This is a genomic window from Pseudomonas lundensis, assembly GCF_015377145.2.
Lineage (GTDB): Bacteria > Pseudomonadota > Gammaproteobacteria > Pseudomonadales > Pseudomonadaceae > Aquipseudomonas > Aquipseudomonas lundensis.
This window is the reverse complement of sequence record NZ_CP062158.2, coordinates 4,749,657-4,864,999: the sequence shown is the minus strand read 5'-3', so window position 1 is coordinate 4,864,999 and position 115,343 is coordinate 4,749,657. Positions and strand designations below refer to the sequence as shown.

General features: G+C 57.8%; 92 protein-coding genes, 5 tRNA genes, 7 rRNA genes and 3 pseudogenes (2 of these 107 cut by a window edge). 66 read left to right on the top strand and 41 right to left on the bottom strand.

The genetic code is table 11. From position 1 onward, the window contains the following. Together IF654_RS22670 and IF654_RS22665 are read left to right on the top strand one after the other, a co-directional pair. Positions 1-563 carry the 3' portion of a DUF1826 domain-containing protein gene (locus IF654_RS22670; RefSeq protein WP_047283335.1) on the top strand. 76 nt of this gene lie to the left of the window's left edge, so 563 of the gene's 639 nt are visible here — the last part of the coding sequence; the start codon falls outside the window, past its left edge; the stop codon is at positions 561-563. A gap of 40 nt (positions 564-603) precedes the next feature. After that, a complete protein-coding gene (locus tag IF654_RS22665; RefSeq protein WP_047283361.1) occupies positions 604-1,569 on the top strand; it encodes a CobW family GTP-binding protein in 966 nt (321 codons plus the stop codon). 219 nt (positions 1,570-1,788) lie between these two features. On the opposite strand, the gene IF654_RS22660 is transcribed toward IF654_RS22665, so the two are convergent. After that, the gene (locus IF654_RS22660; protein ID WP_047279036.1) at positions 1,789-2,196 is read right to left on the bottom strand and encodes a DUF3301 domain-containing protein; all 408 of its coding nucleotides are present in this window, start codon (positions 2,194-2,196) and stop codon (positions 1,789-1,791) included. A 113-nt stretch (positions 2,197-2,309) separates the two neighbouring features. Between IF654_RS22660 and pdxY the strand changes: the two genes are divergently transcribed. Beyond that, positions 2,310-3,182, top strand: coding sequence for a pyridoxal kinase PdxY (gene pdxY, locus IF654_RS22655; protein WP_047279037.1), 873 nt, complete (start codon positions 2,310-2,312; stop codon positions 3,180-3,182). A 96-nt stretch (positions 3,183-3,278) separates the two neighbouring features. Here pdxY and IF654_RS22650 read toward each other — a convergent pair whose 3' ends face one another. Beyond that, the gene (locus IF654_RS22650; protein WP_047279223.1) at positions 3,279-3,764 is read right to left on the bottom strand and encodes an acyl-CoA thioesterase; all 486 of its coding nucleotides are present in this window, start codon (positions 3,762-3,764) and stop codon (positions 3,279-3,281) included. Between the two features lie 289 nt (positions 3,765-4,053). Between IF654_RS22650 and IF654_RS22645 the strand changes: the two genes are divergently transcribed. After that, positions 4,054-5,814 (top strand): cation:proton antiporter, encoded by a 1,761-nt coding sequence (locus IF654_RS22645; RefSeq protein ID WP_047279039.1) that lies wholly within the window; start codon positions 4,054-4,056, stop codon positions 5,812-5,814. 102 nt (positions 5,815-5,916) lie between these two features. Here IF654_RS22645 and IF654_RS22640 read toward each other — a convergent pair whose 3' ends face one another. The 4 genes from IF654_RS22640 to uvrD all read right to left on the bottom strand — a co-directional run bounded on the left by IF654_RS22640 (position 5,917) and on the right by uvrD (position 10,154). Then, positions 5,917-6,324, bottom strand: coding sequence for an SMI1/KNR4 family protein (locus IF654_RS22640; RefSeq protein WP_014720555.1), 408 nt, complete (start codon positions 6,322-6,324; stop codon positions 5,917-5,919). Between the two features lie 136 nt (positions 6,325-6,460). Then, positions 6,461-7,312 carry a Tim44 domain-containing protein gene (locus tag IF654_RS22635; RefSeq protein WP_047279043.1) on the bottom strand — a complete coding sequence of 284 codons (852 nt, stop codon included), beginning with the start codon at positions 7,310-7,312 and terminating at the stop codon, positions 6,461-6,463. A gap of 179 nt (positions 7,313-7,491) precedes the next feature. Then, a complete protein-coding gene (locus IF654_RS22630) occupies positions 7,492-7,932 on the bottom strand; it encodes an EamA family transporter (protein WP_047279712.1) in 441 nt (146 codons plus the stop codon). Positions 7,933-7,970: 38 nt separating this feature from the next. Further along, positions 7,971-10,154, bottom strand: a complete 2,184-nt coding sequence (gene uvrD / locus IF654_RS22625) for a DNA helicase II (protein ID WP_047279711.1) — start codon at positions 10,152-10,154, stop codon at positions 7,971-7,973. 398 nt (positions 10,155-10,552) lie between these two features. On the opposite strand from uvrD, the pseudogene IF654_RS22620 reads away from it, so the two are divergent. From IF654_RS22620 to IF654_RS22610, 3 genes and pseudogenes are all read left to right on the top strand, one after another. Next, positions 10,553-12,229: pseudogene (locus IF654_RS22620) on the top strand (putative bifunctional diguanylate cyclase/phosphodiesterase); the annotation flags it as partial. 156 nt (positions 12,230-12,385) lie between these two features. Then, positions 12,386-13,252, top strand: coding sequence for a transcriptional regulator HexR (gene hexR, locus IF654_RS22615; RefSeq protein ID WP_047279049.1), 867 nt, complete (start codon positions 12,386-12,388; stop codon positions 13,250-13,252). A 139-nt stretch (positions 13,253-13,391) separates the two neighbouring features. Further along, on the top strand, positions 13,392-13,604 hold the full coding sequence (locus IF654_RS22610) for a PA3496 family putative envelope integrity protein (RefSeq protein WP_047279051.1): 213 nt from the start codon (positions 13,392-13,394) through the stop codon (positions 13,602-13,604). Here IF654_RS22610 and IF654_RS22605 read toward each other — a convergent pair. Further along, a complete protein-coding gene (locus tag IF654_RS22605; RefSeq protein WP_047279710.1) occupies positions 13,546-14,508 on the bottom strand; it encodes a LysR family transcriptional regulator in 963 nt (320 codons plus the stop codon). The genes IF654_RS22610 and IF654_RS22605 overlap by 59 nt on opposite strands. Positions 14,509-14,698: 190 nt before the next feature. Between IF654_RS22605 and IF654_RS22600 the strand changes: the two genes are divergently transcribed. Then, on the top strand, positions 14,699-16,114 hold the full coding sequence (locus IF654_RS22600; protein ID WP_047279055.1) for an acetyl-CoA carboxylase biotin carboxylase subunit: 1,416 nt from the start codon (positions 14,699-14,701) through the stop codon (positions 16,112-16,114). A gap of 11 nt (positions 16,115-16,125) precedes the next feature. After that, entirely contained in the window at positions 16,126-17,934 is a 1,809-nt protein-coding gene (gene oadA / locus IF654_RS22595; protein ID WP_047279057.1) for a sodium-extruding oxaloacetate decarboxylase subunit alpha, read from the top strand. Between the two features lie 133 nt (positions 17,935-18,067). Here the strand turns inward: oadA and IF654_RS22590 are convergent, their stop codons facing one another. Together IF654_RS22590 and IF654_RS22585 are read right to left on the bottom strand one after the other, a co-directional pair. Continuing rightward, positions 18,068-18,976, bottom strand: a complete 909-nt coding sequence (locus IF654_RS22590; protein WP_094988375.1) for a hypothetical protein — start codon at positions 18,974-18,976, stop codon at positions 18,068-18,070. A 177-nt stretch (positions 18,977-19,153) separates the two neighbouring features. Beyond that, a complete protein-coding gene (locus IF654_RS22585; protein WP_141229995.1) occupies positions 19,154-19,576 on the bottom strand; it encodes a hypothetical protein in 423 nt (140 codons plus the stop codon). A 508-nt stretch (positions 19,577-20,084) separates the two neighbouring features. On the opposite strand from IF654_RS22585, the gene IF654_RS22580 reads away from it, so the two are divergent. Both IF654_RS22580 and IF654_RS22575 read left to right on the top strand, forming a co-directional pair. Further along, on the top strand, positions 20,085-21,410 hold the full coding sequence (locus IF654_RS22580) for a type II toxin-antitoxin system HipA family toxin (RefSeq protein ID WP_194862854.1): 1,326 nt from the start codon (positions 20,085-20,087) through the stop codon (positions 21,408-21,410). Continuing rightward, positions 21,407-21,682, top strand: a complete 276-nt coding sequence (locus tag IF654_RS22575) for a helix-turn-helix domain-containing protein (protein WP_047283340.1) — start codon at positions 21,407-21,409, stop codon at positions 21,680-21,682. Before IF654_RS22580 ends, IF654_RS22575 begins: the two co-directional genes overlap by 4 nt. A gap of 55 nt (positions 21,683-21,737) precedes the next feature. On the opposite strand, the gene IF654_RS22570 is transcribed toward IF654_RS22575, so the two are convergent. From IF654_RS22570 to IF654_RS22560, 3 genes are read right to left on the bottom strand one after another with little or no spacing between them, the layout of a single operon-like run. Beyond that, positions 21,738-22,418 carry a GNAT family N-acetyltransferase gene (locus IF654_RS22570; RefSeq protein WP_194862855.1) on the bottom strand — a complete coding sequence of 227 codons (681 nt, stop codon included), beginning with the start codon at positions 22,416-22,418 and terminating at the stop codon, positions 21,738-21,740. 14 nt (positions 22,419-22,432) lie between these two features. Further along, on the bottom strand, positions 22,433-22,885 hold the full coding sequence (locus IF654_RS22565; protein WP_169837059.1) for a GNAT family N-acetyltransferase: 453 nt from the start codon (positions 22,883-22,885) through the stop codon (positions 22,433-22,435). A 4-nt stretch (positions 22,886-22,889) separates the two neighbouring features. After that, positions 22,890-23,519: an FMN-binding negative transcriptional regulator gene (locus IF654_RS22560; protein ID WP_047279065.1), complete on the bottom strand. Its 630-nt coding sequence runs from the start codon at positions 23,517-23,519 to the stop codon at positions 22,890-22,892. A gap of 89 nt (positions 23,520-23,608) precedes the next feature. Between IF654_RS22560 and pdxR the strand changes: the two genes are divergently transcribed. Then, positions 23,609-25,156 (top strand): MocR-like pyridoxine biosynthesis transcription factor PdxR, encoded by a 1,548-nt coding sequence (pdxR, locus tag IF654_RS22555; RefSeq protein WP_194862856.1) that lies wholly within the window; start codon positions 23,609-23,611, stop codon positions 25,154-25,156. 46 nt (positions 25,157-25,202) lie between these two features. Here the strand turns inward: pdxR and IF654_RS22550 are convergent, their stop codons facing one another. The 5 genes from IF654_RS22550 to IF654_RS22530 all read right to left on the bottom strand — a co-directional run bounded on the left by IF654_RS22550 (position 25,203) and on the right by IF654_RS22530 (position 31,081). Continuing rightward, a complete protein-coding gene (locus tag IF654_RS22550) occupies positions 25,203-26,303 on the bottom strand; it encodes a polyamine ABC transporter substrate-binding protein (protein ID WP_194862857.1) in 1,101 nt (366 codons plus the stop codon). Between the two features lie 13 nt (positions 26,304-26,316). Further along, the gene (locus tag IF654_RS22545) at positions 26,317-27,348 is read right to left on the bottom strand and encodes a histone deacetylase family protein (protein WP_047281685.1); all 1,032 of its coding nucleotides are present in this window, start codon (positions 27,346-27,348) and stop codon (positions 26,317-26,319) included. A 188-nt stretch (positions 27,349-27,536) separates the two neighbouring features. Then, positions 27,537-28,529, bottom strand: a complete 993-nt coding sequence (locus tag IF654_RS22540; protein WP_097192821.1) for an AraC family transcriptional regulator — start codon at positions 28,527-28,529, stop codon at positions 27,537-27,539. Between the two features lie 69 nt (positions 28,530-28,598). After that, complete coding sequence (locus IF654_RS22535) at positions 28,599-29,603, bottom strand: asparaginase (protein WP_194862858.1); 1,005 nt, start codon at positions 29,601-29,603, stop codon at positions 28,599-28,601. A gap of 56 nt (positions 29,604-29,659) precedes the next feature. Continuing rightward, positions 29,660-31,081: an alanine/glycine:cation symporter family protein gene (locus IF654_RS22530; protein WP_047279078.1), complete on the bottom strand. Its 1,422-nt coding sequence runs from the start codon at positions 31,079-31,081 to the stop codon at positions 29,660-29,662. A gap of 768 nt (positions 31,082-31,849) precedes the next feature. Here IF654_RS22530 and IF654_RS22525 point away from each other — a divergent pair. Then, on the top strand, positions 31,850-32,200 hold the full coding sequence (locus IF654_RS22525; RefSeq protein ID WP_047279701.1) for a DUF6124 family protein: 351 nt from the start codon (positions 31,850-31,852) through the stop codon (positions 32,198-32,200). 149 nt (positions 32,201-32,349) lie between these two features. Here IF654_RS22525 and aspA read toward each other — a convergent pair whose 3' ends face one another. Beyond that, a complete protein-coding gene (aspA, locus tag IF654_RS22520) occupies positions 32,350-33,774 on the bottom strand; it encodes an aspartate ammonia-lyase (RefSeq protein WP_047279083.1) in 1,425 nt (474 codons plus the stop codon). A 179-nt stretch (positions 33,775-33,953) separates the two neighbouring features. Between aspA and IF654_RS22515 the strand changes: the two genes are divergently transcribed. After that, positions 33,954-34,865, top strand: coding sequence for a LysR substrate-binding domain-containing protein (locus IF654_RS22515; protein ID WP_047279085.1), 912 nt, complete (start codon positions 33,954-33,956; stop codon positions 34,863-34,865). Between the two features lie 237 nt (positions 34,866-35,102). Here IF654_RS22515 and IF654_RS22510 read toward each other — a convergent pair whose 3' ends face one another. Further along, on the bottom strand, positions 35,103-35,654 hold the full coding sequence (locus IF654_RS22510; protein WP_052892981.1) for a reprolysin-like metallopeptidase: 552 nt from the start codon (positions 35,652-35,654) through the stop codon (positions 35,103-35,105). 429 nt (positions 35,655-36,083) lie between these two features. On the opposite strand from IF654_RS22510, the gene purE reads away from it, so the two are divergent. The 4 genes from purE to IF654_RS22490 all read left to right on the top strand — a co-directional run bounded on the left by purE (position 36,084) and on the right by IF654_RS22490 (position 38,645). Further along, complete coding sequence (gene purE / locus IF654_RS22505; RefSeq protein WP_047279087.1) at positions 36,084-36,575, top strand: 5-(carboxyamino)imidazole ribonucleotide mutase; 492 nt, start codon at positions 36,084-36,086, stop codon at positions 36,573-36,575. 11 nt (positions 36,576-36,586) lie between these two features. Further along, positions 36,587-37,672, top strand: coding sequence for a 5-(carboxyamino)imidazole ribonucleotide synthase (locus IF654_RS22500; RefSeq protein ID WP_047279089.1), 1,086 nt, complete (start codon positions 36,587-36,589; stop codon positions 37,670-37,672). A gap of 106 nt (positions 37,673-37,778) precedes the next feature. Continuing rightward, entirely contained in the window at positions 37,779-38,027 is a 249-nt protein-coding gene (locus IF654_RS22495; protein WP_047279090.1) for a GlsB/YeaQ/YmgE family stress response membrane protein, read from the top strand. 81 nt (positions 38,028-38,108) lie between these two features. Next, positions 38,109-38,645, top strand: a complete 537-nt coding sequence (locus IF654_RS22490) for a DUF3299 domain-containing protein (protein WP_047279093.1) — start codon at positions 38,109-38,111, stop codon at positions 38,643-38,645. Between the two features lie 63 nt (positions 38,646-38,708). Here the strand turns inward: IF654_RS22490 and IF654_RS22485 are convergent, their stop codons facing one another. Together IF654_RS22485 and IF654_RS22480 are read right to left on the bottom strand one after the other, a co-directional pair. Beyond that, positions 38,709-39,617 carry a D-hexose-6-phosphate mutarotase gene (locus IF654_RS22485; protein WP_047283343.1) on the bottom strand — a complete coding sequence of 303 codons (909 nt, stop codon included), beginning with the start codon at positions 39,615-39,617 and terminating at the stop codon, positions 38,709-38,711. Between the two features lie 57 nt (positions 39,618-39,674). Then, entirely contained in the window at positions 39,675-40,076 is a 402-nt protein-coding gene (locus IF654_RS22480; RefSeq protein WP_003438129.1) for an acyl-CoA thioesterase, read from the bottom strand. Positions 40,077-40,453: 377 nt separating this feature from the next. Between IF654_RS22480 and IF654_RS22475 the strand changes: the two genes are divergently transcribed. The 7 genes from IF654_RS22475 (at position 40,454) to IF654_RS22445 (ending at position 49,882) form a co-directional block, all read left to right on the top strand. After that, positions 40,454-41,743 (top strand): MFS transporter, encoded by a 1,290-nt coding sequence (locus IF654_RS22475; RefSeq protein ID WP_083333178.1) that lies wholly within the window; start codon positions 40,454-40,456, stop codon positions 41,741-41,743. A 168-nt stretch (positions 41,744-41,911) separates the two neighbouring features. Beyond that, positions 41,912-42,898 (top strand): phosphate ABC transporter substrate-binding protein PstS, encoded by a 987-nt coding sequence (locus IF654_RS22470; RefSeq protein WP_047279100.1) that lies wholly within the window; start codon positions 41,912-41,914, stop codon positions 42,896-42,898. Between the two features lie 176 nt (positions 42,899-43,074). Then, positions 43,075-45,360, top strand: a complete 2,286-nt coding sequence (locus IF654_RS22465; protein ID WP_047279696.1) for an ABC transporter permease subunit — start codon at positions 43,075-43,077, stop codon at positions 45,358-45,360. 15 nt (positions 45,361-45,375) lie between these two features. Continuing rightward, positions 45,376-47,046: a phosphate ABC transporter permease PstA gene (gene pstA, locus IF654_RS22460; protein ID WP_047279104.1), complete on the top strand. Its 1,671-nt coding sequence runs from the start codon at positions 45,376-45,378 to the stop codon at positions 47,044-47,046. 99 nt (positions 47,047-47,145) lie between these two features. After that, the gene (gene pstB, locus IF654_RS22455) at positions 47,146-47,979 is read left to right on the top strand and encodes a phosphate ABC transporter ATP-binding protein PstB (protein ID WP_047279108.1); all 834 of its coding nucleotides are present in this window, start codon (positions 47,146-47,148) and stop codon (positions 47,977-47,979) included. Between the two features lie 86 nt (positions 47,980-48,065). Further along, complete coding sequence (gene phoU / locus IF654_RS22450; protein ID WP_047279110.1) at positions 48,066-48,827, top strand: phosphate signaling complex protein PhoU; 762 nt, start codon at positions 48,066-48,068, stop codon at positions 48,825-48,827. A 161-nt stretch (positions 48,828-48,988) separates the two neighbouring features. Next, on the top strand, positions 48,989-49,882 hold the full coding sequence (locus tag IF654_RS22445) for a response regulator (protein ID WP_047279229.1): 894 nt from the start codon (positions 48,989-48,991) through the stop codon (positions 49,880-49,882). Positions 49,883-49,897: 15 nt separating this feature from the next. On the opposite strand, the gene IF654_RS22440 is transcribed toward IF654_RS22445, so the two are convergent. The 10 genes from IF654_RS22440 to IF654_RS22395 all read right to left on the bottom strand — a co-directional run bounded on the left by IF654_RS22440 (position 49,898) and on the right by IF654_RS22395 (position 59,690). Then, positions 49,898-51,859 carry a DUF7844 domain-containing protein gene (locus tag IF654_RS22440; protein WP_047281679.1) on the bottom strand — a complete coding sequence of 654 codons (1,962 nt, stop codon included), beginning with the start codon at positions 51,857-51,859 and terminating at the stop codon, positions 49,898-49,900. Next, positions 51,856-52,176, bottom strand: coding sequence for a DUF2388 domain-containing protein (locus IF654_RS22435; RefSeq protein ID WP_047279694.1), 321 nt, complete (start codon positions 52,174-52,176; stop codon positions 51,856-51,858). Before IF654_RS22435 ends, IF654_RS22440 begins: the two co-directional genes overlap by 4 nt. 26 nt (positions 52,177-52,202) lie before the next feature. Continuing rightward, entirely contained in the window at positions 52,203-52,496 is a 294-nt protein-coding gene (locus IF654_RS22430) for a DUF2388 domain-containing protein (protein ID WP_194862859.1), read from the bottom strand. 147 nt (positions 52,497-52,643) lie between these two features. Beyond that, entirely contained in the window at positions 52,644-52,961 is a 318-nt protein-coding gene (locus IF654_RS22425) for a DUF2388 domain-containing protein (protein WP_047279124.1), read from the bottom strand. 299 nt (positions 52,962-53,260) lie between these two features. Continuing rightward, a complete protein-coding gene (locus IF654_RS22420; protein WP_047279129.1) occupies positions 53,261-53,476 on the bottom strand; it encodes a DUF1127 domain-containing protein in 216 nt (71 codons plus the stop codon). Between the two features lie 318 nt (positions 53,477-53,794). Next, positions 53,795-55,285: an acetyl-CoA hydrolase/transferase family protein gene (locus IF654_RS22415; RefSeq protein WP_047279132.1), complete on the bottom strand. Its 1,491-nt coding sequence runs from the start codon at positions 55,283-55,285 to the stop codon at positions 53,795-53,797. 182 nt (positions 55,286-55,467) lie between these two features. Continuing rightward, positions 55,468-56,904, bottom strand: coding sequence for an NAD(P)(+) transhydrogenase (Re/Si-specific) subunit beta (locus tag IF654_RS22410; protein WP_047279134.1), 1,437 nt, complete (start codon positions 56,902-56,904; stop codon positions 55,468-55,470). Then, positions 56,901-57,224 (bottom strand): NAD(P) transhydrogenase subunit alpha part 2, encoded by a 324-nt coding sequence (locus IF654_RS22405; protein WP_047279135.1) that lies wholly within the window; start codon positions 57,222-57,224, stop codon positions 56,901-56,903. The genes IF654_RS22410 and IF654_RS22405 overlap by 4 nt, the downstream gene beginning before the upstream one ends. A gap of 11 nt (positions 57,225-57,235) precedes the next feature. After that, positions 57,236-58,357, bottom strand: a complete 1,122-nt coding sequence (locus tag IF654_RS22400) for a Re/Si-specific NAD(P)(+) transhydrogenase subunit alpha (protein WP_047279137.1) — start codon at positions 58,355-58,357, stop codon at positions 57,236-57,238. Between the two features lie 436 nt (positions 58,358-58,793). After that, positions 58,794-59,690, bottom strand: coding sequence for a LysR family transcriptional regulator (locus IF654_RS22395; RefSeq protein WP_094988381.1), 897 nt, complete (start codon positions 59,688-59,690; stop codon positions 58,794-58,796). A 158-nt stretch (positions 59,691-59,848) separates the two neighbouring features. On the opposite strand from IF654_RS22395, the gene IF654_RS22390 reads away from it, so the two are divergent. From IF654_RS22390 to IF654_RS22325, 14 genes are all read left to right on the top strand, one after another. Continuing rightward, positions 59,849-61,030 (top strand): acyl-CoA dehydrogenase, encoded by a 1,182-nt coding sequence (locus tag IF654_RS22390; protein ID WP_047279141.1) that lies wholly within the window; start codon positions 59,849-59,851, stop codon positions 61,028-61,030. A gap of 16 nt (positions 61,031-61,046) precedes the next feature. Then, a complete protein-coding gene (locus IF654_RS22385) occupies positions 61,047-62,267 on the top strand; it encodes a CaiB/BaiF CoA transferase family protein (protein ID WP_047281673.1) in 1,221 nt (406 codons plus the stop codon). A 550-nt stretch (positions 62,268-62,817) separates the two neighbouring features. Then, positions 62,818-64,354 (top strand): 16S ribosomal RNA (locus IF654_RS22380). Between the two features lie 122 nt (positions 64,355-64,476). Next, positions 64,477-64,553, top strand: a tRNA-Ile gene (locus tag IF654_RS22375). A gap of 9 nt (positions 64,554-64,562) precedes the next feature. Then, a tRNA-Ala gene (locus tag IF654_RS22370) sits at positions 64,563-64,638 on the top strand. A 235-nt stretch (positions 64,639-64,873) separates the two neighbouring features. Further along, positions 64,874-67,765: ribosomal RNA gene (locus tag IF654_RS22365) — 23S ribosomal RNA — on the top strand. 150 nt (positions 67,766-67,915) lie between these two features. Further along, positions 67,916-68,031, top strand: a 5S ribosomal RNA gene (rrf, locus tag IF654_RS22360). Between the two features lie 455 nt (positions 68,032-68,486). Further along, positions 68,487-70,023: ribosomal RNA gene (locus IF654_RS22355) — 16S ribosomal RNA — on the top strand. Positions 70,024-70,145: 122 nt separating this feature from the next. After that, positions 70,146-70,222, top strand: a tRNA-Ile gene (locus IF654_RS22350). 9 nt (positions 70,223-70,231) lie between these two features. After that, positions 70,232-70,307, top strand: a tRNA-Ala gene (locus tag IF654_RS22345). A gap of 235 nt (positions 70,308-70,542) precedes the next feature. Continuing rightward, positions 70,543-73,434, top strand: a 23S ribosomal RNA gene (locus IF654_RS22340). A gap of 151 nt (positions 73,435-73,585) precedes the next feature. Further along, positions 73,586-73,701, top strand: a 5S ribosomal RNA gene (gene rrf, locus IF654_RS22335). A 107-nt stretch (positions 73,702-73,808) separates the two neighbouring features. Further along, positions 73,809-73,924 (top strand): 5S ribosomal RNA (rrf, locus tag IF654_RS22330). The 16S, 23S and 5S rRNA genes sit together here with 4 tRNA genes alongside, the layout of an rRNA operon. Positions 73,925-74,236: 312 nt before the next feature. Further along, positions 74,237-76,114: a methyl-accepting chemotaxis protein gene (locus IF654_RS22325; protein WP_047272778.1), complete on the top strand. Its 1,878-nt coding sequence runs from the start codon at positions 74,237-74,239 to the stop codon at positions 76,112-76,114. A gap of 46 nt (positions 76,115-76,160) precedes the next feature. On the opposite strand, the gene IF654_RS22320 is transcribed toward IF654_RS22325, so the two are convergent. Next, positions 76,161-76,859 carry a GntR family transcriptional regulator gene (locus IF654_RS22320; protein ID WP_047272779.1) on the bottom strand — a complete coding sequence of 233 codons (699 nt, stop codon included), beginning with the start codon at positions 76,857-76,859 and terminating at the stop codon, positions 76,161-76,163. A 213-nt stretch (positions 76,860-77,072) separates the two neighbouring features. Between IF654_RS22320 and IF654_RS22315 the strand changes: the two genes are divergently transcribed. The 8 genes from IF654_RS22315 to IF654_RS22280 all read left to right on the top strand — a co-directional run bounded on the left by IF654_RS22315 (position 77,073) and on the right by IF654_RS22280 (position 86,245). Next, positions 77,073-78,707: a glycosyltransferase family 39 protein gene (locus IF654_RS22315; protein ID WP_194862860.1), complete on the top strand. Its 1,635-nt coding sequence runs from the start codon at positions 77,073-77,075 to the stop codon at positions 78,705-78,707. A gap of 104 nt (positions 78,708-78,811) precedes the next feature. Further along, positions 78,812-79,243, top strand: a complete 432-nt coding sequence (locus IF654_RS22310) for a MarR family winged helix-turn-helix transcriptional regulator (protein ID WP_047281870.1) — start codon at positions 78,812-78,814, stop codon at positions 79,241-79,243. Then, positions 79,240-81,330 (top strand): FUSC family protein, encoded by a 2,091-nt coding sequence (locus tag IF654_RS22305; RefSeq protein ID WP_047272782.1) that lies wholly within the window; start codon positions 79,240-79,242, stop codon positions 81,328-81,330. The genes IF654_RS22310 and IF654_RS22305 overlap by 4 nt, the downstream gene beginning before the upstream one ends. Beyond that, the gene (locus IF654_RS22300; RefSeq protein WP_047272783.1) at positions 81,327-81,536 is read left to right on the top strand and encodes a DUF1656 domain-containing protein; all 210 of its coding nucleotides are present in this window, start codon (positions 81,327-81,329) and stop codon (positions 81,534-81,536) included. Before IF654_RS22305 ends, IF654_RS22300 begins: the two co-directional genes overlap by 4 nt. Then, positions 81,533-82,435 carry an efflux RND transporter periplasmic adaptor subunit gene (locus IF654_RS22295; RefSeq protein WP_047281665.1) on the top strand — a complete coding sequence of 301 codons (903 nt, stop codon included), beginning with the start codon at positions 81,533-81,535 and terminating at the stop codon, positions 82,433-82,435. Before IF654_RS22300 ends, IF654_RS22295 begins: the two co-directional genes overlap by 4 nt. Continuing rightward, positions 82,432-83,877 carry an efflux transporter outer membrane subunit gene (locus IF654_RS22290; RefSeq protein ID WP_094987885.1) on the top strand — a complete coding sequence of 482 codons (1,446 nt, stop codon included), beginning with the start codon at positions 82,432-82,434 and terminating at the stop codon, positions 83,875-83,877. Before IF654_RS22295 ends, IF654_RS22290 begins: the two co-directional genes overlap by 4 nt. A gap of 107 nt (positions 83,878-83,984) precedes the next feature. Continuing rightward, entirely contained in the window at positions 83,985-84,629 is a 645-nt protein-coding gene (locus IF654_RS22285; RefSeq protein ID WP_094987884.1) for an NADH:ubiquinone oxidoreductase subunit N, read from the top strand. A gap of 137 nt (positions 84,630-84,766) precedes the next feature. Next, entirely contained in the window at positions 84,767-86,245 is a 1,479-nt protein-coding gene (locus IF654_RS22280) for a YdgA family protein (protein ID WP_094987883.1), read from the top strand. 83 nt (positions 86,246-86,328) lie between these two features. Here IF654_RS22280 and IF654_RS22275 read toward each other — a convergent pair whose 3' ends face one another. From IF654_RS22275 to IF654_RS22260, 4 genes and pseudogenes are all read right to left on the bottom strand, one after another. Then, the gene (locus IF654_RS22275) at positions 86,329-88,776 is read right to left on the bottom strand and encodes a TonB-dependent receptor (protein WP_230683746.1); all 2,448 of its coding nucleotides are present in this window, start codon (positions 88,774-88,776) and stop codon (positions 86,329-86,331) included. Between the two features lie 115 nt (positions 88,777-88,891). Further along, complete coding sequence (locus IF654_RS22270; protein WP_047281875.1) at positions 88,892-89,824, bottom strand: FecR family protein; 933 nt, start codon at positions 89,822-89,824, stop codon at positions 88,892-88,894. 25 nt (positions 89,825-89,849) lie between these two features. Further along, positions 89,850-90,353 (bottom strand): annotated as a pseudogene (locus tag IF654_RS22265) (RNA polymerase sigma factor); the annotation flags it as partial. A 241-nt stretch (positions 90,354-90,594) separates the two neighbouring features. Then, positions 90,595-90,671: transfer RNA gene (locus tag IF654_RS22260), tRNA-Arg, on the bottom strand. Positions 90,672-91,018: 347 nt separating this feature from the next. On the opposite strand from IF654_RS22260, the gene gabD reads away from it, so the two are divergent. The 4 genes from gabD to IF654_RS22245 all read left to right on the top strand — a co-directional run bounded on the left by gabD (position 91,019) and on the right by IF654_RS22245 (position 95,280). Beyond that, on the top strand, positions 91,019-92,461 hold the full coding sequence (gabD, locus tag IF654_RS22255; RefSeq protein ID WP_047281878.1) for an NADP-dependent succinate-semialdehyde dehydrogenase: 1,443 nt from the start codon (positions 91,019-91,021) through the stop codon (positions 92,459-92,461). Between the two features lie 36 nt (positions 92,462-92,497). Beyond that, complete coding sequence (locus IF654_RS23140) at positions 92,498-92,629, top strand: hypothetical protein (RefSeq protein WP_255164129.1); 132 nt, start codon at positions 92,498-92,500, stop codon at positions 92,627-92,629. A gap of 8 nt (positions 92,630-92,637) precedes the next feature. Then, entirely contained in the window at positions 92,638-93,921 is a 1,284-nt protein-coding gene (gene gabT, locus IF654_RS22250) for a 4-aminobutyrate--2-oxoglutarate transaminase (RefSeq protein ID WP_047272791.1), read from the top strand. 144 nt (positions 93,922-94,065) lie between these two features. Continuing rightward, complete coding sequence (locus IF654_RS22245) at positions 94,066-95,280, top strand: response regulator (RefSeq protein ID WP_047281660.1); 1,215 nt, start codon at positions 94,066-94,068, stop codon at positions 95,278-95,280. Positions 95,281-95,323: 43 nt separating this feature from the next. Here the strand turns inward: IF654_RS22245 and desA are convergent, their stop codons facing one another. After that, a complete protein-coding gene (desA, locus tag IF654_RS22240) occupies positions 95,324-96,508 on the bottom strand; it encodes a delta-9 fatty acid desaturase DesA (RefSeq protein ID WP_047272793.1) in 1,185 nt (394 codons plus the stop codon). Between the two features lie 149 nt (positions 96,509-96,657). Here desA and dibA point away from each other — a divergent pair, with 149 nt between their 5' ends. Next, positions 96,658-98,580, top strand: coding sequence for a phosphodiesterase DibA (gene dibA, locus IF654_RS22235; protein WP_194862861.1), 1,923 nt, complete (start codon positions 96,658-96,660; stop codon positions 98,578-98,580). Positions 98,581-98,588: 8 nt separating this feature from the next. On the opposite strand, the gene IF654_RS22230 is transcribed toward dibA, so the two are convergent. Then, on the bottom strand, positions 98,589-98,873 hold the full coding sequence (locus IF654_RS22230; RefSeq protein ID WP_047272795.1) for a hypothetical protein: 285 nt from the start codon (positions 98,871-98,873) through the stop codon (positions 98,589-98,591). Between the two features lie 125 nt (positions 98,874-98,998). Here IF654_RS22230 and IF654_RS22225 point away from each other — a divergent pair, with 125 nt between their 5' ends. Continuing rightward, positions 98,999-99,658 (top strand): glutathione S-transferase family protein, encoded by a 660-nt coding sequence (locus IF654_RS22225; RefSeq protein ID WP_047279819.1) that lies wholly within the window; start codon positions 98,999-99,001, stop codon positions 99,656-99,658. Between the two features lie 105 nt (positions 99,659-99,763). Here IF654_RS22225 and argH read toward each other — a convergent pair whose 3' ends face one another. Then, positions 99,764-101,158 (bottom strand): argininosuccinate lyase, encoded by a 1,395-nt coding sequence (gene argH, locus IF654_RS22220; protein ID WP_047272797.1) that lies wholly within the window; start codon positions 101,156-101,158, stop codon positions 99,764-99,766. 241 nt (positions 101,159-101,399) lie between these two features. Between argH and IF654_RS23080 the strand changes: the two are divergent. From IF654_RS23080 to rsd, 8 genes and pseudogenes are all read left to right on the top strand, one after another. Beyond that, positions 101,400-101,546, top strand: a pseudogene (locus tag IF654_RS23080) (sensor histidine kinase); the annotation flags it as partial. After that, a complete protein-coding gene (locus IF654_RS22215) occupies positions 101,543-102,289 on the top strand; it encodes a LytR/AlgR family response regulator transcription factor (RefSeq protein WP_047272798.1) in 747 nt (248 codons plus the stop codon). The pseudogene IF654_RS23080 and the gene IF654_RS22215, both read left to right, overlap by 4 nt. Before the next feature lie 126 nt (positions 102,290-102,415). Continuing rightward, on the top strand, positions 102,416-103,357 hold the full coding sequence (gene hemC, locus IF654_RS22210; RefSeq protein WP_047272799.1) for a hydroxymethylbilane synthase: 942 nt from the start codon (positions 102,416-102,418) through the stop codon (positions 103,355-103,357). Continuing rightward, entirely contained in the window at positions 103,354-104,121 is a 768-nt protein-coding gene (locus IF654_RS22205; RefSeq protein ID WP_047281659.1) for a uroporphyrinogen-III synthase, read from the top strand. The genes hemC and IF654_RS22205 overlap by 4 nt, the downstream gene beginning before the upstream one ends. A 16-nt stretch (positions 104,122-104,137) precedes the next feature. Beyond that, the gene (locus tag IF654_RS22200; RefSeq protein ID WP_047272801.1) at positions 104,138-105,265 is read left to right on the top strand and encodes a uroporphyrinogen-III C-methyltransferase; all 1,128 of its coding nucleotides are present in this window, start codon (positions 104,138-104,140) and stop codon (positions 105,263-105,265) included. After that, positions 105,262-106,503, top strand: coding sequence for a heme biosynthesis protein HemY (locus IF654_RS22195; RefSeq protein ID WP_047272802.1), 1,242 nt, complete (start codon positions 105,262-105,264; stop codon positions 106,501-106,503). Before IF654_RS22200 ends, IF654_RS22195 begins: the two co-directional genes overlap by 4 nt. A 220-nt stretch (positions 106,504-106,723) precedes the next feature. Beyond that, positions 106,724-107,251: a disulfide bond formation protein B gene (locus IF654_RS22190; protein ID WP_047279815.1), complete on the top strand. Its 528-nt coding sequence runs from the start codon at positions 106,724-106,726 to the stop codon at positions 107,249-107,251. Positions 107,252-107,443: 192 nt separating this feature from the next. Beyond that, complete coding sequence (gene rsd / locus IF654_RS22185; RefSeq protein WP_095010029.1) at positions 107,444-107,935, top strand: sigma D regulator; 492 nt, start codon at positions 107,444-107,446, stop codon at positions 107,933-107,935. Positions 107,936-108,001: 66 nt separating this feature from the next. On the opposite strand, the gene IF654_RS22180 is transcribed toward rsd, so the two are convergent. Further along, complete coding sequence (locus tag IF654_RS22180) at positions 108,002-108,667, bottom strand: FKBP-type peptidyl-prolyl cis-trans isomerase (RefSeq protein ID WP_194862862.1); 666 nt, start codon at positions 108,665-108,667, stop codon at positions 108,002-108,004. A gap of 259 nt (positions 108,668-108,926) precedes the next feature. Here IF654_RS22180 and IF654_RS22175 point away from each other — a divergent pair, with 259 nt between their 5' ends. Beyond that, a complete protein-coding gene (locus IF654_RS22175) occupies positions 108,927-109,895 on the top strand; it encodes an AlgP family protein (RefSeq protein ID WP_194862863.1) in 969 nt (322 codons plus the stop codon). Here IF654_RS22175 and IF654_RS22170 read toward each other — a convergent pair. Beyond that, the gene (locus tag IF654_RS22170; RefSeq protein ID WP_194862864.1) at positions 109,892-110,356 is read right to left on the bottom strand and encodes a TIGR02444 family protein; all 465 of its coding nucleotides are present in this window, start codon (positions 110,354-110,356) and stop codon (positions 109,892-109,894) included. The genes IF654_RS22175 and IF654_RS22170 overlap by 4 nt on opposite strands. A 50-nt stretch (positions 110,357-110,406) precedes the next feature. Here IF654_RS22170 and IF654_RS22165 point away from each other — a divergent pair, with 50 nt between their 5' ends. The 4 genes from IF654_RS22165 to IF654_RS22150 all read left to right on the top strand — a co-directional run. Then, positions 110,407-112,317 carry an ATP-binding cassette domain-containing protein gene (locus IF654_RS22165; protein ID WP_047272809.1) on the top strand — a complete coding sequence of 637 codons (1,911 nt, stop codon included), beginning with the start codon at positions 110,407-110,409 and terminating at the stop codon, positions 112,315-112,317. Next, on the top strand, positions 112,317-112,874 hold the full coding sequence (locus IF654_RS22160; RefSeq protein WP_047272810.1) for a mechanosensitive ion channel family protein: 558 nt from the start codon (positions 112,317-112,319) through the stop codon (positions 112,872-112,874). The genes IF654_RS22165 and IF654_RS22160 overlap by 1 nt, the downstream gene beginning before the upstream one ends. Positions 112,875-112,979: 105 nt before the next feature. Continuing rightward, positions 112,980-113,612, top strand: a complete 633-nt coding sequence (locus tag IF654_RS22155; RefSeq protein WP_047279809.1) for a LysE family transporter — start codon at positions 112,980-112,982, stop codon at positions 113,610-113,612. A gap of 66 nt (positions 113,613-113,678) precedes the next feature. Further along, a protein-coding gene (locus IF654_RS22150; RefSeq protein WP_094989328.1) for a cytochrome c/FTR1 family iron permease crosses the window boundary here: on the top strand, positions 113,679-115,343 show its 5' portion. Its footprint extends 231 nt past the window's final position; only the first 1,665 of its 1,896 coding nucleotides appear in the window; the start codon lies at positions 113,679-113,681; its stop codon lies beyond the right edge, outside the window.

The window sequence follows — 115,343 nt, the reverse complement described above, 5'->3', positions numbered from 1 at the left end:
GCGTAAACATGGCCGTGTGGCAACGCGCCCTGCCGGTCCATATCGCAGACTTCTGTGCGCTGTTGTTGTCACTTGATGAGCCCCTGTCGCAAGCCTTGAGCTTCGAATTACCCGATGAAAATACGCCGCCCAATCTGCAAGGGCTGGCGCAGCGATTCTGCGACCTGGAAGGCTATACGGCCTTCATGGCAGATGTTTGCTGGCTAGTCAGTGCCTACGCGTGCCTGCTTGGGGCCAAGCGCGTTGGACTGCGCCTCAGAGCCCTGGATAAAGCCATGTGTCCGCGCTTTCATGTGGACCATGTGCCCGCACGACTGGTGACGACTTATGCCGGGCCGGGCAGCGAGTGGGTAGAAGAAGGCGTGATGGACCGTCAGCATTTAGGCAATGATCAGGCTGAGGGCCCCGACAGGACGTTCATTCAGCAGATGAGCGCGGGAGACGTCGCGCTGCTTAAAGGCGAAAAGTGGCAGGGCAATCAGGGGGCGGGTTTGATCCATCGTTCACCGGCATTGAAAACCGGGGAGCGACGGCTGATTTTGACCCTCGACTGGCTCGCCTGAGGCATATTGCAGCCTTGGATTCCTAAAGAAGCGGGCGATGATGTTGCACAACATTCCTACTCATGTGATCGCCGGGCCGCTCGGTGCAGGTAAAACCAGTCTGATTCAGCACCTGATGGCACAGAAGCCTGCACACGAGCGCTGGGCGGTTTTGGTGAATGAGTTCGGGCAAATCGGTCTCGACGCGGCCTTGATGAGTTCGGCAGATGATCAAATCGCGATCACTGAAGTGGCGGGCGGGTGCGTGTGTTGCGTGAACGGCGCGCCTTTTCAAATTGGCTTGAGCCGCCTTTTGCGCAAGGCAAAACCCGACCGCCTGTTCATCGAACCCTCTGGCCTTGGCCATCCCGCGCGCATCCTCCAGCAGTTAAGCGTGACGCCCTGGCTGGGTGTTTTGGCGCTACAACCCTGCGTCATGGTCTTGGATACCGAAGCACTCGCTCAGGGAAAACCCTTGCCGCAAAGTCAGCGCGAAGCCTTGGAAATGGCCGGTTTATTGGTCATGAATAAATCTAATAGTGTGGAAAAAGAGCAACGTGAGCAGATTGCATCATGCCTGCCAAAGTGCCCTCTGCTATGGACCGAACAGGGCTACATCCCGCTAAATACGCTGCCTGTAGCCACTATTAGCGATATTCATGCTGTGGATAACTCATTGATTTATAAGGATTTTAATTCAATAGGTAGCATTTTTTCCGGGCCTGAGACGCCCATTATTGTGTTCAGTCAGCAGCCTGAAGGGTGGAGTGCCGGCTGGAAATGGCATCCGTCGCGCCAGTTTGATCTGCAAGCGCTGATCCGATGGCTTGAAGGCCTGAATTGGCTGCGTGCAAAGCTGGTTGTTCATGGATCTGCGGGCTGGATGTCCTCAAATTCGCTGAAAAATCGGCTGGAACCCTGGAAAAACGCTGAATGGCGCAAAGATTCACGTATTGAACTGATCTTCGACGCCCCGCAGGACCTGAATGCCCTGACAGAAGGCCTGCAACAATGCCTTTCGCACTGAATTTCCTCTGAAAAGTGCCAATCTGTACTGGTAAAGTTGTCCTACAATTCGTGCTGATTGCGAAAAATTGAGCTGAAAATATCCACTGGAAAGCGTCTATTTAGGGGTTTTCAGGCGTTTTTAGTGCAATCTGCAAGAAAGTTATCCACAGGCCGCCTAAAGAACGTAGAGAAGGCTGCCGCGTCCCAGGAGAGGATCAAGTTTCTCCCGGGTTCGGCACTATTGGCGGGGTTTGGTGTGTTGCTGGCGCCATTGGCTGAGTTCGATGACTTGAGCGCTGGGGATATCGCGCTGTTCAGGCTCTGGCTCAGCCTTGAACGGGTAGGGGGCCAGTTCAATTTTGGCGCTGTGGGCTCCAAATTGAGTGATGGTGCCCGCATGGCGCTGATCACCGGTGACGGTGAATTCAAAGTTATACACACGGGCCAGGCGGCGATTGCCCTTGGCGTCCGGGATAAAGGCGATTTTCTTCAGGGCCACGTTTTCATCGAGTAACTCGATGTCGAGTTTGTTGCAGTGCTGTTTGACGCGCTCCAACGCCCGCTCGCGCATGCCGTGGTTGTGCCACAGCCAGGCAGCACCTGTTGCCAACAACATCAGCACAAACATATTTCCAAGGGTCAGCATCACATGTGCTCCAACAGAGTGGGCTCAGCTTAACTGCGTCTTCAGCCTGTCGTACAGGTTGCTTTTCGTCGCATACTGCGTGGCTTGAATCCACACGCAGTCTGGAAGCCGGCATGAAACGTACGCCTCACTTACTCGCCATCCAATCCCACGTGGTTTTCGGCCATGCCGGCAACAGCGCGGCCGTTTTTCCCATGCAGCGCGTGGGCGTCAATGTATGGCCTTTGAATACCGTGCAGTTCTCAAACCACACTCAGTATGGCCAATGGGCTGGCGAAGTGCTGGCCCCGGACCAAATTCCGGCGTTGGTTGACGGGATTGCCGCCATCGGTGAGCTGGGCAACTGCGACGCCGTGTTATCCGGCTATTTGGGCAGCGCTGCGCAAGGGCGAGCCATTCTCAGTGGGGTCGCGCGGATCAAGGCCGTTAACCCCAACGCGCTGTACCTGTGCGACCCGGTCATGGGGCACCCGGAGAAAGGCTGCATTGTGCCGTACGAAGTCAGTGATTTTCTGCTGAATGAAGCGGCCGCCGTGGCCGACTTTCTGTGCCCCAACCAGTTGGAGCTGGACAGCTTCTGTGGTCGTCACCCGCAGTCGCTGTTCGATTGCCTGGCGATGGCGCGCAGCCTGTTGGCACGCGGCCCCAAGGCCGTTCTGGTCAAGCACTTGTCCTACCCTGGCAAGCCGGAAGAAAGTTTCGAAATGCTGCTGGTCACCCCTGAAGGCAATTGGCACCTGCGCCGCCCATTACTGGCGTTTCCCCGTCAGCCCGTCGGTGTGGGCGACTTGACGTCCGGCTTGTTCCTGGCGCGGGTATTGCTGGGAGATAGCCTGGTCGCCGCGTTCGAATTTGCCGCTTCGGCCGTGCATGAAGTGCTGCTGGAAACCCAGGCGTGCACCAGCTACGAACTGCAACTGGTGCGTGCCCAGGACCGCATTGCTCACCCGCGAGTGCGGTTTGAGGCGATGCCGATCCACCTGTAAACCCCGTTTGCTGGCGATAAAACCTTCCCGGTCATTCAAAAATGACGGAATGGGCTGAATCGCCAGCACGCATGCTCCTACAGGAGCGGCTGAGGTTTACAGCGTTTCGTCTTTCAATTCCTGATAGCGTTTTTCCAGTTCCTGTCGGATCTGACGACGCTGTTTACCCTGGATAAAGCGACGTTTGTCTTCGCTGTTAACGGGCTGTAAAGGCGGTACAGCCGCCGGCTTGCGATCATCGTCCACCGCCACCATGGTGAAGAAGCAGCTGTTGGTGTGACGCACGGAGCGCTCACGGATGTTTTCAGTGACGACCTTGATCCCCACTTCCATCGACGTGGTGCCGGTGTAGTTGACCGAGGCCAGAAAGGTCACCAGCTCACCGACATGCACCGGCTCGCGAAAAATAACCTGATCGACTGACAGGGTCACGACATAGCGCCCGGCATAGCGGCTAGCACAGGCGTAGGCGACTTCGTCGAGGTACTTGAGCAGGGTTCCGCCGTGAACATTGCCAGAAAAATTGGCCATGTCCGGGGTCATCAAGACCGTCATCGACAGTTGGGCGTTTCCGGGTTCCATAGCAGCAGGCTCGCGGTAAAGTTGCAGCAGTGAAAAAGGTATCTCTGTGGATACTTTTCGCGTTTTTGAAAGCTTCAACAACGGGACGCTGCCGCACGGGCTGCCGTCACGCTCTGGCGCACATGTTTCCACATATTGCGCTGCCTTTCTGCGGTAAATCCCGGTGTTAACCTGCAAACGCCCGTTTGCCGGGTATTTCCTACACTTCAAGCGTCCGCTACGCACAGAGTAATCCTCTGTGTCTGTCGTTTTGTTTCTGGACAGCACTCACACAAGGAGGCGACACGTCATGCATGCCATCAGTTTTATTCAGGATCTGGCAGTCATCATGCTGGTCGCAGGTGTGGTGACCATTCTATTTCACCGTTTCAAGCAGCCCGTGGTCTTGGGGTACATCGTGGCGGGTTTCATCATTGGCCCGCATACGCCACCGTTTGGCCTGATTCACGACGAACAGACCATCAAAACCCTGGCGGAGTTGGGGGTGATATTCCTGATGTTCTGCCTGGGGCTTGAGTTCAGCCTGCGCAAACTGTTCAAAGTGGGCGCCACGGCGTTTATCGCGGCGTTCATGGAAATCACCCTGATGATCTGGATCGGCTACGAGATTGGCCGCTGGTTCGACTGGAACACCATGGACGCGTTGTTCCTCGGCGCCATCTTGGCTATCTCGTCGACCACGATCATCGTCAAGGCGCTGAACGACCTGAAAATGAAAAACGAACGATTCGCACAGCTGATTTTTGGCGTGCTGATCGTCGAGGACATTTTGGGCATCGGGATTATTGCCCTGCTTTCCAGCATCGCCGTCAGTGGCAGCGTGAGCCCGGAAGAGGTGTTCTCGACCGTCGGCAAACTCTCGTTGTTCATGATCGTGGCGTTGGTCATTGGCATTTTGCTGGTACCCCGGGTACTGGCTTATGTAGCCCGGTTTGAAAGCAATGAGATGCTGCTGATTACCGTGCTGGGGCTGTGTTTTGGTTTCTGTCTGCTCGTGGTCAAGCTGGAGTACAGCATGGTGCTGGGGGCGTTTTTGATCGGTGCAATCATGGCCGAATCCCGGCAGCTGCTGAAAATCGAAAGGCTGATCGAGCCAGTGCGTGACCTCTTCAGTGCGATCTTTTTCGTCGCCATCGGCTTGATGCTCGATCCTGCCATCTTGTGGGAATACGCTCTGCCGATAGTCGTCATTACCTGCGCGGTAGTACTGGGCAAGATGTTGTCCTGTGGCTTGGGTGCGTTTATCGCAGGCAATGATGGACGGACCTCGCTGAGAGTCGGGATGGGGCTCTCTCAGATCGGAGAGTTTTCATTCATCATCGCGGCACTGGGCATGACCTTGCAGGTCACCAGCAGCTTCCTGTACCCCGTAGCGGTCGCTGTATCGGTGCTGACCACCCTGATGACCCCGTATTTGATTCGCGCCGCTGATCCGCTCTCGCTCAAGCTGGCGCAGATCATGCCCAACCGGGTGTCGCGCGTGTTCGGGCTCTATGGCGAATGGCTGAGCAGTATTCAGCCCCAGGGCGAAGGGGCACGGTTGGCGGCGATGATTCGCAAGATCTTGCTGCAGGTGGGTGTCAATCTGGCTCTGGTGATGGCCATTTTCTTTGCCGGGGGGTATTTCGCCCCTCGCATTGCGGTGTATTTGCAGGGGTGGGTGATGAAATCGAGCTGGCAGCACGGCTTGATCTGGGGCGCCGCGTTATTGCTGTCGCTGCCGTTTCTGATCGCGGCGTATCGCAAACTCAAGGCACTGTCGATGCTCTTGGCAGAGATGGGGGTTAAACCCGAGATGGCGGGGCGGCACACACAGCGCGTCCGTCGCGTGATTGCTGAAGTGATCCCGATTCTGTCGTTGCTGGTGATCTTCTTGCTGCTGTCAGCCTTGTCCGCCAGCATCTTGCCGACCAATGAACTGCTGATCGTGATTGCGGTGGTTGCAGCCGGGGTCGCGGCGGTGTTGTGGCGCTGGTTCGTGCGCATTCACACGCGCATGCAAGTGGCCTTGCTGGAAACCCTCGACAATCACAAGGATGTGGGCCACTAGCGGCCTGGTTTATCTTCTGCAGGAGCGAGCTTGCCTCGTGATGGGGATGGTGCTCAGCCCCTCTCGCGCACGCTCACTCCTGCAAAGCAGCTGGCGGGTGTATCAGCTTTCCAGCCAGACATCCCGTGCCCAGTGCCAGACCGATTCCCATGTCTCTTCGGTAACCAGCTCTTCTTCGGCGGACCACAGCACGACCGTGCCGTCTTCCTCGACGCAGTAGTAGTCGTCGCCGTCCTGACAGATAGGGATCAGACTGCGGTCTACGCCCGCATCCCATGCATTGGCCGCGACGTCAGGCAGGTAGGTATGCGATTGCGGGTCGGTCACAGTGACCGGCTCTAGGCTGCCATACACCACGTCGCTGACTGTCAGCAAAAACTCTCGGAAAACAAAGGGAATATCGATGAACAGCTGTTCTTCGATTTCCACCAGCAAATCTTCGTCAGGCAGTTCCAGAGGAACCGGGACGGGTTCATTTGCCTCACGCAATTGTTCAATGATCTCTTCCACGACCTCAATCCTCATACTCTAATGGCGCGGTTTTATATGACGCGCTTTATACAGTAGCTCGTTATAAGTGCAATCGTGAAATGCAAAGCCCCGGACAAGTCCGGGGCTTTGGTTACAACCTGTTAAGCGAAATCGATCAGCCGTTCTGACGGATACCGGCTACAAGCCAAGGCTGGTTTTCACCTTGAACGCGTTCCATGTTCCAGCTTTCGCTGAAGGCTTCACCCTGATCAAAACGCGAGGTTTTGGAGAGGCCGCTGAACGTCAGTGTGGCGATGGTTTTATCGGCGCGATCGTCCAGGCCGTCCAGCTGAACGGTCAGGTTGTCGATGTACGTCGAGTTGAAGCCATCACCCAGATCAGCGCGCTCGCGCTTGAGGAATTCAAGCATTTGCGGAGTGACGAACTCAGCGATCTTGTCCATTTCATTAGCGTCCCAATGCTGTTGCAAGGACTGGAAATGGTTGCGCGCGGCTTCCAGGAAGCTCTGCTCGTTGAACCAGGCGGGCGCGTTGATGACCGGGCGTGGCGCCGCGGCAGAAGAACCGCCACCGAAGATCGACGCAGTGGCTGGCTTGGCGTCGAACGCTTCGCGCTGCATCGGTGCGTGACCCGCCGGGGCCAGGTCAGCTTGTTGCTTGCGACGACGCGCGGCGATGAAGCGGAAGATCACAAACGCAATGACCGCCATGATCAGGATGTCGAAGATCTGCATGCCCTGGAAGCCGTCGCCCATGAACATGGAAGCCAGCAGGCCGCCGGCAGCGATACCGGCCAGAGGGCCAAGCCAGCGTGAAGCACCACCGGCCTTGGCAGCTGCGCCAGCAGCGGCAGGGGCTGCGGCTGGAGAGGCAGGAGCGGCTTGGCGAGTCTGGTGGCTAGGCGCCGAACCAAAACTTTTGCCGCCGCCGAAGCGCTTGGCATTTGCGTCGAGACTCATCGTCAAACCGATGCACAACGCCATGGCGATGCTAAGAAAACGTTTCATAAAGGGAATTCCCATTTGTGGATGACACGCGCGCCATGGTGCACAGGTGAGGTGTGACTGGCTAGCGGTGAAGTGTTTCGGGTTTTTGCCTAATTTAGAGTAAGACGTTTCTTTGTATTCTGTAGTTCACGTTGAAAAGCCACGATTGTCGACTCAGTGGGGCCCACGGTACGGCGTCTCTAGCGCTTGAGCGCCAGCATCACCACGCCCGCCGTGATCAAGCCGATTCCGCCCCATTGCCGCAGGTCGAGTTTTTCGCCCAGCAGCAGTACACCGATGATCGCCACCAGTACCACGCTGAGCTTGTCCACCGGTGCGACGAGTGACGCGGGCCCCAGTTTCAAGGCGCGGAAGTAGCAAAGCCAGGATGCCCCGGTCGCCAACCCCGACAACGCTAAAAACAGGTAACTGCGTGGGGAAATCGAACTCAGCGGTTGATACTGGCCTGTGGCGTAAAGAATCAGCGCTAGGCTGACCAGCACCACTGCGGTACGCAACAACGTCGCGAAGTCGGAATTGACGTGTTCGATTCCGACCTTGGCAAAGATCGCCGTCAGCGCGGCGAACGTGGCTGACAACAGGGCCCAGAATGTCCAGGAAGAAAAAAAGCCTGAGCCCATGTTGCCTACCTTATCGTCCGATGGCTGTCGGGTTGCTGTCAGACCGCCTCAAGTTTGGCGTAGCCCATCATCAGCCACTTGCTGCCTTCAGAGAAGTTGACCTGCACCCGCGCCTGCGCACCGGCGCCCTCGAAGTTGAGGATCACACCTTCACCGAATACCGCATGCTTGACCATCTGACCCAGTTTGAATTCGGTTTCCGGAATCTCCGAACCCCCAAACAGGGTGCTGGCGCTCTGCTGTTGACCGCCGCCGAAAGGGCGGCTGACGCTGTTGGACAAACGCACTTCCTGAATCAGCCCTTTTGGCACTTCACGTACGAAGCGTGAAACCTTGTTGTAGGTCTCGCTACCGTAAAGACGTCGGGTCTCAGCATAGGTCATCACTAGGTTCTGCATGGCCCGTGTGATGCCCACGTACGCCAGTCGGCGCTCCTCCTCAAGACGACCGGGCTCTTCAAGGCTCATCTTGTGCGGGAACAGGCCTTCTTCCATGCCCACCAGGAACACGTAGGGGAATTCCAGCCCTTTGGCGCTGTGCAGGGTCATCAACTGGATGCCGTCTTCGTGCTCTTGCGCCTGGGTGTCGCCGGCCTCCAGCGACGCATGGCCGAGGAATGCGGCCAACGGTGTCAGTTCTTCGTCTTCTTCCGTGTTCTCGAAGTTGCGCGCGGCGCTGACCAGTTCCTCAAGGTTTTCTACCCGGGCCTGGCCTTTCTCACCTTTTTCAGCCTGGTGGTAGGCAATCAGCCCGCTTTGCTCGATCACGGTCTGGGTCATCAGATGCAAAGGCATCTCCATGACTTTTGCCGCGAGGCTTTCGATCAATTCGACAAAACCGGCAATGGCACCCGACGCACGGCCGGGCAGCGCTTTATTGGCGATCAGCTGGCGCATGGCTTCCCACATCGACACATCATTGTGACGTGCGTGTTCACGAATCGCTTCGACGGTTTTTTCGCCAATACCGCGAGCCGGGACGTTAATCACCCGCTCCAGTGCAGCATCATTCCCACGGCCTTCAAGCAAACGCAGGTAGGCCATGGCGTTCTTGATCTCGGCGCGTTCGAAGAAGCGCTGGCCGCCATAAATTCGATAAGGAATGCGTTCGCGCAACAACGCCTCTTCCAATACCCGTGACTGGGCGTTGGAGCGATACAAAATGGCGATGTCGTTGTGCGCCAGCCCGGTTTTCAGCGCGCTTTCGATGGTTTCAACCACGTAGCGGGCTTCATCGTGCTCGTTGAATGCGGCGTACAGATTGATCGCTTCGCCATCGCCGCCGTCGGTCCACAGCTCTTTACCCATGCGCCCGGTGTTATTGGCAATCAGCGCGTTGGCGGCCTTGAGGATGCCCGCCGTGGAGCGATAGTTTTGCTCCAGACGAATGGTTTCGGCGTCGGGGAAGTCTGTGGAGTACTGGTAGATGTTCTCAATTTTGGCGCCGCGCCAGCCGTAGATCGACTGATCGTCATCGCCGACCACCATCAAGCTGTCGCCACCCTTGGCCAGCAAGCGCAACCAGGCGTATTGAACGGCGTTGGTGTCCTGGAACTCGTCCACGAGAATGTGCCGGAAACGCTTTTGATAGTGCGCCAGCAGGCCCGGGTTATCGCGCCACAGATCGAGCGCACGCAACAGCAACTCGGAGAAGTCGATCACACCTGCGCGCTGGCACGCGGCCTCATAGGCCTCATAAATGCTGCGCATGGTGGCCAGGAACAAATCGCCGCTGGCCTGAATATGTTGCGGACGCAGGCCTTCGTCTTTTTGACCGTTGATAAACCACTGCGCCTGACGCACTGGCCAACGCTGTTCGTCCAGCCCCAGTTCCCGAATCACACGCTTGACCAAGCGTTGCTGGTCGTCGCTGTCGAGGATCTGGAAGGTCTGGCTCAGCCCGGCTTCTTGCCAGTGAGCCCGCAGCAGGCGATGCGCCAGCCCGTGGAACGTCCCGACCCACATGCCGGCCGGGTTGATCCCCATGAGCTGTTCGATGCGATGACGCATCTCGGCAGCGGCCTTGTTGGTGAACGTCACCGACAGGACGGAGTGGGGTGAGGCGTTCTCGACCTGGATCAACCAGGCGATACGGTGCACCAGCACACGGGTTTTGCCGGAACCTGCGCCGGCCAGGACCAACTGACGCCCGACACTGGCCGTGACGGCCTGACGTTGGGCATCGTTGAGGGAATTCAATAAGAGAGAGAGATCTTCGCGCATCGGGGCATTCTAGGGTGCTGGCTCAAACCGGGCAAACGCCAATCCTGTTCCCGCGGGCCGTCTGTCGCAGCTTCGGCACACGTCTTTGAAAAGGCAGGCCGCGCATCTGTTAATTGCGTGGCGTTATTTCGTCTTTTTAATGACGTGTCTCAGTTTGGTCGTGAGCATTGCTTGTGTATGCTCGGGCGACTTTTTTGGCTCATCCACTGATAAGAATATTGCCAATGATTCAGGGTCTTAGTGCGTCGGGTGTGTTGATCGGCACCGGGCTCGGTTTTTTTCTGACTGTGCTGGGGGTTGCCGGCTGGCAAGTCAATCAGCGCCGTCGTGGGAAATCTCAATCTTTGCCGACACTGCCAGAGGCGCAGTCCCCGGCTGCGGAGCGTTTACGCGAGGCTGAGCAGCGACGCCTGGCGGCCACCGTCTTTGAAGCGGCCAGCGAGGGCATTGTGATCCTCGACCCGGATTACCGCATGTTGGCGGTGAATCAGGCATTCAGTCGATTCAGCGGTTATGCGGTTGAAGAACTGGTCGGCCGCCGCGTGAGCGAGCTGGCGTGCAGCCGCGATGCGCTGCGCCACTTCCCGGTCATCCAGCCTGTTTTGGAGCAGCAGGACCGCTGGCAGGGTGAGTTGGTTGAAACGCGCAAAACCGGCGAGTTGTACCCGCAGTGGCTGCAATTGAAAGTGGTGCGTGATGATGACGGGCACATCAGTCATATCGTGGCGTTTGTCAGTGACCTGTCGGCGCGGCGCCGCTCCGAAGCCCGTGTTCGCCACCTTACCCACTTCGATGAACTGACCGGACTGGCCAATCGCCTGTTGTTCAAAGAGCGGCTTGAAGAGGCCAATCAACGGGCTCGCCAAGGCGCGCGTAACCTTGCCCTGCTGTACATCAACCTGGATCGATTCAAGCTGTTGAACGACAGTCTTGGATCAGAACTGGCTGATCAGGTCCTGCACAAAGTCGCCAGACGCCTGACCAAAGCGCTGCCTGAAGCCGACACCATCGCGCGGTTGTCAGGGGATGAGTTCGCGGTGTTGTTCGACTCCTACGCCAGCCTGACCAGTCTGGCGCGGGTCGCGACGCGGCTGCTGGCCAAGCTGGGCCGGCCGCTTATGATTGAGGGCCATGAACTGGTCATCAGCGCGTCCATGGGGATCAGCCTGCTGCCCGACAGTGCGCGGGACATCGCCACGCTGGTGAGTCAGTCGAATCAGGCCATGCTCCAAGCCAAGCACTTGGGCGGCGGCAGTTTTCAATTCTTCAGCCACAGCTTGCAGCACAGCACCCTGGAGCGCTTACAGCTGGAAAACCAATTGCGCAAAGCGATTGCCGAACAGCAACTGACCGTCTTCTATCAACCCAAGATGTGCCTGGCGACGGGCCGTATGAACGGAGCCGAAGCACTTGTGCGCTGGGATCACCCCCAGTTGGGCAGCGTGCCGCCGGGCGATTTCATCGGCCTGGCCGAAGAGACCGGGCTGATCGGGCCCATCGGTGAGTTTGTGTTGCGCGAGGCGTGTCGGCAGGCCTGCCAATGGCAGCGCGAAGGGCTGGGGCCGATACGGGTGTCGGTCAATTTGTCGGTGCACCAATTACGGCAGGGCAAGCTGGTCAGTCTGGTGCGTCAGGTGCTCGAAGAATCCGGGCTGGCGCCGCAGTATCTGGAGCTTGAATTGACGGAAAGCCAGCTGCTCGACAGCGTTGAGTCCATTATTTCGACCTTTGAGCAGTTGCATCAGTTGGGCGTCAAACTGGCGATTGACGACTTTGGCACCGGGTATTCCTCCCTCAGTTACCTCAAACGGTTTGCCGTGGACTACGTCAAAATCGACCAGACCTTCATTCGTGGCGTAGGGCGCTGCGCTGAAGACGAAGCCATCACCAAGGCAATCATTGCGATGGCTCATAGCCTTGAATTAATGGTTGTGGCAGAAGGCGTGGAAGAAGACGTGCAACTGGCTTTTCTCAAGGCGCAACAGTGCGACGAAGTGCAGGGGTATTTGATCAGTCGTCCGATTAACGCGGCCGCTTTGGGCGATTTATTGCGCAGCGATGTAGTCTTTTTGTAGTGCTCAAAAGGGCTACATAGAGCGCGGGCGGCCTGAATAGGGGAGGAAGCCGCGGTTTTAGTCGTGGATTGGTTGGGCAGAAAACGAATTCTTGTAGTATAACTACAAGATTGCTACATCCCGGCCATCCAACCCTTTCAGACCGAGTCCTGCCCTTTGAACTTGCTGCAACATATCGCCCAGTCACGCCACTTGTTACGTAAATCGGAACTCAAGGTCGCCGATCACGTGCTGCTTGATCCTGCGGCTGTAATGCACAGTTCCATGGCCGACCTTGCCCACAGCGTGGGTATCAGTGAGCCCACCATCGTGCGCTTTTGCCGGGCGATTGGTTGCTCGGGGTTTCAGGACCTGAAACTCAAGCTGGCGCAAAGCCTTGCGGCGGGTGCCAGCTTTGGCCAGTTTGCCATCCACGAAGACGACTCGGTCGCTGACTACAGCCTGAAAATTTTCGACACCACACTCCACACCCTGATGGACGTGCGCGAAAAACTCGACCCGGTCGCTTTGCAGCGCGCTGTGACAGCGATGTCTCAGGCCCAGCGCGTCGAGTTTTATGGCTTTGGTGCGTCGGGTGCCGTGGCGGCGGATGCTCAGCACAAGTTTTTCCGTTTGTTACTGACGGCAGCGGCGTACTCCGACCCACACATGCAGGCGATGTCGGCTGTCACGTTGAAGCCCACTGACGTGGCGATTTGCATTTCCCAGTCCGGGCGCTCCAAGGACCTGTTGATTACCGCCAACCTGGTGCGTGAAAGCGGTGCGACATTGATCACCTTGTGCCCGAGCCAAACGCCGCTGGCGGAACTGGCGACCGTCAACCTGGCGATTGATGTGCACGAAGACACCGAAATCTATACGCCGCTGACCTCGCGCATTGCGCACCTGGTGGTGATCGATGTGCTGGCCATGGGCGTGGCCATGGCGCGCGGCCCGAGCCTGGTCAACCACCTGAAAAGCGTCAAACGCAGCTTGCGCAGCCTGCGCCTGTCGCCTAAATCGCTGAAAAACATAGAAGACTAACAGCCCCTGGCGCTCTCCCTTCTCAACAGGGAGAGCGGGCGCACCCAGCGCGTTTCACGCATCTGTCATCTCGACTTCCCTAATTCGTCATAAATCTGGTCCATCGTAAAGCTCCCGTACACGCCTTGGGAGACTCGAAATGGCTCAGCCTTACGAAGAACGCAACAGCGCCGTCAAAACCCGCCGCCAACAGGAAGATCAGCGCCGCATGGCCTTCCGACGTGCGATTGAAGACCATACGGACCAGCGCCAATTGCGCCTGGAAACAGCCGACTACCCGGACCTGAGCGCCATCAATTATTGGCAAGCCTCGTCGGCAAGTGGCCGTCGAAGCGCTCAACCAACGCGCTGATTTGCAGACGCTCGCTGCGGATAAACCCCAGAAATGCATGCGCCACCGGTGACAGGCGCTTGGCTTTGGCCTGCACCACGCACCAACTGCGGTACAGCGGCAACTCCTCGACAGGCAGCTCGCGCAGCAAGCCTGTCGCCAACTCCAGGCTGACGGCGTGGCGCGTTAACAGCGCCACGCCCAGCCCGGCCACGGCGCACTCACGCTGGGCATCGGTCGAGGCCACCTCCAGCGTTTGATTGAAGTGCACGCGCTTCTCCTTGAAATACTCCTCACACGCCCTGCGCGTGCCCGACCCTTGCTCGCGCATTAACAGCGTGAAGGGTTCCAGGTCCTGCAAATGCAAGGTGTCGCGCTGGCTCAGCGGGTGGTCGGGCGGGGCGACGGCCACGATCGGGTTATTCAAAAACGGCAAAAATTCCAGCCCCATGTCCAGCGGCACCATCGACATGATCACCAGATCATCGCGGTTGTCCGACAGCCTGCGCACTGCTTGTGCGCGGTTGACGACCGTGAGCTGCAAATTCACTTCCGGGTGCTGGCGCTTGAACGCGGCGAACAGGTGTGGCACGAAATACTTCGCGCTGGATTCCACCGCCAATTTCAGTTGACCTTGCAGCGAGCCGAGCATGTCGGACAACTGCATATCTAGGTTTTCCAGGCGGCCAAAAATATCGCGACTGGCGCGCTGAAGCGCTTCAGCGGCTTCGGTCATGTACAGTTTTTTGCCCACATAATCGAACAACGGCTGCCCGATCAGCTCTTCTAACTGACGAATTTGTAGACTTACGGCGGGTTGCGTCAGCGACATTTCTTCTGCCGCACGGCTGTAAGAACGCAGGTCACACACTTCATTGAACACTTGAAGTTGTCGAAAAGTGATACGCATCAATGACTTACGCATTTTTGACGTTTATTCCGAGCGCAGGGGGTGGGCTGACTATAAGTCGTTACTTATGCACAACCCAAGAATTATTGATTTTTGTTTATCAATGCGCAGGTCTAGTGTGACGACACAACGGTTCAGACACATTTGGACACGTGCCGACCTGGTCTAGCAGGTCGTTTGTTCCATGGGCTTTAGGAAAATCCAAGTGATAAAAAAGATCCTGATCGCCAACCGCGGAGAAATTGCTGTGCGCATCGTGCGTGCCTGCGCCGAGATGGGCATTCGCTCTGTCGCGGTCTACTCCGAAGCGGATCGGCATGCTTTGCACGTCAAGCGCGCCGATGAAGCGCACAGCATTGGTGAAGACCCGCTGGCCGGTTATCTGAACCCGCGCAAACTGGTGAACCTGGCGGTCGAAACCGGCTGTGACGCCTTGCACCCCGGTTACGGCTTCTTGTCAGAAAACGCTGAATTGGCTGACATCTGCGCAGAACGCGGCATCAAGTTTATTGGTCCGGCCGCTGAAGTCATTCGCCGCATGGGTGACAAGACCGAAGCCCGCCGCAGCATGATCAAAGCCGGTGTGCCGGTCACGCCAGGCACCGAAGGCAACGTGGCCGATATCCACGAAGCGTTGCTCGAAGGCGAGCGCATTGGCTACCCGGTCATGCTCAAGGCCACCTCGGGCGGTGGCGGTCGCGGCATTCGCCGTTGCAACAGCCGTGAAGAGCTGGAGCAAGCCTTCCCCCGTGTGATCTCCGAAGCCACCAAAGCCTTTGGTTCGGCCGAAGTGTTCCTCGAAAAATGCATCGTCAACCCCAAGCACATCGAAGCGCAGATTCTCGGTGACAGCTTTGGCAACGTGGTGCATCTGTTCGAGCGTGACTGCTCGATTCAGCGCCGTAACCAGAAGCTCATCGAAATCGCCCCAAGCCCCCAGCTGACCCCGGAACAGCGCGCCTACATCGGCGACCTGTCTGTGCGCGCAGCCAAGGCCGTGGGCTATGAGAATGCTGGCACCGTGGAGTTCCTGCTCGCCGAGGGCGAGGTGTACTTCATGGAGATGAACACCCGGGTGCAGGTGGAACACACCATCACCGAAGAAATCACCGGCATCGACATCGTTCGCGAACAAATCCGTATCGCCTCCGGCTTGCCGCTGTCGATCAAGCAAGAAGACATTCAGCACCGCGGCTTTGCCCTGCAATTCCGGATCAACGCCGAAGACCCGAAAAACAACTTCCTGCCCAGCTTCGGCAAGATCACGCGCTACTACGCGCCCGGTGGCCCCGGCGTGCGCACAGACACGGCGATCTACACCGGCTACACCATTCCGCCGTTTTACGACTCCATGTGCCTGAAGCTGGTGGTGTGGGCGCTGACCTGGGAAGAAGCGATGGACCGTGGTTTGCGCGCCCTCGACGACATGCGTCTGCAAGGGGTCAAAACCACGGCCGCGTACTACCAGGAAATCCTGCGTAACCCGGAATTCCGTAGCGGCCAGTTCAACACCAGCTTTGTCGAAAGCCATCCCGAACTGACCAACTACTCGATCAAGCGCAAACCCGAAGAGCTGGCATTGGCCATCGCTGCCGCCATCGCCGCCCACGCAGGCCTGTGAGGAACATAAGAATGTCCAAGAAGATTTTTGTAACTGACACCATCCTGCGTGACGCCCACCAGTCGCTGCTGGCGACCCGCATGCGCACCGAAGACATGCTGCCGATCTGCGACAAGCTCGACAAAGTCGGCTACTGGTCGCTGGAGGTGTGGGGCGGCGCGACGTTTGATGCCTGCGTGCGCTTCCTCAAGGAAGACCCGTGGGAGCGTCTGCGCCAACTGCGCGCGGCACTGCCCAACACCCGCCTGCAAATGTTGCTGCGCGGCCAGAACCTGCTGGGCTATCGCCACTACAGCGACGACGTGGTCAAAGCATTTGTGGCCAAGGCTGCGGTCAACGGCATCGACGTATTCCGCATCTTTGACGCCATGAACGACGTGCGTAACCTGCGGGTCGCCATCGAAGCGGTCAAGGCGGCTGGCAAGCACGCACAGGGCACCATCGCCTACACCACCAGCCCGGTTCACACCACCGAAGCGTTCGTGGCGCAAGCCAAGCAGATGGAAGCCATGGGCTGCGATTCCGTCGCCATCAAAGACATGGCCGGTCTGCTGACACCCTTCGCCACGGGTGATCTGGTCAAGGCACTGAAAGCTGAAATCAGCCTGCCGATTTTTATTCACTCCCACGACACCGCCGGTCTGGCAGCCATGTGCCAGCTCAAAGCAGTGGAAAACGGCGCCGACCACATCGACACCGCGATCTCCAGCTTCGCGTGGGGCACCAGCCACCCTGGCACCGAATCGATGGTTGCAGCCCTCAAAGGCAGCGAATACGACACCGGCCTGGACCTGGCGCTGTTGCAGGAAATTGGTTTGTACTTCTACGCCGTGCGTAAGAAGTATCACCAGTTTGAAAGCGAATTCACCGCCGTTGATACCCGTGTGCAGGTCAACCAAGTGCCGGGCGGCATGATCTCCAACTTGGCCAACCAGCTCAAAGAGCAGGGCGCACTGAACCGCATGAACGAAGTGCTGGCCGAGATCCCGCGGGTGCGCGAAGACCTGGGCTTCCCGCCGCTGGTGACCCCGACTTCGCAAATCGTGGGGACGCAGGCGTTCTTCAACGTACTGGCAGGCGAGCGCTACAAAACCATCACCAACGAAGTGAAACTTTACCTGCAAGGTGGCTACGGCAAGGCGCCGGGCGTGGTGAATGAAAAGCTGCGTCGTCAGGCGATCGGCAACGAAGAGCTGATAGACGTGCGTCCGGCCGATTTGCTCAAGCCGGAAATGGTCAAACTGCGCGGTGAAATTGGCGCGCTGGCCACGTCCGAAGAAGACGTGCTGACCTACGCCATGTTCCCGGACATCGGCCGTAAATTCCTTGAAGAGCGTGCGGCGGGTGCCTTGGTGCCTGAAGCCCTGCTGCCGATCCCGGAAGCGGGCGGCGTGACCAAGGCCGGTGGCGAAGGCGTACCGACCGAATTCGTGATCGACGTACACGGCGAAAGCTACCGCGTGGACATCACCGGAGTGGGTGTCAAAGCCGAAGGCAAGCGTCACTTCTACCTCTCCATCGACGGCATGCCGGAAGAAGTGGTGTTCGAGCCGCTCAACGAATTCGTCGGCAGCGCGATTGGCAAGCGCAAGCAAGCCAGCGAACCGGGCCACGTCAGCACCACCATGCCGGGCAACATCGTCGATGTACTGGTCAGCGTCGGCGACACCGTCAAGGCAGGCCAATCGGTGCTCATTACCGAAGCCATGAAAATGGAGACTGAAGTACAGGCGGCCATTGCCGGCAAAATCATCACCATCCATGTAGTCAAAGGCGACCGCGTCAACCCGGGCGAAATCCTGATCGAAATCGAAGCCTGATACGCCTTTGATTCAAACGCTTTTAACCTCGGGGGAGCACGTGCTCCCCTTTTTTTTTGCGCGCCTCTACCGCGCTGTTCACCCTGCCTGTCGCTGCTGCTCGCGTTCAACCACGTATCAAGGGCTGATGCGGTTAAAACGTCCTGTTCTTTTGTTTCGTTGCGGCTTCGATCAGGCGCAGAGACAACCCTTGTGGTTTCAGCATCTCAACCGGCACATTGACCCAACCGCTGATCCCGTCTTGATCAATCATCGCCACCAGCACCGTGTCGCTTGCGCCCTTGAGGTTTGAGTAAGCGGGAAAATCCACGGTCTTTTGCCCATGCCGATCCAGAATCGACCGGGCCTGTGCATACAGTGCATCGGCGGGCATCCAGCCCCGCCACGCGCGCTCACTTTCACTCATCCCGGATGCCATTTGGGCGTCTCTCAAGTAACTGGCCAGAGTGCCCCACAACGCATTCTCGTCCCCTGGGTTCAAGGGGTCTGAAAGGTCAAAGGTCTGGTTACGAAATTCGAGATCGCGGTCGGTCAACGTCATAAACGCCACCTGACGTTCAATGGCTGTAAATGCCTGGCCACCCTCAAAGGCGATATGGGAAAGCGAAAGCCTGTCCATGCCTTTGAATGGGTTGGTTGTAGCCACGTTGTCATGCAGTTTTTCTTTGTCATACAGCGACGTCAGAAGATAGTTACTGGCCTGCATAGACATGATGACGCGCTGCGGTGTGCGCTCTTCGGGTAATTCCTGTAGCGCACTTGCCTCCTTGCCGTGCATTGAAAGTTGCTGATGAAGGTCTTGAGTCAAGCAACCGAACTGCGCCGTGGCGCCAGGATCCGTCACCGATGTACGACGCAGCAGAGCGCTGATTTCCATTGCGGCAGCAGACAACGTCACCTGGATACCCGCCTGGGTGGGTAGCACCTTGGTCGCGGCTGCGTCTGAGGCGTCGGTTGGGGGTTTATCGGGCCACTTTAAGGTGGCACCCGCAGCAATGGCCCGATGGGTCATCAGAAAGTCTGCTCGAAGTGGGTTCATCATGACGCCTCTCAGAGTGGCAGACAGCGGCAGTCTGCAACGGTTGTTAAAACGTACAGTGAGTAAATGCCTGTTCGAGCAGTACATCGACAGCCGGTTTTATTAACTTTAAGTCATTGCGCGGGTTTAATTGATTTAAAGAAGCGTCTTACATTGATACGTAATAAGGGGCGTTATTCATTAATGATAAAACGCGAAAGTTGCCGTGTAGTTGTAGGGGATTCTCCACGTTGGCGATTGAAAGGTCAGGCACGTTGCCGAAGTGGTGCCTGTGGAAACGGCACTTTTATTAAAGCGCGGGCCTGAAACATGCACGACATGCGACGCTGAAAACCTGCAGACAGTGCCCGCGCGTGCGCGTCTGTAGGTTGCCGTCACTTCAGATGAAGTGCCTCCGATATCAAAGCTCACAGGTGCCGTCTGGCCCGGGGCAATGCTCATTGGAAAATGGCCAGGAGGGTAGCTGGATACAAGCAGGAGCACTTCAGGCGTGGCATTTTGAACATTCACCGTGACTGAATTGGCATGTACGAGGCTCGCGGCCATGACACTCCAGCCACACAGCAGCCAGATCAGTGCGGTATTAACTGTTGGGGTTTTCATTGTTTAGTCCTTTAGCGTTAAACAACCTTTTCATGTGAGGCTAAAAAATAACGCATGAAAATCGCGGAAAAGACTATTTACGTAGTGTTTGCGTATGGGCGTTTACGAGGCTGAATGAACGGGCTTAAAAGCAATGGCGAAGAGGACAGGAAGCTGGATTCAAATGTGCTCGCGCTCCGTGTGCATTCCAGCGCTGCATCAACAAACCCATCGGCTGCAAATGGGCGTCGTTCGATAACCGCGCCTGTTCTGATCATTTTTTTACAGCCAATGCTTGGCATTCTTCCTGCGTGTTGATTTAGTCGGTTTTGGCGGGTTATCACGGGCCAGCCACTTCCCATTATTTGGATTGCCCTACTTCTGCACTTTAATGCAGATGATCCAGATTAATGATCTTTTATCTGCATTAAAATGCATATTTGAGCGGGATAAGTGCGCTTAACTGCACTATATTGCAGTGATTGCGGGTTTTACGTGTCTTGATAGGCATTAAATTGCAGGTGAAATCATGTTTCAGCTGACATTACAGCTCTACAGCGATGGCCAGTGGCAGGACGCTATGACGCTGCTTTTTCCTGAACCAGAGAAAGGGTTCGATGGGCCGTGCCGTTTTGGCTACAAGCAGGATTATTTGCTGCAAAACCTGGATCTCATCGACAGTCCATTTATGAAGTCTGTGAGTGCTCGCGTGCCGCTTGGGTGGGATGCACACAATGTGAAAAAAACACCTGCGTTTTTGCATGACATTGCGCCTGGCGGTGCGGCGAGAAAAATCCTGATCAAGCAAATAGGTCGAGAAAAGCCTGAAGGCCTGAGTATTGATCTGTTTCTACTCGGGCGCAGCACGCCTGCGCCGATAGGTCATTTACGCGTTAAAGAGTCGTTTGAGCGACTTGATACGCTGGCACCCTTGGGCTTCGCCCGCCAGGACGTGATTGATCGCGACAATCGTTTTCTTGAGTACGCTCACGAACAAGGGGCCGCGATTGGCGGCGCAACCGGGGCGGGTGGCGAAGCACCCAAGCTCTTGATGGCGCAAAGTGCGGAGGGCCTTTTATACCCGGATGCCACGTTGGCAGATGTGGACGTCAAGCAGCACTGGTTTATCAAGTTTGCGCGTAACCGGGCCCTTCGCCTTGACTGCGATATTTTGCGCAGTGAATTTATGTACTACAAAGCCCTGCAAGCGCTGGGTATTGAAACCGTCCCGGCTCAAGGGCTAGCGCTGGAGGAGGGTCGCAAGCCTAGTTTGTGGATGCAGCGCTTTGACCGCAAAGTTACAGCGCAAGGCGTAGAGAGGCTTGCAGTAGAGTCGATGTATTCCTTGGCTCAGGTGACGCAAGCCGGGAGCGATATGACTCATCATCACGTGCTCAAGCTACTGGCGTCACTCTGGACGCAGGCGGGCCAGCACGATGAGATTCCGGACATGGTGGCAGACTATTTGCGCCGCGATTTGTTGAACAAAATCTTGGGTAACAGTGATAACCACGGGCGTAATACCGCGATCATCCGGGACGTGGATGCGCTGCGTCTGGCTCCCATTTATGATTTGGCGCCGATGGTTATGGATGACGAAGGTATTACGCGTACAACCAAATGGTCCCGGGAGGTAGAGCGTGCGGGTCAGATCAATTGGCGTGCGGCGTGTGAATCACTGAAGGAGATTATTGATCCTGACAGTGCATTTGAACGCTTGCGCGCCGATGCCGAGTTGTTGCGCCCCTTACCCGACGTACTCCGCGCGCAAGGGCTGCCGGACGTGACCATGGATCACCCTCATATTGCGCTTAAGCATCTTGATCAACGTTTGCGGGAGTGGGGGTTGAAATGACTGTTTCGATTGATGCACGCCGCTTGATGATCGAGGCCATTGAAGCAGATTTGGCTCGGGGCGAAATCACCTTGGGCGATGCCGTGAAGCGGCTCAGGGGGGAGGTGACAAAGCTGCAGCAAACGCAATTCGCCCGAATGTGCAAAATTTCGGTGCGAACGTTGATTCAAATCGAGCACAACGAAGGCAATCCCACGCTCAAATCCTTGAACGCCGTCTTCAAGCCCTTTGGGCTGCAAATGGGCGTCGTTCGATTACCGCGCCCGTTTTAATCCTTTCTCAACACAAAAACGCCCGACAGTCCTTGTTGGGCGTTCTGATCATTTTTTATACAGCTAATGCCCTGCAGGCTTCTAGCGTCTTGATTTGGCCGGTTTTTGGCTGGTTATCACGTGCCAGCCATTTTTCGAAGCCTGCCGCGACAGCTGGCCATTCCGTACTAATAATGCTGTACCACGTGGTATCCCTATTTTTGCCTTTGACCAACATATGCTGGCGAAAAACGCCTTCAAAGGTGTATCCCAATCGTACTGCGGTACGTTTTGATCGAGCGTTGTCGTTGTTGCATTTCCATTCCAACCGACGATTGCCCAAGTGGAAGGCTTCTCTGGCCAGCAGGTAGACCGCCTCGGTGCTTTTGGGTGAACGCTGCATCGGCGCGCCAAATGCCACATGGCCAATTTCGATACGCCCATGTTCCGGCACGATGCACATCAGGCTGAGTAAGCCCTGTGCCTGTTCAGTGACGCGGTCGATGACCGCATAAAAATGCGGGTCGCGGCTGGCGGCGTTTTTGGTCAGCCATTCATCAAATGCAGACCGTTCGTTGAAAGGCCCATACGGCAAGTAATCCCACAGCTTGGGATCGCTCGCGGGCCCCTGTAAGGCTAGCCACAAATCGTCGCCATGCCGGGCCGGATCGAGTTTTTCGAGGCGAATGTAAATCCCCTCTAGTGTTCGGTTATCCGGTGTTTTGGCCGGTTGCCAGTGTTGTAGAGATTCGGACATGGCGCGCTCCTTGATTACGACAAGACTTTGCGAAATTGAATGAAGCCTGGACGATCCGCGATGCGTTCGTACAGGCGAATAGCCGTGGCATTGGTTTCCTGCGTCAGCCAATGCACTTTGGCGCAATCCAGGGCGCGGGCCTGGGCGTACACATGCTCGATCAACTGGCGGCCCACCCCGGTGCCGCGTACCTGTGGGCTGACATACAGGTCTTGCAGGTAGCACGAATTACCCACGCTCCAGTTGGAGCGATGAATCACCGTCTGCACCATGCCCACCGCCTGATCACCTTGCCAGGCAAGGGCCAGATGGGTCGGTTCGGACGGGTCCATGAAGCGCTGCCATGTGCTCTCGCTCACGTCGTCGCCCAGCTCGGTGTTGTAAAACGTCAGGTACGCCTGCCAGAGCGGCATCCAGGCATCACGATCCGCGGCGGTAGCGGGTTTGATTTGAAGGGGCTGGGTCATGGGGCTATTCCTTGGCGATTAATTGAGCGAGTGCGTGGTCGTACGGGTTGTCACTGGCCAACAGGCCGTCGCGCACGCCAGCCTGATCGGCAGCGCTGCGGTTTTGGCTGAGTTTGCGCTGACCTGTCAGGCGGCTGATGGGCAGGCTGAAGCCGACAATCGCCTTGAGCAGGCTGTCGATGTAGTCGCGGGGCGCGTCACTGACCGCCCACGGCGCGGGTCGATTGGCCTCATGGCGCTCACTTAATTGAGTGACCACCCGCAACAGCCCTGGCGCGTCATCAAAGACGGTGGCGTGGCCGTAAGCATGGACGGCAACGTAGTTCCAGGTCGGAACAGCCTTGGCGTGTTCGGCTTTGCTGGGGTAGAACGCCGGGCTGATATACGCCTGTTCCCCGGCAAAAATGACCATCGCTTCTGCCCCCTCGGCCAGCGCCTGCCACTGCCGATTGGCACGGGCTAAATGCCCGTAGAGTGTGCCGTGGCTGCCTTCGTCCGGGTTCAGCAACAAGGGGATATGACTGGCGATCAGGCCGCACTCGCCCTGAGTCACGAGCACGGGCAGCGGGGTGGCGAGCATCTGGGCCTGCAAGGCTTCAAGGTCGTTTTCAGCAAATGCGCGAGGTACGTACATGGAAGAATTCCTTGGCGAATGCCTGCATCCTAGGCAGGCTATTGGTTCGTTGTAAGAGCCACTCATGGTCAATTTCGTAGGTCCAATTCATGTCGGATTCAGCGCTGCCCATCGCTTTCAACCCTGCGGGTATCCTCCTTGATCCCAAAAAAGGGCTGAGCCGTCAGCTCTATCACGCCCTGCGCGCGCGCGTGCTGGACGGGCGGCTGAGTGGCGGGGCGCGTTTACCGGCCAGCCGCGATCTGGCGGCCGCGCTCGGTATTTCGCGCAACAGCGTGGTACGTGCTTACGATCAGTTGTACGCCGAAGGCTTTATCGAAGGGCGTATCGGGGATGGCACCTACGTGACGCAATTACCTGAAAAAACCTCGCCGCGAAAAAAGTTGTCCACCAACTTGTCCACAGGGTTTTCAACAGGCTTACCCACAGGTTTATCCACAAAAACGCCTGTTTTACCTGTGATTACATCCAGTAAAGTTATCCACAGCAGCGCGCTGCACAAGGTCGCCCGACACTCACTGGACAGCCCGCCAAGTGGTCCGCCGCGTGCTTTTCGGGTGGGTGTTCCGGCCTTCGACTTATTCCCTTTTGATGTATGGAGCAAGCTGCAAGCGGGTTTCTGGCGAAAACCGGATTTGCAGCAGTTGTGTTATGGCGATCCGGCAGGGGATGCGCGATTACGTGGGCTGATTGCCGCCTATTTGCGCACCTCGCGGGGTTTGGCGTGCACGCCTGAACAAATTTTGATCACCTGCGGCGCACAACAGGGAATTAGCCTTTGTGCACAGTTGCTGGTGGAGCTGGGCGAAGGGGTGGCTGTGGAAAACCCCGGCTACCACGCTGCCGCCCAAGCCTTTGCTATTGCGGGGGCGCAAGTGTTGGGCGTACCGGTGGACCAAGAGGGCATGCAATGCGACGCACTGGCAGGTTTGCCCCATTGCCGCCTGGCCTATGTCACGCCGTCCCATCAGTACCCGTCCGGCGTGACCATGAGCCTGGCACGACGGCTGGCGTTACTCGATTGGGCCGAGCGCACCCAGGGCTGGATCGTCGAGGACGATTACGACGGCGAGTACCGCTACAGTGGCGCGCCCTTGTCGCCCCTGGCGGCGCTGGATCGTCAAGGGCGAGTCATTTATGTCGGCACCTTCGGCAAGGTGGCGTTTCCGGCCCTGCGCCTGGGGTATCTGGTGCTGCCCAAGGCCCTGATCGAACCGTTTGCCCAGCGCCGCTCATTGGACATGCGTCACTCTGAAGTCAGCACCCAGGCGGTCATGGCTGAATTCATGGCATCCGGGCATTTTCAACGCCATATCCGGCGCATGCGGCGTGCCGCCTTGAGCCGTCGCAATACGTTGCTGGCGCACTGGCCACAGGGGGTAGAAGGGCTCGGAGAACTGCCGGCCATCGTCGCGGGCCTGCATGTGACCGTTGCGGTCAGCAGCCTTGAACGTGAACAGGCCTTGCTGGCGCTGGCCAGCCAGGTGGACGTGGAAATCAATGGGTTGAGCCGCTACTGGCTGCGTGATTCCACCGAGCCTGTGGATAACCGCGCCGGTCTGGTGCTGGGGTTTGCAGCCGTGCCCGAGCTGGCTATCAAAGCCGCACTCGCGCGCCTCAGCCACGTGTGGCGATAAAGCCCGTCGCCGCTGGCGCAGGTGGCGCCAGCGGCAGCAGGTCGACTCAGGTGCCCGACTTGATTTTGGTCCAGGCCCGCGTGCGGGCGCGTTCGGCTTCTCGGGGCAATGGGGTCAGGGTGTACAGCGTTTCCATTGCCGCTTGCGTCGGGTACAGGTTCGGGTTGTTACGGATGCTCGGGGCCACGAGGTCGGTCGCATCTTTGTTCGGGTTGGGATACCCGACAAAATCACTGATCGGTGCAATGACCTGGGGTTGTAGCAAGTAGTTGATGAAGGTGTAGGCGTCTTCTTTATCTTTAGCGCCTTTCGGGATCGCGAGCATGTCGAACCAGATCGGTGCGCCTTCTTTAGGCAAGCGCATGTCCACGGTCACGCCATTGTTGGCTTCCTTCGCCCGGTTGGCCGCTTGCGAGAAACTGCCGGAATACCCCACCGCCACGCAGATGTCGCCATTGGCGATGTCGGCCATGTACTTGGAGGAGTGGAAGTACGTGATGTACGGCCGAATCTTCAGCAGCAGGGCTTCAGCCTTGGCGTAGTCCTTTGGGTTGGTACTGTTGGGATCAAGCCCCAGATGTTGCAGCGCCAGCGGCAAAATTTCAGACGGTGAATCCAGTAACGCCACACCACATTGCTTGAGTTTGCTGATGTTCTCTTCGTTGAAAATCAGATCCCAGCTATTCACAGGCGCCTGTTCACCCAGCGCCGCCTTGACCTTGTCCGGGTTGAACCCGATCAAAATCGTGCCGTACATGTACGGCACGGCGAACTGGTTGCCGGGGTCGTTGGCCTCGATCAGCTTCATCAGCTTGGGATCAAGGTGGTTCCAGTTCGGGAGTTTGCTGCGATCCAGCGGCTGAAACACGCCCGCCTCGATTTGTTTGGCCAAAAACACATTCGACGGCACCACCACGTCATAGCCAGAGTTGCCGGTGAGCAGCTTGGCTTCCAGCGCCTCATTGGTGTCGAAAATGTCGTAGATCAGCTTCACCTTGGTGTCTTTTTTAAAATCCACCAAGGTCTGTGGGGTGATGTAGTCGAACCAGTTGTACACCCGCAACGTACGTTCTTCGGCGTGGACGGCGGCGCTGGCCAGCGCCGCGGCACACAGCACGGGAGTGAATAAATGCGTAAGAACTTTCATTGTTATTAAATCCTTATTGAGCGCTCAAAAAGCCTTCAAGTACGTTGACGGCATTGACGCCAATCTCTTCTACCGCGTACCCGCCTTCCATCACGAACAGCGTTGGCTTGCCCAAGCGCGCAATGCGTTCGCCCATGCGCAGGTAGTCCGGGCTATCGAGTTTGAACTGGGAAATCGGGTCGTTTTTGAACGTGTCCACGCCCAACGAAATCACCAGCACCTCGGCGTCGTAGCGCTCGATTTCAGCACACGCCTTTTCCAGTGCAGCGCTCCACCGATCCCAGGCCGAGCCTGCGGCCAGCGGGTAGTTGAAGTTGAACCCTTCGCCCGCGCCTTCACCCACTTCGTCTTCGTAGCCCAGAAAGAACGGAAACTCCGCTTCAGGGTGGCCGTGGATCGAGGTGAACAACACGTCGCTGCGTGCGTAGAAAATCGACTGCGTGCCGTTGCCGTGGTGGTAGTCCACGTCAAGGATGGCCACTTTGCTGCGACCCTGATCGAGGAACGCCTGCGCCGCGATGGCGGCGTTGTTGAGGTAGCAATAACCGCCCATCAAATCGCTGGCGGCGTGATGGCCCGGTGGCCGGCACAAGGCGAACGCGCTGTGTGCGCCGCGCTGGATTTCTGCCTGTGCTGTCAGCGCCACTTGCGCCGCGCTGTAGGCCGCTTGCCACGTACCCGCCGTAATGGGTGCGCCGCCGTCGAAGCTGTAATAACCCAATTGCCCATGCAGGCTGGTGGGGATCACGGCGCGCAAGGTGCGGGCAGGCCAGGTGTAGGGCAACAGGTCGCCGTCGCGCCCGTGCTCGGTCCAGCGCGCCCAGGCACCTTGAAAAAAATCCAGATAGGCCGGGGTGTGAATGCGTTCGAGGGGGCCGCGGCCAAAGTCTTGCGGGGCCTGCACCGGGCCCAGTTCGCGGGTGTGCACCCGTTGCAAGATGTGATCGGCACGCGAAGGCATTTCGAAGCAAGGCATCAGTTGCCCGTCCATCAACTCGCAACGGCCGTGATGCAGGTGGTGATCGTCTGAATAGATCGTCAGCATTTTTCTTATTCTCCCTAGGCTTGATCGGTGACCGACAGTTTTGCGGCCCTGAACGTTTCAGAGAACGGCAGGAGCGGCCAAAAGGGGATGGATATGGCCAATATGATTGACCTGAATTCGCCCCTTTTCGGCGCGGGCGTGCGCCATTTGCAGGCATCACCCTCAGCGGGCAGGGCATGGCGGGGTGTTTACGCGCGAAACTGGCTGGGTGAAACGCCGCTCCAGCGCACGAACGCGTGGCGAAAGCTGGCGGTTTCGCTGAAGCCCAAGTGTTCGGCGATCCGGTAGATCGGCCATTCGGTGTCGTTGAGCAGCCGTTTGGCGCGTTCAAAGCGCAGGTCGTCGAGCAGCGTTTGATAGCTGCACCCCATGTCGTGCAGGTGGCGGCGCAACGTGCGCGGCGAGCAGTTCATTTGCTCGGCCAGACCCTCAAGCCCCGGGGCGGCCTGCAGTTGTGCGGTCAACAGTTGGCGGATGCGATCGAGCCACGACTGGCGGCCCGTGAACTCCAGGTTCTGTTTGCGGCAGCGCTCGGCCATGGCCTGATGGGTCACGGCATCGGCCAGCGGCAAGGGCTCATCGAGCCAGCGCGGGTCGAAGCCGAACGCGTTGTCACAGGCCTGGAAGGCATGCGGGCAGTCAAAGCTGTGCGCGTAATGGGCGTGATAATCCGGGGCAGGGTGAGCGAAGCGTGCCCCGACGAGGGGCAGCGAGCGGCCCAGTAAATCCTCACAAATGACCTTGAGCGACGTCAGGCACAGCTCGGCGTTGAACACCGCCAAGTGTGGGCTTTCGCGATAACCCGTTGCGCAGAACCAGACGACGTCGTCTTCAAGGGCCAGGCTGAGTTCAAAAAGTGTTCCCAGCAACGCCGGGTAGCGCAGAGCCAGGCGTAAAGCGTCACCTAAGGTGGCACTGGTGAGTAAGGCGTAACCCAGCATGCCGTAGGACGACACGTGCATGCGCTGACCCAATTCCAACCCGATTTCGCGGCGAAGGGCCACGGCGTTTGCGCAGACGCGCATTTCTTGATTGGTGGTGATGCGCGTGTCGGCGCGGCTCAAGTCGGCGGCGCGTATGCCGCTGCCGGCCAGTAGCGCCTCACTCGACCAGCCTTCGGCCTGGAAGGTGCTGAGCACCAACGAAACTGCGTTCAGGGTAGTGAGATGGGAATGCAGCATGCTCGCTTCCAGCGGGGGGATGCTGGAAGGGAGCAAATTGTGTGCCGAGTCGCGCAGTGATGACCGGCGTTACACCAGCTCCCCGCACAGATCGAGTTCCATCAGGCGGCGCACGTCGGTCAATGACAGGTCGGCGCCCAGTAACGCCTGGAGCTTGCCGAACACCGCTTCGCGGGTCATGCCGCCCCCCGAGAGCACACCCGCCTCACGCAGGCGGCTACCGGCTTCGTACACGTCCAGCTCCACACCGCCTTCATGGCATTGGGTGATGGCGACAATCACGATGCCGTTTTCCTGCGCCCGTTGCAGGCTGGCAAGGAAAGCCGGGTCGTCACTGGGGCCGGTGCCGCTGCCAAAACATTCCAGCACCAGGGCTTCGAGGCCGCTGTTGAGCAGCGCATCGAGCTGCGGCGCGCCAATGCCCGGCACCAGGGGCAGCACACCCACGCTGGCCACGTGCTTGGGCCGGGTATAGAACAGCTGGCCGGGGATGTCAGCGGCCGGGGTGCCGCCGCCGTTGCGGGCCAGGGTTACAAACGGGTGGCGCCCGAAACTGCGCACTTTGGCGCAGCGCGTCGGGGCCATCAGTTGGCCGTGGAAGTACAGCTGAACCCCGAACGGTTGACCCTCGGCCAACGCCGACAGCGCACCGCTGACGTTCTCCCAGGCGTCGCTGTCAGGCACGCCCGCAGGCAGCATGGAACCGGTGAACAGCACCGACGCCGGCAGGCCGATCAGTTGAAAGCACATTGCTGCCGCGCTGTAGGCCAACGTGTCTGTGCCATGCAGGACCAAGACGGCGTCGCAGTCCTCCTGCTCAACCGCTTCGACGATGGCCGCGCTCAGGCGCAACCAGTAGGCGGGCGTCATGTTGGCGCTGTCGATCAGTGGGCTCATCTCGCGAAAGCGCCATTGCGGCACGTGCAGGTCCGGCTGGCTGGCGAGAAACGCGCTCATGCGCGCTTCAAAACCCGAAGCGGGTGCAAGCCCGTTGGCGCTGGCTTGCATGCCGATGGTGCCGCCGGTGTACAGCACCATCACGCGTTTGGCAGGGTAGGAAGTGGCAGCAGTCATGTGGAGTCCCCATAAGCAAAAACGCGGCGGTTCTGTTCAGAACCGCCGCGTCAGTGTCAGCGTTTTGTGTCTTCGACCTTGGCGGCCGGTGTCGGCGGCCAGGCCTTCAAGTCCAGGTCCAGGTCCGGGAATTTACTGGAATCGAACACCGGTGTCTTGATCCCGGCGCGACGTTGGTCGTCGTAATCCTTGAGCACGCGCATGCAGATTTTGAACAGCATGGCCAAGGCAATCAGGTTCACGAACGCCAGCATGGTCATGGTGATGTCAGCGAAGGCGAAGACCGTTTGCAGGTTTTCAATCGAGCCCCAGAAGATCAACACCAGCACCAGTGCGCGGTAGCCCATCAGCGCCTTGCGGTTTTCACCGACCAGGAATCGCAGGTTGTTTTCGCCCAGGTAGTAGTTGTAGAGCATCGAGGTGAACACGAACAACGCCAGTGCCACGCTGATAAAAATGCGGCCCCATTCACCGACCACCGCGGCCAGCGAGTTTTGGGTCAGGGCAATGCCGTCGCCTTCAAAGCCCGGCGTGTAAAAGCCCGACAGCAAAATCAGCAGCGCCGTACAGGTGCAGATGACGAAGGTGTCGAGGAACACGCTGAACGCTTGCACCACGCCTTGCGCGATCGGGTGCTCAACGTCTGCCACGGCGGCCACGTTCGGGGCGCTGCCCAAGCCTGCTTCGTTGGCGAATACGCCACGTTTGACGCCCATCACAATCGCGCTGCCGATCAGGCCGCCAAACACCGGGTCCATGCCGAAGGCACTTTTGACGATGTGGCCGAGCATGGCTGGCACTTGGTCAAACTGCAGCACGATCACGTACAGGGTCACGGCGATGTAGGCGAGGGTTTTGACCGGCACCAGCAGGTCGGCCACCGAGGCGATGCGTTTGATACCGCCGATGAACACCAGGCCCAGCAGCACGGCGATGGCAAACCCGGTGTAGTTGACCTGGAACCCGAACGCGTCTTGCAGCGAGTGCGTCACGGCATGGGCTTGCAGGCCCATGAAGGCAAATCCGAAGGTGATCAGCAGCAAAACTGCCATCAATTTACCCATCCACGCTTTGCCCAGCCCGTGCTTCATATAGAAGGAAGGACCGCCGCGCAGTTGGCCTTCGGCATCGCGGCGTTTGTACAGCTGGCCCAGCGAGCATTCGATCAGGCTGCTGGACATGCCGACCAGCGCGGTCACCCACATCCAGAACACGGCGCCGGGGCCGCCGAGGGTCACGGCAATGCCGACGCCGGCGATGTTGCCCGCGCCCACGCGGCCCGCCAGGCTCAGCATCAATGCCTGAAACGAGCTCAGTTGACCGGCGCTGCTGCGCAAGCTGTCTTTGAACACCGCAAACATGTGCAGGAAGTAACGAAACTGAACGAAACGCGAGCGGATCGTGAAGTAGCCACCGAGCCCAACCATGAGCACGATTAGCACTTTCCCTGAGAGGAAGTCATTGATGACTTCAAGCATGGATTATTCCTCGCTGTTTTTATCTGATGGCAATACGGCCGGATCGAAATATCGCGTTACACCCGTGTGTGCAGGGCGAAAACGTAGGCGATCAAGGCGACCCTGGCCATGTTGCTGCTTGGTTTACGATGCTGTTTGCGCAGTGCCACTGGCCGCTGTTGCGGGGCCGATGCATGGCAAGAGGGCGGGCACTATACCTAGGCGCAGTGGAAGCGTCTGCATAAGCCATTGATTTTTCATCTACATACGTCTGAAAAGCGCTGCTTAGATGTAGGAATTAACCGCGATTCAGAGGGTGCGAGCACCGGCCGCAACCTTCGTGTGGAGGGGGTTGAACATCGGATGAACGGGCATTGTTCACCCGAGTGCTGCGGCAGGTCGCAAGGGGTCCGCAGAACGCTGCTCAAGGCCACGCCAGCGTGGCTGAAAACCGCTGAAAATCAGGGTTTTCGTACGATGCTTCCCTTTCATTCCGCAGAAACTTCCTTGAAAATCCCGTTCGCTTGCGCCTGCCAATTTCGCGGACTAGTCTCGGCCCACCGCTGCACACTCAGCGGTCGGGTTTAGTAGCCCGGCGATATGATCAGGCGCAAGGCGCCACCTCCGCGAGGCGCTTTTTTTCGGCCTCACGTTTTATGGTGGCCGTGCGCAGGGCGCCTTCGAGCGCGCCGGTTCTCCTGATCACCGGTCTACTAACCTGCGTACGGCTGCCACCCATCGTTTAGTAGCGACGGGTGTCAGCTCCTTGAATTGATTGGGAGTCATGTCATGAAAAAAATTGTTCCAGATCCCCCTTCGTCCGGCCTGTCGGATGCGGCTGAGTGCCTTGCCCTGTCACTTGACCGTGCGGCCGCCGAGCGCGCGCTCAATTACTACCTTAACGACCATCAGCCTGCTCGCCCCGTGGGCACTGCCACGTATGCCATACCCGACAGTGTCAATTTAGAAGCGGCCCTGGCCCAGGCGTCAGACTTGTTGCGCTGCATGGGAGCAACGGCGAGCGAGGCGGGGAATGGATTGAACGGGTCGCCGCGCGATGTGGTGTTGTCGATTGTGCATTTGGCGGAGCTGGCCAAGGCGTACGTCGACAAATCGCTGGACTGTCTGGTGGCGCACTAAGCCGCACGCGCCTGCTTGGCGACAGGCGCGTCAACCCCCTGTTGGGTGCAACGGCAGGCGAGCAAAAAAAAAGGACCTGCAGATAAATCTGCAAGTCCTCAAAAGGTGAGAGGTGTCTAGTCCCTCGACCTGGTGATCGTGTTACCGCATCAGGCCTTCAGAGGCACCAGACGCGGAGCAATCATGTTTTCCGGGCGCAGGATGTCGTCGAGCATGGCGTCGTCGAGCAAGCCTTCTTCGCGCACCAGTTCCAGCACGCCGCGGCCGCTTTCGAGGGCGATACGGGCGATGCGGGTGGCGTTTTCATAGCCGATGTACGGGTTCAGTGCAGTCACCAGACCGATCGAGTGTTCGACCAGTTCGCGGCAGCGCGCTTCGTTGGCGGTGATGCCGACGATGCAGTGTTCGCGCAGCATGTCCATGGCACGTTGCAGCAGGCGGATCGAGTCGAAGATCTTGAAGGCGATCAAGGGCTCCATCACGTTCAATTGCAGTTGGCCACCTTCGGCGGCGATGGTCAGTGCCAAGTCGTTACCGATGATCTGGAACGCCACTTGGTTAACGGCTTCCGGGATAACCGGGTTGACCTTGCCAGGCATGATCGAGCTGCCGGGCTGACGCGCTGGCAGGTTGATTTCGTTGATGCCGGTACGTGGGCCGCTGGACAGCAGGCGCAGGTCGTTGCAGATCTTCGACAGTTTGACCGCGGTACGCTTGAGCATGCCGGAGAACAGGACGAATGCGCCCATGTCCGAGGTGGCTTCGATCAAGTCGGCGGCCGGCACCAGCGGGTGGCCGCTGATGGTGGCCAGACGGGTCACGGCCAGGTTCTGGTAGCGCGGGTCGGCGTTGATGCCGGTCCCGATGGCAGTACCGCCCAGGTTCACTTCGGTCAGCAGCTCTGGCGCCAGTGTTTTCAGGCGAGCCAAGTCTTCGCCCAAGGTGGTGGCGAAAGCGTGGAATTCCTGGCCGAGGGTCATCGGCACGGCGTCTTGCAGCTGGGTACGGCCCATTTTCAGGACGTGGTTGAATTCAACCCCTTTGGCCGCGAACGCTTGAATCAGGCTGTCGAGGCTGGCCAGCAGCGCATCGTGACCCAACAACAGGCCCAGACGGATGGCCGTCGGGTAGGCGTCGTTGGTGGACTGCGCCATGTTCACGTCGTTGTTAGGGTGCAGGTATTGGTATTCGCCTTTCTGGTGGCCCATGGCCTCCAGCGCGATGTTGGCGATGACTTCGTTGGCATTCATGTTGGTTGAAGTGCCAGCGCCGCCTTGAATCATGTCCACCACGAACTCTTCGTGGAAGTCGCCGCGCACCAGACGGGCGCAGGCTTCACTGATGGCCGCGTGCTTTGGCGCGCTCAGGTGGCCCAGTTCGCGGTTAGCATCTGCCGCGGCTTGCTTGACCATGGCCAGGGCCACAACCAACTTTGGGTAATGCGAAATCGGAACGCCGGAGAGACGGAAGTTATTCACCGCTCGCAGGGTCTGGATGCCGTAATACGCTTGAGCGGGTACTTCGAGTACGCCAAGCAGGTCTTTTTCAGTGCGGAAAGATGCAGCGGAGGACATGATAGAAATCATCTCGATAAGGACCCGGTATAGGCCGGAACGCTGCGAATCCTAGGCTTGCGGGGTATTTTGGGCCAATGCCTTTAAACACTATCCTATGCAGAAACGGCATAATGCCGACGTGACGCGACGGGCGCGTCGAACGTGTGACCCAATTTGGTGCGCCTCTGGGAGGCTCGATGAATCTCGAAAGTAAATGGCTGGAGGACTTCAGTGCCCTGGCCGCCACGCGCAGTTTTTCTCAAGCGGCTGAGCGTCGTTTTGTGACGCAACCGGCCTTCAGTCGACGTATTCGCAGCCTCGAAGCGGCCTTGGGGCTGACGTTGGTGAATCGTTCCCGCACCCCGGTGGAGTTGACCGCGGCCGGTCAGTTGTTTTTGGTCACGGCACGCACGGTGGTCGAGCAGCTTGGGGAGGTGTTGCGTCACCTGCATCACCTCGAAGGCGGGCAGGGCGAGGTCATGCAAGTGGCTGCCGCTCACTCGTTGGCGCTGGGGTTTTTCCCGCGCTGGATCGCCCAATTGCGTAACGAAGGGCTGAACATTGCGACACGTCTTGTTGCGACTAACGTCGGAGACGCCGTGCACGCATTGCGTGAGGGCGGTTGCGATTTGATGCTGGCGTTTTACGACCCCGACGCGGCGTTGCAGATGGACCCGGAGATTTTCCCGTCGCTGCATTTAGGCAATACCGAGATGTTGCCGGTGTGCGCCGCCGATGCGGACGGCAAGCCGCTGTTCGACCTGGAAGGCGATGCAAGCGTGCCCTTGCTGGCCTACAGCGCGGGGGCGTTTTTAGGCCGTTCGGTCAATTTGTTGCTGCGCCAGCGCAGCCTGCGCTTTACCACTATTTATGAAACCGCCATGGCGGACAGCCTCAAAAGCATGGCGCTGGAAGGGTTGGGCATTGCGTGGGTGCCGCATTTGAGTGTGCGCGCCGAGCTGGCACGCGGTGAACTGGTGGTGTGTGGCGGGCCGCAATGGCACGTGCCGCTGGAGATTCGCTTGTACCGCTGTGCCTTGGTGCGCAAGGCCAACGTGCGGTTGTTGTGGCGCAAGCTCGAAGGTGGCGCCGCGCCTGCAGCGACGTGAAGGGCAAGGCTTCTGGATCAGGCTTTGCCCCTCCACACAACGGGGTATTTCAGTTGTGTCGTTCACTGCGTGAGCGCAATCGTGAAAAAACGTAGGGGTGTTAATTGGCCGCTTTTTCCAGCCGTGTAGACGGGCTAAAAAACGCCGTTAGTTAGCCGGTTAACCTGCACGTAGCGCGCGTTCACTTGAATGTGTCGTGCCCGCTTTAGGCGTGATGGAAAGACAGCCCGTGTCTTTTTAAGGGGCGTCCTTCAGGTAATTAACAATGTGCTCACGGTTTTTGGGTGTATAGCGATAGCAATTGGCGCGGCCCTTACTCACCTCGGGGTACACATAGGTTTCACACGGCAAACCCCACGCGTTCCAGCCGATTTCGGCATCTTCATGGGTCGCTGTGAAACTGTGCCCAACTTCATGGGCAATCACTTGATAGCTGCTGACACTGGCAATCAGAGCGGGTTGTCGCGGGAGGGCCGCACCTAATACCTGGTCATTAATTTTGCCCTGGGTGACCAGAATGTAACGGTCGGTGCGGGTCCAGCCCAAGTTGTGGGTGTTTCTATAGTCGGCGGCCACCGCCATCCAGCGGTCAGCGACGGCTTGGGCATTTTGAGAGGCGTATTTGAAGTTCGTGACGCCCGGAATGTTTCTGAGCATGTTGAATTCGAACGAGCGTCCTGTAATGGCGGAGATTTCATCAGTGAACTTTTTGAAATACTGAAGGCCGAGGACACGGTCGCTCAGGGTGACATCGTCGTGAACAAAAATATGAAACGTGATGGGCTTCATCGATAAATCCTTTTATGTATGAAGAGCGCCTCGCAGCGGGTGCGGAACGCGGTGTCATGTCAGTTTTCAAGGTGACTTCATCAGTTAAGGCTCAGTGGGTGGTTTTAACGACGCGGGGGTGTCTGTGAGTCGACCTGTTTATTTCGCCTGTATCCGTAGGTTTTTTCGATTGTTTGCCGGCGTGGTGGCGGGATCGCGGGCAGGCCCGTGGCCTGACCCAAGGGTCAGTAAAACCGGGTGTTTGCCGGATTTAAACGGCTGCGGACAGATGGTCGTCAAAGGTGCTTTTAACGCACTTCTTTGGGGTATACTGCGCGGCCTTCGGCTGGCTTGACCGGCCTTAATTCCTATAACAAGCCACGTCGGATCCCCCACGTGGCTTGTTGTTTTTTGACGCGCCTGCGGGCGCCCAAGAGAAGAGGCGCGACGATGAGTGCACTGGTAGGCGTGATCATGGGCTCCAAGTCCGATTGGTCCACCCTCAGCCACACCGCCGATATGCTGGAAAAACTCGGCATCCCTTATGAAGTGAAAGTGGTCTCTGCCCACCGAACGCCGGATTTGCTGTTCCAGTATGCCGAAGAGGCCGAAGGCCGCGGAATCGAGGTCATCATTGCCGGTGCCGGTGGCGCAGCCCACTTGCCAGGCATGTGTGCGGCTAAAACCCATTTGCCTGTACTCGGTGTGCCGGTGCAGTCGTCGATGCTGTCGGGTGTCGACTCGCTGCTGTCAATCGTGCAAATGCCCGCGGGCATTCCGGTGGCGACGCTGGCCATCGGCAAGGCCGGGGCGATCAACGCCGCGTTGTTGTCCGCCAGCATCCTGGGCGCCAAACACCCGCAATTCCATACCGTTTTGAAAGCATTCCGTGCTGAACAGACTGACAGCGTGCTGGACAATCCAGACCCGCGCCTGGCCTGAGGTTTCTGACGATGAAAATCGGTGTAATCGGTGGCGGCCAGTTGGGTCGCATGCTGGCTCTGGCGGGCACTCCGCTGGGCATGAACTTCGCCTTCCTTGACCCGGCGCCCGACGCCTGTGCGGCGCCTTTGGGCGAGCATATCCGTGCGGATTACGGGGATCAGGATCACCTGCGCCAGTTGGCGGACGAAGTCGATCTGGTGACCTTTGAGTTCGAAAGCGTGCCAGCCGAAACCGTGGCGTTCCTGTCGCAATTCGTACCGGTGTACCCGAGTGCCGATGCGCTGCGCATTGCCCGTGATCGCTGGTTCGAAAAAAGCCTGTTCAAGGACTTGGGTATTCCTACCCCGGCCTTTGCCGACATTCAGTCCCAGGCGGATCTGGATGCAGCGGTGGCCAGTATTGGCCTGCCAGCCGTGCTCAAAACCCGCACCCTGGGTTACGACGGCAAGGGCCAGAAAGTGCTGCGCAACCCGGCCGATGTGGTGGGTACGTTTGCCGAGCTGGGCAGCGTCGCGTGCCTGCTGGAAGGGTTTGTGCCCTTCACGGGTGAAGTGTCGCTGATTGCCGTGCGCGGTCGTGATGGCGAAACCCGGTTCTACCCGTTGGTGCACAACACCCACGACAGCGGCATTCTCAAGCTGTCGGTTGCCAGCACCGATCACCCGCTGCAAGCACTGGCTGAAGACTACTCCAGCCGGGTCCTCAAGCAGCTGGATTACGTGGGCGTGATGGCGTTCGAGTTCTTTGAAGTCGACGGTGGCCTCAAGGCCAACGAAATCGCGCCCCGCGTTCACAATTCGGGCCACTGGACAACCGAAGGCGCCGAGTGCAGCCAGTTTGAAAACCACCTGCGTGCCATTGCCGGGCTGCCATTGGGCTCGACCGCCAAAGTGGGCGAGAGCGCCATGCTCAACTTTATTGGCACGGTGCCACCGGTTGAGAAGGTGATCGCGATTGCCGACTGCCATTTGCATCACTATGGCAAGGCGTTCAAGGCGGGCCGCAAAGTGGGTCACGCCAACCTGCGTTGTGCGGACATGGCGACCCTGCAAGCGCAGATCCTGCGGGTCGAAGCGCTGATCGACGAAGCCTGAGCGGTACATCGGCGGGAACCATTCGGTTGCCGCCGCCCTCTGATGGCGTGATGCCAAAGTGCTGACTAGGCTTTGGTTTAACGCCATTTAAAGAGAGGAAGCGTCCATGGGCATTATCGGAACCATTTTTATCGGCTTGATCGTTGGCCTGCTGGCCCGTTTCCTGAAGCCGGGCGATGACAGCATGGGCTGGATCATGACCATCCTGCTGGGTATCGGCGGTTCGTTGGCAGCCACCTATGGCGGCCAAGCGCTGGGTATCTACAAGGCGGGCGAAGGTGCCGGCTTTATTGGTGCCGTGGTCGGTGCCGTGATTCTGCTGGTCATTTACGGCCTGGTCTCAAAAAAGAGCTGATTGGACGTGGGTGCTCTCTGCGCCCGGCGCAGAGAGCGCTAGAATGCGCGGCGTCTTACGTCTTTCTTAATTGAGTCCGCCATGCGCCGTCTTGTAATGACCTTTCTTTTGCTGGGCGCAAGCCTGGTACACGCGGCAGACCTGCCGGAAACCGACTGGCTTGACCTGATGCCCAAGTCGGATCAAATGGCCCTTGAACAGATGCCTGAAATCGACCACGACTCGCCTGAAGCTCAGGGGACGTTTACCGATAAGGGTGGCCTGAAACAAAGCAAAGGCCTGCCGGCCGTGATGTATTCCACCAAGACAGTGGCCAGCATGAACGGCAAGCACATCCGTCTGGGCGGCTATCCGGTGCCGCTGGAAAGCGACGCGAAAGGGCGCAGCACGCTGTTTTTCCTTGTGCCTTATCCGGGTGCCTGTATCCACGTTCCGCCGCCGCCTCCCAATCAACTGGTGCTGGTGCGTTATCCAAAAGGCTTGAAGCTGGATGACATTTACACACCGCTGTGGGTCACGGGGACGTTGAAGGTTGAAAAGGTCAGCAATGATCTGGCCGATGCGGCGTATGCGCTGGACGCCGGGCAGGTGCGGGTGGTGAAGGAAGAGGATCTGTAATGCTGTTGCCAGTCGCTGACGGGCCGCGCAGTGATCGCGGCTGCGCGTCAGCGACTGCAGAGGTTAAAGCGCGTTTGCGCTGATACTGACGCCCAGCGTGTGGCTGGCGCCCGGTTCCAGTGTGATCACGTCGTCCATCACGTTGGCCGTTTCGATGCACAGCATGCGCTGCCAGCCGTCGGCGGCCATGTCGTTGAAACGCGCGGTCTTGTCGATCCACGGGTTCCAGATCACGGCGCTGCGTGAACCCTCGCTCTTGAGGGTGATGCGACGTTCCCATTCAGGGTCAACGATGCTCAGTGTGTCAGGGGTGTCGAGGTAGATGCGGTCGGTTTCGCCGCTGAAGGTCAAATCCCCTGACTGCTTGACGCGTTTCCAGTCATCCAGGGTTTCGATGTAGGTCAGCCCCTCCACGCCTTCGACATGCACCTGGCGCACATCGCTGACCGCAAAATAGCTGTGCAGCGCCTGGCTGATGCTCACGGCGGTGTCGCTGCGGTTATGGCTGACGAGGTTCAGGTGCAGTTGAGTGTCGAGGCGGATGTGCAGGGTCAGGGTCACGTCGTGCGGCCAGCCTGGCAGGCCGCCCTTAACCTGAGGCAAACGCAGCGCTATATGCAGCGCCTCGCCGGCGTCATCGTAATCGTGCAGTTCCCACTCTCGCGTGCGCACCAGACCATGGGCCGTGGCGGGTTCTGCGCTGACGCGCATGGCTTGCACGCTGGGCGGGTTGAGGGCCAGGTTGCCAAACCAGGGCCAGCAAATCGGTACGCCGGTGCGAATGCCTTTGCCGTGGGTGTACTGGGCTTTTTCGTTCAGCCAGATCACCGGCTTGTCCTTGCCGACCTGATAACTGAGCACCTGTGCGCCCTGTTTGGCGATCAGCAGTTGCGCGTGCCCGTGGATAAAGTGCCAGCAGTCCAGCTCGCCCAATTTCAGTGAAGTGCTCGGGAGTGACGTGTGGCTGGGCATGACAGGCTCTCTATGACAGGACAGGGGCAGCAGTAGACCGGCAAAACGCCGTCAGGTTTAACGGCGTGGCGGCACTGAGCGCGTGCGGCCGCTGCCATCGATGGCGACGAACACAAATACCGCTTCGGTCACTTTGCGCCATTCGCTGGAGAGCGGGTCGTCGCTCCACACTTCGACCATCATCTGAATCGAACTGCGGCCGATTTCCAGGGCCTGGGTGTAGAAGGACAATTGTGCGCCGACGGCGACCGGGACCAGAAACGCCATGCGGTCGATGGCGACGGTGGCGACACGTCCGCCCGCCACTTTGCTGGCCATGGCCGTGCCGGCGAGGTCCATCTGGGACACCAGCCAACCGCCGAAAATATCGCCAAAACCATTGGTTTCGCGTGGCAGGGCAGTAATTTGCAAGGCCAGGTCGCCTTGCGGGATTGGATCTTCTTGTTCGAGCTCTAGCATGCCGAAGGGCCTCTGACCCGTGATTCATCATGTGTATTGCGGGTGAAAAAGCGTCTTTAGAAAAACGATTCAGCCCGAACATACTCCGTTCGTCACGTTCTTCCCAAGCCGCACCAAGGGGAAACATCGTCGATGTATCGGCTGAAGGGACGCATTAGGGCGTTTCGTACAGCCACTCACCATCCGTAGGTCGTTGCTTACGGTCCGCGAGTATATCGGTCGGCAACGCCGTCGACGACCGTCTGATTCTGCTTTTTAAAAGGCCGACACGTCTACCTCTGTGCTTTTGCAGACAATTTGTTATCGTTCGGGACCGCCCGGCCGATGCCGGCGGTGTTGCTGCTTTTGCCTAGCCTAATAAGAGATGCCCAAATCCGATGATCACCGAGCCTTCCAGTGCTGCGCCTCCCTCGCGTCCCCTGACCCGTAATGACTACAAAACCTTGTCGCTGTCCGCCTTGGGCGGTGCGCTGGAGTTTTACGATTTCATTATTTTTGTGTTCTTTGCCACGGTGGTCGGCAAGCTGTTTTTCCCGGCCGACATGCCCGAGTGGCTACGGTTGATGCAGACCTTCGGTATTTTCGCGGCCGGTTATCTGGCGCGGCCGTTGGGTGGCATTGTCATGGCGCACTTTGGCGATCTGCTGGGGCGCAAGAAGATGTTCACCTTGAGCATTTTCATGATGGCTGTGCCGACACTGATCATGGGGTTGTTGCCCACCTATGCGCAGATCGGCATGTGGGCGCCGATTCTGTTGCTGCTGATGCGAGTGATTCAGGGCGCGGCCATTGGGGGTGAAGTGCCGGGGGCCTGGGTCTTTGTGGCCGAGCACGTGCCGCCACGGCATGTGGGCTACGCCTGCGGCACGCTGACCTGCGGCCTGACGGCGGGTATTTTGCTGGGCTCGTTGGTGGCCACGGCCATCAACACGATTTACACCCCGGTGGAGGTGTCGGCTTACGCGTGGCGTATTCCCTTCCTGCTGGGCGGTGTGTTTGGTTTGTTTTCGGTCTACCTGCGTCGCTGGTTGCACGAAACCCCTGTGTTTGCCGAGTTGCAACTGCGCAAGGCATTGGCAGAAGAAGTGCCGCTCAAAACCGTACTGCGCGATCACCGTGGCGCCATCGCCGTGTCGATGCTGCTGACGTGGTTGCTGTCGGCCGGGATCATCGTGGTGATCTTGATGACCCCGGCCGTGCTGCAAACCATTTATGGCTTCTCGGCCACGGTTTCGCTGAAAGCCAATAGCCTGGCGATTGTGTTTTTGAGCCTGGGGTGTATTGCGTCGGGTGCGCTGGCGGATCGGTTTGGGGCGGGCAAGGTGTTCGTCTTCGGGTGTGCTGCGCTGTTGATCACCTCGTGGACCTTCTACCACAGCCTGTTGCAACACCCGGATTGGCTGTTTCCGTTGTACGCGTTGAGTGGATTGTTCGTAGGAACCATCGGCGCCGTGCCGTATGTCATGGTCAAGGCGTTCCCGCCGGTTGTGCGTTTCAGCGGTTTGTCGTTTTCCTACAACTTGGCCTATGCCATTTTCGGCGGTTTGACCCCGATGGCCGTGACCTTATTGCTCAAAGAAAGCCCGATGGGCCCGGCGTATTACGTTGCAATCATTTGTACGATGGGGTTGCTGGTGGGTGCTTATCTTTGGAAGAAAGGGCGCTGACCCGCAGGCTATAGCGTTTGCGCACCACAACACTTCTCTTTAAAAGGCCAGCCATTCATTGCGAATGCTGGCCTTTCATCTAATTGTCACAATCGGTTCATAGAGTAGTCACATGGCCTGCAGATACTGGCCCCCGATTCATCTAACCCCGTTTGCTAGGAGTAAGGCATGAGACTGAAGCGTGTGATGGCGGCCCTGACTTTTGTCGCCGCAGGCGTTGCAACTGCGAATGCGGTTGCCGCGGGTGTTGATCCGGCAATCCAGCCGTACGTTAAGACCACCGGTGTGTCGGGTAACCTCTCCAGCGTTGGTTCCGACACCCTGGCGAACCTGATGACCTTGTGGGCTGAGGCTTACAAAAAAGAATACCCGAACGTCAATATCCAGATTCAGGCTGCCGGTTCTTCGACCGCGCCACCGGCGATCACTGAAGGCACCGCTAACCTGGGCCCGATGAGCCGCAAGATGAAAGACAACGAACTGGCGGCCTTCGAGCAGAAGTACGGCTACAAGCCGACCGCTATCCCGGTGGCTGTCGATGCCCTGGCGGTGTTCGTGCACAAAGACAACCCGATCAAGCACATGACCATGGAGCAAGTTGACGCTGTCTTCTCCTCCACGCGTCTGTGTGGCGGCAAATCGGACATCAAAACCTGGGGTGACCTGGGGGTGACCGGCGATCTGGCGAACAAGCCGGTGCAACTGTTTGGTCGTAACTCGGTGTCCGGCACCTACGGTTACTTCAAGGAAGAAGCCCTGTGCAAAGGTGACTTCAAGCCAAACGTGAACGAACAGCCGGGCTCGGCCTCGGTGGTGCAGTCGATCAGCAGCTCGCTCAACGGCATCGGTTATTCGGGCATCGGTTACAAAACCGCCAGCGTGAAAACCGTACCGCTGGCCAAGAAAGGCAGCACGGAGTTCGTTGAAGACACCGAAGAAAACGCCTTGAACGGCAAATACCCGTTGTCGCGTTTCCTCTACGTGTACGTGAACAAAGCACCGAACAAGCCACTGAACCCGCTGGAAGCCGAGTTCATCAAGCTGGTGCTGTCCAAGCAAGGTCAAGAGGTCGTGGTCAAGGATGGCTACATCCCGCTGCCAGCCAAAGTCGCTGCCAAAGCCTTGGCTGACCTGGGTTTGAAAGAAGGCGCATAACCCTGTAACGGCTGGCGCAGGCTGCGAGCACGACGCGCAGCCTGCGCCAGCGACCACAGGTTGTGGGCCCGGTAACTACTCAATTTTCCATTCCGCTGCCAGCACCACTGGGCAGCGGCTTTTTTGCGTCACTGCTTTGTCATCTTTTTGTCATACAGGACCGCTAGGGTGTGCGCATGAATGATCTGGCCAATTCCCCAATGACTACGACATCCGCTCCCAAGCGCATTGATTTCAATACGCCTGAACTGCAACGCAAGCGCCGCATGCGTGCGCTCAAAGATCACTTGACCCGCTGGTATGTATTTATCGGCGGTCTCGCCGTGCTCGGCGCGATCACACTGATTTTCTTCTTCCTCGGTTATGTGGTGCTGCCGCTGTTCCAGGGCGCCGACCTGAATGCCAAACAGGCGATTACGCCCGTGTGGATGCAGGACGCAGGCAAGCCGTTGATGCTGTCGGTCGAAGAGCAAAATCAGGTGGGTATGCGCGTGTCCGATCAGGGCATGGTGCTGTTCTTCAATGCCAAGAGCGGCGAAGAACTCTCCCGCGTGAACCTGCCGCTGCCCGCCGACACCCATGTGACGTCGCTGGGCGAGGATCAGCCGGGTAACCCGGTGGTGGTCCTGGGCTTGTCCAACGGCCAGGCGCTGGTGTTTCGCCACACGTATAAAGTCAGCTACCCGGATGGCAAAAAGACCATCAGCCCGGCCATCGAATACCCGTACGGCGAGGCGCCCGTCGCGCTTGACCCTCAAGGGCGTGCGCTGGATCACGTGAACCTCAGCGTGAACGATTCGACGCTGGTGCTGGCGGGCTCGACCGGCGCGCAATTGCACGTGCTGTCGTTGGCCAGTGAAGAAAACATGATGACGGGTGAGGTCACGAACTCCGAGACCCGCATCGAGCTGCCGCAGATGACCGAGAAGGTCAAAGCGCTGTACATCGACCCGCGTCAGCAGTGGCTGTATGTCATCAATGGCCGCGCTCAGGCCGACGTGTTCAGCCTGCGCGACAAAAGCTTGAATGGCCGTTACAAACTGGCCGAAGACGCCACCACTGAAATCACTGCCAGTACGCAGTTGGTGGGTGGCATTTCGCTGATCCTGGGTGACTCCACCGGCAGCCTGAGCCAGTGGTTCATGGCCCGCGACCCGGATGGCGAACAGCGCTTCAAGCACATCCGCAGCTTCAAGATGGGCGACTCTCCGATTGTTGAAATCACCGCCGAACAACGCCGCAAGGGTTTCCTGGCGCTGGACGCTGCCGGTGACATCGGTGTGTTCCACAGCACCGCGCATCGCACCCTGCTGGTCGAGAAGGTCGCTGAAGGCCCGGGCATCATGGCGCTGTCGCCTCGTGCCAACCGCGTCATCGTGGAAGAGGGCGGCAAGCTGCTGCCCTTGACCTTGAAGAACCCGCACCCGGAAGTGTCCTGGAGCGCGCTGTGGAGCAAGGTCTGGTACGAGAACTACGACGAACCGAAATACGTCTGGCAGTCGACCGCGGCCAACACCGACTTCGAACCGAAGATGAGCCTTGCACCGCTGACCTTCGGTACGTTGAAAGCGGCGTTCTACGCGATGTTGCTGGCTGCACCGCTGGCAGTGGCCGCCGCGATCTACACCGCTTACTTCATGGCCCCGAGCCTGCGCCGCAAGGTCAAGCCGGTGATCGAACTGATGGAAGCGATGCCGACAGTGATTCTGGGCTTCTTCGCCGGTCTGTTTTTGGCGCCGTATGTCGAGGGGCATCTGCCGGGGATTTTCAGCCTGTTAATGCTGCTGCCGATCGGGATTTTGCTGGCGGGCTTCACCTGGAGCCGTCTGCCGGACTCGATCCGCCTGCGCGTACCGGATGGCTGGGAAAGCCTGATTCTGATCCCGGTGATTCTGTTCATTGGCTGGTTGTCGCTGTACATGAGCCCGTTCATGGAAGCCTGGTTCTTCGGCGGTGACATGCGCCTGTGGATCTCCCACGACCTGGGCATCACCTATGACCAGCGCAACGCTCTGGTGGTCGGGCTGGCGATGGGGTTTGCCGTAATCCCGAACATTTACTCGATTGCTGAAGATGCCGTGTTCAGCGTGCCGCGCGGCCTGACGCTGGGGTCGCTGGCGCTGGGTGCCACGCCGTGGCAAACCATGACCCGCGTGGTGATCCTGACCGCCAGCCCGGGGATTTTCTCGGCCCTGATGATCGGCATGGGCCGTGCGGTGGGCGAGACCATGATCGTGCTGATGGCCACGGGCAACACGCCGGTCATGGAAATGAACCTGTTCGAAGGTTTGCGTACCCTGGCGGCGAACGTGGCGGTGGAGATGCCGGAGTCCGAAGTGGGCGGCAGTCACTACCGTGTGCTGTTCCTCTCGGCGCTGGTGCTGCTGTTGTTCACCTTCATCATGAACACTCTCGCTGAGCTGATCCGTCAGCGTCTGCGCAAGAAATATTCGTCGCTTTAAGGAAGGTAGAAGTCTGTGAAACAGAATTCCCTCAAAGGTTGGTTCAAGAGCGGCGCCCCGGGCGTTTGGATCAGCGGTGGCGCAGTGTCGCTCGCGGTCATCATGACCATTGGTTTGCTGGCCGTGATTGCGGTGCGCGGGTTGGGCCACTTTTGGCCGGCCGATTTGGTGCTGGCGCAGTACAACGTGCCGGGTTCTGCCCATCACGTGGTGCTGGGCGAAGTGGTGCAAAAGGAAGAAGTACCCCGCGAGCGCCTGAAAAGCGCCGGTTTGCCGGTGCCGGAGCAAGGCCCGGAGTTCATGACCCGCGAGCTGATCAAGGTCGGCAACCGCGACCTGAACGGCAACGACTTTTCCTGGGTGGTGGGCGAGTGGCTGACTGACCTGAAGACCCCGCCCGAGTTACTGGCCATTGAGCGCCGTGAGTGGGGCAACTTCTACGGCTACCTGGTCAATGTGAAAGAAAACGGCAAGGTGATTGCCGAAGGTGAAGCGGCGTGGCCTGAGCTGCAAGCGCGGGTCAAGCGCGTCAACGATCTGGCCAAGCAACTCAGCCAGTTGGAAAAGAAAGACATTGGCGCCATCAACTATGGCTTGGAACGGATCCGTCTGCAGGGTCGCAAGCTGGAGCTGGAAGGCAAACTGACACCGCAAGCCCAGGCGGACATGGAAGCCGAACGTGCCGAGCTGAATGCGCGCTACAAAGCGATTGAAGACCGCTTGGGTGATCTGCATGCCCAGTTCAATCGCGACAGCCTGACGGCCCGCGATGCCAACGGCAAAGAACTCGAAATCAACATCGGCAAAGTGGTCAAGGCCTACCAGCCGAACGCCATGAACAGCTGGCAGAAACTGGCGATGTACTTCAGCAACATTTGGGAATTCCTGAGCGAAGACCCGCGTGAAGCCAACACCGAGGGCGGGATCTTCCCGGCGATTTTCGGCACCGTGATGATGACCCTCATCATGGCCGTGATCGTCACGCCGTTCGGTGTGCTGGCGGCGGTGTACCTGCGTGAATACGCCAAGCAGAACACCCTGACCCGGGTGATCCGTATTGCGGTGAATAACCTGGCCGGTGTGCCGGCGATTGTGTACGGCGTGTTTGGTCTGGGCTTCTTTGTGTACGTGCTGGGCGGCTCGGTTGACCGTCTGTTCTTTGCCGAGGCATTGCCCGCGCCGACGTTTGGCACGCCGGGCCTGATGTGGGCCTCGCTGACGCTGGCGCTGCTGGCGGTTCCTGTGGTGATCGTGGCCACGGAAGAAGGCCTGGCGCGTATTCCGCGTACGGTGCGCGAAGGCTCGCTGGCGCTGGGTGCGACCAAGTCCGAGACCTTGTGGAAGATCGTATTGCCCATGGCCAGCCCGGCGATGATGACCGGCATGATCCTCGCCGTGGCGCGGGCAGCGGGCGAAGTGGCACCGTTGATGCTGGTGGGTGTGGTCAAGCTGGCACCTTCGCTGCCGCTGGACGGCAACTACCCGTACCTGCACCTGGACCAGAAGATCATGCACCTGGGCTTCCATATTTATGACGTGGGCTTCCAGAGCCCGAACGTTGAAGCGGCGCGGCCGCTGGTATACGCCACGGCGCTGCTGCTGGTGCTGGTGATCGCGACCCTGAACCTGTCGGCGGTGTGGATTCGTAACCACCTGCGCGAGAAGTACAAGGCGCTGGAAAGCTGATAACGAACACTGACGGCAGGAGCGGCCCATGGGCCCTCCCGCCCACGAGAAGCCCGGTTGTAGACAACCGGAACGAATTTTTAGCGTATGGAGCAACCCATGCAGCATGAATCCACGTCCCACGGCATCAACATGTCCGCCTTGGGTCGCACCAAACAAAGCTTGAACCTGGCCAATGAAGAAGTTGCCATTGAAGTCCCGGGGCTGAATCTTTATTACGGCGAAAAGCAGGCGCTGTTCGACGTGAGCCTGAACATTCCGAAACAACGCGTGACTGCGTTCATCGGGCCGTCGGGTTGCGGCAAGTCCACCCTGCTGCGTACGTTCAACCGCATGAACGATTTGGTAGACGGCTGCCGCGTTGAAGGTGAAATCAACCTTTACGGTCATAACATCTACCGCAAGGGCGAAGACGTTGCCGAGCTGCGTCGCCGCGTGGGCATGGTGTTCCAGAAGCCTAACCCGTTCCCCAAAACCATCTACGAAAACGTGGTTTACGGCCTGCGCATTCAGGGCATCAACAAAAAACGCATCCTCGACGAAGCCGTGGAGTGGGCCCTCAAAGGCGCGGCGTTGTGGGATGAGGTTAAAGACCGTTTGCACGACTCGGCACTCGGCTTGTCCGGTGGTCAGCAGCAGCGTCTGGTGATTGCCCGTACCATCGCGGTCGAACCTGAAGTATTGCTGCTCGATGAGCCGTGCTCGGCACTTGACCCGATCTCGACGCTGAAGGTTGAGGAGCTGATTTACGAGCTCAAGTCCAAGTTCACCATCGTGATCGTGACCCACAACATGCAGCAGGCGGCGCGGGTGTCGGATTACACCGCCTTCATGTACATGGGCAAGATGGTTGAATACGGCGACACCGACACGCTGTTCACCAACCCGGCCAAAAAGCAGACCGAAGACTACATCACCGGGCGCTACGGCTAGTTGGCGCGGCCTCTGCCGCTTGGCGTAATGACACATTTGGCTGGCCGCCTGGCGCGTGCCGCTCACAGATTTTGCGGAGCAGAACCATGATTTCAAAGGATGGCCTCACCCATCACATTTCCGCGCAATTCAACGCGGAACTCGAAGAAGTGCGCAGCCACTTGCTGGCCATGGGCGGACTGGTCGAGAAGCAGGTTAACGACGCGGTTACGGCGTTGATTGAGGCCGACTCCGGGTTGGCGCAGCAAGTGCGCGAGATCGACGAACAGATCAATCAGATGGAGCGCAACATCGACGAAGAATGCCTGCGCATTCTGGCCCGTCGCCAACCTGCGGCGTCTGACTTGCGGCTGATTATCAGCATTTCCAAGTCGGTGATCGACCTGGAGCGCATCGGTGACGAGGCGACCAAAATTGCTCGCCGGGCGATCCAGCTCTGTGAAGAGGGCGAAGCGCCACGCGGTTACGTCGAAGTGCGCCACATCGGCGATCAGGTGCGCAACATGGTGCGCGATGCGCTGGACGCGTTCGCCCGCTTCGACGCTGACCTGGCGCTGTCTGTGGCGCAGTACGACAAAATCATCGACCGCGAATACAAAACGGCGTTGCGCGAGTTGGCCACCTACATGATGGAAGATCCGCGTTCGATTTCGCGGGTGCTGAGCATCATTTGGGTACTGCGTTCACTGGAGCGCATTGGCGATCACGCCCGCAATATTTCGGAGCTGGTGATCTACCTGGTGCGCGGAACGGATGTGCGCCACATGGGCCTTAAGCGCATGCGCGAAGAAGTTGAAGGCACCGGTGCCGATAACGCTAATGTTCCGCAGGTGCCTGACGATAAATAAGACTGCCCGAGATTAAAAACGCCCGGCTTTGGCCGGGCGTTTTGCGTTTCGGCGTTCACATTCAGGCGCTCTGCGAACGTAAAGTCATTCGGGGTGCCCCCAAGATTTGGCACATGGCCATCATTCGGCGCATGCTAGTCAAGATTTCAGAGGAGCAGTCGATGAGCAAGGTCAGTGTGTTGGTGGTGGATGACGCGTCGTTTATTCGCGATTTGGTCAAGAAGTGCCTGCGTAACTACTTCCCGGGCATCAAGATCGAAGACGCGGTTAACGGTCGCAAAGCCCAGGCCATACTGGCCCGCGAAACCTTCGATTTGGTGCTGTGTGACTGGGAAATGCCTGAAATGTCCGGCCTTGAGCTGCTGACCTGGTGCCGTGAGCAAGATCACCTGAGAACCCTGCCGTTCATCATGGTCACCAGCCGTGGCGACAAAGAGAACGTGGTGCAGGCGATTCAGGCCGGTGTGTCGGGGTACGTCAGCAAGCCGTTCACTAACGAACAGTTGCTGACCAAGGTCAAACACGCCCTGAACAAGGCCGGCAAGCTTGAAACCCTCCTGGCCAGTGCGCCGACGCGGATGAACTCGGCATTCGGTAATGATTCGCTTAGCGCGTTGACCGGCGGCAAGGCTCAAGTGGTAGCGCCAACGCCAGCCGCTGCGCCTGTTGCCCGCCCGGTGGCGGCCGCCAAACCTGCGGCAAAAGCCCATGCGCCGGCTGGCCGGGGCCAAGGGCAACTGCGTCTGTCCAGCGGCACCCAGGCGTGTGTCATCAAGGCCTTGAGCCTCAAGGAAGCGCTGCTGGTGGTGCGCCGTGGCGACGTGCTGCCGCAGGTGCTGGAAAGTGCCGTGCTTGACCTTGAGCAGGGCGAGAGCGCCGAGGTGGCGCGTCTTAATGGCTATTTGCACGCTATCGTGGCGTACGAGCCCAAGCCCGACAGCGACTGGCTGCAACTGACCTTTCGCTTTGTCGATCAGGATGCCGCGAAAATGGGCTACCTCTCGCGCCTGATTGCCCATGGCACCGCCCAGAAACACTTTGTGCCGGGTGCGTAACACCCGAACACAGGCTTACGGCAATTGCAGGCCGCCGGAAGCCTTGTGAATCGCCCGCAAATGCTCGCCGATCTGTTTGACGTTGGCTTCGGTCGCGGCAATCTCGGCGGCGCGGGCGGGTTCCAGCAAGCTGCGCACTTCCTTGTCCAGGTCCCCGGTCAGGCGCAGTAATTGCTGCTGGCGCTGACTGCTTTCGGATTCGAGCATTTCCCATTCTTTGGCTTGCGGCAGGCCATAGCCGCTGCTGCCCAGCAATTCAGCCGGGCGACTGAGAAAGCCGCTGCTGGCGAGAATTTCTTGCAATGTCTTGTTGGCCTTGTCCATGCCGGCCCCCTCGATCCCGCGCACTTTCAAGTACTTCTGTTTGACCTCGTCCTGGGCCAGTAGCAATTGGCGGCGAAAGGCGGCCTGTTCAAGCAGCAACAACGCTGCGCTGGCGCGCAGGTCGGCCTGCTCGATCCAGGGGCGCCGTGCATCCGGGCTGAGGGCGAGCCAGTCTTCGACGCTGGCCTGCTGGATCGGCAGGCGGGTCTTGAGTACATCGAACATCGCCTGATAGCGATCACGGTATGAGTCAAAGCGATAGCCGAGCCTCAGCGCTTCTTTTTTGTCGTCCAGCACACGGGTGTCGGCCAACCCGCGTGCCTTGAGCACTTCCAGCAGGCCATTGGGCATGATGCTGTCCAGGCCTTTGAGCTGCGTGTTGTCACTGCCGCTGCGCAGTAATTTCAGGGTTTCGACCGCGCAGTTATTGGAGATGAAGTAATAGTTGCCGTCATAACTCCAGTGCATTTCTGCCGCGTGCTCGACCACTTCTTCGATTTCCGGACGGCTCAGGGTGAGGGGCACGGAGGCCAGGCTGCGCAGTTCGGTTTTGGTGTATTCATCGATCACTTGAGCCAGCGGCAAGACGAAAAGCCGCGAGGGGTAAGCGCCGGTCAGCCCGTCCCAGCTTGATAGCTGTACGTCGTTGACGAATGCCCGGTAAGACAACACCAAGTGTTCTTGCAGGTCGAGTCGGCAATCGGGCCCGCGCGGACGTCCGGGCGCGCAAATCACCAAACGCAACATGCTGTGCCCCCAGCGGCTTGCCCATTCCTGATTGGCCTCGGCAAGCAGGTAATCAACGGCGTACACACGCTCGGGGTCGACGGTGCCGAGGGGCTGTTTGGCGAAATCGTTACCGGCGTTCAGAAAGGCAAAGCCTGTGGGGCATTCATCCCGGGCAGCCGGGGCCCAGCCGAAGTGATCCCGGTAGTAGCGATACAGGGCAGGGCGCCGACAAGCGTAAGCCGGGTCGAGGAGGAAGTACTCCATGTTGACCGCGACAAACTCTCTGGGGTTGGTGACTTCGTACAGATCGGGGCTGCGCACGATCTGGTGGTTGTCTTGTTCGCGTTCACCGCGTCGACCGACATATTGTTGCCAGCCGGCGAGGTCGAGCAGGCGCGGGTCATCGCTGAGGGTGAAACGGCGTTCGGTCTGGCCCCGGCATTCGTCCGGCAGGCCAATCAGTCCGGCGCTGTTGTGCTGACGTGTACAGCGCTGGATGAGGGCGCGTTGGGCGTGCGGCCACACACGGGCGCGGTCATAAATGTGGGTCAGTTCGTGCAGGACGGTGGCGAGCATTTCCCGGCGCACGGTGCCGTGGGGGCGGTTGGTTTGCTCGGTCGCGGCCGAGCCGTCGGTCAAGCTCGCCAGCAGTTTGCGGTTGAGGTCCAGCTCGGAGACCAGCGACGCTTGCCCGTAGGCATTGCTTGGCATGTCATCGGTCCAGCCCACCAGGATCTGGCGATCCAGTTGCTCGATAAAGCGCGGTGGCAGCTTGCGCATGGCCTCGTCCAGCAGCGCCTGACTGGCCTGCTGTTCAGCCGGACTCAAGCCTTCGGTCTTGAGTTGCAGATGCAACGCGGCCTGGGCGCTGCTGCCGATCAGCAGCAGGCCGCAGGCGGCAAGCCAACGCGCGAGCGGCCTCACAGTGCGAGGATGGCTTCGGCAAGTTCCTGATCGCTGGCGCTGCGGGCTTCTGGCACGCGCTCACGCAAGGTATTGAAGGCGGATTCCAACTGAACGCCGCGAATATCGCCTTGGCTAGCGACGAAAGTGGCGGCGTCATCGTGGGCTTCACGCACCACTTTAGAGTCACGGATCGACGTGGTGGTGTCGGAAGTGAAGTCAATGGCGCGCCCGAATGCACGAACAATGATGTTACTGGTCTGCACCAGGGTTTGTGCCTGAGCCACATCGGCCAGCAACAGCAGGCCAAGGGTGGCGACAATCAACGGGTTACGCATGAATATTCTCCAGAAAACGCGGGTGCTTATTGGACGAGAATTGCCTGTGCCAGTTCAAGGTCGCTGGCAGTCAATTTTGGCTGGTCGTGGCGCAGGTAGCGCAAGGCCGATTCCAGCTGTGAGCCTCGTAGTTGGCCGTCACTGGCGATAAATGCGGCAGCGTCATCCTGAGCGGCACGAATCAGTTTGTTTTCGAACGGTGTTGAGGTCACTTTGCTGGTGACATAGCCAGAGAGCACGGTGGTTTGTGTGCTCGTGTCGAAGGCGGCAGCAGTTTGAGTCCAGCTTAAGGCAAGTAGAGCAATTGAGAGAAAGCGCATGGGTCTCGACGTTAATTGAGCGAGGGCCAAGGCTAGCGTAATGGGCGGGGCAGGGCAAAGCGGATGTGCCCGCTGTCCGGGGGCGAAGCTGTGCTCGGCTTACGTCGCACATAGCCTCGCACTACCCGGCAGCGATGACACGGCAAATCAGAGGGTCAGGATCGCCTGGGCCAGTTGTGCATCGGACGCTTGCAGCTGTGGCGCCTGCTGACGAATGAAGTCCAGCGCGCTTTCGAGCTTGACGCCACGGATGCTGCCTTCGCTGGCGACAAAACTGGCGGCGTCGTCACGGGCGGCGCGCACGATTTTGTTGTCGCGGATGGAGTTCGTGGCGTCGGACGTCAGGTCGGTCGTGGCCTTGAGCGTGCCTACGATGGCATCGGTGGTCGCGATGAAGCTGGAAGCATGGGCGCTGGCCGCAACAGTCAGCAGCGCCGCCGCGCTAAGTAGGCGAAGAGTGGACATGGTGATACTCCTTGGCATGAGCTTATAAGTTAGACGTTTATAAGCCGAATAGTAGGCCCGGCGTCGCGTACGGCAAAGAACGTTTTGCGGTGACACGCCGTTTTGAGGCGTTGGGCCAAGGAATGCGCCAACTGTACCTGTGTGTTTCGATTATTTTGAAAACTGTACCTGTGACGGTCTGCGAATAAAAAATGCTCTTCCAGAACGACAAAACCCGTCAGCGGTTTCCCGCGACGGGTTCTGTTTTACAAATTCTGGGTGCTGGCGGTAAATCGTGAATCAAGGCCAGCGAGCGCTTGTTAGCGCCAGAACGGCTTGCTCAGCTCTTCGTAGCGCTGTGCTTCGCTAATCCCGGCATCAGCCAGAAGACGCGAGTCCAGGCGAGCCAGTTGATGGCGGCTGGAAATACGGCGCTGCCACAACATGAGGTTGGCAAGTACGCGCAAAGGCATCGAAGCCTGGTTGTTAACAGTGTTGCTTTCAGTGAACAAATCGGAACTGAGGGTACGTTCCATGATGGCATCCTTCCGCTTGTGGCGGCATTGGCTAGTGGTTTAACTGGTGCCCATGATCCTCTTGTGCGTCGAGACTCTCTAGATACAGTTCATCTGTATTGTGCAGAGCCAGTTAACTGTTTATGGGGGCTGTACGGGCGCAAATGACTGCAACTGTACCGGTAGGCACTAAGTTGGTGCATTTTTAGCCATTTTTGTGTGAAAAGGCGGCTGTAAGGGTAGGAAATGACCAGTACAGCAGTACAGTTTTTGAAATCGCGGCGATAAAAAAGCCGCCGAGAAAACAGTGTTTTCATCGGCGGCTGTCTAGCTCGCGTGTTACGGGAGCATTTTGCCGGTTTCTTCCAAGTTGATATGCCAGCTCAATGCTTCGCGCAGAATGTGCGGGGTGTGGCCACCGATTGCACAGGCTTTGCTGAAGTAGTCATTGAGGGCTTCACGGAAGTCCGGGTGCACACAGTTGTCGATGATCACTCGGGCGCGCTCGCGTGGCGCCAGACCGCGCAGGTCGGCCAGACCCTGTTCGGTTACCAGAATGTCCACATCGTGTTCGGTGTGGTCAACGTGGCTGACCATTGGCACCACACTGGAGATCGCACCGGCCTTGGCAATGGACTTGGTGACAAAGATCGCCAGGTGAGCGTTACGGGCGAAGTCGCCCGAACCGCCGATGCCGTTCATCATGCGAGTGCCGCAGACGTGGGTGGAGTTCACGTTGCCGTAGATGTCGAATTCCAGGGCGGTGTTGATGCCGATGATGCCCAGACGACGCACGACTTCAGGGTGGTTGGAGATTTCTTGCGGGCGCAGGACCAGTTTGTCCTTGTAACGCTCCAGGTTGCCGAACACGTCCGAGTTGCGACGTTCCGACAAGGTGATCGAACTGCCCGATGCGAAGCTCATTTTGCCGGCGTCGATCAGGTCAAAGGTCGAATCCTGCAGTACTTCGGAGTACATGGTCAGGTCTTCGAACGGTGAGTCGATCAAGCCGCACATCACGGCGTTGGCGATGTTGCCGATACCGGCCTGCAACGGACCCAGCTTGTTGGTCATACGCCCGGCTGCCACTTCTTGTTTGAAGAAGTTGATCAGGTGGAACGCAATGCCATCGGTTTCGCTGTCCGGTACCGAAACGGTGGACGGCGAATCAGGCTTGTTGGTGATGACGATCGCAACGATTTTTTCCGGCGGAATCGGGATTGCAGTGCTGCCGATGCGGTCGTCGACTTTTACCAACGGGATAGGCGTGCGCGTTGGGCGGTAAGTCGGGATGTAGATGTCGTGCAGGCCTTCCAGGTTCGGGTTGTGCGCCAGGTTGATCTCAACGATCACCTGTTTGGCAAAAATCGCGAAGCTGGCCGAGTTGCCGACGGAGGTGGTCGGCACGATATGGCCTTGCTCGGTAATCGCGACGGCCTCAATCACCGCGATGTCCGGCAGCTTGAGCTGCTGGTTACGCAGTTGCTCTACGGTTTCGGACAAGTGCTGATCGATGAACATGACTTCGCCGGCGTTGATCGCCTTGCGCAGTGTGCTGTCTACCTGGAACGGCATGCGACGCGCCAGCACGCCGGCTTCGGTCAATTGCTTGTCCAGGTCGTTGCCCAGGCTGGCGCCTGTCATCAGGGTGATTTTCAGCGGCGCCAGTTTGGCGCGTTCGGCCAGCGCGTGCGGAACGGCCTTGGCTTCGCCGGCACGGGTAAAACCGCTCATGCCAACGGTCATGCCGTCTTGGATAAGGGCGGCGGCTTCTTCGGCGCTCATGACCTTATCGTGTAGGGAATTTAGGCGAATACGTTCACGGTACATGGATTGTTATCTCGGGCAACGGAAGCAAGATGCGCAGTCTATTCATTTTCAAAGGCTGGCGTCCCGCTACCATGGTCGAATGCCTGACGGCGATTTAGACCCTTTGGTCGGGATCTTTGCTGAAATAAAAAACCCCGGTCAATTCAGCGCCGGGGTTCTCGGTGTGGCAGTGGCGGGGGATGTTACTCGACCGCCTTGACCATATCTTCAATAACTTTCTTGGCGTCACCGAAGACCATCATGGTTTTGTCCAGATAAAACAGTTCGTTATCCAGTCCGGCGTAGCCACTGGCCATCGAGCGTTTGTTGACGATGACGGTCTTGGCTTTATAAGCCTCAAGAATCGGCATGCCCGCAATCGGCGATTTCGGATCGTTTTTCGCGGCCGGGTTGACCACGTCGTTGGCACCCAACACCAGCACGACATCAGCCTGTCCGAATTCGGAGTTGATGTCTTCCATCTCGAACACTTGGTCGTAAGGCACTTCTGCCTCGGCAAGCAGGACGTTCATGTGGCCGGGCATACGACCTGCCACCGGGTGGATCGCGTATTTCACCGTGACGCCGCGGTGGGTCAGCTTTTCGGTCAGTTCTTTCAGGGCGTGCTGAGCACGTGCAACCGCCAGGCCATATCCCGGCACGATGATGACCGTGTCGGCGTTGGTCAGCAGGAAGGTGGCATCGTCAGCCGAGCCTGATTTGACCGGACGGGCTTCTTGCGTACCCGCCGGGCCGCCCGCATCCGTGGCACCGCCAAAGCCGCCCAGGATCACGTTAAAGAACGAACGGTTCATCGCCTTGCACATAATGTAAGACAGGATCGCGCCCGACGAGCCCACCAGCGAACCGGCAATGATCAGCATCGAATTGTTCAGCGAGAAGCCGATCCCGGCTGCCGCCCAGCCCGAATAGCTGTTGAGCATCGATACGACAACCGGCATGTCCGCCCCGCCAATCGGGATGATGATGAGCACGCCCAGCACGAACGCCAGTGCCAGCATGAGTGCGAAGGCGTTGAGGTTGCCGGTCAGCATAAAGGTGATGCCCAGCCCGAGGGTGGCCAGCCCGAGCACCAGATTCAGCGTGTGCTGACCACTGAATTGCACGGGAGCGCCCTGGAACAGGCGAAATTTGTATTTGCCTGACAGTTTGCCGAAGGCGATCACAGAGCCGGAGAACGTGATGGCACCAATCGCAGCGCCCAGGAACAGTTCCAGGCGGTTGCCCGCAGGAATGGCATCGCCCAGTTGCTTGACGATGCCCAGCGATTGCGGCTCGACCACGGCGGCGATGGCGATAAATACCGCCGCCAGACCGATCATGCTGTGCATGAAGGCGACGAGCTCTGGCATTTTGGTCATTTCAACGCGCTTGGCCATGATCGACCCCGCCGTGCCGCCGACCAGTAGGCCTACGATCACATAGCCGATACCGGTTGTAGCTATTTCAGCGCCTAGCTTGAAGACCAGTCCTACGGTTGTGATGACCGCCAGCGCCATGCCGAGCATGCCGAAGAAGTTGCCACGACGTGAGGTTGTGGGGTGCGACAGGCCTTTGAGGGCCTGGATGAAACATATTGACGCGATCAGATACAGAACGGTGACCAGGTTCATGCTCATGGCTTGCGCACCTCTTCTTTGGCTTTAGGTGCTTTCTTCTTGAACATTTCCAGCATGCGCCGGGTGACCAAAAATCCACCAAATACGTTAACGGCGGCCAAGGCCACCGCCAGGGTGCCCATGGTTTTGCCCAGTGGGGTGACCGTCAGTGCAGCGGCCAGCATGGCACCTACGATCACAATGGCCGAAATGGCATTGGTGACCGCCATCAGCGGCGTGTGCAGGGCAGGTGTGACGTTCCAGACCACGTGATAGCCCACATAGATAGCCAGCACAAAGATGATCAGGTTGTAGACGCCGGGGGAGATCAGCTCTTCCATTGTTTTTATCCTCAGCCGTTTTTGCGCACGACTTGACCGTCGCGGCACATCAGGCACGCGGCGACGATGTCGTCTTCTAGGTTGATCTGGAACTGTCCTTCAGGGGTGAAGACCAGTTTGAGGAAGTCCAGCAGGTTGCGGGCGTACAGTGCGGAAGCATCTGCGGCAACCATGGCGGCCAGATTGGTATGGCCCACGATGGTGATGCCGTGCTCGACCACCACTTGGTCCGCGACGGTCAGCGGGCAGTTGCCCCCTTGGGCAGCGGCGAGGTCGATAACGACTGAGCCCGGTTTCATCTGTGCCACGGTTTCAGCGCTGAGCAGCACTGGCGCCTTGCGGCCCGGAATGAGTGCGGTAGTAATGACGATGTCGGCCTGCTTGGCACGTTCGTGAACGGCCAGTGCCTGACGCTGCATCCAGCTTGCAGGCATAGGACGCGCATAGCCGCCAACCCCTACGGCGCATTCGCGTTCTTCGTCGGTTTCGTAAGGCACGTCGACAAATTTGGCACCCAGCGACTCGATCTGCTCTTTTACGGCAGGGCGCACATCAGACGCTTCGATCACGGCTCCCAGGCGTTTGGCGGTTGCAATGGCCTGAAGGCCAGCAACGCCTGCGCCGAGGATCAGCACGCGGGCAGCTTTTACAGTGCCTGCGGCGGTCATCAGCATCGGCATGAAGCGCGGGTAATGGTGAGCGGCCAGCAGCACGGCTTTATAGCCGGCAATGTTGGCCTGGGACGACAGCACATCAAGACTTTGCGCCCGAGAAGTGCGTGGGGCGGCTTCCAGTGAGAACGCCGTAATGCCATGACTGGCCAGTTTGGCAATGGTTTCATCGCTGAACGGGTTGAGCATGCCAATCAGCACTGCGCCGCGATTTATCAGGGCCAGTTCGCTGTCGTTGGGAGCAACCACTTTCAGGATCAGCTCGGCGCCCAGCGCGTCGCCGGCACTGCCAATGGTTGCGCCGGCGGCTTCATAAGCGCTGTCGATGACGCTGGCGTTAATGCCTGCGCCGCTTTGAACAGTCACTTTATGGCCTTGGCCGATCAGCTTCTTGATGGTTTCCGGGGTTGCAGCAACCCGCGTTTCACCCTGATGGGTTTCGAGAGGAACACCAATGTGCACGTCATATCTCCTGCGTGATCTTTTATAAGAAATCCAGCGCACTTCGGATGGTGCGGCTGGGGCGGCCGATCAGCACGATCCCACCGGAATCAGGGTGGGGCGCCGCATAATGCAGGCGATTATTTGGCCCTTCAAGAACTTATGAAGGGTGACGGAATAATTACTACAAGTCATGCCGTGACCGAATGTCGCAAGGTTCCTTTGGAGACCAGTAACGGCGTGGCTTTCAGGGATTAAAGGATGTTTTAGAGTTTTTTTCACATTTCTTTTAGTTATCTGGCCATAACTTTCAGAAATACCCTGTAAGCCACGTGGTTACTGGCTTACAGGTTTGTCCAGATAGACATAAGTTTAGGCTGCTTAAAAGCGACATTTACGTATATATGTAGGGTGTTTTTATTGTTCACTACATAATTCATCTGGACGATGTAATGCGCTAATCAAGGCTGTATTGCTGGGCTTTCTGGATAAGCCAGTCGCGAAACGCCTGGAGCGAGGCGGACTCGATTTTGCGTTCAGGAATCATCAAGTGATAAGCCTTGGTGCTCGCGAGCGTTGCAGTGTTAGCGATTACCAGTCGTTGCTCGGCCAATTCGCGTTGAATCAAGAAGGGTGGGATCAGTGCGATGCCCATGTCGTGCATAGCGGCCTGGGCCAGCATCGAGAACAGTTCGTAGCGCGGCCCGGTCATGTCGCGGGGGACGTTCAGGCCTTGTGCGTTAAACCACTGTCGCCACGCATAGGGGCGCGTGGTTTGTTGCAGTAATGGAAGTTCTGCGAGTGCGTCGGGCGTGAGGGTTTTCTCGGCTGGCAGCAGACGGGGGCTGCATACGGGAACGGGATTTTCACCCATCAAGCGATAGGACGAAGTGCCGGACCAGTCGGCATCGCCAAAATAGATGGCGGCGTCAAAGTCGGTGTCAGCAAACAGAAAGGGGCGCGTGCGGTTGGTGAGGTTGACCGTGACGTCGGGGTGTTGCTGCTGGAAGTCTTTGAGTCGCGGTAGCAGCCATTGCGTACCGAAGGTGGGGACGACGGCCAGTTCAATCACGTTGGCGCCTTGCTGGCCCATGATCGAGAGGGTGTCACGCTCGACGGCATCCAGTTGGGTTGCGACACGTCGGCTGTAAGAAAGTCCTGCTTCCGTCAGCTTCACACCGCGTTTTGAGCGTCTGAAAAGTTCGATGCCAAGGAATTCTTCGAGGCTGGCTATTTGTCGGCAGATCGCTCCTTGGGTCAGAGAAAGCTCCTGCGCAGCTTTGGTGAAGCTTTCGTGCCGAGCTGCCGCCTCAAAACTGATGAGTGCGGTCGTACTGGGAATCTTGCGGCGCATGTACGGCTTCCTCACTAAAGGTCGTCAGATATGGCGTTTTTGATCTTCACGGAGTGAGAAATTATCACAAGAGAGTGCCGAATCCTCGTTTGTCCTTCTATATAGGTGCGGCCTACGATCGGCCCACGACATTTGATCTATATCTCGAGGGTTCACTCATGGCGGGTAAGGCAAGCTTCAACTGGATCGATCCACTGTTGCTGGATCAGCAGCTCACTGAAGAAGAGCGCATGGTGCGCGACAGTGCTGAGCAGTTTGCGCAGGGCAAGTTGGCGCCTCGAGTGCTTGAAGCTTTCCGTCATGAGAAGACTGATCCGGCCATTTTTCGTGAAATGGGCGAGACCGGTTTGCTGGGAGCGATGATCCCCGAGCAATACGGCGGCAGCGGCCTCAATTATGTGAGCTATGGCTTGATTGCGCGGGAAGTGGAGCGTGTGGACTCTGGCTACCGTTCAATGATGAGTGTGCAGTCGTCGCTGGTGATGGTGCCTATCAATGAGTTTGGGACTGAAGCCCAAAAGCAGAAATACCTGCCCAAGCTGGCTTCGGGTGAATGGATTGGCTGTTTTGGTCTGACTGAGCCAAATCACGGTTCTGATCCTGGTGCGATGATTACGCGTGCACGCAAAGTCGAAGGCGGCTACAGCTTGACGGGCGCCAAAATGTGGATCACCAACAGCCCGATTGCTGATGTATTTGTGGTGTGGGCTAAAGATGATGCCGGGGATATCCGTGGCTTTGTGCTGGAAAAGGGTTGGAAGGGTCTGAGTGCGCCTGCAATTCACGGCAAGGTAGGTTTGCGCGCATCGATCACTGGCGAAATCGTTATGGATAACGTGTTTGTACCTGAAGAGAACATTTTTCCGGATGTGCGTGGTCTGAAGGGGCCTTTCACCTGTTTGAACTCGGCCCGGTACGGTATTTCGTGGGGGGCGCTGGGGGCTGCCGAGTTTTGTTGGCATACCGCACGCCAGTACACCCTCGATCGTCAGCAGTTTGGCCGGCCACTGGCTGCCACGCAGTTGATTCAGAAAAAGCTGGCGGATATGCAGACTGAGATTACGTTGGCGCTGCAGGGTTGCCTGCGTCTGGGGAGAATGAAGGACGAGGGCACGGCGGCGGTGGAGATCACGTCCATCATGAAGCGTAATTCGTGCGGCAAGTCGCTCGACATTGCTCGCATGGCGCGTGACATGCTGGGGGGGAACGGCATTTCTGATGAGTTTGGTGTGGCGCGCCACCTGGTCAACCTTGAAGTGGTGAATACCTATGAAGGCACCCATGACGTGCACGCCCTGATTCTGGGTCGGGCGCAGACAGGTCTTCAGGCGTTCTATTAATAGAGGGGGGCGGCTCATGGGGGCTTTATCGCATTTGCGGGTGCTGGATTTGTCGCGGGTACTGGCAGGTCCTTGGGCGGGCCAGATTCTGGCCGACCTTGGGGCTGAGGTCATCAAGGTCGAGCGTCCGGGCAATGGAGATGACACGCGCGCCTGGGGGCCGCCCTTCCTTAAAGATGCCTATGGAGAGAGTACTGGCGAGGCGGCGTACTACTTGTCTGCCAATCGCAATAAACAGTCGGTGACGATCGATTTCACCAAGCCAGAAGGTCAGCGACTGGTGCGCGAGCTGGCGGCGAAGTCCGACATTTTGATCGAGAACTTTAAGGTGGGTGGGTTGCAGGCTTATGGTCTGGACTATGCGTCGCTAAAAGACGTTAACCCTGATTTGATCTACTGCTCGATTACAGGGTTCGGTCAAACGGGGCCGTATGCCAAGCGTGCCGGTTATGACTTCATGATTCAGGGCTTGGGCGGCCTGATGAGTCTGACTGGGCGGCCTGAGGGGGAAGAGGGTGCGGGGCCGGTGAAAGTAGGTGTGGCGCTGACCGATATATTGACCGGGTTGTATTCGACGGTTGCGATTCTGGCTGCGCTGGCTCATCGCCAACATGATGGGGGTGGGCAGCACATTGATATGGCGTTGCTGGATGTCCAGGTTGCCTGCTTGGCGAATCAGGCCATGAACTATCTGACGACAGGTGTTTCACCTAAGCGCTTAGGCAATGCCCATCCGAATATCGTGCCGTATCAGGATTTTCCTACGGCAGATGGTGACTTCATTCTTACCGTGGGGAATGACAGCCAGTTCAGGAAGTTTGCGCAGGTGGCGGGTTGCAGTGAGTGGGCTGACGATCCCAGGTTCTCGACTAATACCGCGCGGGTGGCGAATCGGTCGGTGCTCGTGCCTTTGATTCGTCAGGCGACTGTGTTCAGGACGACGGCGCAATGGGTGTCTGAGTTGGAAGCGGTCGGCGTGCCTTGCGGGCCTATCAACGATTTGGCGCAGGTATTTGAGGATCCTCAGGTGCAGGCGCGTAACTTGGCGATAGCGTTGCCTCACCCGTTGGCGGGGCTTGTGCCGCAGGTGGCGAGCCCGATCAGGCTGTCGGCCACCCCGGTTGAATACCGTAATGCGCCGCCATTGCTGGGCGAGCATACGCAGGAGGTCTTGCAGCGTGTCTTGGGGATGACTGCGGGGGCGCTGGAAGGGCTGCGCACGTCGGGCGTTGTTTAGGTCTTTGCAGAGGGGCGCTAGTGCCTCTCTATATAGTTAGGTTTTAAGTCTTTTTTGGGTAATTGATAGAGTCGCTCAATTAGGGCTTGACTCAGAATTCCAGCGGCCTATAATTCGCCCCACTTCCGGCGCAGTCGAAACGGAAAACTCCTTGAGTTTCAATGAGTTAGGCGGCTTTGACGATGCCAGCTTCAAATCATCGAAGCAGGAAATGAGGCGTTGACAGCAGCGTGTAACGCTGTAGAATTCGCCTCCCGCTGACGAGAGATCGAAAGCGCAAGTGGTTGATGTTACAGAGGAAGCTTTGAAAACATCTTAAAATAACCGCTTGACAGCAACAGAGGCTGCTGTAGAATGCGCGCCTCGGTTGAGCGAAAGCTTAACCAACCGCTCTTTAACAACTGAATCAAGCAATTCGTGTGGGTGCTTGTGGAGTCAGGCTGATAGTCAAAAAGATTATCAGCATCACAAGTTACTCCGCGAGAAATCAAAGATGTAACCAACGATTGCTGAGCCAAGTTTAGGGTTTTCTCAAAACCCAAAGATGTTTGAACTGAAGAGTTTGATCATGGCTCAGATTGAACGCTGGCGGCAGGCCTAACACATGCAAGTCGAGCGGTAGAGAGGTGCTTGCACCTCTTGAGAGCGGCGGACGGGTGAGTAATACCTAGGAATCTGCCTGGTAGTGGGGGATAACGTTCGGAAACGGACGCTAATACCGCATACGTCCTACGGGAGAAAGCAGGGGACCTTCGGGCCTTGCGCTATCAGATGAGCCTAGGTCGGATTAGCTAGTTGGTGAGGTAATGGCTCACCAAGGCTACGATCCGTAACTGGTCTGAGAGGATGATCAGTCACACTGGAACTGAGACACGGTCCAGACTCCTACGGGAGGCAGCAGTGGGGAATATTGGACAATGGGCGAAAGCCTGATCCAGCCATGCCGCGTGTGTGAAGAAGGTCTTCGGATTGTAAAGCACTTTAAGTTGGGAGGAAGGGCATTAACCTAATACGTTAGTGCTTTGACGTTACCGACAGAATAAGCACCGGCTAACTCTGTGCCAGCAGCCGCGGTAATACAGAGGGTGCAAGCGTTAATCGGAATTACTGGGCGTAAAGCGCGCGTAGGTGGTTTGTTAAGTTGAATGTGAAATCCCCGGGCTCAACCTGGGAACTGCATCCAAAACTGGCAAGCTAGAGTATGGTAGAGGGTAGTGGAATTTCCTGTGTAGCGGTGAAATGCGTAGATATAGGAAGGAACACCAGTGGCGAAGGCGACTACCTGGACTGATACTGACACTGAGGTGCGAAAGCGTGGGGAGCAAACAGGATTAGATACCCTGGTAGTCCACGCCGTAAACGATGTCAACTAGCCGTTGGGAACCTTGAGTTCTTAGTGGCGCAGCTAACGCATTAAGTTGACCGCCTGGGGAGTACGGCCGCAAGGTTAAAACTCAAATGAATTGACGGGGGCCCGCACAAGCGGTGGAGCATGTGGTTTAATTCGAAGCAACGCGAAGAACCTTACCAGGCCTTGACATCCAATGAACTTTCCAGAGATGGATTGGTGCCTTCGGGAACATTGAGACAGGTGCTGCATGGCTGTCGTCAGCTCGTGTCGTGAGATGTTGGGTTAAGTCCCGTAACGAGCGCAACCCTTGTCCTTAGTTACCAGCACGTAATGGTGGGCACTCTAAGGAGACTGCCGGTGACAAACCGGAGGAAGGTGGGGATGACGTCAAGTCATCATGGCCCTTACGGCCTGGGCTACACACGTGCTACAATGGTCGGTACAAAGGGTTGCCAAGCCGCGAGGTGGAGCTAATCCCATAAAACCGATCGTAGTCCGGATCGCAGTCTGCAACTCGACTGCGTGAAGTCGGAATCGCTAGTAATCGTGAATCAGAATGTCACGGTGAATACGTTCCCGGGCCTTGTACACACCGCCCGTCACACCATGGGAGTGGGTTGCACCAGAAGTAGCTAGTCTAACCCTCGGGAGGACGGTTACCACGGTGTGATTCATGACTGGGGTGAAGTCGTAACAAGGTAGCCGTAGGGGAACCTGCGGCTGGATCACCTCCTTAATCGACGACATCAGCTGCTCCATAAGTTCCCACACGAATTGCTTGATTCATTGAAGAAGACGATAGAAGCAGCTTTAAGCTCCAAGCTGATAGCTCACGCTAACAGTTACAAGCTCGAAATTGGGTCTGTAGCTCAGTTGGTTAGAGCGCACCCCTGATAAGGGTGAGGTCGGCAGTTCGAATCTGCCCAGACCCACCAATTTTGTATGGGGCCATAGCTCAGCTGGGAGAGCGCCTGCCTTGCACGCAGGAGGTCAGCGGTTCGATCCCGCTTGGCTCCACCATAAACTTGCTTCTGCATCGTAAAGCTTAGAAATGAGCATTCCATCACATGATGGTGAATGTTGATTTCTGATCTTTTGATTAGATCGTTCTTTAAAAATTTGGGTATGTAATAGAAAGATAGACTGAATGACACTTTCACTGGTGTTTATTCAGGCTAAGGTAAAATTTGTGAGTAATTGCAAGTTTTCGGCGAATGTCGTCTTCATAGTATAACCAGATTGCTTGGGGTTATATGGTCAAGTGAAGAAGCGCATACGGTGGATGCCTTGGCAGTCAGAGGCGATGAAAGACGTGGTAGCCTGCGAAAAGCTTCGGGGAGTCGGCAAACAGACTTTGATCCGGAGATGTCTGAATGGGGGAACCCAACCATCATAAGATGGTTATCTTGTACTGAATACATAGGTACAAGAAGCGAACCAGGGGAACTGAAACATCTAAGTACCCTGAGGAAAAGAAATCAACCGAGATTCCCTTAGTAGTGGCGAGCGAACGGGGACCAGCCCTTAAGCTGTATTGATGTTAGCGGAACGCTCTGGAAAGTGCGGCCATAGTGGGTGATAGCCCTGTACGCGAAAACATCTTTGCAGTGAAATCGAGTAGGACGGAGCACGAGAAACTTTGTCTGAATATGGGGGGACCATCCTCCAAGGCTAAATACTACTGACTGACCGATAGTGAACTAGTACCGTGAGGGAAAGGCGAAAAGAACCCCGGAGAGGGGAGTGAAATAGATCCTGAAACCGTATGCGTACAAGCAGTGGGAGCCCACTTTGTTGGGTGACTGCGTACCTTTTGTATAATGGGTCAGCGACTTATTTTCAGTGGCAAGCTTAACCGAATAGGGGAGGCGTAGCGAAAGCGAGTCTTAATAGGGCGTCTAGTCGCTGGGAATAGACCCGAAACCGGGCGATCTATCCATGGGCAGGTTGAAGGTTGGGTAACACTAACTGGAGGACCGAACCGACTACCGTTGAAAAGTTAGCGGATGACCTGTGGATCGGAGTGAAAGGCTAATCAAGCTCGGAGATAGCTGGTTCTCCTCGAAAGCTATTTAGGTAGCGCCTCATGTATCACTGTAGGGGGTAGAGCACTGTTTCGGCTAGGGGGTCATCCCGACTTACCAAACCGATGCAAACTCCGAATACCTACAAGTGCCGAGCATGGGAGACACACGGCGGGTGCTAACGTCCGTCGTGAAAAGGGAAACAACCCAGACCGTCAGCTAAGGTCCCAAAGTTATGGTTAAGTGGGAAACGATGTGGGAAGGCTTAGACAGCTAGGAGGTTGGCTTAGAAGCAGCCACCCTTTAAAGAAAGCGTAATAGCTCACTAGTCGAGTCGGCCTGCGCGGAAGATTTAACGGGGCTCAAACCATACACCGAAGCTACGGGTATCACGTAAGTGATGCGGTAGAGGAGCGTTCTGTAAGCCTGTGAAGGTGAGTTGAGAAGCTTGCTGGAGGTATCAGAAGTGCGAATGCTGACATGAGTAACGATAATGGGTGTGAAAAACACCCACGCCGAAAGACCAAGGTTTCCTGCGCAACGTTAATCGACGCAGGGTTAGTCGGTCCCTAAGGCGAGGCTGAAAAGCGTAGTCGATGGAAAACAGGTTAATATTCCTGTACTTCTGGTTATTGCGATGGAGGGACGGAGAAGGCTAGGCCAGCTTGGCGTTGGTTGTCCAAGTTTAAGGTGGTAGGCTGGAATCTTAGGTAAATCCGGGATTCTAAGGCCGAGAGCTGATGACGAGTGTTCTTTTAGAACACGAAGTGGTTGATGCCATGCTTCCAAGAAAAGCTTCTAAGCTTCAGGTAACCAGGAACCGTACCCCAAACCGACACAGGTGGTTGGGTAGAGAATACCAAGGCGCTTGAGAGAACTCGGGTGAAGGAACTAGGCAAAATGGCACCGTAACTTCGGGAGAAGGTGCGCCGGTGAGGGTCAAGCATTTACTGCGTAAGCCCATGCCGGTCGAAGATACCAGGCCGCTGCGACTGTTTATTAAAAACACAGCACTCTGCAAACACGAAAGTGGACGTATAGGGTGTGACGCCTGCCCGGTGCCGGAAGGTTAATTGATGGGGTTAGCTAACGCGAAGCTCTTGATCGAAGCCCCGGTAAACGGCGGCCGTAACTATAACGGTCCTAAGGTAGCGAAATTCCTTGTCGGGTAAGTTCCGACCTGCACGAATGGCGTAACGATGGCGGCGCTGTCTCCACCCGAGACTCAGTGAAATTGAAATCGCTGTGAAGATGCAGTGTATCCGCGGCTAGACGGAAAGACCCCGTGAACCTTTACTATAGCTTTGCACTGGACTTTGAATTTGCTTGTGTAGGATAGGTGGGAGGCTTTGAAGCGTGGACGCCAGTTCGCGTGGAGCCATCCTTGAAATACCACCCTGGCAACTTTGAGGTTCTAACTCAGGTCCGTTATCCGGATCGAGGACAGTGTATGGTGGGTAGTTTGACTGGGGCGGTCTCCTCCTAAAGAGTAACGGAGGAGTACGAAGGTGCGCTCAGACCGGTCGGAAATCGGTCGTAGAGTATAAAGGCAAAAGCGCGCTTGACTGCGAGACAGACACGTCGAGCAGGTACGAAAGTAGGTCTTAGTGATCCGGTGGTTCTGTATGGAAGGGCCATCGCTCAACGGATAAAAGGTACTCCGGGGATAACAGGCTGATACCGCCCAAGAGTTCATATCGACGGCGGTGTTTGGCACCTCGATGTCGGCTCATCACATCCTGGGGCTGAAGCCGGTCCCAAGGGTATGGCTGTTCGCCATTTAAAGTGGTACGCGAGCTGGGTTTAGAACGTCGTGAGACAGTTCGGTCCCTATCTGCCGTGGACGTTTGAGATTTGAGAGGGGCTGCTCCTAGTACGAGAGGACCGGAGTGGACGAACCTCTGGTGTTCCGGTTGTCACGCCAGTGGCATTGCCGGGTAGCTATGTTCGGGAAAGATAACCGCTGAAAGCATCTAAGCGGGAAACTTGCCTCAAGATGAGATCTCACTGGAACCTTGAGTTCCCTAAAGGGCCGTCGAAGACTACGACGTTGATAGGTTGGGTGTGTAAGCGCTGTGAGGCGTTGAGCTAACCAATACTAATTGCCCGTGAGGCTTGACCATATAACACCCAAGCAATTTGCGTCGAAAGGCCAGATTGCGGTGTGTGAAGTCGATACAAACCGAAAGTTTGCACCTCACAAAACACCACTCTATTACATACCCATTCGCTGGAACGTTGACCGTAAGGTAAACGCACCGGCTACCGAATTTCTTGACGACCATAGAGCATTGGAACCACCTGATCCCATCCCGAACTCAGCAGTGAAACGATGCATCGCCGATGGTAGTGTGGGGTTTCCCCATGTGAGAGTAGGTCATCGTCAAGATTAAATTCCGAAATCCCTGTCTGCTCACGCAGATGGGGATTTTGTTTTTGTATAAGTACAAGCTTTGTAAAAAGCATGTGCAGTGAGTCAGGTAGTTACCTGATAAACAAAGAATAAAGTGGGGTTGACAGCAGCGTGTAACGCTGTAGAATTCGCCTCCCGCTGACGAGAGATCGGAAGCGCAAGTGGTTGATGTTACAGAGGAAACTTTGAAAACATCTTAAAATAACCGCTTGACAGCAACAGAGGCTGCTGTAGAATGCGCGCCTCGGTTGAGCGAAAGCTTAACCAACCGCTCTTTAACAACTGAATCAAGCAATTCGTGTGGGTGCTTGTGGAGTCAGACTGATAGTCAAAAAGATTATCAGCATCACAAGTTACTCCGCGAGAAATCAAAGATGTAACCAACGATTGCTGAGCCAAGTTTAGGGTTTTCTCAAAACCCAAAGATGTTTGAACTGAAGAGTTTGATCATGGCTCAGATTGAACGCTGGCGGCAGGCCTAACACATGCAAGTCGAGCGGTAGAGAGGTGCTTGCACCTCTTGAGAGCGGCGGACGGGTGAGTAATACCTAGGAATCTGCCTGGTAGTGGGGGATAACGTTCGGAAACGGACGCTAATACCGCATACGTCCTACGGGAGAAAGCAGGGGACCTTCGGGCCTTGCGCTATCAGATGAGCCTAGGTCGGATTAGCTAGTTGGTGAGGTAATGGCTCACCAAGGCTACGATCCGTAACTGGTCTGAGAGGATGATCAGTCACACTGGAACTGAGACACGGTCCAGACTCCTACGGGAGGCAGCAGTGGGGAATATTGGACAATGGGCGAAAGCCTGATCCAGCCATGCCGCGTGTGTGAAGAAGGTCTTCGGATTGTAAAGCACTTTAAGTTGGGAGGAAGGGCATTAACCTAATACGTTAGTGCTTTGACGTTACCGACAGAATAAGCACCGGCTAACTCTGTGCCAGCAGCCGCGGTAATACAGAGGGTGCAAGCGTTAATCGGAATTACTGGGCGTAAAGCGCGCGTAGGTGGTTTGTTAAGTTGAATGTGAAATCCCCGGGCTCAACCTGGGAACTGCATCCAAAACTGGCAAGCTAGAGTATGGTAGAGGGTAGTGGAATTTCCTGTGTAGCGGTGAAATGCGTAGATATAGGAAGGAACACCAGTGGCGAAGGCGACTACCTGGACTGATACTGACACTGAGGTGCGAAAGCGTGGGGAGCAAACAGGATTAGATACCCTGGTAGTCCACGCCGTAAACGATGTCAACTAGCCGTTGGGAACCTTGAGTTCTTAGTGGCGCAGCTAACGCATTAAGTTGACCGCCTGGGGAGTACGGCCGCAAGGTTAAAACTCAAATGAATTGACGGGGGCCCGCACAAGCGGTGGAGCATGTGGTTTAATTCGAAGCAACGCGAAGAACCTTACCAGGCCTTGACATCCAATGAACTTTCCAGAGATGGATTGGTGCCTTCGGGAACATTGAGACAGGTGCTGCATGGCTGTCGTCAGCTCGTGTCGTGAGATGTTGGGTTAAGTCCCGTAACGAGCGCAACCCTTGTCCTTAGTTACCAGCACGTAATGGTGGGCACTCTAAGGAGACTGCCGGTGACAAACCGGAGGAAGGTGGGGATGACGTCAAGTCATCATGGCCCTTACGGCCTGGGCTACACACGTGCTACAATGGTCGGTACAAAGGGTTGCCAAGCCGCGAGGTGGAGCTAATCCCATAAAACCGATCGTAGTCCGGATCGCAGTCTGCAACTCGACTGCGTGAAGTCGGAATCGCTAGTAATCGTGAATCAGAATGTCACGGTGAATACGTTCCCGGGCCTTGTACACACCGCCCGTCACACCATGGGAGTGGGTTGCACCAGAAGTAGCTAGTCTAACCCTCGGGAGGACGGTTACCACGGTGTGATTCATGACTGGGGTGAAGTCGTAACAAGGTAGCCGTAGGGGAACCTGCGGCTGGATCACCTCCTTAATCGACGACATCAGCTGCTCCATAAGTTCCCACACGAATTGCTTGATTCATTGAAGAAGACGATAGAAGCAGCTTTAAGCTCCAAGCTGATAGCTCACGCTAACAGTTACAAGCTCGAAATTGGGTCTGTAGCTCAGTTGGTTAGAGCGCACCCCTGATAAGGGTGAGGTCGGCAGTTCGAATCTGCCCAGACCCACCAATTTTGTATGGGGCCATAGCTCAGCTGGGAGAGCGCCTGCCTTGCACGCAGGAGGTCAGCGGTTCGATCCCGCTTGGCTCCACCATAAACTTGCTTCTGCATCGTAAAGCTTAGAAATGAGCATTCCATCACATGATGGTGAATGTTGATTTCTGATCTTTTGATTAGATCGTTCTTTAAAAATTTGGGTATGTAATAGAAAGATAGACTGAATGACACTTTCACTGGTGTTTATTCAGGCTAAGGTAAAATTTGTGAGTAATTGCAAGTTTTCGGCGAATGTCGTCTTCATAGTATAACCAGATTGCTTGGGGTTATATGGTCAAGTGAAGAAGCGCATACGGTGGATGCCTTGGCAGTCAGAGGCGATGAAAGACGTGGTAGCCTGCGAAAAGCTTCGGGGAGTCGGCAAACAGACTTTGATCCGGAGATGTCTGAATGGGGGAACCCAACCATCATAAGATGGTTATCTTGTACTGAATACATAGGTACAAGAAGCGAACCAGGGGAACTGAAACATCTAAGTACCCTGAGGAAAAGAAATCAACCGAGATTCCCTTAGTAGTGGCGAGCGAACGGGGACCAGCCCTTAAGCTGTATTGATGTTAGCGGAACGCTCTGGAAAGTGCGGCCATAGTGGGTGATAGCCCTGTACGCGAAAACATCTTTGCAGTGAAATCGAGTAGGACGGAGCACGAGAAACTTTGTCTGAATATGGGGGGACCATCCTCCAAGGCTAAATACTACTGACTGACCGATAGTGAACTAGTACCGTGAGGGAAAGGCGAAAAGAACCCCGGAGAGGGGAGTGAAATAGATCCTGAAACCGTATGCGTACAAGCAGTGGGAGCCCACTTTGTTGGGTGACTGCGTACCTTTTGTATAATGGGTCAGCGACTTATTTTCAGTGGCAAGCTTAACCGAATAGGGGAGGCGTAGCGAAAGCGAGTCTTAATAGGGCGTCTAGTCGCTGGGAATAGACCCGAAACCGGGCGATCTATCCATGGGCAGGTTGAAGGTTGGGTAACACTAACTGGAGGACCGAACCGACTACCGTTGAAAAGTTAGCGGATGACCTGTGGATCGGAGTGAAAGGCTAATCAAGCTCGGAGATAGCTGGTTCTCCTCGAAAGCTATTTAGGTAGCGCCTCATGTATCACTGTAGGGGGTAGAGCACTGTTTCGGCTAGGGGGTCATCCCGACTTACCAAACCGATGCAAACTCCGAATACCTACAAGTGCCGAGCATGGGAGACACACGGCGGGTGCTAACGTCCGTCGTGAAAAGGGAAACAACCCAGACCGTCAGCTAAGGTCCCAAAGTTATGGTTAAGTGGGAAACGATGTGGGAAGGCTTAGACAGCTAGGAGGTTGGCTTAGAAGCAGCCACCCTTTAAAGAAAGCGTAATAGCTCACTAGTCGAGTCGGCCTGCGCGGAAGATTTAACGGGGCTCAAACCATACACCGAAGCTACGGGTATCACGTAAGTGATGCGGTAGAGGAGCGTTCTGTAAGCCTGTGAAGGTGAGTTGAGAAGCTTGCTGGAGGTATCAGAAGTGCGAATGCTGACATGAGTAACGATAATGGGTGTGAAAAACACCCACGCCGAAAGACCAAGGTTTCCTGCGCAACGTTAATCGACGCAGGGTTAGTCGGTCCCTAAGGCGAGGCTGAAAAGCGTAGTCGATGGAAAACAGGTTAATATTCCTGTACTTCTGGTTATTGCGATGGAGGGACGGAGAAGGCTAGGCCAGCTTGGCGTTGGTTGTCCAAGTTTAAGGTGGTAGGCTGGAATCTTAGGTAAATCCGGGATTCTAAGGCCGAGAGCTGATGACGAGTGTTCTTTTAGAACACGAAGTGGTTGATGCCATGCTTCCAAGAAAAGCTTCTAAGCTTCAGGTAACCAGGAACCGTACCCCAAACCGACACAGGTGGTTGGGTAGAGAATACCAAGGCGCTTGAGAGAACTCGGGTGAAGGAACTAGGCAAAATGGCACCGTAACTTCGGGAGAAGGTGCGCCGGTGAGGGTCAAGCATTTACTGCGTAAGCCCATGCCGGTCGAAGATACCAGGCCGCTGCGACTGTTTATTAAAAACACAGCACTCTGCAAACACGAAAGTGGACGTATAGGGTGTGACGCCTGCCCGGTGCCGGAAGGTTAATTGATGGGGTTAGCTAACGCGAAGCTCTTGATCGAAGCCCCGGTAAACGGCGGCCGTAACTATAACGGTCCTAAGGTAGCGAAATTCCTTGTCGGGTAAGTTCCGACCTGCACGAATGGCGTAACGATGGCGGCGCTGTCTCCACCCGAGACTCAGTGAAATTGAAATCGCTGTGAAGATGCAGTGTATCCGCGGCTAGACGGAAAGACCCCGTGAACCTTTACTATAGCTTTGCACTGGACTTTGAATTTGCTTGTGTAGGATAGGTGGGAGGCTTTGAAGCGTGGACGCCAGTTCGCGTGGAGCCATCCTTGAAATACCACCCTGGCAACTTTGAGGTTCTAACTCAGGTCCGTTATCCGGATCGAGGACAGTGTATGGTGGGTAGTTTGACTGGGGCGGTCTCCTCCTAAAGAGTAACGGAGGAGTACGAAGGTGCGCTCAGACCGGTCGGAAATCGGTCGTAGAGTATAAAGGCAAAAGCGCGCTTGACTGCGAGACAGACACGTCGAGCAGGTACGAAAGTAGGTCTTAGTGATCCGGTGGTTCTGTATGGAAGGGCCATCGCTCAACGGATAAAAGGTACTCCGGGGATAACAGGCTGATACCGCCCAAGAGTTCATATCGACGGCGGTGTTTGGCACCTCGATGTCGGCTCATCACATCCTGGGGCTGAAGCCGGTCCCAAGGGTATGGCTGTTCGCCATTTAAAGTGGTACGCGAGCTGGGTTTAGAACGTCGTGAGACAGTTCGGTCCCTATCTGCCGTGGACGTTTGAGATTTGAGAGGGGCTGCTCCTAGTACGAGAGGACCGGAGTGGACGAACCTCTGGTGTTCCGGTTGTCACGCCAGTGGCATTGCCGGGTAGCTATGTTCGGGAAAGATAACCGCTGAAAGCATCTAAGCGGGAAACTTGCCTCAAGATGAGATCTCACTGGAACCTTGAGTTCCCTAAAGGGCCGTCGAAGACTACGACGTTGATAGGTTGGGTGTGTAAGCGCTGTGAGGCGTTGAGCTAACCAATACTAATTGCCCGTGAGGCTTGACCATATAACACCCAAGCAATTTGCGTCGAAAGGCCAGATTGCGGTGTGTGAAGACGATACAAACCGAAAGTTTGCACCTCACAAAACACCAACTCTATTACATACCCATTCGCTGGAACGTTGACCGTAAGGTAAACGCACCGGCTACCGAATTTCTTGACGACCATAGAGCATTGGAACCACCTGATCCCATCCCGAACTCAGCAGTGAAACGATGCATCGCCGATGGTAGTGTGGGGTTTCCCCATGTGAGAGTAGGTCATCGTCAAGATTAAATTCCAAAATCCCTGTCTGCTCACGCAGACGGGGATTTTGTTTTTATAGAAGTACCAAGTTTTCACAGGCACGTTACTCAGTAACGGATCTGTCACAGAATTTCTTGACGACCATAGAGCATTGGAACCACCTGATCCCATCCCGAACTCAGCAGTGAAACGATGCATCGCCGATGGTAGTGTGGGGTTTCCCCATGTGAGAGTAGGTCATCGTCAAGATTGAATTCCGAAACCCCTGTCTGCTCACGCAGACAGGGGTTTTGTTTTTTCTACGCCACAACCGCCGCTAAACCTGCTTCTTTCCCCTCCCTCTGATCTTCCTCAAACCCCCGGCCTAAACGCCCTGCAATTGACTTTCGTCGGATTAAACAAAATGCCATCACAAATGGCTAAGTTTTCCGGGAATGGTGCCGACAGCCTGTTGAGCAATGCGTGCTTAGTAGAGCTGCCGGATAGAAAGGCTGCCTGCGCTGTTACACGGAATGTTGCACCCGTACGCATCCCCACTCTCGGCATAAGAAGTCCCATGAAATGAATCTCAAGTTCAGCCATAAAATCCTTCTGGCCGCTTCAGGCGTCGTGGTTCTGGCGTTTGCGTTGTTCACTCTGTACAACGACTACCTGCAGCGAAATACCATCAAGCAAAACATCGAGTCGTCAGTGCAACAAGCTGGCAACCTGACTGCCAGCAGCGTTCAGAATTGGCTGAGTGGTCGTATCCTGGTACTCGAAAGCCTCGCACAAAACGTCGCGCACCAAGGCAAGCAAGCGGATTTGCCCGGCTTGGTGGATCAGCCTGCATTAACCTCGAATTTTCAGTTCACCTATGTGGGCCAAGCCAACGGCGTGTTCACACAGCGTCCTGACGCCAAAATGCCAGACGGTTACGACCCACGTGAACGTCCTTGGTACAAACAAGGCGTAAGTGCCGGTAAGACAATGCTGACGCCGCCCTACATGGCTGCCGTAGGCGGCTTGATCGTAACCATCGCGATGCCTGTCAAAAGCAACGGCGAATTACTCGGCGTGGTAGGGGGCGACCTGAGCCTCGACAGCTTGGTCAAAATTATCAATTCGGTGGATTCAGGTGGCTTGGGCTACGCGTTTCTGGTGAGCGGCGACGGCCAGGTCATCGTCAGTCCGGAAAAAGATCAGGTGATGAAAAACCTGAAAGACATCTACCCATCCAGCGCGTTGCGCATTGAAAAAGGCATTCAGGAAGTTAACCTGAATGGTCACGAGCGGATTATTTCCTTCACGCCGGTAACCGGCTTACCTGCAGACTGGTATATCGGTCAGTCGCTAGACAAGGAAAAAGCGTACGCTCCGCTTTCCAAATTCCGTACCTCCGCATTCATCGCAATGTTCATCGCCGTGGCTGTCATTGCCGTTCTGCTCAGCCTGCTGATCCAGTTCCTGATGCGCCCTCTGACCACCATGGGCCGAGCCATGCAGGACATCGCTCAGGGCGAAGGTGACTTGACTCGTCGTCTGGTAATCGAAAGCAAAGATGAATTTGGCTTGCTGGCCAGCTCTTTCAACCAGTTCGTAGAACGTATTCACGCGTCGATTTCGGAAGTGTCCTCCGCGACACGTCAGGTTCATGATTTGTCCCAGCGGGTGATGGCATCGTCGAATGCTTCGATCATCGGTTCTGACGAGCAGAGCGCACGCACCAACAGCGTAGCTGCCGCAATCAACGAACTGGGTGCCGCCACACAGGAAATCGCCCGTAACGCGGCTGATGCTTCGCAACATGCCAGCGGTGCAAGCGAACAGGCCGATGATGGCCGCCAAGTGGTTGAGCAAACCATTCAGGCCATGACCGAGTTGTCGCAAAAGATCAGCATGTCCTGCGCCCAGATTGAAACCCTGAACGCCAGCACCGACAACATCGGCCATATCCTGGACGTAATCAAAGGTATCTCCCAGCAAACCAACTTGCTCGCCCTCAACGCGGCGATCGAGGCGGCACGTGCAGGTGAAGCGGGTCGCGGATTTGCTGTGGTGGCCGATGAAGTGCGCAATCTGGCACACCGCACTCAGGAGTCGGCAGAAGAAATCCACAAAATGATTACTTCGCTGCAAGTGGGCTCGCGAGAAGCGGTGACCACGATGAATGCCAGTCAGGTTTCCAGTGAGGAAAGCGTGGAAGTGGCCAACCAGGCGGGCGCCCGCTTGATCAGCGTCACTCAGCGTATTGAAGAGATCGACGGCATGAACCAATCGGTAGCCGCTGCCACTGAAGAACAAACCGCCGTGGTTGAAACCCTCAACGTTGATATCAACCAGATCAACTTGTTGAACCAGCAAGGCGTGGTCAATCTCAATGAAACGCTCAAGGACTGTGATGCGCTGTCGCAGCAAGCGAGCCGACTGAAACAATTGGTCGACAGTTTCAAGATCTGACCTACACGCTGTCTATGATTTACCCACAGCCCTGTCGTTTCAAACGTCAGGGCTGTTTTGTTTTTCGGCGGTCCAGATAGTGCGTGATGGCGTTGACCGCCCGCTGTAAATGCAGGCCCAGCTCTGCCACACAGGCGTCGACTTCTTTGGCCCGGGCGAGACGCAAAAGCGTGCGGTGATCGTCTTGAGCCAACGAGCCAAGGTTCATTTGCTCAAGGTTAAAGCGAAGAAAGCGCTCCTCTTCAATCAGCCCGGCGTCCACCAATGCCAGAAGCTTCTTATTGGGTGCCTTGTTATAGAGCGCCTGATGAAAGAGCCGATTCAATGTGCCGACTTTACTCATGTCGGTTTCGGCTTCCATCGCTTCGATATAACCCGATGCGGATGCCAGATCCTGCTCATCCAGTAACGGCACAGACTGACGCAATGCCTCGGCCTCCAACAACAAGCGCAACTCGTAGGATTCCAGCGAGTTGTCTTCAATTAAAGGCGCCACCACGGCACCTTTGTACTGCACGACATGCAATAGCCCTTGGGATTCAAGTTGGCGCAATGCCTCGCGCACCGGCATGCGACTCACACCAAACAGGGCCGCCAGCGCCTCTTGGCGAATCGCCGTCCCGCACGGCAGGCGTCCATCGAGGATAGCGTTGCGCAAGGATTCTTCGATTACCGCGCGAGCTTGATGAGCTGCAACAGGGCCATGGACTTCAATACTGCTTAAAGGGTTACGTTTTACGGCCACGTTCGCGCACCTGCGGTTGACATTCAGCTTGCCTATTTGGATCCAATTGAAAGTAGGTACAGACCAAATCCTTGTCAAACCTTGTAACAACAAGTCTAGCGTGACTGGACCCCCAATGACCGGAAGCAACCCGGCATTTCGCGCAGTTTGTGGCCTACACTTGCCTGCATTAAAACAGCCCGCTATGCAGTCTTAGTCTTGAACAGGTGAAGGATGGGCGTACTCAGTCACAACGATGTAAGCGAGCATCTGATACGCGCATCAGAACCGTCCCACAGCTTGTTGACCGGTTTGATTCGCCTCCCAGGGCTCTGGGGCATTTTGCTGCTTGCTTCAGCCGTGCGTTTTTTGGGTTCTACCACGTCGGCTATTTGGTGCGACGAGGGTTCAAGTTTGATGTTGAGCCAGTTTCCACTGACGGGGATCTGGTTTCACGCGGCTCACGATGTACATCCACCGCTGTATTTCATGCTGTTGCATGGATGGACGGCGCTGTTTGGCGACGGCGTGTTCGCCCTCCGGGCGCTGAGTGTTTTGCCTGGCATTGCAACGGTGTTTCTGGGCATGTGGCTCGTGCGTTTGATCTCGACTCAGCGCGCCGCCTTGCTCGCCGGTTTGATGCTGGCACTGTTACCGATTGCTGTGCGTTACAGCCAAGAAGTCCGCATGTACGCCCTGCTGGGCGCGTGTCTGATGGCCGCGACCATCGCGCTGGCTTATTGGGTCATGTCCCCGACCCGAAACCGGTATCTGGCGGTTTACGCCGTTTTGATGGCGGCTGCGTTCTATACCCATTACTTCACTGCGTTCTGCGTGCTGGCTCATTGGCTGTATCTGCTGATTGCCAGCGTCAGCAAAACGGGTCCGGCCATGTTGATCAAACGTCCCGCCTGGTGGCTCGCAAATGTGGCGATTGTATTGATGTTCCTGCCGTGGCTGCCCGGTTTCATCGATTTGTTACAGCACATGCCCGAGCTGAAAGCCGGAGGAGACGTGGGCTGGGAGCCTGTGGTCGGTGCGCGCTCACTGCCTGCCATGATCTGGCAGTTTTTGATCCAGGACGAAGGGGATAACTTGCCATGGCCTTTATTTTGGTTCGTTCCACTGCTCCTGCTGGGCGTGGTGGCATGGACTGCTGCGCGTGATCGCACGCTCTTGAAATTTCCGACGCTGATTGTGATCTACACCTTGCTGCCCATTGTGCTGATCTATCTCGTGTCGTTCGCATCCCCCTTATTCATTGAGCGCTATGTGATGTTCGCCGCATTGGGCTTGCCGATGGTTGTGGCGCTTGTTGTAGAGCGTTTGTACGCACGTCGACGCAAGTGGGCAGTAAGTGTGCTGGCCATGTTCATCGGCGTGGAGCTGGTGGGCTTGCACAGTAATTTCACTGGCGAGGCCGATCATTTCGATCGGTTGGTAGGGCATGTCAATCAGCAATTTTTGCCCGGCGACCGAATCGTCGTCAGCGACCTGTTCTGGTACTTCGGCTACGTTTATTACAACAAGACGGGAGCCCAGCCCATGCTCTACACGCCCCCGACACAAGAAGGGGGGGCGGGCCGTCCCAACGATTACGGTTTTGGCACGCTGGTGCAGGACGATGGCGAGCATATTTATGTTGATCGACTGCAAGACCTGCCGTCCGGCACCCATCGCATCTGGTTAATCAGCAGCAGCGAGCAACCCGATGATTTCGCGCCTGTGCCAGCGAATTGGCGCAAGGTTCAAGACGTGACCGTTGAAGACACCCAGGCCCGACTCTATTTGACTTGCCCCACAACCGAATGCGCACGTAGGGATCATCAGCTTTTTCAAGATGCCGTTATCGATCTTTCTAAGAATTAATTTGCAACACTCTTGACTGAGATCCACTCGCCGCGCAATATTAATAGTTAGCAAACTAACATTATGTGACACTTCTTTTGTCTGACACCCTTGATTCACTTCAAATGAGCATCAGTACTGGCATGGTGGTCGCGACCCGTCATTGGCGTCGTGTGTGCCAGACCACGCTGGTCAACTACGGGATCTCCGAAGCCTGCGCCATGCCGCTGCTGATTATCGGCCGCTTGGGCGAGGGCGTGCGGCAGGTTACCGTGGCCCACGCTGCCGGCATGGAAAGCCCGTCCTTGGTGCGCCTGCTCGATCAGTTGTGCAAAGACGGCTACGTACGTCGTTGCGAAGACGCCAGTGACCGTCGCGCCAAAACGTTGAGCCTGACAGACGCCGGCCGCGCCCTTGCGCAGTCGATCGAGGCGCAGTTGGTTCAATTGCGCCGCGCGGCGCTGGCGGGCGTTTCAGTCGCCGATCAAGAAGCCGCGTTGCGGGTGATCAAAGCATTCGAAGCGGCGGGTCAACTGCCTGATGGAGCCGCCTCTTGAACGGCTTTTTCAGCAGCATGCCGCCTGCCCGCGACTGGTTTTACGGCGTACGTACATTCGCCGCGTCGATGATCGCGCTGTACATTGCCCTGCTCATGGAGATGCCGCGTCCGTATTGGGCGATGGCAACGGTTTACATCGTTTCCAGTCCTTTCGTAGGCCCTACCAGCTCCAAGGCGGTGTATCGCGCGCTTGGCACCTTGCTGGGCGCGTCGGCGGCCGTGTTCTTTGTGCCCTTGTTCGTGCAGACCCCGTTTTTGCTGGTGCTGGTGATTGCGCTCTGGACCGGCATTCTGTTGTTCCTGTCGCTGCACTTGCGCACCGCCAACAGCTACGTGTTCATGTTGGCGGGCTACACGATGCCGATGATCGCGCTGCCGATTGTGGATAACCCGCTCAACGTCTTCGACATTGCCATTTCGCGTACCGAAGAAATCATGCTGGGTATCGTCTGTGCCGCCGTCGTGGGCAGCATGTTCTGGCCGCGTCGCCTGACCCCCGTGTTCATTGATGCAGCGGGCAAGTGGTTTGGTGATGCGGCCAATTACAGCAAACACTTTCTGGCCCGTGACGTTGAACCCAACAAGGCCAGCGGCCTGCGTTCGTCGATGGTGGCCACGTTCAACACCCTTGAGCTGATGATCGGCCAATTACCTCACGAAGGGGCGCACCCGCAAACCGTGCGTAACACCAAAGAATTGCGCGGGCGCATGATTCACCTGCTGCCCGTGGTGGACGCGCTGGATGACGCGCTGTACGCCCTTGAGCGGCGCACGCCCGAGCTGGTTGAGAAAGTCACGCCCTTGCTGGACCGCGCGCAGCAGTGGCTTGAAAGCACCCGCGAAGGCGCGCCGATTGAGCACTGGAAGGCCCTGCGCCACGAACTTGAGGCCCTGCAACCGAGCGCGGCGGCCCTGGATGACCGGCGTCAGTTGCTGTTGTCCAACGTGTTGTACCGCTTGGGTGAGTGGATCGATCTCTGGCAAGACTGCAAAAGTTTGCAGCACGCTATTACGACGGGCAATCAAGACGTATGGCGGGCGGTGTATCGGCACTGGCGGCTAGGTCGCCTGACGCCGTTCCTGGACCGGGGCCTGATGCTCTATTCCGCGTTCTCGACCGTGACCGCTATCGTGGTGGCTTGCGTGTTGTGGATTTTGCTGGGCTGGACGGATGGGGCGAGTGCCGTGATTCTGGCCGCCGTCGCTTGCAGTTTCTTTGCTGCAATGGACGACCCGGCCCCGCAAATCTACCGCTTCTTTTTCTGGACCTCGCTGTCGGTACTGTTTGCCAGTTTGTATCTGTTTGTGATCCTGCCCAACCTGCATGATTTCCCCATGCTGGTACTGGCGTTCGCGGTGCCCTTTATCTGTGTCGGTACGCTCACCGTGCAGCCGCGGTTTTACCTGGGCACGTTATTGACGATTGTGAACACCGCGTCATTTATCAGCATTCAAGGCGCCTACGATGCTGACTTCATGGTGTTCATGAACGCCAACCTTGCCGGCCCGATCGGCTTATTGTTCGCGTTTGTCTGGACGTTGATCGCACGGCCGTTCGGCGCTGAACTGGCGGCCAAACGTCTGACCCGTTTCAGCTGGCGTGACATTGTGCGGCTCACCAAACCCGCGACGCTGGCTGAACACCGGCACATGGGGGCGCAAATGCTCGATCGCCTGATGCAGCATTTGCCGCGTCTGGCCATGACCGGGCAAGACACCGGCATTGCAGTCCGCGAGTTGCGTGTCGCGCTTAATCTGCTGGACTTGCTTGCGTATGCACCGCGTGTGACCGGCGGCCCGCAACTGCTGCTGCGCCAAGTGGTCAGTGACGTGGGCGATTATTTTCGCAGTTGCCTGAAGGCGGGTGAGCGCCTGCCCGTGCCTGCGGGGTTGCAGATGACCATGGACCGCACGCGTCGTGCGCTCAATGCCAACGACTTGCAGGACGAAGGCGATGCCCGTGTTCACTTGTTGCACGCGCTCAGCGGTCTGCGGCTGGCACTGTTGCCCGGCGTTGAATTTATCGTCGACAACGACGACCTGCCCCAGCCCCACGTACAAGGCATTGATGGAGCGCCGCTATGATCGGTGATGTGGATATCAGCGGGGTGTTCCTGCCCACCTTTCTGGTGTTGATGGGCATCACTTATTTACTGTTTTTGGTGGTACACGCGGTTCTGACGCGTGTGCACTTTTACCGCCTGGTCTGGCACCGGGCTTTGTTCAACGTCGGTCTCTACGCTCTGCTTCTCGGCGTTGTGGATTCGTTAAGTCGATATTTGATGACATGAAAAAACCGTTATTGACCCTGGGCCGCGTCGTTCTCACCTTGCTGGTGGTGGCGTTTGCCTGCGTCGTGGTCTGGCGCATGACCATGTACTACATGTTTGCGCCGTGGACGCGGGACGGTCACATTCGTGCCGACATCGTGCAAATTGCGCCCGATGTGTCGGGCCTGATCAAACAGGTCGAGGTGCGTGACAACCAGCCGGTTACCCGCGATCAGGTCTTGTTTGTGATCGACCAGGAACGCTTCAAGCTGGCCTTGCGCCAGGCCCAAGCCACCCTGGCTGATCGCAAGGAAACCCTGGCGCAGGCCCAGCGTGAAAGTCGTCGTAACAAAGGCTTGGGCAATCTGGTCGCCCGCGAACAACTGGAAGAAAGCCAGTCCCGCGAAATGCGTGCCCAGGCCGCGCTCACCGAGGCCCAAGTGGCGGTGGACAGCGCTCAGCTCAACCTTGACCGCACCGTCGTGCGCAGCCCGGTGGACGGTTACGTCAACGATCGGGCGCCGCGCGTCAACGAGTTCGTCACGGCCGGGCGCCCGGTGTTGTCGATTGTCGACAGCAGCTCCTTCCACATCGACGGCTATTTCGAGGAAACCAAGCTCGATGGCATTCACGTGGGGCAGCGCGTGGACATTCGCGTGATTGGCGACAACGCGCGTCTGCGCGGGCATGTCGAAAGCATCGTCGCCGGTATTGAAGACCGGGACCGCAGCAGCGGCCAGAACCTGCTGCCAAACGTCAACCCGGCGTTCAGCTGGGTACGGCTGGCGCAACGGATTCCGGTGCGCATTGTGTTCGATGAAGTGCCGGAAGATTTCCGCATGATCGCCGGGCGCACGGCCACGGTGTCGATTATCGAAGACACACCTCACACGCGACCTGCGAAGGAGAACGCGCCATGAAACCCGTTCACCTGGCGGCCGTGGGGCTGGGGTTGTTGCTGGCCGGCTGCCAACTGGTGGGGCCGGATTATCACCTGCCCAAAGACGCCGCGTTGCAGCGTCCCGATGTACAAGGCGAATTCGCGGGCGAGGGGACCAACGTGATATCGGCTCCCGTACCTGCCGATTGGTGGAAGCTCTATCGGGACCCGAAACTCAACGAGCTGGTGCGTCAGGCGCTCGCCTCCAACACAGATTTGCGGGTGGCGGCGGCTAACCTGTCACGGGCACGGGCTCAGGTTGAGCAAGCGCAATCAGCGGGCGGCTGGAGCGGTTCGGCCAAGGCGGGTGCCCAGCGTTTGCAGGAATCGGGCGAAGCGTTCCTGCTGGCCGACAAGGTGCCGGTGGCCAACGTCGGTGACCTTGGCATCAGCACGTCGTATCAGTTCGATTTATGGGGCACCTTGCAGCGCGGCATCGAGGCGGCGCAGGCCAATGCCGACGCCACCCAGGCCGCGGCTGACACCGCTCGCATTACCCTGGTGGCAGACGTGGTGCGGGCGTACACCCAAGTGTGCGCGGCCAACGAAGAGCACCACATTGCCGAACAGTCACTCCAGTTGCAGGCGCAAAGTACACGGCTGACTCAGCAACTGCGCGACGCAGGGCGCGGCGACGAAACCCAGGTCACACGCTCTGAAACGCAATTCAAATCGTTGCGCGCCGAACTGCCTCGCTACGAAGCCTTGCGCCAGTCCGGGCTGTTTCGCCTGTCGATGTTGCTGGCCAAGCCGCTGGATCAACTGCCCTCGGGCGTTGCCACGTGTGCCGAGTTGCCGCAGATCGCGCAGTTGCTGCCGGTGGGTGACGGGGCTGCGTTGCTCAAGCGCCGTCCCGATGTGCGTCAGGCCGAGCGGCATCTGGCGGCAGCCACCGCCCAGATCGGTGTGGCCACAGGCGCCCTGTACCCCGACATCAGCATCGGCGCGAGCATTGGCACGGTCGGCATCATCGACAACCTTGGCACAGCGCCAACCAATCGCTGGGGCTTTGGCCCGTTGTTGAGCTGGACGATTCCTACCAACGGCTCGCGTGCGCGTATCCGTGAAGCCGAAGCGGCCACCCAAGGCGCCCTGGCCAAATTCGACGGTGTGGTGCTGAACGCAATCCGCGAAACCCAGACCAGCCTGGTGCAATACACCGCGTTGCTGCAGCGCCGCGATGCCTTGGCCGAGGCCGAAGCATCAGCCAGGACCGCCGCCGATCAAACCCACCAATTCTTTCAGGCGGGGCGCGAATCGTTCCTGGCGGACCTGCAAGCGACCCGTGTTTACACGGATATGCGCGCGCAATTGTCCGCGGCCAACACCCAGGTTGCCATGAGCCAGATCGACTTGTTTCTGGCCCTCGGTGGCGGCTGGGAAAGCGGACGAACGCAAGCGGCGACCCACGCGAAACCCTGAGGGCGTTGCTATGCTCTGAGAGGTCGGTATCAAAACGATGGCTCAGGGCGTCGAGACACTTTTAGCCCCTCCCCATCGCGCAAAATGGTTCGATGGGGATTCTAATAATGAAAAACCCTTATGCTCCCGGTTTCTGGTGTGCGGTCGTCGCGGTGGTGCTGCTGTCAGCGACGTACTTCTACGGCATCATGCTGGCGCACCAAATCGACACAGCGTTGTTCTTCCTCGACAGCGCCAGCGCGCTGATTGCGGTATTGGCCATTGCAGTGGTGGCCTGGGCGTTGCTGCAAACCCGACAAATCAAGAAGCGTCAGGTTGAAGCCGGTCAGACCCGGGTTCTGATCTGGGACACCAAAATCGCGTTACGCCGCGTTGAAACAGTCTTCGATCGCTACTTCTGGGGCAGCTACTGGCAGCCAGGACGCACGTTTGAGGCGTTCATGGGCGAGCTGACCGCCACGCCCCTCGAAAAAAGCCTGGATGCCCTTAAATCCCAATGCCTGCAACTCGATAAAGCCTTGCCCAGCGAAGAGCGTCAATGGCTCGATAACGCGCGTGAGTTAGCTGACGTGGCCGCTGCCATGGCCCGAGAGCGGTATCAGCTGGATTACTCCGATTCGTCTGTGAATTCTGTGGGAGAAATCTGCGTCGACCATGACCTGGAAGTCTTGGTGTACACCTGGAGCGCCATCCTCAAAAATTTCGATCACCGCCTAGACGAAATAGAGCGCCTCATGGCCCGTTCAGCCTGAATTTACGTGACTGAAAATGTCCGAAAGAAGCGTGTGGCCAGTTGCCAGTGATACCCTGCTGCCACTTTTCGGCCCATGACGGGCTTGGCAAAGACCGCTTTTACTTTCAACACAACGGACATTGAACGGGTCAACTGATGAATAAACCATTAGGCGTGTTAGTAGGGATTGTTGTTATTGCAGGTGCTCTGAATACCGCAGGCGCGTGGTACACCGGAACCAAACTGGAAGGCGTGTTGCAAACGTCGATTCAGGAGGCCAACAAGGAACTGGCGTCTCAGTTGCAAGGCACGCCCACCCACGGTTCGGTCGAGCTGGTCTCGCTTGACCGCCACCTCTACAGCAGCACTGCTCACTACCGCGTAAAGGTTGAAGATGACTCCGCCAGGCCGGATACCGAGCCTGTCGAGTTGCTGTTTGTGGCTGACATCGAGCATGGCCCGTTGCCGTGGTCGCGCCTCAAGACCTTTAAGTGGATGCCGGTCATGGCGACCACTACGTACGCGTTGGAAAAAACGCCCTTCACTGAAAAATGGTTTGCTGCCGCCAAAGATCAATCCCCGCTTCAGGGTCAGGTCACACTGAGTTACAACCGCTCGGTCGAAGGCCGCATGGAGTTTCTGCCCCTTGAGGTCGCACTGGACGAAAACTCCAGCCTCAGCTTCTCGGGCATGACCATGGAAGGGACGGCCGATGCCGACGGCCAAAACCTCAAAGGCAAAGGCTACATGGATCACTTCAAGCTGCACGCCGTGTCGCTGAACAAGCCGCAGTTGCTGATTGAGCTCAACGGGCTGACCGTGGCCAGTGACCTGGACAAAAGCGAATTTGGCTTCTTCCTTGGCCAGAACTTCTTGGGTTTGAGTGAAAGCCGAATCACCTTTGGCATTCGTCAGTCGCTGCTCAAGGTCAATAACTTCGAATACACCGGTTCCACTTCCGCCAACGGCAAACTGCTGTCGGGCCGCCTGGACTACAAAGTCGGCGATGTCTCGCTCAACAACAACCCGGTGGGGAGTGCGCAACTGGTCTTGAGCGCCAGCAGCCTGGACATCCCGGCGATGCAATCGATGTTGCAGATTTACCAGACCAAGTTTCAGCCAAAAGCGGACGGCGCCCTGCCCGCGAGTGAGCTGACCCCGGCTGAGCAAGTTCAACTGCAAACCAGTCTGGATACCTTGCTGGCGGCTAAGCCGCAGATGGCCGTCGAGAAATTGGCCGTGAAAACGCCACATGGCGAAAGCGAGTTTAACCTTGCGATGGCACTGGCTCAGCCTGCGGCCCTTGACCAGCCGCCCGTGGAAATCACCAAGCAACTGCTGACCTCGCTGGTTGCCAAGTTGCAGCTGTCCAAGCCGATGATTGCCGACCTCGCCGGTGTTCAGGCGCAACTGGAAGGCCAAACCGATCCGCAGACCCTGGCGCAGGTTGGCACGATGACCAGCGACATGGTCGGCAACATCGCTGTGGGCACCGGTCTGGCAAAAGTGGAAGGCAACAACATTGTCGCGTCGCTTGACTATGCAGCAGGGCAAGTGGATTTCAACGGCCAGAAAATGAGCCTTGAAGACTTCATTACTCAAATGACCCAGCGCTTCAACGCGCCGATTCAGTAATGAACCGGCGGCTCGCGGCTTAGCGCCTCATACCTGTCAGCGGCAACAGAAAAATCTGTCGCCGCTGACAGGTAGCGCGAGCGTCAGTACGCCAATGACCACGTCAGGCTGTAGGTCCGGCCGCGGCCCTGGTAGTCGTACAAGTATTCAGGTCCGTAGGTGGGTGAGTAGAACAGCGCGGCACGCTGGCCCCACACGGTGCTGTATTCCTTGTCGAGCAGGTTCTGGATACCGGCGCTGAAGGTGCCAAATTCGGTCTCTTGGCTGCCCATTAAATCGAACGTGGTGTACCCGCTGATTTTGTGGTCGGAATCGTCCTTGAGGGTGAACGCATGGTTGCCTTGCAGGCGTACGTTACGTCCATCCCCGTGCCAGCCCACGAACGCGGTGGACTTGGACAAAGATGCGTAACGCGCATCGCGCTTCATCCAGTCGCCGTTGGCGTCTTCTTCCTCCGAACGCACCATGTGCAAGGTGCCACCCACCTCCCAACCGTCGCTGAAGTGACGGGTCAACGCGCCTTCGAAGCCGAAGTCGCGGCTCTTCTTGTCCGTGACATCAATCGTCAGCGTGGCGGCGTCTGTGGTGATGACTTTGTCCGACCAGATGTAGTAAATCGCGGCCTGCGCATCCCAATCCACGTCCGCGAAACGCCAGCCGGTCTCCACCTGGCGGCTTTTGATCCCGGCCAGCGGGTTGTCTTTAACGCTCAGCCCCGGCTTGCCGTAGTACTTGGCCGGATCCGGCAGATCGAAGCCTTCGCTGTAGTTGATCCAGGTCTGATGGCCGTTCTGGAAATCGTAGATGGTGCCCAGGTTGAACAGATTGACCGCGTAGTCGTTGCTGCCTCCCGGGACGTTTTTGAACACGCCCACATCCACGTCCATTTGCTGGCGCCGCGCGCCGCCCGACACGGTCAGGGCGTCGGTGAGCTTCCAGTCCAACTGCGCATACACCGACCGCCCGTCCACGCGATAACTGGGATAGCGCGGAGCTTTGCTCTGGGTGACCAGATCAAGGCCCCCGCTTTGCGAGGACATGGCCGAATCAAATACGCTTTGTTCGGCGTTGAAGCGCTCGCGATCCAGGTCCACGCCATACGTCAGCTTCAGGCTGTCCCACTGTTTGGCGAACAGTGCCTTGAGGCTGGTGACTTCAAAGTTTTGCTGCGAGGCGGCGAAGTAAACGCCTTTTGAGCCTTGGGGTTTGCCGGTGTTGTAGTAAGGAAACGGGAAGAAGTTGTTGTCTTCCTTTCGGTACGAACCTTGTAGGTAGAAGTCTTGCCCCAGTACGTCGCTGTGATGGTAGTTGGCGTTGAACAGCAGGCGTTTGGAGCGCGGCTCAAGGTCGGTGTCGTAGCCGCTGCGGATCTGGGCATCGTCCAGGTTGGACGGCGCCTTGTCATGCAGGTTGGGGAAGTAAATCCCCACGTTGCCGTGGTTGCCCGAGTCGTAATACTGCGCCAACAGGTCGAGGTCTTGCTCATCGTCGAGCTTGATCGCGAGGCTGCCCATCAGGTCGAGGGTGCGGTTGTACTGCAGGTCGGTCTGGGTGTTGTCGATAAACACCTGATCGCCTTTGCCATCGTAAAAGGCTTCGTTCTGCTCGCCTGAAATCCCCAGCCGACCATAGAGGCGCTCCGTGCCGCCGCTCACCGATTGCGAGATGCGGCTGGACAGGTCGTCGCTGTTGTTGAAGCCGCTGGTGGCCGACAGTTCGGTCTCGAATTGAGCCGGGCCGGGTGTGCCTTTTTTGGTCACGATATTGATGATCCCGCCCGTGGCACCGCCGCCGTACAGCGCGCTGGCGCCGGACAACACTTCGACCCGCTCCACGTTGAACGGCGAGATGCTGTCGAACTGTCGCGACAACCCGCGCGAGCTGTTCTGGCTGACACCGTCGATCATCACCAGCACGTTACGCCCGCGCATGTTTTGACCGTAGTTACTGCGCCCTTCGGGGGCCAGATCCAGCCCCGGCACCAGCTTGCCGATGGCCTCCTTCAGGGTGACGCCAGTGTCGAGTTGCTCTTGCAACTGCACGTGATCGACCACCCACACGGTGCCCGGAATTTCGCTGATCGCGGTGCTGGTGCGAGCGCCCACGCTGACTTCCAGTGCCTTGAGTTGCAGGCTTTGGGCAGGCGCTTGGGGCTTGCGCAGAATCACCGTGCGTGCGTCGCTGAACTGCCAGTTCAGGCCGCTGCCCGCCAGCAAGGTCTGCAATGCCTGCTCGACACTCATCTGGCCTTGCAACGCCGGGCTGTGCAGACCGGCGACTTCCGCAGACGTGAACAGCAGGTGCAAGTCGGCCTGATCGGCGAATTGGGTCAGGGCCTGGTCGAGGTCTTGGGCCGGGACGCTGACAGTGACCTGACGTGTGCTGACGGCTGCGGCCTGCGTCGTCGCTGCCTGAGCCGTGGCCTGCACGGTGCCGCCCAGGCTGGCGAGCACAGTGGTGGCGATCAACACCTGACGCAGTCGCTGTTCTTTTCGTTGTGCGTCACGCGGCTTTTTGACGTGCTCGACCATCGCTTTTGCAATCCTTCTTCGGGTTTTTATGTCGCAAATGAGAACGTATTTCGCTCTCAGTCTTACTACGACGATATGCCCGAGTGGATCTTGCAGTGCCCGCGAAGAATTATTTTCAGCGCACCCACGCCACAAACGGCAAATAGGTGATGTTCAGGCCGTAACGCTGCTCCAGGGTATGCAGCAGGTTGTGCGGGTCGTTGAGGTCGAACACACCGCTGATTTGCAGTGCGCCGAGCCCGGCATCGGGAACGATGATGCGCCCGTATTGATAGCGCTCCAGCTCGGCCAGCACTTCTTGCAATGGTTTGCGGTTGAAGATCAGTTTGCCGCGATGCCAGGCCGTGAGCGCATGGGCGTCCACCTGATCGCGCTCGGCCAGTGTCTGTCCGGCCCGGTAAACCGCTAACTGATTGGATCGCAGCTCCAGGGTTTGCGCCTGATGCTCGACCTGTGCCGCGCCGGTGGCCACCAGCACCCGTGTTTGATCCGGGTCGCGGCGCACGCTGAACGTGGCGCTCTTGGCTTGCACCCGATCGGCGCCCGCCTCGACGATAAAAGGCCGCGACGGATCTTCAGCCACTTCAATCAGGGCTTCGCCCTTGCGCAGTGAGAGCGTGCGCCGGTGTTCATTGAAATCAACCGTGATCGCGCTGGCGCTGTTGAGCGTGACCCGCGAGCCATCGCTCAACACCCATTGCTGGCGCTGGCCAACGCCGGTGTGATGGGTGTCGAACCAGCCCGGCACGCCCTCGACTGCGCTGTAACCGAATATCGCCAGCACCAGCCCGGCCGCCAGCCCGCTGGCCCAGCGTGCCGCCTTGCGGCGTGAGCGAGGTGTGTCGACGTGCGTGTGGGCCGTAGGGGTCAAGCCGATGTCTGCCCACAGCGCTTCGGCCTCTTGGGCCGCTGCTTGGTGCGCCGGGCTCAGGTGCTGCCACTGTGCATACGCCAGTCGCTCTCGGGCCGTGGCGTCACCCGAGTGCAACCGGGTTAGCCAGTCAATGGCCTGATCGTCGAGGTCGTCAGTGGAGGGGCAAGGAGGCATTGCGGCGGGCTCAGGCATGGTTGTGTTTGAGCCAGTCACGGCAGTGGCGCAACGCCTGGCCGATGTATTTTGCCACCATACTCGGCGACACGCCCAGCTCGGCGGCGATCTGGGCTTGGGTCATCCCGTCGATGCGGCTCATAAGCAGTGCTTGCCGGGCGTTGGGCGACAACTGCTGCAACGCCTGGTCGAGAATCCCGATGCGTTCCTTGGCCAGCAGCAGCCCTTCAGGCGGCAGGCCCGGATCGATCAGTTCAACCGAGGGCGGCTCGGCGCTCAAATTGCGGGTCTGGCGCTGATCGATCCGCAACGCATCAATGGCCAGATTGCCCGCGACTTTGAAAATAAAGTGCCGATCATTCAACACCGTGATCGAGTGAGGATCGATCTTCGCCAATTTAATCCACGTTTCCTGTGCCACGTCCGCCGCCCGGTGGCGATCTCGCAGGCGGCGTGTCAGGAACGACAACAGATCGTCGTAATGCTCCTGAAAACTGGCCAGCAAGCGGGAAGGGGAAGGCGAGGGCATCACAGAGACTCAAGCGGGCAAGGGCGTGAATGAGAAGCCGTATCATTCATGATTGCTCGCCCCAGCGCAACGTCCCTGCGGGCAAGTCCCTGAAAGGGAGGGCGCCAGAATGGAGTACACCCGCCCTTCAACTGCACGTCCGGGTGCACATTCAGGCGCGGCAATGCTTCAAGCGATGACGTGCGGGAGAGTCAATAACAACGGAGGGGTAAAGCGGTTCCCTTGAGCAAGGGAAAGAAGATGGTGCACCAGGCGGGATTCGAACCCACGACCCCTGCCTTCGGAGGGCAGTACTCTATCCAGCTGAGCTACTGGTGCAGCGCGGGCGCCATGATACTCATCTGCGTGTCACCCGTCCATGCCGCTGATTGAGCGGGTGTTTCTCAAGCCGATATGGGCTATTAATGACGGCCGTGTGAGAAAAGGGAGAGGAACGCCGCTTGTTCTTTTTTTCGAACAGCCTATTGTCCTTTACCCCCTTTGCTCCTAGGATTCGTTTGAGATTTCAAACGCTCTTGTCTGAGTGCTAAACCGCACGCCGTGTGTGTTGTGCGTTTTTTGAACACTTTGGCAGTGAATGACTTCCTGACGGCAGCCACCTTTGGCGCCTTTCTACACTCAATAATTTGCTCCGCGCCCGCGCGGTGCTGTTAAGGAAAGCCCACATGCAGCTCAAAGACGCACAGTTGTTCCGCCAGCAAGCCTACATCGACGGGGCTTGGGTAGACGCCGACGGCGGCCAGACGATCAATGTTAACAACCCGGCCACCGGCGAAATTCTCGGCACTGTGCCAAAAATGGGTGCTGCGGAAACCCGCCGCGCCATTGAAGCTGCCGACAAAGCGCTGCCCGCCTGGCGTGCCCTGACCGCCAAAGAGCGTGCTACCAAACTGCGCCGCTGGTTCGAGCTGCTGATCGAACACCAGGATGACTTGGGTCGCCTGATGACGATGGAGCAAGGCAAGCCGCTGGCCGAAGCCAAGGGCGAGATCGTATACGCCGCGTCCTTCATCGAGTGGTTCGCTGAAGAAGCCAAGCGCATTTATGGCGACGTCATCCCGGGCCACCAGCCCGACAAGCGCCTGATCGTGATCAAGCAACCCATTGGCGTGACAGCGGCGATCACGCCGTGGAACTTCCCGGCGGCCATGATCACCCGTAAAGCAGGCCCCGCGTTGGCGGCCGGTTGCACTATGGTCATCAAACCGGCTTCGCAAACGCCTTTTTCCGCGTTGGCACTGGTGGAGCTGGCGCACCGCGCAGGCATTCCAAAGGGCGTGTTGAGCGTGGTCACCGGCAGCGCTGGCGACATCGGCGGCGAGCTGACCAGCAACCCGATCGTGCGCAAATTGTCCTTCACCGGCTCGACTGAAATTGGTCGCCAGTTGATGGCTGAATGCGCCAAGGACATCAAAAAAGTGTCGCTGGAGCTGGGTGGCAACGCGCCCTTTATCGTGTTCGATGACGCGGACCTGGATAAGGCCGTCGAAGGCGCGATTATTTCCAAATACCGCAACAACGGTCAGACCTGCGTCTGCGCCAACCGTCTGTACATTCAGGATTCGGTCTACGACGCGTTTGCTGAAAAACTCAAAGCGGCTGTGGGCAAGCTGAAGATCGGCAACGGTCTGGAAGAGGGCACCACCACCGGTCCGCTGATCGATGACAAGGCCGTGGCCAAAGTCAAAGAGCACATTGCAGACGCCTTGAGCAAAGGCGCCACCCTGCTGACCGGTGGTAACAGCCTGGAAGGCAGCTTCTTCGAGCCGACTATTCTGGTTAACGTGCCGAAAAATGCCGCGGTGGCGAAGGAAGAGACCTTCGGTCCGCTGGCGCCGTTGTTCCGCTTCAAAGACGAAGCCGAAGTGATCGCGATGGCCAACGACACCGAGTTCGGTCTGGCGTCCTACTTCTATGCACGCGACCTGAGCCGTGTATTCCGTGTAGCAGAAGCCCTGGAATACGGCATGGTCGGTGTGAACACGGGTCTGATCTCCAATGAAGTCGCCCCGTTTGGGGGTATCAAGGCGTCGGGTCTGGGCCGTGAAGGCTCCAAATACGGCATCGAAGACTACCTGGAAATCAAATATCTCTGCCTGGGCATCTAACCCGGCGGGTGGTTCAGCAGAGGGGGCACGAGAGCGATGCTTCTTCTGCGTTTCAACGTGTTAATTCCTGTGGCCGGGAGCGCCATGCCAGTCGATCATCGCATGCTGGCCTGGTTGTCTGCCCGGCGCGTCAGCCTTGAACCACGCCGTTTGATGAGCGGCGAATGAGGACACCCATGAGCAACAAGACCAACGCATCCCTGATGAAACGCCGTGAAGCCGCTGTCCCGCGCGGTGTTGGCCAGATTCACCCGATCTTCGCCGAATCCGCGAAGAACGCTACCGTCACTGACGTTGAAGGCCGTGAATTCATCGACTTCGCAGGCGGTATTGCCGTACTCAACACCGGTCACCTGCACCCGAAAATCGTTGCCGCCGTTCAAGCGCAATTGACCAAACTGACCCACACCTGCTTCCAGGTGTTGGCCTATGAGCCCTACGTTGAGCTGTGCGAGAAAATCAACGCCAAGGTGCCGGGCAACTTCGACAAGAAAACCCTGCTGGTCACCACCGGTTCTGAAGCCGTGGAAAATGCCGTGAAAATCGCCCGTGCCGCCACGGGCCGTGCGGGTGTAATTGCCTTCACTGGCGCGTACCACGGTCGCACCATGATGACGTTGGGCCTGACCGGTAAAGTCGTGCCTTACTCGGCAGGCATGGGCCTGATGCCGGGCGGTATCTTCCGCGCGCTGTACCCGTGCGAACTGCATGGCATCAGCGTTGATGACTCCATTGCCAGCATCGAGCGCATCTTCAAAAACGACGCCGAGCCAAAAGACATCGCCGCCATCATCATCGAACCCGTACAGGGCGAAGGTGGTTTTTACGTGGCGCCGAAAGCGTTCATGGCGCGCCTGCGTGAGTTGTGCGACAAGCACGGCATCCTCTTGATCGCGGACGAAGTACAGACCGGCGCAGGCCGTACCGGTACGTTCTTCGCCATGGAGCAGATGGGCGTCACCGCCGACTTGACCACGTTCGCCAAATCCATCGCAGGCGGCTTCCCGCTGGCCGGTGTGTGCGGCAAGGCGGAACTGATGGACGCTATCGCACCGGGTGGTCTGGGTGGCACGTATGCCGGTAGCCCGATTGCCTGTGCGGCCGCGTTGGCCGTGCTGGAAGTGTTTGAAGAAGAGCACTTGCTGGACCGCTGCAAAGCAGTGGGCGAGCGTCTGGTCACCGGTCTGAAGGCGATTCAGGCCAAGTACCCGGTCATCGGTGATGTGCGTGCGTTGGGCGCCATGATCGCGGTCGAGCTGTTCGAAGGCGGCGATGCACACAAGCCAAACGCAGCGGCCGTGGCGCAAGTAGTCGCCAAAGCGCGTGAGAAAGGTCTGATCCTGCTGTCGTGCGGTCCTTACGGCAACGTCTTGCGGGTGCTGGTGCCGCTGACATCGCCTGACGAGCAACTGGACAAAGGCCTGGCCATCATCGAAGAGTGCTTCGCTGAACTGGCGTGAGCCCCGGCGTCTGAGATGTGACCTGTGACACAAAAAAACCGCTTCGGCGGTTTTTTTGCGTCTGTACAGCGCAAATAAGGCTTTTTGCCTGTATCCGACGCGTGGCATTGACTAAGGTGCATGGACATTTGCCGGAGCGTATTCATGACTGCTGTTGATGTATCCACTGCGCCGAGCGTGCTGATTGCCGAGACCGACCCGTGGTCTCGGGATCTGCTCAAACAAGTGGTACTGAGTGTGCGTTGCGACGCGCGACTGGATGTCTGTGGCGAAGGTCAGGAGGCGATCGCGCTGTTGGGTGACACGCGCTACGACCTGGTCATTGCCGACTGGGACCTCTCCGGCGTCAGTGGCCTCGACCTTTTGCGCCATGTGCGCCAGCGTCGGCGCAGCCCCGTGTTGCCGTTTATCTTGCTCAGTAATCGCAACGACAGTGCCAGCGTGCGTGAAGCCCTGCCACTGGCGCCCACGGCTTACCTGACCAAGCCGCTGGACATGCCCGGCCTGACACAGCGTCTGCAAGGCCTGCTGCTGAGTGCGGGGCAAGAGGTGGCGTGTGATGTTCCGGCGCTGACCCCCGGCATGACCCTCAAACGGTTTCTGGAACACCGGCGTGCCTCGTCGGATGGCGCGCCTTTGCTGGCCGACGTGCAACTGGCGGTCAAACGCAGCCTCAATCCGGGTGGCCTGGACCTCAAACTGCTTGAGCAAGAAGTACGCACCGATCCGCAAATCACGGCGGTGCTAATTGCGGCCGCCAACAGCGCGGCCCAGCATCGGGCGAGTCCGGTGCAGACGCTGGCGCAGGCGTTGCAACGCCTCGGGCCCGCACAAAGCATGAATCTGGTGCTCGGGTTGACCCTCAAGCGCAGCGCTCGCCTCAGCGATCCTTGCCTGGCCGATTACGCGGAACATTACTGGAACGCGTCGCTGCACACGGCTGAATACGGGCGCACGCTGGCGCGCATGTTGAGCCTGGATCAGGAGCGCTGTTATTGCGCCGGGTTATTGCACCGTCTGGGTGATCTGGCGCTGTTGCGCTGTCTGCAAGAGTGGCTACAGGCTGGCGGCGCGCTGGACACGCAAGCCATTGACGAGTCGCTGGCGGAGTTCGGCGCGGCCTATGGTTCGGCATTGCGCACGCGCTGGCGGTTGCCGCTGGAGCTGCGTGAGCTGATCGCAGCGATCTATCACTTGGGTGGCGGGGTGTATTCGCGGGAGGCGTTGCTGATGAATCTGGCGGGGCAGGTGGCCAGTTTGCAGCCTGAAGAAGGGGTGGACGCGGTGGCAAAAAGCAAAACGGCACGCCTGTTGAAAGTCGGCGTGCCGGAGCTGGAGCGTTTGGTCAAAAAGGCTTGAGTGCGCGTCACTGCTACCGCAAGCAGCAGTGACGCGTTCCCGATCAGACCGCTGCGGGGCGCAGCGAGTAGGTTTTCAATTGCTTGGCGAAATCCCGCAGCGATTGAATCCCGCTGGCTTCGGCCTCGTGAACCCACTCTTTGATCGCCGCCAGCATGTCGTGCCCGTTGGAGCTGGTCTTGACCCAGATCTGTTGCAAGGCCAGACGCTTCTCGTAAATCACTTTCAGCGACTGGCTGTGCTCCAGCAGCGTCTCGATACGTTGGTGATGACGGTCTTCCAGCAAGCTGGTTTCGCGCGACAGCAAGCGCTTGGCGCGGCGGAACTGATGACGTACCGAGTGATCGACCTTGGCCAGCTCTTGCTGAACCAGCGGTGCGATGACCAGCTTGCGGTACTGCGCCATGATCTGGAAACGGTTGTTCAGAATGGCCATGGCGGTGTCCATGTCCAGGCTGCCTTTGCCCTCGACCCGGTGGGCGATGGGCGCAACACGCTGCACTTTGGCCAGGCGTAAAAAGCTGAACACTTTGATCCACGCCCAGCCGAGGTCGAACTCCCACTTTTTCACCGACATCTTGGCCGAGTTCGGGTAGGTGTGGTGATTGTTATGCAGCTCTTCGCCACCAATGATGATGCCCCACGGCACCAGGTTGGTCGCCGCATCGCGGCATTCGAAGTTGCGATAACCCACCGCGTGGCCCAGACCGTTCACCACACCGGCGGCCCAGACTGGAATCCACATCATCTGGATCGCCCAGATGGTCAGGCCGATGGCGCCGAACAGCAGCAGGTCGATAGCGAGCATGATCGCAACGCCCAGCAGTTTGTAGCGCGAGTACAGATTGCGCTCAATCCAGTCTTCAGGGCAGTTCTTGCCATAGATGCGCAGGGTTTCGGGGTTTTGCGCTTCTTCGCGATAAAGTTCTGCACCTTTGCGCAGAACGGTCGATAACCCTTTGATGACCGGGCTATGCGGGTCATCGGCGGTTTCGCATTTGGCGTGGTGCTTGCGGTGGATGGCTGTCCACTCGCGGGTGTTCTGTGCGGTGGTGAGCCACAACCAGAAGCGGAAGAAGTGTTTCAGGCCACCATTGAGCTCCAGGGAGCGGTGAGCTGAGTAGCGATGGAGATAAACCGTGACACCGATAATGGTCACGTGGGTCATCAACAGAGTGACTGCCACCAGTTGCCAGGCTGACAGGTCAAGTAAACCGTTGTACCACATAGGCTGTTTGGCCCTCGGGAAGATGAAAAAAACTGCAACACGCATTATCACTATGCAGGCAGATAAAACCAGTCGGCCTTTCAGATAACAGTCGCCGGATGTTTCTTACACTATAATTCCTCTTTTTTTGTAGGCGTTTTAACTGTCTTATGTCGGTTTCTTATCGTGATGCCATGCGTGCAGCCCTGTTATACGGGCTGTTGTCGGTTTTATGGCTGTTTCTCACTGATCACTTATTGAACAGTTTTCTTGATGATTCAGCCCAACTGGCGCACTGGCAGCGGGTAAATAGCTACGTGTGGGTGGGTGTCAGTGCGGGACTGATATTCCTTGCGCGTGCCCGATTGTTCAGTTTTCTGGGCATGGGCGCTCGCTTGCGCCGCCAGCGTCTGGATCAAGAGCGTCTGCGTCAGGCTGCGGTGGTGTTCGACTGTACCCGGGAAGGGGTGCTGGTCAGCGACCACAACGGAGTCATCGTGCACGTGAACCCGGCCTTGGTAAAAATCACCGGTTATGCGCCCGAGGAAGTGCTGGGTCAACGGCCCAATATGTTCAAGTCGGGGCATCATGGGCCGGAATTTTATCAGGCTGTGTTCGAATCGCTGGAAAAAACCGGCGAATGGCACGGTGAAATCTGGAATCGACGCAAAAGTGGTGAGATCTATCCTCAATGGCAGACAATCCGGGCTGTTCGCGACAATAAAGATCAGATCACGCATTACGTTGCCGTGTTTTCCGATATTTCCGCGATCAAAAATACCCAGAGCGAGTTGATGCGTCTGGCGCATCACGACCCGCTGACCGACTTGCCCAACCGCCTGCTGTTTACTGACCGTGCCGAGCAGGCGTTGGCTTACGCACAGCGTCACAAGTCGGGTTGCGCGCTGCTGATGATCGACCTCGACCATTTCAAAATCATCAACGACAGCATGGGCCACAACGTGGGCGATCTGTTGCTCAAGGCGGTGGGCGAGCGCCTGACGGCGGTGTTTGGCAAAGGCTTTACCGTGGCTCGCCTGGGCGGCGATGAATTCGCCGTGCTGGTGGAAAACTGCACCCAGGTTGCGCAGGCGGCCGGCTTTGCCCAGCAAGTGCTCGAAGTCATGAAGGGCGCGTTCATCATAGAAACCCACCAGCTGTTTATCAGCGCCAGCGTGGGCATCAGCTTGTACCCCAATGACGCCCTGAATGCCGAACAACTGCTGCGCAATGCCGACTCGGCGCTGTTCAAGGCCAAAAGTGCGGGCCGCGAAGGCTACGCGTTGTACACCGAAGAGCTGACCGCACACGCGCAATACCGTATCGAAGTGGCCAGTGATTTGCGGCGTGCCCTGGAGCAGCAAGAGCTGCGGGTGTATTTCCAGCCGGTCCACGATCTGACCACCAGCCGCATGGTGGGCGTGGAGGCGCTGGTGCGCTGGCAGCATCCGCAGCGCGGTCTGGTGGCGCCAGGCGAATTTATCCCGATTGCCGAGCGCACGGGGCTGATTGCCGAGATTGATGCGTGGGTGCTTGAGCAGGCGTGCTGGCAAATGTGCCAATGGCAAGCGGCGGGCGTGGATTTGTCGTTTGTCGCCGTGAACATTTCCAGCCGTCTGTTTGCACGGCCCGAGCTGTATCAGTTGGTGTCCACGGTATTGGCCGACACCGGTCTGAACCCGGCGTTGCTGGAGCTGGAAGTGACCGAAAGTGCGGTCATGGACAACTCGGAGGTGGCGCTTGAGCAAATGCATCGTCTGCGTGAACTGGGCTTGCGGCTGGCGATTGATGACTTCGGTACCGGATTCTCTTCGCTGTTACGCCTCAAGCGTTTGCCCGTGCAAAAGCTAAAAATCGACCAGGGATTTGTCGCCGGCCTACCCGGTGACGATGACGATGTGGCGATTGTGCGCGCCGTCATCGCGTTGGCTCAGAGCATGGGCATGCAGGTGCATGCTGAAGGCATCGAGTATGTCGAACAGGCGCAGTTCCTGCTCGACCACCATTGCGACTTGGGGCAGGGTTACTGGTTTGGCCGCCCGATGCCCGCCCGTGATCTGGATTGGCAGCGGGCTCCGGCGATCCGCCCCTGAGCGCGGGCTCAGTTCTTCTCGGGTGGCAGCTCTGGCAGCGCGCGTAATGCGGCTTCGTACCACTCAGTATTGAAGGCGCGGTCTTCTTCGAGGATCGCGTCAATTTCCACGGCCAGCACGTGGGCCATCAAGTTCAGAATCTCTTCGCGCTCATAGCCCACCAGGGTCAGCTTGTTGAACGTGGCTTTGGCGGCTGGCGGGTTGTCGGCCTCGATCTGGTTTTCGATGGCTTCGATCAGGGTGTTTTCGGCGAACGTTTCTTCGTCGTTATCGATGTCTGTTGGCTCGCTCATGGGCAGGCTCCTTAAGTAAAGGCCGGCAGTTTAACTGCATTCAGCACAATGATGCTGCTAGCCAGTCCGGTGGCGAAGCTCTATAACAAGCGCTGCCCACCCCAACCTGGCCTGGAGGCTTCGCAATGCTCAAGCTTTATGGATTTGCCGTCAGCAACTACTACAACATGGTCAAAATGGCGCTGCTGGAAAAAGGCGTGCCCTTCGAGGAAGTGCCTTTTTTTGCCGCGCAAACCCCTGAAGCGCTGGCCATCAGCCCGCGTGGCAAAGTGCCTGTGCTGGGGGTTGAGCAAGGGTTCGTCAACGAAACCAGCGTGATCCTTCAATACATTGAGGACACCCAGCCGGGCACCCGTCTGTTGCCGGTCGATCCGTTCGAGCGTGCGCAGGTGCTGGCGCTGGCCAAGGAAATCGAGCTGTATATCGAGTTGCCGGCCCGCGCCTGTTATCCCGAGGCGTTCTTTGGCATGAGCGTGCCGGACGTCATCAAGGAAAAAGCCAAGGCCGAGCTGATTCAGGGCATTTCGTCTCTGGGCAGGCACGGCAAATTCGCCCCGTATGTGGCAGGCGAAACGTTCACCGTGGCGGATATTTTCTTCCTCTACAGCGTGAGTCTGGCGTGTGCTGTCGGGCAGAAAGTGTTTGAACTGGATTTGCTGGCCGAATGGCCTGCGGCCAAAGCATTACTCAAGCAGCTTGAGCAAACTCCGCACGCACAGAAGATCGCAGCCGACAAAGACGCGGCCATGCCGCAATTTTTGGCGTGGATCAGTAGCAAGAAGTAATCGGACGCCCTTGGGCGCCCGACGAAGTCGCTGGCGAGTGGCATGAGGCCGGGTGATAGGGCGGCGCCCGATCACCGCCTCGTGTCTCGACAGCGATTCCAGGTATCAGCGGTTGGCCAGCAAGGCTTTGCCGCGAGCAACCGCAGCCTTGACCTGTGCCGGGGCTGTGCCGCCGATATGGTTACGCGCATTGACCGAGCCTTCCAGGGTCAGCACTGCAAACACGTCATCGTCGATCTGGTCACTGAACTGACGCAGTTCTTCGAGGCTCATCTCAGCCAGGTCCTTGCCTGTTTCAACCCCGTACTTGACCGCGTGGCCCACGATTTCGTGGCAGTCGCGGAACGGCAGGCCGCGGCGTACCAGGTAGTCCGCCAGGTCGGTCGCCGTGGAGAACCCGCGCAGTGCGGCTTCGCGCATGATGGCGTGCTTGGGTTTGATCGCCGGGATCATGTCGGCAAACGCCCGCAGCGAATCGCGCAGGGTGTCGGCGGCATCGAATAACGGCTCTTTGTCTTCCTGATTGTCCTTGTTGTAGGCCAGCGGCTGGCCCTTCATCAAGGTCAGCAGGCCCATCAGGGCGCCGAATACACGGCCGCTTTTGCCACGAACCAGCTCGGGCACGTCAGGGTTTTTCTTTTGCGGCATGATCGAGCTGCCGGTGCAGAAGCGGTCAGGCAGGTCAATGAACTGGAACTGCGCGCTGGTCCACAGCACCAACTCTTCGGAGAAGCGCGACAAGTGCATCATCGCGATGCTGGCGGCAGCGCAGAACTCGATGGCGAAATCGCGATCCGACACGTTGTCCAGCGAGTTTCCACCCACGGCGTCGAAGCCCAGCAATTGCGCGGTGAATTCGCGATCGATCGGGTACGTGGTGCCCGCCAGCGCGGCGCTGCCCAGCGGCATGCGGTTGGTGCGCTTGCGGCAGTCCACAAGGCGCTCGTAGTCGCGGCTGAGCATTTCAAACCACGCCAGCATGTGGTGACCGAATGTCACGGGCTGGGCAGTTTGCAGGTGGGTGAAGCCGGGCATGATGGTCTCGGCTTCGCGTTCGGCCTGCTCCAGCAGCCCTTTTTGCAAACGGGTGATTTCAGCCAGGATGAGGTCGATTTCATCGCGCAGCCACAAGCGGATATCCGTCGCGACCTGATCGTTACGGCTACGGCCGGTGTGCAGTTTTTTGCCGGTCACGCCGATGCGGTCGGTCAGACGCGCCTCGATGTTCATGTGCACGTCTTCCAGATCAATGCGCCAGTCAAACGTACCGGCTTCAATTTCGCTCTGGATGGTCTTCAAGCCATCGATGATGCTGTCGCGTTCGGCATCGGTCAGCACACCGACCTTGGCCAGCATGGTGGCGTGGGCCACGGAGCCCATGATGTCGTGACGATAAAGGCGCTGGTCGAAGGTGACGGAGGCGGTGAAGCGCGCAACGAAGGCGTCGACGGGTTCACTGAAGCGGCCGCCCCAGGACTGATTGGTCTTGTCGGTGCTCATGGATTCGCTCGTAATCGGCTGAGGGGAGTTACACAAAAAGTTACCGCGAATCATAACAGGGTTGCCGTTCAAGGCGTTGACGCAGGTCGGTTGGTTTTTGTCCGAACTGAGGTATAAAAAAATACCGAAACGAATTGTATCGATTGGGCGCCTTCGGCTTGGCAACCGTCTACAGTTGGTCGTATGGATAAGTCGTTACAGATGTTTGCTGGTGCTTCGACGGATCCGCAATTAAAACGAGCAACAGACACAGGTGAATATTGCTGTGCGGTTTGCGGCACTTTTTGGCCTTCGCGCTAGTCTTAGCATCGATCGCCGTGACAGCCGTCACTTCACCTGTCTACGCTATCCTTGTGCGAGACTCACGCAGGAATACAGCGCTATATGAATGTCCTGATCGTTGATGACGAAACCCTGGCCCGCGAGCACTTGAGCCAACTGCTCGGTTCGCTTGAGGGCTACACATTGCTGGAACCCGGCGCCACTGATGGCGAAGAGGCGTTGAGCCTGATCGAGAGCCTGAAACCGGACGTCGTGTTACTCGACATCCGCATGCCGGGTCTGGACGGGCTGCAAGTGGCTGCGAAATTGTGCGAGCGCGAACTGCCGCCATCGGTGGTGTTCTGCGTGGCGCCCGACGAGTTCCCCGAGCAAGCCCTCAAAGACAGCGGCGTCAGCTATGTACTCAAACCTGTGAATGCCCAGGACCTGAGCGCCGCCCTGAAAGAGGCGCATCGGCCCAACCGCATTCAGCTGGCCGCGCTTACAAGGCCTGCAGCGCAGTCGGGCAGTGGCCCCCGCAGCCACATCAGCGCCCGTACCCGCAAAGGCATCGAGCTGATCCCGATCGATCAGGTGATCTACTTTATTGCCGACCACAAATACGTGACCTTGCGCCATGAAGGCGGTGAAGTCCTGCTCGATGAACCGCTCAAGGCGTTGGAAGACGAGTTTGGGGAACGCTTTGTGCGTATCCACCGCAATGCGCTGGTGGCGCGTAACCGGATCGAGCGTCTGCAGCGTACGCCGCTGGGGCACTTTCAGTTGTTCCTCAAAGGGCTCAACGGTGATGCGTTGATTGTCAGCCGTCGCCATGTGGCGGGTGTTCGCAAAATGATGCAGCAGCTGTAGCAAGCGCCAAAAAGGGCGCGTGCGCCCTCGTTTTCGGCCAGGGAGGCCGCTGACCTCTGATACAAGTCAAAGCTCATTTGGCTGAGCTGTTATTATCCGCCGTATCTTTTCAGTACGGATTGATCCATGTCCTCTCGCGAAATCCGCATCGCTACCCGTAAAAGCGCCCTGGCTCTGTGGCAGGCCGAATTCGTTAAAGCCCGTCTGGAGCAGGCCCACCCTGGTCTGGTGGTGACGCTGGTGCCCATGGTCAGCCGTGGTGACAAGCTGCTGGACTCGCCGCTGTCAAAAATCGGCGGCAAGGGCCTGTTCGTCAAAGAGCTGGAAACCGCCTTGCTTGAAAACGAAGCCGACATTGCCGTGCACTCGATGAAAGACGTGCCGATGGACTTCCCTGAAGGCCTCGGTCTGTTTTGCATCTGTGAGCGTGAAGACCCACGTGACGCTTTTGTTTCCAACACCTACGCCAGTCTTGACGCCTTGCCCAAGGGCAGCGTGGTCGGTACTTCAAGCCTGCGTCGTCAGGCCCAATTGTTGACCCGTCGTCCGGATCTCGAAATCCGCTTCCTGCGCGGCAACGTCAATACCCGTCTGGCCAAGCTCGACGCGGGCGAATACGACGCCATCATCCTGGCTGCAGCCGGTCTGATCCGTCTCGGTTTTGAAGCGCGCATCACATCCGCCATCAGCATCGAAGACAGCCTGCCCGCCGGTGGCCAAGGGGCTGTAGGCATCGAATGCCGCAGCGCCGACACCGAAATTCATGCGTTGCTCGCGCCCTTGCATCACGCTGACACGGCCGTGCGCGTTACGGCCGAACGTGCCTTGAACAAACACCTCAATGGCGGGTGTCAGGTTCCGATTGCGTGCTACGCCGTGCTTGAAGGCGAGCAGCTATGGTTGCGCGGTCTGGTGGGCGAGCCGAGCGGCGGAACCCTGTTGAGCGCGGATGCCCGGGCGCCTCGCAGCGCGGCTCAGGCGCTGGGTGAGCAGGTCGCTGAGGCGTTGTTGGCCCAGGGCGCGGGCGACATCCTTAAAGCCGTTTATGGTGAGGCAGGTCACGAGTGACAGGCTGGCGCGTGTTGCTGACCCGGCCTACCGAGGACTCGGCGGCACTGGCGGCCGAGTTGGCGACTGCCGGGGTGTTCAGCAGCAGTTTGCCGTTGTTGGCGATCCGGCCGCTGGCGTTAAGCGACGCGCAGCGCGCACGGGTTGCCGGGCTGGATCGTTACTGCGCGGTCATTGTCGTCAGTAAACCCGCTGCCCGCTTGGGGCTGGCACTGGTCAATCAATACGGGCCGCCGTCGTCCCGGCAGAAGTGGTTCAGTGTCGGGGCCGCCACCGCGCAGATTCTCGCCGACTACGGGCTGGATGTTAGCTACCCTCAATCGGCAGATGACAGTGAGGCCTTGCTGGCCTTGCCGGCGTTCAAACAGGCTGTTGAAGGCGCCGGGCGCAAGGTTTTAATCATGCGCGGGCAGGGCGGGCGCGAGCGGTTGGCCGACCATTTGCGCCAGTTGGGGGCAGAGGTCGACTACCTTGAGCTCTATGCGCGTGAATTGCCGTCCTACCCGCCGCATACGCTGAGCCAGCGCGTTCAAGTGGAACGCCTGAACGCGCTGGTGGTCAGCAGTGGACAAGGATTCGAACATTTACGGCAGTTGGCTGGCGATGCCTGGTCCCGACTGTCCGCGTTACCGTTGTTTGTTCCAAGCCCCCGCGTGGCTGAGATGGCGCGCAGCGCCGGGGCCCAACATGTTGTGGATTGTCGTGGCGCCAGTGCCGCGGCTTTGCTGGCGGCGTTACGGGAGCATCCCGTACCTGCCCTCTAATGCAAAGGATGGATACGTGAGCGAAACAATCTTGACTAAAGAACCTGTGCAGCCCGCGCCGCAAACGCAGGCTGAAAAGCCTGTCGTCAAGCCTGAGCGCCGGGGCAATGGCCTGGCGATCGTCGCCTTGTTGCTCGGTGCTGCCGGTGTTGCGGTGGGCGGTTGGGGCGTGTGGCAGGTCCGTCATCTACAAACGGACACGGCGCAACAGCTGAGCGAAGTGCAAGCCCTGGGTGCGCAAACCCTGTCCATCAAACAAGGTGAGCAAAAGCTGCTGACGCGCCTGAATCAATTGCCTTCGGCCAGCCAACTGGATGATCAGCGCCAGTTGGTCGTGCAGTTGCAGGGTGACCAGCAGCGTTTGAATCAGCGCCTTGAAACCGTGCTGGGCGCAAGCCGCAAGGATTGGCGTCTGGCCGAAGCCGAGCACTTGCTGCGCCTGGCCAGCCTGCGCCTCTCGGCACTGCAAGACATCACCAGTGCGCAGGCGCTGGTCGAAGGTGCAGATGCCATTTTGCGTGAACAGAATGACCCGGGCTCGTTTGCTGCGCGGGAACAATTGGCCAAAAGCCTCGCGGCCTTGCGCAGTGTCGAACAGCCAGACCGTACCGGCCTGTTCCTGCGACTGGCGGCCTTGCGCGATCAAGTCGCCCAGCTCAATGCGTTGGCCCCGGCTTATCAGGACCAGGGCGACTCATTGCTTGGCCTGACAGCAGACGGGGATGGCGCCAGCCGATGGGCGCAGTGGTGGGACGAAATCTCCCATTACATTCGCATTGATTTCAACGCGGATAAAAATGTCCGGCCCCTGCTGGCAGGGCAAAGCCTGACGCAAGTGCGTCTGGCCTTGAGCCTTGCACTGGAGCAGGCGCAATGGGCGGCGCTCAATGGTCAGGCGCCGGTGTACACCCAGGCTTTGGCGCAGGCTGAAGAGGTGCTTAAAGGCAACTTCAACCAGGACAACCCGCAAAGCCAGAAGCTGCTGGAGCAAGTGGTTGAGCTGAGCAAACAACCGGTCACCGTCAAAACCCCAGACCTGGCTGGCACGCTGAGTGCGGTGCAGGCTTACCTTGAGCGTCGCCACGTCAGTGCCGACGAACCGGGTCAGGCTGCGGGCAACCCGGCGCAGGAGACCAGCCCATGAAACGCCTCTATGTGATTGTGTTTCTGTTGATCGCAGCCGCGGCCTGCATCGGCCTGGCAATCGCCGAAGACGCGGGCTACGTGCTGATCGCTTATAAAAGTTTCCGTTATGAGTCCAGTGTGTGGGCCACGCTGGCGCTGATCGTTGTGCTGTGGCTACTGATCTGGGGCATCAAGCTGCTGGTCGAACTGGTCACCGCCTCAACCGGGCTGGTTAATCCCTGGTCGCGCCGCAACCGCAGCCGTCGTGTGCAAATAGCGATCGAACAGGGCCAGATGGACCTTGCCGAAGGACGCTGGGCCAGTGCGCAAAAGCATTTGGCACGTGCGGCCGAAGCGGAGCGCCAGCCACTGTTGTTTTACCTGGGCGCAGCGCGGGCGGCCAACGAGCTGGGTCATTACGAAGAGAGCGACAAACTGCTTGAGCGCGCGTTGCAGCGTCAGCCACAGGCAGAGCTTGCGATTGCCTTGAGCCATGCGCAGTTGCAAGTAGACCGCGCCGACACCGATGGCGCACTGAACACCCTTCAAGCCATGCACGAGCGTCATCCGCATAACGTGCAGGTGCTGCGTCAGTTACAGCGTCTGCACCAACAGCGTGGCGACTGGACAGCCCTGATCCGCCTGTTGCCGGAACTGCGCAAAGACAAAGTCTTGCCCGCCAAAGAACTTGCCGAGCTGGAAAGCCGGGCGTGGGGGCAAAACCTCAATTTGGCAGCACAACGCGAGACGGAAGGCGAAGCGGCCCTGCAATCGTTGCAGCGTGCGTGGCAGCAATTGACTTCGGCTCAGCGTCAGGAGCCGGCGCTGGTGCTGGCGTATGCAGAACAATTGCGTCAACTGGGGGCTCAAGGTGAGGCCGAAGAAGTGTTGCGAGGTGCTCTGAAACGCAATTACGACAGCCATCTGGTGCGTCTGTATGGTCTATTGCGCGGCAAGGATCCCGTCAAACAACTGCAAACGGCTGAAGGCTGGCTCAAGGCTCATCCGGCAGATCCGAGTCTGCTGTTGACCTTGGGTCGCTTGTGTTTACAAAACAGTTTGTGGGGCAAGGCCCGTGATTACCTGGAGAACAGCCTGAAACTTCAGCGTAACCCTGAGGCATGCGCCGAGCTCGCCAGGCTTTTGGCTCAACTGGGCGAAACCGATCGCAGCAATCAACTGTTTCAAGAAGGTTTGAACCTTCTGGATGAGCGTTTGCTAGCGTTGCCGCTACCGGCGACCGCACGTAGTGTCTAAGAATGGTCCGACTTGTGCGCAAGTATAAGTCGGCCCTTTTTAAAGAAATCTCGTATTAAATTTGCAGAAAGTAAAATTCCTACGAGATGTAACAAACTATCTTTCAGAGCCTGTCGGTTAATCCTTACAGCCTTAAGGACGCTTCCCCTGAGCCCCACCTTGAAAGGGCTAACGGCTTTCCACTACCGTAATTACCTGTCTATTTTGTTACGGAAAAGCCATGTTTTTGGCCGGCTCACGTTTCATATTTCTCCTGATGTTTTTGGCCAGTTCGACTGTGCTGAGCGTCTCCTTGTATCTGGAGTACGGGCCCGGTCTTAAACCGTGTTCGTTATGTTGGGTGCAGCGGTTTTTTCTATTGGCCTTTTGTATCGTGAATTTGATCGCCTATGCGCATGCCTCCCGCCCCAAGCGGGTAATGAGTTATTCGATTGTGTCGTTGGTATTGGGGTTTGCGGGGGCGATGAGTGCGGTGCGCCAAGTGATATTACTGCGGGTGCCACCAGAGCAACTGATGTTCTGCCAACCCGACTTCATTTGCATGCTTCACAACTTTTCCTTGAAGGCTGCCCTTTCCGCGCTGTTCAGAGGAAGCGAGGAGTGCGTTCACGTGAGCTGGACGGTCTTCGGCCTCAGCATCCCCGAGCTTAGTTTGCTGGCATTCACCGGCCTGTGCCTGCTCAGCCTTACGCAGATCATTCGCACGCTGATTTCCCGTAAACACAGCCACCCCTGCGACCCGGCGTAGCAGGGTCTATTAAACGCTTGTATGAATTTTCTCTCGTGCGTACCTTGAAGCAGTCACCGTGCGGGCATAATCTGGCCCGCACGCATTACTGGAATATGCCGCCCAATGCCGTTGCGCTCTAGCGCACTTTTGGGTTCAGACAGGCCCGGCCAACGCTGGGTGGCATGAGCCCATAAGGGAAGAGAGATCACCATGCTAGAGAGTTGCAAGAATGCTCAGGAACGTTTCAATGGCGTCCACAAGCTGATTGATAACTGGCTGCATGAGCGCGGCGAACTTGTGAAGGCTTACGAAGCCGTCAAGGTTGAGCATCAGTCCTCGAATCCCAAACGTAAAACCCAAAAAGAGTTTTGCCAGGTGTTGGTCGACTACGTGTCGGCGGGCCACTTCGAGATTTACGATCAGCTCCATCAAGAAGCGAAAGCATTTGATGATGAGCGCGGGCTTGAACTAGCCAATAAACTGTATCCGCGCATACAAACGATCACTCAAGTCGCTCTGGACTTCAATGACCGTTGTGACGGCAAGGATCATCGTCCTGATTGCGAAAAGCTGGCCGCCAAATTCAACGAGCTGGGAGCCTTGCTCCATGAGCGCTTCGAGTTGGAAGACTGCCTGATCGAAGTGCTGCATAACGCTCACAAACAAATCGTCACGGCCAACCCTGAAGCCATTCACGCCTGACACGCCGTACCGGTGTGCACGTTGCAGGAGCACCTGCGCTCCTGCGACCGAAGGCGTTGATGGGCTTTATTTTTTGGTGTCGAGCAATTCGATTTCAAACACCAGCGGTGTGTACGGCGCGATCAAATCCCCGGCGCCGTCAGCGCCATAAGCCTGACTGGACGGTATAACCAGTCGCCACTTCGCCCCGACCGGCATTTGAGTCAACGCGCTGCGCCATCCCGCTATGACACTGTCCAGGCGAAACCACTGTGGCTGCGTGCTTTGATCAAACACCGTGCCATCGGGCAGTCGTCCTACATAATTCACGTTGACCCACCCTTGGGCATCAGGCTTTGCACCTGAGCCGGGTTTGAGTTCTGTCTGGAGAATGCCATCCGCCAGTTCACGGGTAGGTGGCTGCGCTTTTTCCTTTACTAAAAAATCGTGCTCGGCCGACAGCGCTCGTTCGCTGTCTGGCTGCGCGGAGGCTGCATCGATGTGCGCCTGATGCTCCGTCAACACTTGCTCGATGCGGGCATCGCTGAGGGCCAGCGGCTTGCCCTGATAAGCCGCGCGCAACCCTTCAATCAACGCATTGAGCTGTAAGTCAGGCACCTCTTCGCGCAAGCGTTCTCCCAGGCTGGCGCCCAGGCTGTAAGCCAGGTCATGGGCGGCATCGGGTGGTGTTGCCGGCGCTGCGTGGGCCAGCGGAGCAAGGCATAAAAAAGTCCAAAAAAGATAGCGAGCCATGGTCACTCTCCGGCCAAAAGTGCCGGGGATTATGCCAGCCGTGTTGCTGGGTATCGTGATTTATTTGCTCGGCACAATCAGGTGTGTTGAGCCGGTAAAAGCACCGCGCAATTAAGGACTGGGCTTGATCAAACCTTGATCCAGCACAACTTTCGCGACGCCATGCAACGCATAGCTATCGTTAGTGTCAACATGATCTAGCGGCGGTTCTTGCAGAGGTCTAGTATGAGCCGCACTCACTTCAGCCAGGAGGTAAACCATGTCGGCCAAAAAGAAGCCCGTTAATACCCCGTTGCACCTGCTCCAACAGCTCTCAGGCAGCTTGCTTGAGCATTTGGAAAACGCTTGCTCCCAAGCGTTGGCTGATGCTGAGAAACTGCTCGCAAAGCTTGAAAAACAGCGCGGCAAAGCTCAGGAAAAACTGCACAAGTCTCGCGCCAAACTGCAAGACGCGGCCAATTCCGGCAAGTCCAAGGCTCAGTCCAAAGCCAAGTCTGCTGTTAAAGAGCTTGAGCAACTGCTCGATGCCCTGAAAGAGCGTCAAACGGAAACTCGCGATTACATCCTGCAACTCAAGCGCGACGCTCAAGAAAGCCTGAAGCTCGCTCAAGGCGTAGGCCGGGTCAAAGAAGCGGTTGCCAAAGCGTTGACCACCCGCGAAGCCAAGCCTGCTGCCAATGCCAAGAAGTCTGCTGCCAAAGCACCCGCGAAAACAGCCACTAAGGCCCCTGCCAAGGCGCCTGTAAAAGCGGCTACGAAACCTGCGGTGAAAGCAGCAGCACAAAAGCCGGCCCCTGCACGCGCTGCCAAACCTGTGGCCGCCAAAGCCCCGGTCGCCAAGGCTGCTACGAAAACAGCCGCAGCTAAACCTGCCGCTGCCAAACCGGCGGCTAAAGCACCGGTAAAAGCTGCTGCCAAGCCTGCCACCCGAGCGGCTGCCAAACCCGCGGCGAAGCCTGCCGTTAAACCCGCTGTCGCCAAGCCCGCAGCCGCCAAGCCCGCAGCCGCCAAACCTGCCGCAGCCAAACCGGCCGTCAAGCCCGCTGCAAAACCTGCAGTCGCCAAACCGGCTGCAAAGCCGGCTGCCAGAAAGCCTGCGGTCACCAAACCGGCCACAGCCGCCAAGCCTGCCGCAGCGCCTGCTGCAACCCCAGCCTCTGCGCCCGCCACAACGCCCGCTCAAACACCGGCCACTACCCCCGCGGTTACGCCAACCACCGCTTCTTAAGCGTGGTTGATTGCGGCACGCAGCGCCTGCAGCGTGTCGCAATCGGGTTGGCCAGCTAAGCGGGCCAGTTCCCGCAACCAGTCGCACGTCTGTGCGCGTTGGCCTGGCAGCCACTGGCGAGTCAGTGACTCCAACCGCAACAGCAACGTGCGCTCGGCCTCTAACTCCAAGGTTTTAACCTGCATGCGTAAAGTGGCGAGCGTCTCATCGTGCGCAGCCGCTTCACGCCATTGCATCCGTAAGTGGCGCAAAGGCTGTATGACGTCGCGCTGCCAAGGCCCGGCGCAATCCTGAAGCTGTGTCAGTCGGCCCTCATCGCAGGTCACGCCGCGCGTTTGCAACCATGCCGCGCACAGCAGCAGGCACACATCCATCCCCCGGTGTTGCAGCTCAAGGCAAGCGTGCTCGACGCCGGGCCGCGCGTAGAGGTGTAAACAGTAGTTCCACAGGTCAGTGTGCATCGTGCAATTAGCGCCAGTTGAGAGGGAAGCTGGTAGACTCCGCCGCCATTATGATCCGACTTCAGAACCTGACTTTACAGCGTGGCCCGCAACGTCTGCTAGAAGACGCCGAGTTGACGCTGCACGCCGGCCACAAAGCCGGTCTGGTCGGCGCCAACGGCGCCGGTAAATCCACGTTGTTCGCCTTGCTGCTGGGTGAGTTGACCCCCGATTCGGGTGATTGTCTGCTCCCCGCCGACTGGCGGATTGCCCACATGCGGCAAGAAATCGACACCCTCGACCGCATTGCGATCGATTACGTGCTCGATGGCGACCAGCGTCTGCGCCAGGTGCAAGCTGATCTGGCCAAGGCCGAGCTGGCAGAAGACGGCCCGGCTCAGGCACGTCTGCATGCCGAGCTGGACAGCGCCGACGGTTATACCGCCGACGCCCGAGCGCGCAAAATGCTCGCCGGTCTGGGGTTCACTAACGAACAAATGGATCGCCCGGTCGCTGACTTTTCCGGTGGCTGGCGGATGCGCCTGAACCTGGCGCAAGCCCTGATGTGCCCGTCAGACTTGTTGTTGCTCGATGAACCGACCAACCACTTGGACCTTGATGCCATTCTGTGGCTTGAAGACTTCCTCAAAGGTTACCCGGGCACTTTGCTGCTGATTTCCCACGATCGGGATTTTCTCGATGCCGTGGTGGACAACATTGCCCACGTCGAACAGCGCAAAATCACGCTTTACCGCGGCGGTTACTCAGCCTTCGAGCGCGCCCGTGCCGAACGTCTGGCCCAGCAACAGCAGGCTTACGAGAAGCAACAGGCGCAACGTGCGCACATGGAAAGCTACATCGCCCGTTTCAAGGCTCAAGCCACCAAGGCACGTCAGGCACAAAGCCGGATCAAGGCACTTGAGCGCATGGAAGAACTGAGCGCGGCCCATGTCGATTCGCCGTTCGACTTCGTGTTCCGTGAAGCCGTGAAGCTCTCCAGCCCGCTGCTGGATTTGTCCGATGCCCGTTTGGGGTATGGCGACAAAACCATTCTGGAGAAGGTCAAACTGCAACTGGTGCCGGGCGCCCGCATCGGTTTGCTGGGCCCCAACGGGGCGGGCAAATCGACGTTGATCAAAAACCTCGCGGGCGAGCTGGCGCCGCTGGCTGGCCGGTTGGCCCGTGGCGAGAATCTGGTCGTAGGCTACTTTGCCCAGCACCAGCTCGATTCGCTGGACGCCAAAGCCAGCCCGCTGCTGCATCTGCAACGACTGGCGCCGACTGAACGTGAACAAACCCTGCGCGACTTCCTCGGTGGTTTCGACTTCCGTGGTGCGCGCATTGATGAGCCTGTGCTGAATTTTTCGGGCGGCGAAAAGGCCCGTCTTGCGCTGGCGTTGATTGCGTGGGGTCGTCCTAACCTGTTGCTGCTCGACGAACCGACCAACCACCTTGATCTCGAAATGCGTCTGGCGCTGACCATGGCCTTGCAAGAGTTCAGCGGTGCGGTACTGGTGGTGTCTCACGATCGGCATTTGCTCAAAAGCACCACGGACGAGTTTCTGCTGGTGGCCGACGGCAAGGTGCAAGCGTTCGACGGCGACCTTGAGGACTATGCACGTTGGTTGGCCGATTACCGTTTGCGCAACGCCCCTGTCAGCAATACGCCGGTCAATCCGGACAAGACTGACAAAAAGGCTCAGCGCCAGGCCGCCGCTGCACTGCGCCAGCAGTTGGCCCCCCATAAGCGCGAAGCTGACAAGCTTGAGAGCGAGTTGGGCAAGGTCAACGAAAAGCTGGCCAGCATTGAAGTCAGTCTGGGCGACAGCGCCGTATACGAAGCCGCCCGCAAGGATGAGTTGCGTGAGCTGCTGGCCGAGCAGGCCCGGCTTAAAGTGCTGGAAGGCCAGTTGGAAGAGCGCTGGATGGAAGCGCTGGAAGTGCTTGAAACCCTTCAGGCAGAGCTTGAGGCCTTGTCCTGATGGAGTCATTGGGCCTGCCTTTACCGGCCGAGTTGATTGCGCCGCTGTGGATTGGCGTCCAGATTCTGCTGATCCTGTTGGCGGGTTATTTCCTGCAGCGCGTCATTGCGCGCTTCCTCACACGGTTGGGGGAACGCTACCCGCTGCCGCCGCAGTTACTGATGCCCCTGCGCGGCGGCCTGCGCTGGTTCATCATGGGCAGCGCGGTCATCTTCGTGCTGGAGCGTCTGGGTGTGTCAGCCACGGTGTTGTGGACGGCACTCTCGGGGTTCGTCGCAGTGGCGGCCATTGCCTTCTTCGCGATGTGGAGCGTGCTGTCCAACCTCTTGTGTGCCGTGCTGATTTTTACCGTCGGACCGTTCCGGATTGGCGATGTGGTCGAGCTGCTCGACACGCTGGACAAGCCGGGCGTCAAAGGCCGTGTGGTGGCAATCAACTTGCTCTACACCACCCTGATCGAACCCGCAGAAGCGGGCAGTGGCAGCAGCATGGTGCAAGTGCCCAACAGTCTGTTCTTCCAGCGTTCTGTTCGTCGCTGGCGCGAAGGTGACGTCTAAACAGTCTGCGTTCCCACAGGCTTTGCAGCAAAAAACCAGTGGTTAAATTTCAGCCCGCGCATTAGCTTTAAGGACTTGTTACTGATTTTGTCCGGGAGGTGCGTGATGTCGCTGGAAACGTGGTTGGCCTTTTTTGCGGCGTCCTGGGTCATCAGCCTGTCGCCTGGCGCGGGTGCCATTGCTTCAATGTCATGCGGCCTGCAATACGGTTTCTGGCGCGGTTACTGGAATGCCATCGGCCTGCAACTGGGGTTGGCCCTGCAAATCGCCATTGTGGCTGCCGGTGTCGGTGCAATCCTTGCGGCCTCATCTACGGCCTTTTACGCCATCAAGTGGTTCGGCGTGGCGTACCTCATCTACCTTGCGGTCAAACAATGGCGTGCCTTGCCCGCTGACCTCAGCGACAACGCCGCCGTTCGCCCCATCGGCAAGCCCCTGGCGCTGGTGTTTCGCGGCTTTCTGGTGAATGTCAGCAACCCCAAGGCATTGGTCTTCATGCTGGCGGTGTTGCCGCAGTTCGTTGATCCGCATGCGCCCTTGCTGTCTCAATATTTGATCCTCGGCACGACCATGATCTGTGTCGATCTGATCGTGATGGCGGGTTACACCGGGTTGGCATCCAAGGTGCTGCGCCTGTTACGCACCCCTAAACAACAGCGCCGCCTGAATCGCACATTTGCCGGGCTATTTGTGGGCGCAGCAGGTTTTCTGGCGACCTTGCACCGCGCAACGACGTAAAGCCCTTGAGAGATTGGGAAGGGAAGTGAACAATGTGTTACTTCTCATTTCCACCCGGATTTCCCCATGACCGCCCGCTCGCGTTTCTTGGCATGGCTGATGCTGCCCATGCTCGCGTTGTGCAGCTTTGTTGTGTCTGCCAACTCCCCGGAAGGTGCCTCGCAGGCACTTCATCTCATTGATTACATCGGCGCGGATTACCCGCCCACGGTCGACCAGGGAAAGGTCATCGACGAGACCGAATACCGCGAGCAACTGGAATTTCTGGCCGTTCTCAAGGGGCTGATTGCCGACTTGCCTGAACGCCCTGAGCGGGCGGAGCTGGCGCAGGGCGTGAATGCGTTGCAAACCGCCATTGAACAGCGCGAGGACGGGGCGGCTGTGGCCCGTGAAGCGCGTCAGTTGGGGGCCAAGCTGGCCGTGGCCTATGAGGTCAGCCAGGCGCCGGTCATTACGCCGGATCCCGCCCGTGGGGCGCCGCTGTATGCACAGCATTGCTCGGTGTGCCATGGCGAAACGGGTGCCGGTGACGGCCCGGCCGGGGTGGGCATGACGCCGCCACCTGCCAACCTGCGCGACGCCGAACGGCTTGATCGCCTGAGCCTCTACGCGATTTACAACACGCTTGGGTTGGGTGTCGAAGGCACGGACATGCCTTCATTTGCCGACCAGCTCGACGAACGTCAGCGCTGGGACCTGGCTACCTACATCGCGGGCCTGAGTGCCGACCCAGGTGCAGCCAAAGCAGACAAAACCTACAACCTGGCCGATCTCGCCCGTCAAACGCCGAATGAAGTCCTGGCCGCTGATGGCCCGCAGGCGGCGGCGACGTTCCGTGCGCAGCGTGCGCAGCCGCCACAGGTGGTGCGCGGGCCTGGCCAGTTGCTCGAATACACCGGTGCCACGCTCGACAAAAGCCTCGCGGCGTATCGCGCAGGCGATCGTGAACAAGCGTATGACCTGTCAGTGGCCGCCTATCTGGAAGGCTTCGAGCTGGTAGAAAGCTCGCTCGATAACGTCGACAGCAACGTGCGGAAAAACACTGAAAAAGCCCTCATGGCGTACCGTCAATCGCTGCAGGACGGCTTGCCCGTCGAGCAGGTTGAGCAGCGGCTCGAGGCGGCCAAAGTGTTGCTCAAGGAATCAGCCGGTTTGCTGGGCAGCGATGGCCTGAGTTGGTCGCTGAGCTACATTTCGGGCTTGTTGATCCTGCTGCGCGAAGGCCTGGAAGCCATTCTGGTGCTGGCGGCAATCCTTGCCTTTTTGCGCAATACCGGGCAGCAGTCGGCCGTTCGCAGCGTCAACATCGGCTGGGGGCTGGCACTGCTGGCGGGTCTGGCGACGTGGGCGTTGGCGGCGTATGTGATCGACGTCAGCGGCGCACAGCGCGAACTGCTCGAAGGTTGTACGGCGTTGTTTGCCAGCGTCATGGTGCTGTGGCTCGGGGTGTGGATGCATGACCGCCGGCATGCTGCGGCATGGCAGGACTACATCAAAAGCAGTCTTGTCAGCGGTGGCGGGCGCTTCGGTTTCGCGATCCTGGCCTTTTTCTCGGTGTACCGCGAGCTGTTTGAGGTGATCCTGTTTTACGAAACCCTGTGGCTGCAAGCAGGTCCGGCCGGGCACAACGCAGTGCTGGCAGGCGGCGCGACGGCCCTGGTGCTGTTGATTGGCCTGGCATGGATCATCCTGCGCGGTTCGGCCAAGTTGCCGTTGGCGTTGTTCTTCGGT

Coding starts and splice junctions, on each gene's coding strand:
- IF654_RS22530 (WP_047279078.1), bottom strand. CDS start 31,081: ATGCTTGAAGTCATCAATGACTTCCTCTCAGGGAAAGTGCTAATCGTG.
- IF654_RS22160 (WP_047272810.1), top strand. CDS start 112,317: ATGGAGTCATTGGGCCTGCCTTTACCGGCCGAGTTGATTGCGCCGCTG.
- IF654_RS22430 (WP_194862859.1), bottom strand. CDS start 52,496: ATGCGCTTTCTCTCAATTGCTCTACTTGCCTTAAGCTGGACTCAAACT.
- IF654_RS22515 (WP_047279085.1), top strand. CDS start 33,954: ATGAATCTCGAAAGTAAATGGCTGGAGGACTTCAGTGCCCTGGCCGCC.
- IF654_RS22545 (WP_047281685.1), bottom strand. CDS start 27,348: ATGCTGACGATCTATTCAGACGATCACCACCTGCATCACGGCCGTTGC.
- IF654_RS22465 (WP_047279696.1), top strand. CDS start 43,075: ATGAATGATCTGGCCAATTCCCCAATGACTACGACATCCGCTCCCAAG.
- IF654_RS22540 (WP_097192821.1), bottom strand. CDS start 28,529: ATGCTGCATTCCCATCTCACTACCCTGAACGCAGTTTCGTTGGTGCTC.
- oadA (WP_047279057.1), top strand. CDS start 16,126: ATGTCCAAGAAGATTTTTGTAACTGACACCATCCTGCGTGACGCCCAC.
- IF654_RS22580 (WP_194862854.1), top strand. CDS start 20,085: ATGTTTCAGCTGACATTACAGCTCTACAGCGATGGCCAGTGGCAGGAC.
- hemC (WP_047272799.1), top strand. CDS start 102,416: ATGTCCTCTCGCGAAATCCGCATCGCTACCCGTAAAAGCGCCCTGGCT.
- desA (WP_047272793.1), bottom strand. CDS start 96,508: ATGTGGTACAACGGTTTACTTGACCTGTCAGCCTGGCAACTGGTGGCA.
- IF654_RS22170 (WP_194862864.1), bottom strand. CDS start 110,356: ATGCACACTGACCTGTGGAACTACTGTTTACACCTCTACGCGCGGCCC.
- IF654_RS22315 (WP_194862860.1), top strand. CDS start 77,073: ATGGGCGTACTCAGTCACAACGATGTAAGCGAGCATCTGATACGCGCA.
- IF654_RS22390 (WP_047279141.1), top strand. CDS start 59,849: ATGGCGGGTAAGGCAAGCTTCAACTGGATCGATCCACTGTTGCTGGAT.
- IF654_RS22295 (WP_047281665.1), top strand. CDS start 81,533: ATGAAAAAACCGTTATTGACCCTGGGCCGCGTCGTTCTCACCTTGCTG.
- IF654_RS22650 (WP_047279223.1), bottom strand. CDS start 3,764: ATGGAACCCGGAAACGCCCAACTGTCGATGACGGTCTTGATGACCCCG.
- IF654_RS22500 (WP_047279089.1), top strand. CDS start 36,587: ATGAAAATCGGTGTAATCGGTGGCGGCCAGTTGGGTCGCATGCTGGCT.
- IF654_RS23140 (WP_255164129.1), top strand. CDS start 92,498: ATGCTTCTTCTGCGTTTCAACGTGTTAATTCCTGTGGCCGGGAGCGCC.
- argH (WP_047272797.1), bottom strand. CDS start 101,158: ATGAGCACCGACAAGACCAATCAGTCCTGGGGCGGCCGCTTCAGTGAA.
- IF654_RS22245 (WP_047281660.1), top strand. CDS start 94,066: ATGACTGCTGTTGATGTATCCACTGCGCCGAGCGTGCTGATTGCCGAG.
- purE (WP_047279087.1), top strand. CDS start 36,084: ATGAGTGCACTGGTAGGCGTGATCATGGGCTCCAAGTCCGATTGGTCC.
- IF654_RS22550 (WP_194862857.1), bottom strand. CDS start 26,303: ATGAAAGTTCTTACGCATTTATTCACTCCCGTGCTGTGTGCCGCGGCG.
- IF654_RS22280 (WP_094987883.1), top strand. CDS start 84,767: ATGAATAAACCATTAGGCGTGTTAGTAGGGATTGTTGTTATTGCAGGT.
- phoU (WP_047279110.1), top strand. CDS start 48,066: ATGATTTCAAAGGATGGCCTCACCCATCACATTTCCGCGCAATTCAAC.
- IF654_RS22175 (WP_194862863.1), top strand. CDS start 108,927: ATGTCGGCCAAAAAGAAGCCCGTTAATACCCCGTTGCACCTGCTCCAA.
- IF654_RS22420 (WP_047279129.1), bottom strand. CDS start 53,476: ATGGAACGTACCCTCAGTTCCGATTTGTTCACTGAAAGCAACACTGTT.
- IF654_RS22155 (WP_047279809.1), top strand. CDS start 112,980: ATGTCGCTGGAAACGTGGTTGGCCTTTTTTGCGGCGTCCTGGGTCATC.
- IF654_RS22560 (WP_047279065.1), bottom strand. CDS start 23,519: ATGTACGTACCTCGCGCATTTGCTGAAAACGACCTTGAAGCCTTGCAG.
- IF654_RS22665 (WP_047283361.1), top strand. CDS start 604: ATGTTGCACAACATTCCTACTCATGTGATCGCCGGGCCGCTCGGTGCA.
- IF654_RS22180 (WP_194862862.1), bottom strand. CDS start 108,667: ATGGCTCGCTATCTTTTTTGGACTTTTTTATGCCTTGCTCCGCTGGCC.
- IF654_RS22525 (WP_047279701.1), top strand. CDS start 31,850: ATGAAAAAAATTGTTCCAGATCCCCCTTCGTCCGGCCTGTCGGATGCG.
- IF654_RS22635 (WP_047279043.1), bottom strand. CDS start 7,312: ATGAAACGTTTTCTTAGCATCGCCATGGCGTTGTGCATCGGTTTGACG.
- IF654_RS22630 (WP_047279712.1), bottom strand. CDS start 7,932: ATGGGCTCAGGCTTTTTTTCTTCCTGGACATTCTGGGCCCTGTTGTCA.
- IF654_RS22565 (WP_169837059.1), bottom strand. CDS start 22,885: ATGACCCAGCCCCTTCAAATCAAACCCGCTACCGCCGCGGATCGTGAT.
- gabT (WP_047272791.1), top strand. CDS start 92,638: ATGAGCAACAAGACCAACGCATCCCTGATGAAACGCCGTGAAGCCGCT.
- IF654_RS22585 (WP_141229995.1), bottom strand. CDS start 19,576: ATGAAAACCCCAACAGTTAATACCGCACTGATCTGGCTGCTGTGTGGC.
- rsd (WP_095010029.1), top strand. CDS start 107,444: ATGCTAGAGAGTTGCAAGAATGCTCAGGAACGTTTCAATGGCGTCCAC.
- IF654_RS22570 (WP_194862855.1), bottom strand. CDS start 22,418: ATGTCCGAATCTCTACAACACTGGCAACCGGCCAAAACACCGGATAAC.
- IF654_RS22190 (WP_047279815.1), top strand. CDS start 106,724: ATGTTTTTGGCCGGCTCACGTTTCATATTTCTCCTGATGTTTTTGGCC.
- IF654_RS22660 (WP_047279036.1), bottom strand. CDS start 2,196: ATGCTGACCCTTGGAAATATGTTTGTGCTGATGTTGTTGGCAACAGGT.
- IF654_RS22415 (WP_047279132.1), bottom strand. CDS start 55,285: ATGTACCGTGAACGTATTCGCCTAAATTCCCTACACGATAAGGTCATG.
- IF654_RS22445 (WP_047279229.1), top strand. CDS start 48,989: ATGAGCAAGGTCAGTGTGTTGGTGGTGGATGACGCGTCGTTTATTCGC.
- IF654_RS22590 (WP_094988375.1), bottom strand. CDS start 18,976: ATGATGAACCCACTTCGAGCAGACTTTCTGATGACCCATCGGGCCATT.
- IF654_RS22490 (WP_047279093.1), top strand. CDS start 38,109: ATGCGCCGTCTTGTAATGACCTTTCTTTTGCTGGGCGCAAGCCTGGTA.
- aspA (WP_047279083.1), bottom strand. CDS start 33,774: ATGTCCTCCGCTGCATCTTTCCGCACTGAAAAAGACCTGCTTGGCGTA.
- IF654_RS22385 (WP_047281673.1), top strand. CDS start 61,047: ATGGGGGCTTTATCGCATTTGCGGGTGCTGGATTTGTCGCGGGTACTG.
- IF654_RS22300 (WP_047272783.1), top strand. CDS start 81,327: ATGATCGGTGATGTGGATATCAGCGGGGTGTTCCTGCCCACCTTTCTG.
- IF654_RS22495 (WP_047279090.1), top strand. CDS start 37,779: ATGGGCATTATCGGAACCATTTTTATCGGCTTGATCGTTGGCCTGCTG.
- pdxY (WP_047279037.1), top strand. CDS start 2,310: ATGAAACGTACGCCTCACTTACTCGCCATCCAATCCCACGTGGTTTTC.
- IF654_RS22275 (WP_230683746.1), bottom strand. CDS start 88,776: ATGGTCGAGCACGTCAAAAAGCCGCGTGACGCACAACGAAAAGAACAG.
- dibA (WP_194862861.1), top strand. CDS start 96,658: ATGTCGGTTTCTTATCGTGATGCCATGCGTGCAGCCCTGTTATACGGG.
- IF654_RS22645 (WP_047279039.1), top strand. CDS start 4,054: ATGCATGCCATCAGTTTTATTCAGGATCTGGCAGTCATCATGCTGGTC.
- IF654_RS22405 (WP_047279135.1), bottom strand. CDS start 57,224: ATGGAAGAGCTGATCTCCCCCGGCGTCTACAACCTGATCATCTTTGTG.
- IF654_RS22425 (WP_047279124.1), bottom strand. CDS start 52,961: ATGTCCACTCTTCGCCTACTTAGCGCGGCGGCGCTGCTGACTGTTGCG.
- IF654_RS22165 (WP_047272809.1), top strand. CDS start 110,407: ATGATCCGACTTCAGAACCTGACTTTACAGCGTGGCCCGCAACGTCTG.
- gabD (WP_047281878.1), top strand. CDS start 91,019: ATGCAGCTCAAAGACGCACAGTTGTTCCGCCAGCAAGCCTACATCGAC.
- IF654_RS22610 (WP_047279051.1), top strand. CDS start 13,392: ATGGCTCAGCCTTACGAAGAACGCAACAGCGCCGTCAAAACCCGCCGC.
- IF654_RS22410 (WP_047279134.1), bottom strand. CDS start 56,904: ATGAGCATGAACCTGGTCACCGTTCTGTATCTGATCGCGTCAATATGT.
- IF654_RS22270 (WP_047281875.1), bottom strand. CDS start 89,824: ATGCCTCCTTGCCCCTCCACTGACGACCTCGACGATCAGGCCATTGAC.
- IF654_RS22195 (WP_047272802.1), top strand. CDS start 105,262: ATGAAACGCCTCTATGTGATTGTGTTTCTGTTGATCGCAGCCGCGGCC.
- IF654_RS22290 (WP_094987885.1), top strand. CDS start 82,432: ATGAAACCCGTTCACCTGGCGGCCGTGGGGCTGGGGTTGTTGCTGGCC.
- IF654_RS22470 (WP_047279100.1), top strand. CDS start 41,912: ATGAGACTGAAGCGTGTGATGGCGGCCCTGACTTTTGTCGCCGCAGGC.
- IF654_RS22535 (WP_194862858.1), bottom strand. CDS start 29,603: ATGACTGCTGCCACTTCCTACCCTGCCAAACGCGTGATGGTGCTGTAC.
- IF654_RS22325 (WP_047272778.1), top strand. CDS start 74,237: ATGAATCTCAAGTTCAGCCATAAAATCCTTCTGGCCGCTTCAGGCGTC.
- IF654_RS22510 (WP_052892981.1), bottom strand. CDS start 35,654: ATGAAGCCCATCACGTTTCATATTTTTGTTCACGACGATGTCACCCTG.
- IF654_RS22435 (WP_047279694.1), bottom strand. CDS start 52,176: ATGCGTAACCCGTTGATTGTCGCCACCCTTGGCCTGCTGTTGCTGGCC.
- uvrD (WP_047279711.1), bottom strand. CDS start 10,154: ATGCGCGAAGATCTCTCTCTCTTATTGAATTCCCTCAACGATGCCCAA.
- IF654_RS22285 (WP_094987884.1), top strand. CDS start 83,985: ATGAAAAACCCTTATGCTCCCGGTTTCTGGTGTGCGGTCGTCGCGGTG.
- pdxR (WP_194862856.1), top strand. CDS start 23,609: ATGTCGGATTCAGCGCTGCCCATCGCTTTCAACCCTGCGGGTATCCTC.
- IF654_RS22475 (WP_083333178.1), top strand. CDS start 40,454: ATGATCACCGAGCCTTCCAGTGCTGCGCCTCCCTCGCGTCCCCTGACC.
- IF654_RS22395 (WP_094988381.1), bottom strand. CDS start 59,690: ATGCGCCGCAAGATTCCCAGTACGACCGCACTCATCAGTTTTGAGGCG.
- pstB (WP_047279108.1), top strand. CDS start 47,146: ATGCAGCATGAATCCACGTCCCACGGCATCAACATGTCCGCCTTGGGT.
- IF654_RS22310 (WP_047281870.1), top strand. CDS start 78,812: ATGAGCATCAGTACTGGCATGGTGGTCGCGACCCGTCATTGGCGTCGT.
- IF654_RS22485 (WP_047283343.1), bottom strand. CDS start 39,617: ATGCCCAGCCACACGTCACTCCCGAGCACTTCACTGAAATTGGGCGAG.
- IF654_RS22605 (WP_047279710.1), bottom strand. CDS start 14,508: ATGCGTAAGTCATTGATGCGTATCACTTTTCGACAACTTCAAGTGTTC.
- IF654_RS22480 (WP_003438129.1), bottom strand. CDS start 40,076: ATGCTAGAGCTCGAACAAGAAGATCCAATCCCGCAAGGCGACCTGGCC.
- IF654_RS22225 (WP_047279819.1), top strand. CDS start 98,999: ATGCTCAAGCTTTATGGATTTGCCGTCAGCAACTACTACAACATGGTC.
- IF654_RS22215 (WP_047272798.1), top strand. CDS start 101,543: ATGAATGTCCTGATCGTTGATGACGAAACCCTGGCCCGCGAGCACTTG.
- IF654_RS22575 (WP_047283340.1), top strand. CDS start 21,407: ATGACTGTTTCGATTGATGCACGCCGCTTGATGATCGAGGCCATTGAA.
- IF654_RS22230 (WP_047272795.1), bottom strand. CDS start 98,873: ATGAGCGAGCCAACAGACATCGATAACGACGAAGAAACGTTCGCCGAA.